The sequence below is a fragment of the uncultured Rothia sp. genome, assembly GCF_963507905.1.
In the GTDB taxonomy this organism is placed as follows: domain Bacteria; phylum Actinomycetota; class Actinomycetes; order Actinomycetales; family Micrococcaceae; genus Rothia.
In genome coordinates this window covers 1-115,343 of sequence record NZ_CAUOUU010000007.1, presented here as the reverse complement: position 1 = coordinate 115,343, position 115,343 = coordinate 1, and the positions used below count along the sequence as shown (strand labels likewise).

88 protein-coding genes, 1 tRNA gene and 1 riboswitch (1 of these 90 running past the window's edge) are annotated in these 115,343 nt (G+C 59.7%); of the genes, 61 read left to right on the top strand and 28 right to left on the bottom strand.

The window, feature by feature from the left end:
• From RQ593_RS06085 to RQ593_RS06075, 3 genes are all read left to right on the top strand, one after another.
• Positions 1–1,536, top strand: the 3' portion of a protein-coding gene (locus tag RQ593_RS06085) for an ABC transporter ATP-binding protein (RefSeq protein WP_311450099.1). Its footprint begins 360 nt before the window's first position; 1,536 of the gene's 1,896 nt are visible here — the last part of the coding sequence; its start codon lies beyond the left edge, outside the window; the stop codon is at positions 1,534–1,536.
• Position 1,537: 1 nt separating this feature from the next.
• Complete coding sequence (locus RQ593_RS06080) at positions 1,538–3,286, top strand: ABC transporter ATP-binding protein (protein ID WP_311450098.1); 1,749 nt, start codon at positions 1,538–1,540, stop codon at positions 3,284–3,286.
• 249 nt (positions 3,287–3,535) lie between these two features.
• Positions 3,536–3,725: riboswitch (TPP riboswitch) on the top strand.
• Positions 3,714–5,480, top strand: coding sequence for a bifunctional hydroxymethylpyrimidine kinase/phosphomethylpyrimidine kinase (locus tag RQ593_RS06075; protein ID WP_311450097.1), 1,767 nt, complete (start codon positions 3,714–3,716; stop codon positions 5,478–5,480). It overlaps the preceding riboswitch by 12 nt.
• A 457-nt stretch (positions 5,481–5,937) precedes the next feature.
• Here RQ593_RS06075 and RQ593_RS06070 read toward each other — a convergent pair whose 3' ends face one another.
• The 4 genes from RQ593_RS06070 to RQ593_RS06055 form a co-directional block, all read right to left on the bottom strand.
• Positions 5,938–6,648 carry a YoaK family protein gene (locus tag RQ593_RS06070; RefSeq protein ID WP_158676578.1) on the bottom strand — a complete coding sequence of 237 codons (711 nt, stop codon included), beginning with the start codon at positions 6,646–6,648 and terminating at the stop codon, positions 5,938–5,940.
• 252 nt (positions 6,649–6,900) lie between these two features.
• The gene (locus RQ593_RS06065; RefSeq protein ID WP_005506196.1) at positions 6,901–7,674 is read right to left on the bottom strand and encodes a slipin family protein; all 774 of its coding nucleotides are present in this window, start codon (positions 7,672–7,674) and stop codon (positions 6,901–6,903) included.
• A gap of 285 nt (positions 7,675–7,959) precedes the next feature.
• Positions 7,960–8,802, bottom strand: coding sequence for a transposase (locus tag RQ593_RS06060; protein ID WP_005509140.1), 843 nt, complete (start codon positions 8,800–8,802; stop codon positions 7,960–7,962).
• Between the two features lie 2 nt (positions 8,803–8,804).
• The gene (locus RQ593_RS06055) at positions 8,805–11,222 is read right to left on the bottom strand and encodes a cbb3-type cytochrome c oxidase subunit I (protein ID WP_311450096.1); all 2,418 of its coding nucleotides are present in this window, start codon (positions 11,220–11,222) and stop codon (positions 8,805–8,807) included.
• Between the two features lie 601 nt (positions 11,223–11,823).
• Between RQ593_RS06055 and RQ593_RS06050 the strand changes: the two genes are divergently transcribed.
• From RQ593_RS06050 to RQ593_RS06015, 8 genes are all read left to right on the top strand, one after another.
• On the top strand, positions 11,824–12,504 hold the full coding sequence (locus RQ593_RS06050; RefSeq protein WP_311450095.1) for a lysophospholipid acyltransferase family protein: 681 nt from the start codon (positions 11,824–11,826) through the stop codon (positions 12,502–12,504).
• A gap of 200 nt (positions 12,505–12,704) precedes the next feature.
• Positions 12,705–14,645 (top strand): excinuclease ABC subunit UvrC, encoded by a 1,941-nt coding sequence (gene uvrC / locus RQ593_RS06045; RefSeq protein ID WP_311450094.1) that lies wholly within the window; start codon positions 12,705–12,707, stop codon positions 14,643–14,645.
• 167 nt (positions 14,646–14,812) lie between these two features.
• Positions 14,813–16,018 carry a methionine adenosyltransferase gene (metK, locus tag RQ593_RS06040; RefSeq protein WP_294641686.1) on the top strand — a complete coding sequence of 402 codons (1,206 nt, stop codon included), beginning with the start codon at positions 14,813–14,815 and terminating at the stop codon, positions 16,016–16,018.
• Positions 16,019–16,051: 33 nt separating this feature from the next.
• Positions 16,052–18,448 carry a primosomal protein N' gene (locus RQ593_RS06035; RefSeq protein ID WP_311450093.1) on the top strand — a complete coding sequence of 799 codons (2,397 nt, stop codon included), beginning with the start codon at positions 16,052–16,054 and terminating at the stop codon, positions 18,446–18,448.
• A 146-nt stretch (positions 18,449–18,594) separates the two neighbouring features.
• The gene (locus RQ593_RS06030) at positions 18,595–19,140 is read left to right on the top strand and encodes a hypothetical protein (RefSeq protein ID WP_311450092.1); all 546 of its coding nucleotides are present in this window, start codon (positions 18,595–18,597) and stop codon (positions 19,138–19,140) included.
• Positions 19,141–19,165: 25 nt separating this feature from the next.
• Positions 19,166–21,430, top strand: a complete 2,265-nt coding sequence (locus tag RQ593_RS06025) for an aconitase (RefSeq protein WP_311450091.1) — start codon at positions 19,166–19,168, stop codon at positions 21,428–21,430.
• Between the two features lie 227 nt (positions 21,431–21,657).
• Positions 21,658–21,909, top strand: a complete 252-nt coding sequence (locus RQ593_RS06020) for a hypothetical protein (RefSeq protein ID WP_044143859.1) — start codon at positions 21,658–21,660, stop codon at positions 21,907–21,909.
• A 348-nt stretch (positions 21,910–22,257) separates the two neighbouring features.
• Positions 22,258–22,500, top strand: a complete 243-nt coding sequence (locus RQ593_RS06015; RefSeq protein WP_005506175.1) for a hypothetical protein — start codon at positions 22,258–22,260, stop codon at positions 22,498–22,500.
• A gap of 304 nt (positions 22,501–22,804) precedes the next feature.
• On the opposite strand, the gene RQ593_RS06010 is transcribed toward RQ593_RS06015, so the two are convergent.
• On the bottom strand, positions 22,805–23,932 hold the full coding sequence (locus RQ593_RS06010; protein ID WP_311450090.1) for a glycosyltransferase family 1 protein: 1,128 nt from the start codon (positions 23,930–23,932) through the stop codon (positions 22,805–22,807).
• A gap of 24 nt (positions 23,933–23,956) precedes the next feature.
• Entirely contained in the window at positions 23,957–25,012 is a 1,056-nt protein-coding gene (locus RQ593_RS06005) for an alpha/beta hydrolase (protein ID WP_311450089.1), read from the bottom strand.
• A 228-nt stretch (positions 25,013–25,240) separates the two neighbouring features.
• Between RQ593_RS06005 and leuS the strand changes: the two genes are divergently transcribed.
• The 19 genes from leuS (at position 25,241) to RQ593_RS05910 (ending at position 53,338) form a co-directional block, all read left to right on the top strand.
• Positions 25,241–27,742 (top strand): leucine--tRNA ligase, encoded by a 2,502-nt coding sequence (leuS, locus tag RQ593_RS06000; protein ID WP_397545891.1) that lies wholly within the window; start codon positions 25,241–25,243, stop codon positions 27,740–27,742.
• 206 nt (positions 27,743–27,948) lie between these two features.
• On the top strand, positions 27,949–28,986 hold the full coding sequence (locus RQ593_RS05995; RefSeq protein ID WP_311450087.1) for a DegV family protein: 1,038 nt from the start codon (positions 27,949–27,951) through the stop codon (positions 28,984–28,986).
• A 509-nt stretch (positions 28,987–29,495) separates the two neighbouring features.
• A complete protein-coding gene (gap, locus tag RQ593_RS05990) occupies positions 29,496–30,500 on the top strand; it encodes a type I glyceraldehyde-3-phosphate dehydrogenase (RefSeq protein ID WP_005506148.1) in 1,005 nt (334 codons plus the stop codon).
• 344 nt (positions 30,501–30,844) lie between these two features.
• Positions 30,845–32,068, top strand: coding sequence for a phosphoglycerate kinase (locus tag RQ593_RS05985; protein WP_311450086.1), 1,224 nt, complete (start codon positions 30,845–30,847; stop codon positions 32,066–32,068).
• A 439-nt stretch (positions 32,069–32,507) separates the two neighbouring features.
• Complete coding sequence (locus RQ593_RS05980; RefSeq protein ID WP_311450085.1) at positions 32,508–33,098, top strand: DUF6318 family protein; 591 nt, start codon at positions 32,508–32,510, stop codon at positions 33,096–33,098.
• Between the two features lie 121 nt (positions 33,099–33,219).
• Positions 33,220–33,966: a DUF6318 family protein gene (locus RQ593_RS05975; RefSeq protein ID WP_311450084.1), complete on the top strand. Its 747-nt coding sequence runs from the start codon at positions 33,220–33,222 to the stop codon at positions 33,964–33,966.
• A gap of 496 nt (positions 33,967–34,462) precedes the next feature.
• Positions 34,463–35,224, top strand: a complete 762-nt coding sequence (locus tag RQ593_RS05970) for a DUF6318 family protein (protein ID WP_311450083.1) — start codon at positions 34,463–34,465, stop codon at positions 35,222–35,224.
• Between the two features lie 14 nt (positions 35,225–35,238).
• Entirely contained in the window at positions 35,239–36,105 is an 867-nt protein-coding gene (locus RQ593_RS05965) for a DUF6318 family protein (RefSeq protein WP_304192696.1), read from the top strand.
• A gap of 58 nt (positions 36,106–36,163) precedes the next feature.
• Positions 36,164–36,763, top strand: a complete 600-nt coding sequence (locus tag RQ593_RS05960; RefSeq protein ID WP_311450082.1) for a DUF6318 family protein — start codon at positions 36,164–36,166, stop codon at positions 36,761–36,763.
• Between the two features lie 2 nt (positions 36,764–36,765).
• Positions 36,766–37,644, top strand: a complete 879-nt coding sequence (locus RQ593_RS05955) for a DUF6318 family protein (protein ID WP_311450081.1) — start codon at positions 36,766–36,768, stop codon at positions 37,642–37,644.
• A gap of 69 nt (positions 37,645–37,713) precedes the next feature.
• Positions 37,714–38,331 (top strand): histidyl-tRNA synthetase, encoded by a 618-nt coding sequence (locus RQ593_RS05950; RefSeq protein ID WP_311450080.1) that lies wholly within the window; start codon positions 37,714–37,716, stop codon positions 38,329–38,331.
• 244 nt (positions 38,332–38,575) lie between these two features.
• Complete coding sequence (tpiA, locus tag RQ593_RS05945; protein WP_005509126.1) at positions 38,576–39,352, top strand: triose-phosphate isomerase; 777 nt, start codon at positions 38,576–38,578, stop codon at positions 39,350–39,352.
• A gap of 220 nt (positions 39,353–39,572) precedes the next feature.
• Positions 39,573–40,037: a hypothetical protein gene (locus tag RQ593_RS05940; RefSeq protein WP_311450079.1), complete on the top strand. Its 465-nt coding sequence runs from the start codon at positions 39,573–39,575 to the stop codon at positions 40,035–40,037.
• A gap of 108 nt (positions 40,038–40,145) precedes the next feature.
• Positions 40,146–40,403 carry a preprotein translocase subunit SecG gene (gene secG / locus RQ593_RS05935; protein WP_005506130.1) on the top strand — a complete coding sequence of 86 codons (258 nt, stop codon included), beginning with the start codon at positions 40,146–40,148 and terminating at the stop codon, positions 40,401–40,403.
• 189 nt (positions 40,404–40,592) lie between these two features.
• Complete coding sequence (locus RQ593_RS05930) at positions 40,593–42,002, top strand: SWIM zinc finger family protein (protein ID WP_303975027.1); 1,410 nt, start codon at positions 40,593–40,595, stop codon at positions 42,000–42,002.
• A gap of 97 nt (positions 42,003–42,099) precedes the next feature.
• On the top strand, positions 42,100–44,865 hold the full coding sequence (locus RQ593_RS05925; protein WP_311450078.1) for a DUF6493 family protein: 2,766 nt from the start codon (positions 42,100–42,102) through the stop codon (positions 44,863–44,865).
• 80 nt (positions 44,866–44,945) lie between these two features.
• Positions 44,946–47,840: an endonuclease gene (locus tag RQ593_RS05920; protein WP_311450077.1), complete on the top strand. Its 2,895-nt coding sequence runs from the start codon at positions 44,946–44,948 to the stop codon at positions 47,838–47,840.
• A complete protein-coding gene (locus RQ593_RS05915) occupies positions 47,833–50,262 on the top strand; it encodes a DUF6493 family protein (RefSeq protein ID WP_311450076.1) in 2,430 nt (809 codons plus the stop codon). Before RQ593_RS05920 ends, RQ593_RS05915 begins: the two co-directional genes overlap by 8 nt.
• Before the next feature lie 472 nt (positions 50,263–50,734).
• A complete protein-coding gene (locus RQ593_RS05910) occupies positions 50,735–53,338 on the top strand; it encodes a hypothetical protein (RefSeq protein WP_311450075.1) in 2,604 nt (867 codons plus the stop codon).
• Between the two features lie 124 nt (positions 53,339–53,462).
• Here the strand turns inward: RQ593_RS05910 and RQ593_RS05905 are convergent, their stop codons facing one another.
• From RQ593_RS05905 to RQ593_RS05875, 7 genes are all read right to left on the bottom strand, one after another.
• Entirely contained in the window at positions 53,463–54,560 is a 1,098-nt protein-coding gene (locus RQ593_RS05905) for a 6-phosphogluconolactonase (protein WP_070643238.1), read from the bottom strand.
• Positions 54,553–55,539 carry a glucose-6-phosphate dehydrogenase assembly protein OpcA gene (locus RQ593_RS05900; RefSeq protein ID WP_311450074.1) on the bottom strand — a complete coding sequence of 329 codons (987 nt, stop codon included), beginning with the start codon at positions 55,537–55,539 and terminating at the stop codon, positions 54,553–54,555. The genes RQ593_RS05905 and RQ593_RS05900 overlap by 8 nt, the downstream gene beginning before the upstream one ends.
• Entirely contained in the window at positions 55,536–57,083 is a 1,548-nt protein-coding gene (zwf, locus tag RQ593_RS05895; protein WP_311450073.1) for a glucose-6-phosphate dehydrogenase, read from the bottom strand. Before zwf ends, RQ593_RS05900 begins: the two co-directional genes overlap by 4 nt.
• Positions 57,084–57,338: 255 nt before the next feature.
• Positions 57,339–58,442 (bottom strand): transaldolase, encoded by a 1,104-nt coding sequence (tal, locus tag RQ593_RS05890; RefSeq protein WP_311450072.1) that lies wholly within the window; start codon positions 58,440–58,442, stop codon positions 57,339–57,341.
• A gap of 196 nt (positions 58,443–58,638) precedes the next feature.
• Positions 58,639–60,741: a transketolase gene (gene tkt, locus RQ593_RS05885; RefSeq protein ID WP_311450071.1), complete on the bottom strand. Its 2,103-nt coding sequence runs from the start codon at positions 60,739–60,741 to the stop codon at positions 58,639–58,641.
• Positions 60,742–61,497: 756 nt separating this feature from the next.
• Positions 61,498–62,424 (bottom strand): ABC transporter permease, encoded by a 927-nt coding sequence (locus RQ593_RS05880; protein ID WP_311450070.1) that lies wholly within the window; start codon positions 62,422–62,424, stop codon positions 61,498–61,500.
• Positions 62,421–63,554 (bottom strand): ABC transporter ATP-binding protein, encoded by a 1,134-nt coding sequence (locus RQ593_RS05875; protein WP_311450069.1) that lies wholly within the window; start codon positions 63,552–63,554, stop codon positions 62,421–62,423. The genes RQ593_RS05880 and RQ593_RS05875 overlap by 4 nt, the downstream gene beginning before the upstream one ends.
• Positions 63,555–63,730: 176 nt before the next feature.
• Here RQ593_RS05875 and RQ593_RS05870 point away from each other — a divergent pair, with 176 nt between their 5' ends.
• From RQ593_RS05870 to RQ593_RS05845, 6 genes are all read left to right on the top strand, one after another.
• A complete protein-coding gene (locus tag RQ593_RS05870; protein WP_219101480.1) occupies positions 63,731–64,609 on the top strand; it encodes a metalloregulator ArsR/SmtB family transcription factor in 879 nt (292 codons plus the stop codon).
• Positions 64,610–64,826: 217 nt separating this feature from the next.
• Positions 64,827–66,284, top strand: a complete 1,458-nt coding sequence (sufB, locus tag RQ593_RS05865; RefSeq protein ID WP_060824821.1) for a Fe-S cluster assembly protein SufB — start codon at positions 64,827–64,829, stop codon at positions 66,282–66,284.
• Entirely contained in the window at positions 66,284–67,558 is a 1,275-nt protein-coding gene (gene sufD / locus RQ593_RS05860; RefSeq protein WP_311450068.1) for a Fe-S cluster assembly protein SufD, read from the top strand. The genes sufB and sufD overlap by 1 nt, the downstream gene beginning before the upstream one ends.
• Before the next feature lie 19 nt (positions 67,559–67,577).
• Complete coding sequence (gene sufC, locus RQ593_RS05855; RefSeq protein ID WP_070688257.1) at positions 67,578–68,336, top strand: Fe-S cluster assembly ATPase SufC; 759 nt, start codon at positions 67,578–67,580, stop codon at positions 68,334–68,336.
• Positions 68,337–68,375: 39 nt separating this feature from the next.
• Positions 68,376–68,705, top strand: a complete 330-nt coding sequence (locus RQ593_RS05850; RefSeq protein WP_060824818.1) for a metal-sulfur cluster assembly factor — start codon at positions 68,376–68,378, stop codon at positions 68,703–68,705.
• 273 nt (positions 68,706–68,978) lie between these two features.
• Positions 68,979–69,545: an Ltp family lipoprotein gene (locus RQ593_RS05845; RefSeq protein WP_311450067.1), complete on the top strand. Its 567-nt coding sequence runs from the start codon at positions 68,979–68,981 to the stop codon at positions 69,543–69,545.
• 78 nt (positions 69,546–69,623) lie between these two features.
• Here the strand turns inward: RQ593_RS05845 and RQ593_RS05840 are convergent, their stop codons facing one another.
• The gene (locus RQ593_RS05840) at positions 69,624–70,124 is read right to left on the bottom strand and encodes an HD domain-containing protein (protein ID WP_060824817.1); all 501 of its coding nucleotides are present in this window, start codon (positions 70,122–70,124) and stop codon (positions 69,624–69,626) included.
• Positions 70,125–70,664: 540 nt separating this feature from the next.
• Here RQ593_RS05840 and RQ593_RS05835 point away from each other — a divergent pair.
• On the top strand, positions 70,665–71,519 hold the full coding sequence (locus RQ593_RS05835) for a DUF4253 domain-containing protein (RefSeq protein WP_298698780.1): 855 nt from the start codon (positions 70,665–70,667) through the stop codon (positions 71,517–71,519).
• A 78-nt stretch (positions 71,520–71,597) separates the two neighbouring features.
• Here the strand turns inward: RQ593_RS05835 and RQ593_RS05830 are convergent, their stop codons facing one another.
• From RQ593_RS05830 to RQ593_RS05820, 3 genes are read right to left on the bottom strand one after another with little or no spacing between them, the layout of a single operon-like run.
• The gene (locus RQ593_RS05830) at positions 71,598–72,272 is read right to left on the bottom strand and encodes an ABC transporter permease (RefSeq protein WP_070643264.1); all 675 of its coding nucleotides are present in this window, start codon (positions 72,270–72,272) and stop codon (positions 71,598–71,600) included.
• Complete coding sequence (locus RQ593_RS05825; RefSeq protein ID WP_049353103.1) at positions 72,262–73,164, bottom strand: energy-coupling factor ABC transporter ATP-binding protein; 903 nt, start codon at positions 73,162–73,164, stop codon at positions 72,262–72,264. Before RQ593_RS05825 ends, RQ593_RS05830 begins: the two co-directional genes overlap by 11 nt.
• Positions 73,165–73,196: 32 nt before the next feature.
• On the bottom strand, positions 73,197–73,838 hold the full coding sequence (locus RQ593_RS05820; RefSeq protein ID WP_049354626.1) for a biotin transporter BioY: 642 nt from the start codon (positions 73,836–73,838) through the stop codon (positions 73,197–73,199).
• A gap of 291 nt (positions 73,839–74,129) precedes the next feature.
• Here RQ593_RS05820 and abc-f point away from each other — a divergent pair, with 291 nt between their 5' ends.
• A complete protein-coding gene (gene abc-f, locus RQ593_RS05815) occupies positions 74,130–75,728 on the top strand; it encodes a ribosomal protection-like ABC-F family protein (protein ID WP_311450066.1) in 1,599 nt (532 codons plus the stop codon).
• 786 nt (positions 75,729–76,514) lie between these two features.
• Here the strand turns inward: abc-f and RQ593_RS05810 are convergent.
• Positions 76,515–77,243: a metal-dependent hydrolase gene (locus RQ593_RS05810; RefSeq protein WP_303960237.1), complete on the bottom strand. Its 729-nt coding sequence runs from the start codon at positions 77,241–77,243 to the stop codon at positions 76,515–76,517.
• 194 nt (positions 77,244–77,437) lie between these two features.
• A complete protein-coding gene (locus tag RQ593_RS05805; RefSeq protein WP_005506080.1) occupies positions 77,438–77,665 on the bottom strand; it encodes a hypothetical protein in 228 nt (75 codons plus the stop codon).
• Positions 77,666–77,951: 286 nt separating this feature from the next.
• Between RQ593_RS05805 and RQ593_RS05800 the strand changes: the two genes are divergently transcribed.
• From RQ593_RS05800 to RQ593_RS05775, 6 genes are all read left to right on the top strand, one after another.
• A complete protein-coding gene (locus RQ593_RS05800; RefSeq protein WP_049341256.1) occupies positions 77,952–78,668 on the top strand; it encodes a beta-ketoacyl-ACP reductase in 717 nt (238 codons plus the stop codon).
• Between the two features lie 72 nt (positions 78,669–78,740).
• Complete coding sequence (locus RQ593_RS05795) at positions 78,741–79,484, top strand: SDR family oxidoreductase (protein ID WP_060824810.1); 744 nt, start codon at positions 78,741–78,743, stop codon at positions 79,482–79,484.
• A gap of 191 nt (positions 79,485–79,675) precedes the next feature.
• Positions 79,676–80,464, top strand: coding sequence for an ABC transporter ATP-binding protein (locus RQ593_RS05790; RefSeq protein ID WP_070666630.1), 789 nt, complete (start codon positions 79,676–79,678; stop codon positions 80,462–80,464).
• Positions 80,461–81,339, top strand: a complete 879-nt coding sequence (locus RQ593_RS05785; RefSeq protein WP_070666627.1) for an RNA methyltransferase — start codon at positions 80,461–80,463, stop codon at positions 81,337–81,339. The genes RQ593_RS05790 and RQ593_RS05785 overlap by 4 nt, the downstream gene beginning before the upstream one ends.
• A gap of 252 nt (positions 81,340–81,591) precedes the next feature.
• Entirely contained in the window at positions 81,592–81,846 is a 255-nt protein-coding gene (locus RQ593_RS05780; protein ID WP_005506069.1) for a type B 50S ribosomal protein L31, read from the top strand.
• 327 nt (positions 81,847–82,173) lie between these two features.
• On the top strand, positions 82,174–83,361 hold the full coding sequence (locus RQ593_RS05775) for an LCP family protein (protein WP_070604277.1): 1,188 nt from the start codon (positions 82,174–82,176) through the stop codon (positions 83,359–83,361).
• Positions 83,362–83,595: 234 nt separating this feature from the next.
• Here the strand turns inward: RQ593_RS05775 and RQ593_RS05770 are convergent, their stop codons facing one another.
• Positions 83,596–84,852, bottom strand: coding sequence for a hypothetical protein (locus RQ593_RS05770; RefSeq protein ID WP_311450065.1), 1,257 nt, complete (start codon positions 84,850–84,852; stop codon positions 83,596–83,598).
• Between the two features lie 389 nt (positions 84,853–85,241).
• Entirely contained in the window at positions 85,242–87,914 is a 2,673-nt protein-coding gene (pepN, locus tag RQ593_RS05765; RefSeq protein WP_311450064.1) for an aminopeptidase N, read from the bottom strand.
• A 219-nt stretch (positions 87,915–88,133) separates the two neighbouring features.
• Between pepN and RQ593_RS05760 the strand changes: the two genes are divergently transcribed.
• The 3 genes from RQ593_RS05760 to RQ593_RS05750 all read left to right on the top strand — a co-directional run bounded on the left by RQ593_RS05760 (position 88,134) and on the right by RQ593_RS05750 (position 90,073).
• Positions 88,134–88,219 (top strand) — tRNA-Leu (locus RQ593_RS05760).
• A gap of 370 nt (positions 88,220–88,589) precedes the next feature.
• Positions 88,590–89,279 (top strand): DUF4145 domain-containing protein, encoded by a 690-nt coding sequence (locus RQ593_RS05755; RefSeq protein ID WP_168162424.1) that lies wholly within the window; start codon positions 88,590–88,592, stop codon positions 89,277–89,279.
• Positions 89,280–89,350: 71 nt separating this feature from the next.
• On the top strand, positions 89,351–90,073 hold the full coding sequence (locus tag RQ593_RS05750) for a hypothetical protein (protein WP_141762606.1): 723 nt from the start codon (positions 89,351–89,353) through the stop codon (positions 90,071–90,073).
• Positions 90,074–90,186: 113 nt separating this feature from the next.
• Here the strand turns inward: RQ593_RS05750 and RQ593_RS05745 are convergent, their stop codons facing one another.
• A complete protein-coding gene (locus RQ593_RS05745; protein WP_311450063.1) occupies positions 90,187–91,272 on the bottom strand; it encodes a 2,3-butanediol dehydrogenase in 1,086 nt (361 codons plus the stop codon).
• Positions 91,273–91,611: 339 nt separating this feature from the next.
• Here RQ593_RS05745 and RQ593_RS05740 point away from each other — a divergent pair, with 339 nt between their 5' ends.
• The 8 genes from RQ593_RS05740 (at position 91,612) to RQ593_RS05705 (ending at position 101,562) form a co-directional block, all read left to right on the top strand.
• Complete coding sequence (locus tag RQ593_RS05740; RefSeq protein WP_311450062.1) at positions 91,612–93,192, top strand: amidohydrolase; 1,581 nt, start codon at positions 91,612–91,614, stop codon at positions 93,190–93,192.
• 276 nt (positions 93,193–93,468) lie between these two features.
• Positions 93,469–94,428, top strand: coding sequence for an L-lactate dehydrogenase (locus RQ593_RS05735; protein WP_049327177.1), 960 nt, complete (start codon positions 93,469–93,471; stop codon positions 94,426–94,428).
• 256 nt (positions 94,429–94,684) lie between these two features.
• On the top strand, positions 94,685–94,960 hold the full coding sequence (locus RQ593_RS05730) for a hypothetical protein (protein ID WP_049349634.1): 276 nt from the start codon (positions 94,685–94,687) through the stop codon (positions 94,958–94,960).
• 191 nt (positions 94,961–95,151) lie between these two features.
• Positions 95,152–96,021, top strand: coding sequence for a DNA repair protein RecO (gene recO, locus RQ593_RS05725; RefSeq protein WP_311450061.1), 870 nt, complete (start codon positions 95,152–95,154; stop codon positions 96,019–96,021).
• Positions 96,022–96,198: 177 nt separating this feature from the next.
• A complete protein-coding gene (locus RQ593_RS05720) occupies positions 96,199–96,990 on the top strand; it encodes an isoprenyl transferase (RefSeq protein WP_049349629.1) in 792 nt (263 codons plus the stop codon).
• A 90-nt stretch (positions 96,991–97,080) separates the two neighbouring features.
• Positions 97,081–98,169 (top strand): quinone-dependent dihydroorotate dehydrogenase, encoded by a 1,089-nt coding sequence (locus tag RQ593_RS05715; protein WP_311450060.1) that lies wholly within the window; start codon positions 97,081–97,083, stop codon positions 98,167–98,169.
• Between the two features lie 296 nt (positions 98,170–98,465).
• Positions 98,466–100,547 (top strand): DUF262 domain-containing protein, encoded by a 2,082-nt coding sequence (locus RQ593_RS05710; protein ID WP_311450059.1) that lies wholly within the window; start codon positions 98,466–98,468, stop codon positions 100,545–100,547.
• Positions 100,548–100,905: 358 nt separating this feature from the next.
• The gene (locus RQ593_RS05705) at positions 100,906–101,562 is read left to right on the top strand and encodes a DUF6318 family protein (RefSeq protein ID WP_311450058.1); all 657 of its coding nucleotides are present in this window, start codon (positions 100,906–100,908) and stop codon (positions 101,560–101,562) included.
• A gap of 174 nt (positions 101,563–101,736) precedes the next feature.
• Here RQ593_RS05705 and RQ593_RS05700 read toward each other — a convergent pair whose 3' ends face one another.
• Positions 101,737–102,366 (bottom strand): DUF3043 domain-containing protein, encoded by a 630-nt coding sequence (locus RQ593_RS05700; RefSeq protein ID WP_311450057.1) that lies wholly within the window; start codon positions 102,364–102,366, stop codon positions 101,737–101,739.
• Between the two features lie 137 nt (positions 102,367–102,503).
• Between RQ593_RS05700 and RQ593_RS05695 the strand changes: the two genes are divergently transcribed.
• The 6 genes from RQ593_RS05695 (at position 102,504) to RQ593_RS05670 (ending at position 108,258) form a co-directional block, all read left to right on the top strand.
• Positions 102,504–103,898, top strand: a complete 1,395-nt coding sequence (locus RQ593_RS05695; RefSeq protein WP_311450056.1) for a M20/M25/M40 family metallo-hydrolase — start codon at positions 102,504–102,506, stop codon at positions 103,896–103,898.
• Positions 103,899–104,132: 234 nt separating this feature from the next.
• A complete protein-coding gene (locus RQ593_RS05690; RefSeq protein ID WP_005506039.1) occupies positions 104,133–104,486 on the top strand; it encodes an iron-sulfur cluster assembly accessory protein in 354 nt (117 codons plus the stop codon).
• A gap of 114 nt (positions 104,487–104,600) precedes the next feature.
• Positions 104,601–105,674 carry an anthranilate phosphoribosyltransferase gene (gene trpD / locus RQ593_RS05685; protein ID WP_311450055.1) on the top strand — a complete coding sequence of 358 codons (1,074 nt, stop codon included), beginning with the start codon at positions 104,601–104,603 and terminating at the stop codon, positions 105,672–105,674.
• A gap of 530 nt (positions 105,675–106,204) precedes the next feature.
• Entirely contained in the window at positions 106,205–106,654 is a 450-nt protein-coding gene (locus tag RQ593_RS05680; RefSeq protein WP_311450054.1) for an NfeD family protein, read from the top strand.
• Positions 106,655–106,734: 80 nt separating this feature from the next.
• A complete protein-coding gene (locus RQ593_RS05675) occupies positions 106,735–107,730 on the top strand; it encodes an SPFH domain-containing protein (protein ID WP_005506035.1) in 996 nt (331 codons plus the stop codon).
• A gap of 189 nt (positions 107,731–107,919) precedes the next feature.
• Complete coding sequence (locus RQ593_RS05670) at positions 107,920–108,258, top strand: RNA polymerase-binding protein RbpA (protein WP_005506034.1); 339 nt, start codon at positions 107,920–107,922, stop codon at positions 108,256–108,258.
• A 193-nt stretch (positions 108,259–108,451) separates the two neighbouring features.
• Here RQ593_RS05670 and RQ593_RS05665 read toward each other — a convergent pair whose 3' ends face one another.
• The 5 genes from RQ593_RS05665 to tatA all read right to left on the bottom strand — a co-directional run bounded on the left by RQ593_RS05665 (position 108,452) and on the right by tatA (position 115,273).
• Positions 108,452–109,186 (bottom strand): polyprenol monophosphomannose synthase, encoded by a 735-nt coding sequence (locus RQ593_RS05665; protein WP_005506032.1) that lies wholly within the window; start codon positions 109,184–109,186, stop codon positions 108,452–108,454.
• Positions 109,187–109,320: 134 nt separating this feature from the next.
• The gene (locus tag RQ593_RS05660) at positions 109,321–110,499 is read right to left on the bottom strand and encodes an amidohydrolase (protein WP_311450053.1); all 1,179 of its coding nucleotides are present in this window, start codon (positions 110,497–110,499) and stop codon (positions 109,321–109,323) included.
• Between the two features lie 208 nt (positions 110,500–110,707).
• The gene (locus RQ593_RS05655) at positions 110,708–113,740 is read right to left on the bottom strand and encodes a DEAD/DEAH box helicase (protein ID WP_311450052.1); all 3,033 of its coding nucleotides are present in this window, start codon (positions 113,738–113,740) and stop codon (positions 110,708–110,710) included.
• A gap of 273 nt (positions 113,741–114,013) precedes the next feature.
• Positions 114,014–114,895, bottom strand: a complete 882-nt coding sequence (gene tatC / locus RQ593_RS05650) for a twin-arginine translocase subunit TatC (RefSeq protein WP_070634059.1) — start codon at positions 114,893–114,895, stop codon at positions 114,014–114,016.
• A 132-nt stretch (positions 114,896–115,027) separates the two neighbouring features.
• Positions 115,028–115,273, bottom strand: coding sequence for a Sec-independent protein translocase subunit TatA (gene tatA / locus RQ593_RS05645; RefSeq protein ID WP_005506024.1), 246 nt, complete (start codon positions 115,271–115,273; stop codon positions 115,028–115,030).
• Positions 115,274–115,343: the final 70 nt, after the last annotated feature.

Sequence of the window (115,343 nt, the reverse complement as noted above, 5' to 3'; positions counted from 1 at the left end):
TGGGTGGTCGTCGCCGCTATCACCTTCATCGTGATTAACGAGTTCTTCGGTTGGGGTACCTCCATGACCCTCAGCGCGGAACTCGGCCGCGACTGGCGCATCTACATCAACCGACTCATGGGCAAAACCCGCGCCGGCGTAGACTCCGGCGAAGCGGTCACTGTCATGAACAAAGACGTACGCCGCATTACGGACGTCTACTTCTCACTGCCGCTATTCGTTGACGCCATGATCATCGCGATTCTCGGTGCCGTGCAGCTCTGGCTGATTAACCCCGTCACCGCGGTTGTGACCCTCGTCGGCACGCTCATTGTGGTCGGCGTGATTGCCTGGTACTCGTCCTTCCTCGAATCGAAGATTGGCGAATACCGCGAAAAGGACGGTGAAGCCTCCTCACGCGCCTCCGACATCGCCACCGGTCTGCGCACCATCGCCGGCCTCGGCGCGGAAAAACAGATGCGTGAACGCTACCACCGAGCCACCGACGAAGTTTTCGACAGCTACATGCGCTACGAAAAGACGCACCGCTGGATGTACCTCATCCGTGCGCTGCTCGGCGGTGCCGTCACCCTGCTCGGCCTCGGCTTCGCCCTCACCGGCCACGTCGAAAACGGCCGCTGGGTATCCGACACGCCCGCCGCGTCCCTGGTGACCGTCGCCTCCATTATCGCGATGATGGGTGGCCCCATCTGGATTACTCAGAACTTCCTCACCTCATGGCGATACGCCAAGATTGCGCTCGCCAAGGTCGCCCGCCTCGAAGGTCACGCGGGCGTGCGTCAGGGCGTGCTGAAGAGCCCGCGCACCGACGAAGAAATGGCGCAGCTGGCACGCGCCGAACAGGTAGTCGAGGCGAGCACCCTTGAGGTGCCCGTACCCGTCGCCCCCGCAGGTGCCAGCAACCCGCGCATCGTGTACATCAACCCGCGCGACTACAACCTCACCGCGCAGGACTACGCCGAGGCACTCGCCCGCACCCTGCGACGTGGGGGAGAGGACCTCAAGGATGCCTCCGGCCGCCGCGTGCTGCTGAGCGAACCGAACCCCATGATTTTCGCGGGAACCCTGCAGGAGCACCTGCGCCTGGGCACCGTGCCGAACCCCGACGAGGAGCTGGCACAGGCAAAGGACCAGGAGCTGCTGAAGATTACCGACTCCCGCGAAATCGCCTACCGCCTGGGCGGACGCAACCCCGAAGACTACTTTGCCGCCCGCATCACCAGCGAAGGCGCGAACCTCTCCGGCGGTCAGCGTCAGCGACTGGCACTCGCCCGCGCACTCGCACAGGATGCGCAGGTGCTCATCCTGACCGAACCGCTGAACTCCGTGGACGAACCCAGCCAGCGCTACATCTACGACGCGATGGAAACCCAGGTCGGTAGCGACCGCCTGCCCGTCGGCTACCCCGGCCTGCTGCAGGATTTGGAGCAGGTCTACGTTATCTCCACGACCGCGGAGACGACCCGCCGCATGGAACGCGACGGCTACCCGGAAACTGCTCAGACCGAAACCACTCAGAATCAGGAGGTGAACTAGCATGGCAAAGCAACTCCCCATCGAAAGCCCCGCCTACGTGGCACGCCGCATGTGGAACTACCTCGCGGCGCATAAGGGGCGAGCCCTCTACACCTTCGTCATCTACATGGTCAGCACCCTCATGGGTGCGGTGGTGCCCCTGCAGATTGGTGCCACCGTGGACGACGTGGTGGCGGGCAAGTTCTCCAGCTACCCGTGGCAGCCGATTCTGATTATCCTGGCGGCGTTCATCGTGCAGGCGATAACCCTCATGGTCTCCTCGTACAGTGCGGCGCGACTGGGTGCGCTCGTCACCCGTGACGCCAACCAGGACACCCTCGACGGTACCCTCGACCTGGACGCACGCACCGTGGAAGAAGCCGGTAGCGGTGACCTGCTCACCCGCGTGACCGACGACCTGTCCTCGGCGGCTAAATCCGTCAGTGAGGACCTGCTCGGCGCAATTTACGTGGTGCTGTACTTCATTATCTCCACCATCTCGCTAGCGGTTGTGAGCCCGGCAATGGGTCTGATTATGCTACCCATGATTGCCGGTCTTGCCCTCATCATGTCGAAGATGCTGCCGCTCATGGCGGCGCGCAACCAGACCGCCCAGGAGCGCGTGAGCGACCTCAACAGCGTGCTGACCGAGAACATCCGCGGCACCTCCACGATCCGTGAGCTGGGTGTTCACGCCGCCCGCGAAGACGCCTTCGCCGGTGAGAACAAGCGCCAGTTCGCTGCGCAGCTGGGCATGGTGCGCATCCGCCAGCTGTACTTCACCGTGGACGCTATCAACGCCTGGATCCCCACGGTTCTGTGCATGCTCTGGGGCGCCGCCTGCGTGGCTCTCGGCTGGGCAAGCTGGGGTGCCGTGGCGACCGCCTCGGTCATGGTTTTCAGCCTGCGAACCCTCGCCGACATGCTGAACCACCACGTCAGCAGCCTGCGCATCATGCTCGTGAACATGGGCCGTGTGTTCGGTGTGGTGTCCCTGGCGAAGAAGCAGCGTGAGGCGCGTGCACAACACCGTGCCGAAGCCTTCGCCGCCGTGTCTGATGAAGCCGTGAAGAACCCGGAGTACGCCATTGACTGCACCAACATCTCCTACGGCTACTCGCCGGACGCCCTTGTTCTGGAAGACATCACCCTGAAGATTCGCCGCGGCGAGGCGCTCGCCCTGGTGGGCCGCTCCGGCTCGGGTAAGACCACCCTGGCACGTCTGATTGGTGGTTCGCTGACCGCCCTGGACGGCACCATTAACGTGATGGGTCGCCCCGTTGGTCACGGCGACTTCCCGACCGATGCCGCCGCCGACGGCCGCCCGCGCCTGCTGGTCTGCACCCAGGAAGCGCACGTCTTCTTCGGTACTCTCGCCGATAACTTTACGGTGGTCGTGCCGGATGCAACTGTCGAGCAGATGGGCGAGGCATTGGACGCTGTCGGTGCCCGCTGGTGGCGCGACCTGCCGCAGGGCATGGACACCGTCGTCAGCGGCGCGGATTCGCCTCTAACCCGCGACCAGATTCAGCAGCTGGCACTGGCACGTATTGTGCTGGCTGACCCGCACGCCGTGATTCTGGACGAGTCCACCACCCAGCTGGAGCTCGCGGACGCCACCGAGTCTCTGCGTGCCGTGCTGGCGAACCGTGCGGTGCTGATTATCTCGCACGATGCGCGTATCGCCTCGCTGGCTGACCGCGCGGTCCTGCTGCACGAGGGCAGGATCATTGCGGAGGGCTCACCGGCAGAGATTTTCGCCCTGACCTAAGCCCTCTAGCCTAAGCCCGGTGGATATGCCCGGCTGATAGTGCCCGGTACCGTCTAAAGCGGTGCCGGGCATTGCCTTTTAACGGACTTTTAATGGGCGAGTTCTGGGTGGGGTGTGCGCTGAAACCTGCGCTGAAAAACCTGAGCCGGAGTGGGGGTGCAGCAACGCAATGCTCAAACGAAAATTTCGGAGAGATTTACTTGCCACCCGCGAAACTTTCAGTTACTGAGAATCGTTGTGATAACCTGGCAGAGCGATATGGGGTGCCTTGAGATGCCCGCAACCCGCCAACCCGCCCAACACGCACCCAATGAAGGGTATACGGGGCATACGGCACAGCGGGCGCACGAAACGGCGTCAGAACACTCAAGGCTGAGAGAATCACCCATTGAACCTGCTCTAGTTCGAACTAGCGAAGGGATTATCGATGATGGCAGAGCAGCCTACTGCGCCCGCGTGCGCACCCTCCACCCCCTCCAACCCTGTACCCGGCGCGAGCGCCTGCGGAACTCCCGGGGCACCTGGGACCTCTAGGGTGCCGAGGGTTCTCTCCATTGCGGGAACCGACCCCTCCGGCGGTGCGGGTATTCAGGCGGACCTCAAGTCCATTACCGCATCCGGCGGTTACGGCATGTGCGTGACCACCTCACTGGTTGCCCAGAACACCTGCGGAGTGCGTGAAGTATTCACCCCGCCCCTGGAATTTTTGACCGCGCAGCTTGCCGCCGTTTTTGATGACGTCACGGTTGACGCCGTAAAAATCGGCATGCTCGGCGATGCGGACACGATCCGTACCGTCCGCACCTGGCTGAGCGAGCACCCCGTGCCCGTGGTCGTGCTCGACCCGGTCATGATTGCTTCTAGCGGTGACCGCCTGCTGCAGGCAGAAGCGGAGCAGGCGTTGCGCGACCTCGTGCCGCTCGTGGATGTGATTACCCCGAACATTCCGGAGCTTGCCGTGCTCTGCCAGAAGGAGCCCGCCCAGACCTTTGATGAGGCGCATGAGCAGGCGGCGAACCTTGCGGCGTCGACCGGAACCACCGTGATTGTGAAGGGCGGCCACCTGTGCGGTGAGGACGCCGGTAACACCGCGGTCTTCCCGGATGGTACCTGCGCGCACGTGCGCACCCCGCGCCTGGAGAGCCGCAATACGCACGGCACCGGATGCTCCCTGTCCTCCTCGCTGGCAACCCGCCTGGGCGTGGAACTGCTCCAGCATACCGAAGCCGCAGGGCACACCGAAGCCGCAGAATCTTCTGAGGGCGAGAAGAATGCTCTGACCAGCGAAGATACCCACCGCGCCTTGCAGTGGAGCACCCGCTGGCTCCACGAATCCATTGCCGCAGGTGCCGGGCTGCAGGTCGGCTCCGGCGAGGGCCACGGCCCGGTGGATCACGCCGCTCGTGCCCGCCGCCTGGAGGTTGCCGCCTCCGCGTATCCGTGGCATCATCTGCTCGCCACCACCGACTCTGAGGGCAATACCCTGGACGGCACCAGCCCGGAGCGTCTGCTGCCGGTCAGCCCCGTGCCCGCCGGTGAAGCCGTCGTACAGCCCGCCGGTCCTTGGACCGCCGCCCTCTGGGCTGCCGGTGGCGAAACCTGGCACCAGATTCTGGACCTGCCCTTCGTGCGTGCCCTCGGTGACGGCACCCTCGACGAGGACCTGTTCTCCTTCTACCTGGACCAGGACGCCCTCTACCTGCGCGACTATTCGCGTGCGCTCGCGACCCTTTCGGCGCGTGCCGACACCGCTGAGGCGCAGGTGCACTGGGCGGCTGGCGCGCATGAGGCGATTGCCGCCGAATCGCAGCTGCACGAGGGCTGGTTGGCGAACCGCGCACGCCTGGGTGGGCCTTCGCCCATCACCATGGGGTACACGAATTTCCTGCGTGCCTCCGCAGCTGGTGAGGATTATGTGGTCGGCGCTGCCGCGATTCTGCCCTGCTACTGGCTGTACGAAGAGGTGGGCGCTGTGCTCTCCTCGCAGAACCACGCGGACCACCCGTACGCGGAGTGGTTGAGCCTGTACGGTGGCGAAGAGTTCGCCGCGGAGGTGGAGCGTAGTCTCGCGGAGGTGGAGCGTGCGTTTGAGGCGGCTTCACCGGCTCAGCGTGTCCGCGCGGCGCGGGCGTACCTGTCGGCGTGCGTGTATGAGCGTGAGTTCTTCGACCAGGCTCACCGGGCACTGCGGTAGTTCGTCGGGCGCTGCGCTAGAGGCTCGCGCGGGGTTTGGGACGCCGGTGCTTTAGGTGCCGATTTTGGGGCTGAATACCGCCCCGGCATGGCGTGAGATGGGTGATTGATGCTTCACTCAACCTGCCGCCGGTTCGGGTGCCTTGCCGGTTATGCTTAAGGCGTCGGTGAAAACCGTTAGCGGCAGGATTCCGGCCCTCACCCAACTGGCTGATGTACCTGCCGCGCCCGCACCTCTACGGCGTGTAACCGACCAGTTTGGCCCGTCGCAACCACCTCATCCAACCCCCGCGGCGGGCCAAACGCCTTCCTTCCCAGTTTTCGGGGCTTCGTTTGAAAGCGTGTGGCGTGTAAATCCCGCATAGAAATATCCCGTGCAGATACTCTCATCTGCACGGGATATTTTGCTGTTCTGTTTTCTGCTCTGCCCTCGTCTATAGCCGCAGATTGGGTGAATCTTATGCGCCCTGGTTCTCACGAACCTCTTTCTTTTCCGCCTGGTAGCCGAAGCAGAACGCAGCGCCCGCGATCAGCGCCGCCAACCAGATGGAAAATACGCCAAACCATCGGGTGACAAGCGCCATGAGAATCACGCCAGCTATGAAAGAGGCGACTACGAGAGAGTAATCAATGGCTTTGAGCAGAGCCGTACGGCGCTGTGCCTTCGCCTCATTTTTTGTGTCTCCGTCGGGGGTTTTCCGCGTGAGGTACAGCGAACCGGCGGTGTACCAGGCACTGAGCATTTTGCGCCAGTTGCCGCTGGTCATGAAGAGCGAAAAGGGGTTTTCGCCAATGCGTGTATCCGCGAGGGCGTGAATCATCAGACCGACGGTGAACGCCAGCGCGCCCACCTGAAAGCTATTGCTCAGAGTTCTATCCATGAAGGGTACCGCGAAGCAGACCAGAAGGAACGGCAGGAGTGTGCCGATGCGCCAGTGTCTCATCCGGGCACGTTGACCGAGTAGATCATGAATGAAATGCCCTGCCAGATACCCGAAGCTGAAAAGAATAACGGAGAGCCAGCGCAGGTGCACCACATGCGGTGCGTCACGGTGCAGATCGGCGATGAGCAGAATAAAGTTACCGGTCTGCGTGGCAACGAGCGCTTCATAGTGGATGTGCGAGAAGACGTCCACTGCGCCGCCCAGGGAGGCGAGGAGCAGAGCCATGACGCGCCCGTAGCGTCGAGGTGCTGGGATGCGGTGTAGCATCTCGCGGAGGTGGTGTAGCATGCGCCTTCTCTCACGGTGGGTGGGTCTGTGCGTAGCAGTAATGCCGCTGGTTCCATGCTACGGCATAAGTCAGCAGGGTACCGGAGAGGATAAGCACCCCGCCGGGTAACCCCTGTTAAAGCGAAGGCCCTGAGCAGGTGTCTGCTCGGGGCCTGCATACTATTCGGTTTTTAGCTCGGGGAGAGTAGCTTACTTGCTCTCGCCCTTGAGTGCACCCACGAGCGGACCAATCACGTCCATGGGCAGCGGGAAGACCACGGTCGAGTTCTGGTCGGCACCCAGCTCCAGCAGGGTCTGCAGGTAACGCAGCTGCAGGGAGGCGGGGGACTGGCTCAGAATGTCGGATGCTTCCTTCAGCTCGCTGGAGGCCTCCAGCTCACCGCGTGCCGAAATGATCTTTGCGCGGCGCTCACGCTCAGCCTCAGCCTCGCGAGCCATGGCGCGCTGCATAGCCTCGGGAATCTCAACGTCCTTGATTTCGACGAGCTCCACCTGAATACCCCACGGCTCGGTGCGCGAACCGATGATGGAGCGCAGGTCCTCGTTCAGGTCCTCGCGGTGTGCGAGCAGGGTGTCCAGGTCAACGCGGCCGAGCAGGGAACGCAGGGTGGTCTGCGCAATCTGGCTGGTGGCAATCGGGTAGTTCTCAACCTCAAGCACGGCGTTCTTGGCGTTGGTCACGCGGAAGAGGACCACGGCGTTCACGCGGGCGGGAACGTTGTCCTTGGTGATGACTTCCTGCGGGGGAATGGTCAGGGTGATAACACGCATATCAACGCGCTGCAGGGAGTCGACGAGGGGGAAGACGACGTTCAGGCCGGGCTTCAGCTCCGAACGCAGGTGACCGAAGCGGAAAGAGATGCCACGCTCGTATTCGGGGATGACGCGGAACATACGAATCAGAATAAAAAGAACAATGACGGCAACTGGGATGAGGATAGTTGCCAAAGTGACGGGATCCATGGTTTTCCTTCACAAATATTGGGGGAGGACGGTATGTGTGCCCACCTGCCCGCGCCTCGTACGGTGCAGGTAGTAGGGGTGCCCGGTACCGGGCTAAGTTTTAGGGAGTTTGGGGAGGGGAATTTTCCGTCCCGGCGCACATCGCGGCGGTCGGTGCTTTAGCGGCACCCCGCATGGAAAACTCAAAAGAGGAATAAAAGAGAAATCCACACGGGGTCGCCGCCGAAGCTAACAGACGGGACCAATCAACCGGTCAGCCGCCGGAACGGAAAAACTTGTGCAGCGCTACTTCTTCGCCATCTGCTCTGCCAGCTTTTCGGCAGCCTCAACCTCAGCCAGGTTCTGCTCCTGCAGGACCTCATTCGTGGTCTTGTGCAGTCGCTTAACCGAGGTGCCGGTACCGCTCCATGCGGGGCGGTCCGGGTCGAGGGCAGAGGTACGAACCGGCAGGGTTGCATCCGCAATCATCTGCTTGCGGGTCTGCTCGGTACGGCGCTTACGCTCATTCGAAACGCCACCCCACTTCGCCGCGAAACGGTCCATCTTCACGTTCACCGATTCGTCAGCGGTGGATGCGTGAATATGCTTCGGATCGTTCTCGAAGTTCGCGGGGGAACGCATGAGCTTCACAGCCAGCGGGTAGGTCAGTGACAGGCAGACCACCGCGGCGGCACCCTCCACCAGAAGCTCCAGCGGGGAGTGCCAGACGATGGCGGCACCAATCAGGATGACCACACCCAGCAGCGAGACAGCAACCGCCAGTCCGCGGTGGAAACGACCCGACTCGGAGTAGGGCCATTCATCCACTTCGCGGGTGAGCTCGCGGCCGTTCGCCGAGACGGTGCAGCTGTCCTTAATCGGGCAGGTGTTGCACACGCTGGGCTTGGCGCGGTAACGCATCACTCGGTTATCCGAGTCGAATGCGGTCGCCCACAGCCACTGGTCTTCGGGGCAGAGCCACGCGTCGCTCTCTTGGTGGTAGGTGAACCCGAAGGTTCGCGCCGCCACCATGCGCTGGCTGGTGCGCTTGGCGAGAATATCGAAGCCCCAACCCACGGCGACCAGGCCGAGCGCGTACACGCAGGCCAGCCACACGAGGAAAGAAACTCCAGCAATCTGCTCAGGCATGGTTAGCCTCGACGATCGCTACGGTAGGGGCTGGTCTGCTCGGGCAGTTCCTCGGCAGCCTTAGTGCCGGCGAACTCTGCGATGCGAGCGTCCTCAACCACCTCGTACAGCGGCGGTTCGGGCAGCTCCAGGACGGTTTCCTTAGCGTTCTTGGAGAAGATCTCCTTGATACCCAGCAGCGCCAGCTTAATCAGCGGGATAATGCCGACCAGGAAGATCACGTCACCGGGCATACGCATCCAACCCATCACGGCGGAAGCACCGTCGTGAATGAACGCGAAGGAACGAGCCTCGTAGTAGCCCTCACCAACGGACTTGTACAGCTGAGCAATACCCAGCGGCAGCAGCGAGATGAAGGACATCCACAGCAGACCAATGTTCAGGGTCCAGAAGGAGAACTTCAGACCCTTCTCAGGCCACTTGTTCTCCGGGAGCAGGTAGCGCAGACCGAACACCGCGAACGCGATCGCGAGCATACCGTACACACCCATCATGGATGCGTGTGCGTGGTTTGCGGTCAGCGCGGTACCAATCTCGAAGTAGGACACGATCGGCAGGTTGATCAGGAAGCCGAACACGCCCGCGCCGAGGAAGTTCCAGAAGCCCACAGCAATCAGGAACATAACAGCCCAACGGTGCGGGAAAGGCTTGGTGCGGTTGGAGTACTGGCGAGCACCCAGCTGCATGAAGCCCCACGCCTCAACGGTCAGGAAGGTCAGCGGGATAACCTCAGCTGCGGAGAAGAACGCACCGAATGCCATCTGCTCGGAGGGGGTACCGACGAAGTAGGTGTGGTGCAGAGTACCGATCACACCACCGACGGAGTAGAGCACGGCGTCCATCATGATGATGGCGATTGCGATGCGCTCGCGGACCACGCCGAGCAGCACGAAGATGTACGCCACCATCACGGTGGTGAACAGTTCGAGGAAGTCCTCCACCCAGAGGTGAACCACCCAGAATCGCCAGAATTCGGCGACGGTCACGTGAGTACGCTGACCTGCGAGCAGGCCGACTGCGTAGAACATGGGGATGGCAAGGCCGGAGAAGAGGAACAGCCACGGCAGGGAGGTCTTCTTCGAGCCCTTCAGGCGGGAGGAGAGGGTACGCCAGACGATGACAATCCAGATGAACATACCCGCGGTGAGCAGGATCTGGAAGAATCGCGGCAGGTCCAGGAACTCCCACTGCTGCGAGAAGAAGCCGGTGAGTTCCTTGGGGATGAGGCCCTTCTGAGAGAACCATTCGTTCAGCAGCGAGCCGAGGACCACGAAGACCACGGCGCCGATGAGAACGTAGGTGAGCAGACCCTGCTTCTTGGGTTCGCGGCGGGTAATCAGCGGGGCGATGAAGATACCGCCCGCCAGGAACGCGCCTGCGGTCCAGAAGAGGGAGAGCTGAAGGTGCCAGGTTCGGGATACCGTGTAGGGCAGCAACTGGCCCATGTCGATTCCGAAGAAGCCGGTGAGTTCTTCACGGTAGTGCTCGGTGAGTGCGCCCACCAGAGCCTGCAGCAGGAACAGCACCAGGATGGTTGCGAAGAGCAGGCAGGCTGCCTTCTGCGAGGGGGTCAGGCGAACTTCGTCGGGCTGACGGAAGTCGAGGACGGGTGCCTCTTCCGCGTGCCAGCCGATAGCGCGGGACCAGCGGCCGTAGATGGCGAACATCAGACCGGTACCACCGATGAGGGCAATCAGGGAGAGTGCCGACCAGACCATCAAATCCGCGGTGGGCTTGTTGTCCACGTTGGGTTCGGAGGGCCAGTTGTTGGTGTAGGAGTAGGGCTGGTCGGGGCGGTCTGCCGCCGATGCCCATGCGGTCCAGCCGAAGAATGCGACGATGTCGTGCAGTTCTTCGTCGTTCTTAATGGCGTGGGGGAACAGGCCCTGCGAGGTGTCACCCTTCATCAGGGTTTCGCGGTAGTGCTTGAGCATGAGCTGGTAGCCCTTGGTCTCACCAGCGGACCAGGTGATGGTCTTAGTCTGCTCGTCGTACTTGTTCTCCTTGCGCCACTCGTTCTTGACGAGTTCGCGGGGGTCCTGCTTGCCCTGCTCACGGTACTCCTTGACGGCGGCATCGGTGGTCAGGCGCAGGTATTCTGCAGTGTAGTCGGGGCCGAGGTAGGCGCCGTGGCCGAGCACGGATCCGTACTGCTGCAGGCCGCGTCCCTGGAACAGCTCCTGACCGTGCAGGATCTGTTCTTGGGTCGCGATGACTTTGCCGTCATTGCCGACAATTTTGTCGGGGAGCGGCATGGAGAGTGCGTAGGTGCGCATTGCAAGGACTGCCATAATGGTGAAGCCCAGGAGCATCACAAACGCAACAGCCTGTACCCAGCCTTTTCCGGCATAGGCACCGACCGTGTCTGAGCGGCGGGCAATCTTTGCTGCCTGCGCACGCGAGACGGGTTTTGTAGCCATAGTGTATGTCTCCAGTGTGCGTGGAATTTGTATGTGGAGTGGCTCCGACGCACATCCGCTGGAGGGGCGGCTCACTATGTTCAGGGTGAATCGTCCTTGAGGGAGGTGCGACAGCCCACCCTGCCTTTTATTCTTGCATATTAAATACGCATTTACGAAACTTTGCTGACGTAGCGTCACAATGTGACGCGGCTATTTTGCCGGAATATTTGCAATCACAAGGCGAGAAACCTGAAATATTACGTTGAGGTTGAACCCTTAGCTTCCGCACTGACTCCCTGCACTGCCTCACCGCCTGTAACGGAGGGGGAGGCGAAGGTTCCGGTGTTCCGGGGCGTTCTAGGGTATTCCAGGGTGTTCCGGCGCGGAAGGGATGCAGGCAGGCGCATCCCAGCATGTGGAAGGGGAGCGCGGCGCCCCTCACGTTCCTACACCCGGGTGTGGAATAATAAAACCCGGTACTACTAAACACAGTACAAATTTTTTTCAGTACAGATTCTGTGCACCCGAACGGCACACCATCTGAAGGGGTCACTCACCCCGCATCCACGGCGGACCGCCGCCACAGCCCGCAATCTATCGGCACCTCAGGAGAGTTCACGTGCTTCTCTACAAAACCACCCAGAAAGCAGTCACCGGAATCCTACGCACCGTCTTCCGCGCCCGCGTGACCGGACTCGAAAACTTCCCCGCCACCGGCCCGGTGATTGTCGCCTCCAACCACCTGTCCTTCCTGGACTCCATCATTATTTCTGCCATGATGCCGCGTCGCGTGGCGTTCCTCGCCAAGGCTGAGTACGTGAACACCCCCGGCCCGCGCGGCAAGATGATGAAGGCATTCTTCGAAGCCGTGGACATCATTCCCGTGAACCGCTCCGACCGTTCCGAATCGCTCAAGGCACTCGACATTGCCCTGGAGAAGCTGCAGGAAGGTAAGGTCTTCGGCATTTACCCCGAGGGCACCCGTTCCCGCGACGGCTACCTGTACCGCGGCAAGATTGGTGTGGCGTGGCTGGCGCACATGACCGGCGCACCCGTGGTTCCGGTCGGTCTGATTGGCACCGACCGCCTGCAGAAGCCCGGCTCGAACATGATTTACCCGCGCCGCTTCACGATTCGCGTAGGTAAGCCGCTCTACTTTGAGAAGACCGGCGAGAAGATGACCGGCAAGCAGCGCCGCGTCACCACCGACACGATCATGAATGAGATTGCTCAGCTGTCCGGTCAGGCACGAAAGCACGAGTACAACGTTTCGCCCTCAGCCGCACGTGACGCAGGCTAGGGCACTCGCCGCCTATACCGCGTAGACTTAAACCGCGCATTCACGCACCGACCCCCGCGCATTGGGGGAGCTTGGTGCAGGATGCGCGGTTTGTCGTATGCGCGAGTCTGAGATGCCCCCGGTAGCCCCACAGAGGCTCGTCGTAGAGGCACACCGTAGAGAACCGCCGTAAAGCCCAGCAGAGCGAGGAGAAAGTACCCATGGCAGAGCCTTCCAGCTACCGCCCCGCCCCCGGCGAAATCCCCACTGACCCGGGCGTTTATCGTTTCCGCGATGCCGACGGCCGCGTCATCTACGTGGGTAAGGCGAAGAACCTGCGCAACCGCCTCAACAGCTATTTCGCCTCCCCGCAGACGCTGAGCCCGAAGACCTACGCGATGGTGCATACGGCGGCGAGCGTGGAGTGGACCGTGGTGGCGAGCGAGATGGAGTCGCTGCAGCTTGAGTACACCTGGATTAAGGAGTTTTCGCCGCGCTTCAACATTGCGTTCCGTGACGATAAGTCGTACCCGTACCTGGCGATTACGGTCAATGACGTGTACCCGCGCGCCATGGTCACCCGCGGCGAGCGACGTAAGGGCGTGCGCTATTTTGGACCCTATTCGCAGGCGTGGGCGATTCGTGAAACCCTGGATGCGCTACTGCGCGTGTTCCCGGTGCGTACCTGCACGAACGGCGTGTTTAACCGCGCGAAGAATAGTGGCCGGCCCTGTTTGCTCGGCTATATCGATAAGTGTGCGGCACCGTGCGTGGGCAAGATTAGCCCCGAGGAGCACCGCGAGTTGGCGCGCGGGCTGACCCGTTTCATGGCAGGTGGCGCTGAGAAGCATATCGCCCAGCTGACCGCGGAAATGAAGGAAGCCGCCGCCGAGATGGACTTTGAGCGCGCCGCGATTCTTCGTGACGATATTGCCGCGCTGACTAAGGCGTTTGAGCGTAACGCCGTGGTGCTTGGCGCGACCGTGGACGCCGACCTGTTCGCCTACGCAGAGGACGATTTGGAGGCGTCCGTGCAGGTGTTCTTCGTGCGCGGCGGCAGGATCCGCGGCCAGCGCGGCTGGATCGTGGAGAAGGTCAACGACAGCACCGACGCGCAGCTCATTGAGCAGCTGATCGCGCAGGTGTACAGCGATATTGCGGCGAGCCTCGCCTCCCAGAAGGACGCCGAGAAGAGCCTGAACAGCTACGATATTCCTCGCTCCGTGCTCGTGCCGGTGGAGCCCGAGAATAAGGAGCAGCTGGCATCCTGGCTGGCGGAGGTTCGCGGCGGCCCCGTAGAAATTAGCGTCCCGCAGCGCGGCGACAAGGCAGAACTCATGAAGACGGTTGCCGAGAATGCGCGCCAGTCGCTGACCCTGCACAAGAGCCGCCGTGCCGGTGACTTGACCACCCGCAGCGCCTCCCTCGTGGAGCTGCAGGAGGCGCTGGAACTACCCGACCCGCTGCTGCGCATCGAGTGCTACGACATTTCGCATGTGCAGGGCACGAACGTGGTCGCGTCCATGGTCGTCTTTGAGGACGGCATGCCCGCGAAGAACGCCTACCGCACCTACAGCATTACCGGCGACGCCGCGCGTGACGATACCGCCAGCATGTACGACGTCATTACGCGCCGCTTCAAGAGGCACCTGGCGCAGCAGGCAGAACGCGAAGCCGCGCCCGTGCACTCCGGCGAGATTGACGCCTCCACGCCCGAGCCTGCGAAGTTCGCCTACCCGCCAAACCTCGTGCTCGTGGACGGTGGCCCGCCTCAGGTGGCTGCCGCCTCCTCCGCGCTGAGCGACCTGGGCATTACGGATGTGTACGTTGCCGGCATCGCTAAGCGCCTGGAGGAACTGTGGCTGCCGGACGACGACTACCCGGTCGTACTGCCGCGCACCTCGCAGGCGCTGTACCTGGTGCAGCGCATCCGCGATGAGGCGCACCGTTTCGCCATTACTTTTCACCGTTCTAAGCGCGGTAAGGCGATGGTCGCCTCCGCCCTGGACGAGGTGCCCGGCCTGGGCGAGGTGAAGCGTGCCGCGCTGATTAAGCACTTCGGGTCGGTGGCTCAGATTAAGCAGGCGAGCGCCGAGGAGTTGAGGGCGGTGCCGGGTATTGGTCCGGCGTTGGCTCAGAAGATTCTGGCGGCGCTGACCTAGGCGGTGCTGATCTAAGCATCCGGTGGCGCTGGGTGAAAGCCCGCCCGGGGTGTGAACGCAGCGCCCCGCCTCGTAATAGCGCTTAACAAACGTGTCATAATTGAAGGAAACCGTCATCATTACGAGCGCGCTATGTTCGCGCGCCCTCAACCAGTAGAGTGGAAACCGTGAGTACTAACCATCTGCGCCTATTCACCAGCGAGTCGGTGACTGAAGGCCACCCCGATAAGATTTGTGACCAGATTTCTGACGCCATCCTTGACGGCATCATTGCCCAGGATCCCGCAGCGAACGTTGCTGTGGAGACCATGGTAACCACCGGTCAGGTGCATGTTGCCGGTGAGGTGACCACCTCCAGCTACGTCGAAATCCCCTCCATCGTGCGCGAGACCATTCTGGGCATCGGCTACGATTCCTCCACCCGCGGCTTCGACGGCGAGTTCTGCGGCGTGTCCGTCTCCATTGGCGAGCAGTCCCCGGACATTAACGCTGGCGTGTACGAGTCTCTTGAGGTTCGTCAGGGCATCGCTGCTGACGAGTACGACCGCCAGGGTGCGGGCGACCAGGGCATCATGTTCGGTTACGCTTCCAACGAGACGAACGTGCTGATGCCCGCCCCGATTTGGCTGGCGCACCGCCTCTCTGAGCGTCTGACCAAGGTCCGTAAGGACGGCCTGCTGACCGAGTTGCGCCCCGACGGCAAGACCCAGGTGACCCTCGGCTACGATTCGAACAACGTCCCCGTCTCCGTGGACACCGTGGTTGTTTCGAGCCAGCACACCGCAAGCTACGACCTGGCTGACCTGCGTGCAGACATTGAGAAGCACGTGATTGCACCGGTTCTGGGTAGCGTCGATCTGGATTCCTCCAACGCTAAGTTCATTGTGAACCCCGCTGGCCGCTTCGTTCAGGGCGGCCCCGTGGGTGACGCGGGCCTGACCGGCCGCAAGATTATTGTGGACACCTACGGTGGTTCGGCTCGTCACGGTGGTGGCGCGTTCTCCGGTAAGGACCCGTCGAAGGTGGACCGTTCCGCAGCGTACGCAATGCGTTGGGTTGCGAAGAACATTGTGGGTGCCGGTCTTGCCGACCGCGCCGAGGTTCAGGTTGCGTACGCTATCGGCCAGGCAGCGCCGGTCGGTCTGTACGTTGAAACCTTCGGCACCGAGAAGGTCGACCCGATCAAGATTGAGAAGGCTGTGCGTGAGGTCTTCGACCTACGCCCGCTGGCAATCATTAACGAACTGGATTTGCGCCGCCCGATCTACAAGAAGACCGCAGCTCACGGCCACTTCGGTCGTACCGAGCCGGAATTCACCTGGGAGCGCCTGAACCGCGTGGATGCACTGCGTTCGGCAGTGTCCTCCTCCTAATATCTGTCAGGGTAGAGGAGCACGCTGATTCGGGTGACTCAGAGTAGTTCTGAATCGAACTCTTCGGCACCGTTGGGTGCTCAGCAGGAATCCCTGCAACAGCTTGACCTGTTGCAGGGATTTCCTGCTCTTCGTGATGCCTTGATTCCGGGTGCCCCGGAGCCGGTGAATGTTGCCGCTGAGCTGGAGGCGAGCGGCGTGCCGAACCCTGTGGCGCGTGTGCGCGTGGATAGCACCCTGCCGCAGGTGGACCGCACGTTTGATTACCGCGTGCCCGCCGAGCTGAGTGAGGATGCGGTGCCCGGCGCCCGCGTGCGCGTGCTGTTCAACGGCCACGAGCTGACCGGTTACATTGAGGAACGCGCCGCCACGACCGATTGGACGCGTACCTCGTTGCTGCCGCTCAAGTCGGTGCTGTCGCGTGTGCCGGCTGTTGCGCCTGAAATTTTTGCGCTCGCGGAGGCGCTTGCCGACCGTTACGCCTCCACGGTGGCGAACGTGCTGCGCCTGGCGGTGCCGCCGCGCATTGCCGCGCTGGATAAGAAGTACGCGCCCCTTCTACCGGGTTACGAGTCGGCGTATTTGGGCGATTCTGCCCCGGTAAGCACTTCCGATGCTCCCGAGAGCGCGGCTTCCGAGAGCGCGGAATCTGAGCCTTCTGCCGCCTCCGCCACCTTCAGTGCCGCTGTCTCCAGCGCTACCGACCCGTACGCTTGGCTTGCCACCCCCGGCGCGCCCGCACCCTTTGTGCTGGACCCGCCGGCACTGAACCCGGACGCCCCGGATGCCGCCTCCGTCTTCTCCGATTACGAGAACGGTGCGGAGTTCATTGAGGATGTTGCCGCCGGTGCCGCGACCCGCGCCGTGATGACGGTTCTTCCCGGCCACCTGGAGCACACGTGGGCGGATGTTGTGGCGACCGCACTCGCGACGGCTGCAACAAGTGGTCGCGGCGCTATTGCGGTGGTTCCGACCGCTAAGAACCTGGATCTTCTGGAGGCGGCGCTCGCCGAGCGTCTGCCCGCTGATTCGTTTGTGCGTTTGAGTTCTGATTCGACTCCGCATACTCGCTATCACGGTTTTGTTAAGGCTCGCCTGGGGCAGGTGCCGGTGGTGATTGGTACCCGCGCTGCCGCCTACGCGCCGGTGGCGAACCTGGGCCTGGTGGTGTGCTGGGATGACGGCGATTCTTCGCTGGTGGAGCAGCGCGCCCCGTATTGTCATGCTCGTGATGTGTTGCTTCTGCGTGCTTCTGCTGAGAATACTGCGGCGCTGTTTGCCGGGTTCAGTATGAGTAGTGAGGCGGCGCGTCTGGTGCGTACCCGTTGGGCGTCTCATGTGCGTGCGCCGCGTGCGTTGGTGCGTGATTATTCGCCGCGTATTTTTTCGACAGGTTCGGAGTTTGAGTTGGCGCGTGACCCGTTGGCGGCGATGGCGCGTATTCCGCACCTGGCGTTTGAGCATGCTCGTCGGGCGTTGGCGCGTGGTCCTGTGTTGGTGCAGGTGGCGCGTAGCGGTTATATTCCGTCGTTTTCGTGCGAGCGTTGCCGCATGCCGGCGCGTTGTGGCGAGTGTAGTGGGCCTTTGTCGGTGGCTTCGGGTTCGTCGGTTCCGTCGTGTTCGTGGTGCGGTCATTTGGCGCAGCAGTGGCGTTGTTCTGAATGCGGTTTTACGCATTGGCGTTATTCGGCGGCGGGTGCGACTCGTACTGCTGAGGAGCTGGGCCGTGCGTTCCCGAATGTTCCGGTGATTTCTTCGGCGGGTGACCATGTGCGGGCGTCGGTTGGTCCTGAGCCTGCGTTGGTGGTGGCGACTCCGGGTGCTGAGCCGGTGGCTTTTGGCGGCTATGCGGCGGCGCTTCTTCTGGATGCCGATAAGATGCTTCGTTTTGATTCGTTGCGTGCCCCGGAGGCGGCGTTGCGTCGCTGGTTGAATGCGGCGGCATTGGTTCGTCCTGCGGCTCTTGAGGGTACGGTGGTGACGACTGCTTCGCCGTCGCCGGTGGAGCAGGCGCTGGTGCGTTGGGATCCGGCGTGGTTTGCTCGCCAGGAGCTGGAGGAGCGCGCTCAGACGGGTCTGCCTCCGGCGGTTCGTACGGCTGCGGTGACCGGTGCGGAGGCGGATGTTCGCGCCTTCATGGAGGAGTTCTTGGGCTCTTCTGCGTTGCCGGAGCGGGTGCGTGAGCAGCTGCGTATTGTGGGCCCGGTTCCTTTGGATCAGGGGTATTTTGCCTGGTCGGAGTCTCTTGAGGAGGATTCTGAGGAGGCGCCGGTTCAGGGCGATTGGCGTACCCTGATGTTCTTCTCGTACGGCATTGCTCGGCACGTGACCCGTGAGTTGCGTGCTACGCGTGCAACGATTGCGGCGTTGAAGAAGAACGTGGGGGAGCGGCCGGTTCAGATTCGCTGTGACGGCCTGGACGTGCTGTAATTTTCTAGTCGTGCTGTAGTGTTCTGGTGAGGGGCGTTGTTCGCCTCCGAAAGAGATGCACCGGGCAGCGCCGATAATGCGTGCTACGGGCGTTGAGCACGCGGGTTTGCGGGCGCGTTGTGCGCAGAGGCGAGGAGGTGAGAGGCATGTCGAAGGTGCCTCATCTGCTGAAAGGTAGTGCGCTGCCTGCCGGTGAGCAGCGGCGGCTGGCTGAGTATGCTTCTGCGCATCCGAAGAGTGCCCTGCACCGTAAGGGTAAGCACCATGATGCGGCGGTGCTGCTGGTTCACGGTATCGGCTACCAGAATCACGGTGAGACGCTCGCGTATTTTGGCAAGCCGGTGGCGCATAGTGTGCAGACTTTGTTGGCGCTGAACACGGGGGCGGATTCTGTAGCCCTTTCCTCTGGTGCCCCCTCCGAAGAGAACCCCGAGGCGGAGGCTTCTGCGCGGGTTCGTGTTGAGGTGATTCCTGACGGCGATACCCTCCCGCCTGCCGCTGAGGTGAACCCGCTGAGCCACCATAGCGAGCTGACGTATTCGTTGACGATTGAACGCACGGAATACCCCGCCGACCCGGTTGAGGAAAGCCCGGAGGTTGAGGAGAACTCCGCTCAGGAAGAAACCGCCTCGTCTTCTGCGGCTGAGGGGCAGAATCTTCTGGAGCGCACTCTGTCTGGACTCTGCGCGTAAGTACCGCCTGCGTAAGTGGGCTGTATTGCGCCCCGCGTTTGATGTGAGTGTGCTGGGTCTTCCGGTGTTTGAGGGTGCCCCGGCGGAGGAGCTACCCGCGCCGGAGGGTACCGGTTTTGCTCTCTCTAGTTTTGAGTTGCCCAAGGTCGAACTTCCAAAGGTAGAACTGCCCAAGGTTGACCTGCCTAAGGTGGAACTCCCTAAGATTGATCTGCCGAAAATTGAGCTTCCCAAGGTAGAGCTCCCGAACATCGATTTCCCGAATATCGAGCTGCCTAATCTTGAGTTTCCGCGCCTGCCTCAGCCGAAGCCGCGCCCGGTTCGCACGGTCACTCGCCGCAGCCTCCTTTTTCAGGAGGGCTTCTGGCGGCCCCGGCATTACCGCCCGTTGAAGGAGCATTTGCCCTGGTTGGCAACGGTTTTGCCGCTGTTTTTGATGTTCTGCTTCTACTATGAGCGCCCCGGCGTAACCTGGCGTGAGCGTGCCGGGCACCTGCTGCGTTCTATGGCGCGGTTTGTGAACGTGGCGCTGTGGCTGGTGCTGGCGGCTATGGCGCTCATGACGTTCCGTGATGCTTTTGTGGCGTCCCTGGGCACTCCGCAGGGTGCATTTACGGGTCTGGCGGCGGTGCTCGGCCTGGGTATTGTGGGCTGGGTTTTGGCTCGTCGTGCCCGTGAGCTGTGGGCGCTGATGAAGGCTATTCCTACGCAGCTGATTCAGACGGCAACCAGCCCGGAGTCGCGCGATTTGGAGCGTATTTATGCGCGTCTGGATCGTCAGCTGGACGATTTGAGTTCCCGTAGCGATGCGGTGGGCATTATTGCCCATTCGCAGGGCGGCTATTTGAGCTATGAGCTTCTGCGTCGTCGTGCGGCGGCGGGTAAGAAGCCGATTCGTTTCTTCTACGGCCTGGGTAGTGGTGTGGTTCCGATTAGTATTATCGCTAGTGACCGCAACGATATTCCGGGGCACCTGGACGCAGCCGGTAGTTACCGTAACCGCGCCATGCTGCTGTGGGTGAGCGTGGTTGCGGTGTTCTCGTGGCTGGTGGAGGCGTCCCTGCTATTTGGCCCGTACCGTTCGCTGCTGCACTATGCGATGCTGGTGCCCCTGGCGTTGAGCGTGGTACCGCTGGTCGCGAGCGTGCCGGGTACTTTGAGGGGTAGGGTGCGTATTGTCCGCGAGAGCGCCGGGGAAAACGCAGCGGAAAGCCGGGAAAGCGCCTCCGCAAAAATCTCTGCAACTCCCTCCGCGAAGAGTCGGGCTGATGTGCGTCTGGCGGATGCGCGCCCGGTCAACCCGTACGGCACGCGCGCCTACGTGAAGTGGCTGATTCCGCTGCTCTTCGTGCACGGCGTTTTCATGCTGTACGCGGTGTTCATGCTACTGCTAGCTCAGCTGCGTGCTGAGGGCGCTGTCCCTGAGCTGACCGCCGCCTCCGTGGCGTTTTGGGGCGTACTGATTCTGGTGCTCATGATGTCGGTGCGTAGCGCCTGCCACCTGTATGTGCGCGCCTACGCGCCGATGCTGCAGGAGCTTGATGTGGCTGACCGGTGCGAGATTTCCGCTCGTGGAGACAGTATCGGCAGGTCGAATATTACTCAGCCCGCCGGTGTGGATGTTACGTTTGTGACCCTGCCGGGCCCGTCGGTGAATAGTCACATGCAGTATTTTGATGCGTGTTCGCCGGTGCCGTTGATGCTTTCGCACCGCCTGGTGCCGCACATGATGCCGGCGGGTGAGCAGGCGCAGAAGGCGGCGGCTTTCACCGATATTGGTGCGGAACTGAACCACGGTTTTGCGCGCGTGAAGAAGCTGATGCGCACCATGCATTACGGGCTGTATGCGGTGCTTCTGCTGATGCTGTCGGTGCTGCTGAATGTGGCGTCGCCGGTGAGCCTGTCCGCGTTGACGGGGCTGGATACCTCGCGCCTGCATTCGGAGGACTTCGACCGTCTGGCGGCGGATGCTCAGCAGCTGCGTGAGCAGGCGGGTTCTTCGGATCTGTTGCTATGGGTTCTGGTCGGCATTTTTGTGGTGGAGGCGCTGCTGATGATGGTGCTTTCGCCGTGGACTCAGCGGCGTTTGCAGCGTGCGTTCATGATGCGCAAGGTGGACCGCACCGGTCAGCTGGGCGAGTTCAATCCTCTGCCGATGGTGACGGCTCTTCTGGGTCTTGATGGTGACGAGGACGATGACGAAGATGAAGCCGTGGCGAGCGCAGGGGAGAAGGGCGCGTCTCAAACTTATGCATCCCGGACCAGTACGGCACAGACGAACGGGGTGTAGATTAGTCCCGCTCGGTGTGGCGCACATCCGCCATTTTATGCACCATGTGCATTTAGTGGTTGATAATAGCTCTAGGCGCCCCTAATTAGCGTAGTCACCGTATTCACGGTAAAATATTCACCACTGCGGATACTATTTCGACGCTTGTCGAGGTAGTGTTGGCAGTATCTATCACTCAACTTCGCGCATGCCTCACAACCGTGCGCACCAACGAAAGATGAATACTGGTGACTCAGACTATGATCACCCCCGCATACGAACCTGCATGCGGCGGGTCTGCTTCTGTACACAATTACGGCGTCATGCACCCGGACCCCGTGTTGCTTTCCGACATGACCAGTGCTGAGCGAGGAGCTGTTTACCGCTACTTGGCGCGCTTCGCTGAGCTGGATGACGCAAAGATTTTCTACGCGTACGGTCACGCCTACGAGCTGGCTCGTAAGGACGCTGAACGCGGTCTCTACGCAACTATGGCGTAGCCTGCATAATTAGCTTTTGAAATGCTGCTGCACTCTTGACGAGTGCGGCAGCATTTCTGCTTTTTGGCTGAGTTTCGGACGGGTTTAGCTCGGCTGGGAACGGGTGACTATACGCCTTTATGAAGCCCCTGATTTCTTCCTGACAACCGGGTACGTGTCCACTATGGGGTTGTTCCCTCGTGGTTCTTGAACATTGGTTAGCTCTTGGGTACTTTAGAGGTATCACAACCACTTCTGCGAAGAGACTTCCGGTGTTCTCCGTAGGTTCTTTTCGCGGTGTTGCCTCCGGTTGCGTCTGCATTGTTGCGGCGCTCCACCAAGAAACGCCCTAAGGAAAGGTACTCACCGATGAGTTTCACCAATATCACCTCTGATTACGAGCCCGAGTTCGGCAATTCGGCACCGAGCCGCGACAACGGTATTACTCACCCGGATCCTGTTCTGCTGTCCTCGATGACGAAGGCTCAGCGTGGCGCGGTGTGCCGTTACCTGGCTCGTTTTGCTGAGCTGGATGACGCAAAGATTTTCTACGCGTATGGTCACGCGGATGAGCTGGCTGCGAAGGAGTCGGCACGCGGCGCGTACGTGTAAGGTTTCCTGCTCCGGTGTGATGCGGTGAGGCTGCGCCTTCCGGATGCGCCCTCAGGGTGCCCGAGCTCTGCGAGGGGCGGGTTCCCTGCGTAGGCGCGGAGGAAGTGCGTAGCGAACCGCCACTGTAAACCCTTACCGCAAGTCGCCCTTGCATATCCTTACCGCAAGTCGCATACGCCGCCCAGGCGACCATGAATTGAATACGAGAATGCCGCCGCACCCTCCTGAGAACCGGGGGAGTGCGGCGGCATTTCTGTATCTAGCGCCATAATTTAGCGCCGCGCTGTATAGCGCTACGCAAGCCCTAAAGACCGCGCACGACCTCCAACAGCTTGAGCGCCGAGTCGCGCCAGGAGTAGCGGCGCACATCCGAGAGGCCGTCAATGATGACGCGCTCGCGAACGGCGGGGTCCTCCAGGGAGCGAATCGCCTTGACCCAATCGGCGGCGTGCGCCTCCGGGGCACCGTCAACCGGGGCAAACACGGCGTGCGGCGCAATCTCACGGAAAATCGGGATGTCACTAATCACAGCGGGGCAACCGGCAGCCTGAGCCTCGACCACGGGCAGGCCGTAACCCTCCTCGCGGGAGGCAGTCACCAGGGCGTGCGCCTTGCGGAGCAGCTGCTGGTACTCCTCATCGCTCACGCCGTTGTGCACCTCCACGTTCTCACCGATGAGGCGCTCGTCGGTGAGCTGCACAAGGCGCTGCGGCGGCATCTTCGACAGCAGATGCAGGCGGTAATCCGGCAGGGAACGCATCGCCAGCAGCAGGGTTTCCACGTTCTTGTACGGCATGAACGAACCCATGTACACCAGGTGCTTGACGGGCTGCTCTTCGCGGGTGGTGGCGCGTTCCAGGGCGGTCTGGCGGGAGACGACGCTGCCGGGCTGCGGGGCGTTGGGTACCACGAACAGCGGCTTGGTGGTCAGCTCGTGCTCACGAATCAGCGAGGCGGTCGACTCAGAAACCGTCACGACCGCGTCGCCGTGATTGAGCAGGAAGCGCTGCGGGGTGTAGGTCTTGTGGAAGAGTCGCCAGCCCACGCGCACCGGTGCGGGCAGGAACCCGGGCGGGGTCGGGTGCGAGTAGTAGATTAGGTCGTGCAGGGTGAGGATCAGCTTGAACTTGCGTCCGGTGGAGCCGATGGTCTGCATGGGGGAGAACACCACGTCGGGCGCATACTTATTCAGCTGCAGCGAGGCGGTCGGCTCGAGCGGGCCGGTGGGCGAACAGATCTTCACGTGCGGCAGGTCGGGCAGCATGTCCAGCTGACGCTCGTCGCTAATAATCATGGTCAGGTCGAGGTCGGCGGCGGCCTCGTCACCGGTGTCGATGAGGGTTTTGAGCGCGTCCAGTAGGGAGGCGGTGTAGCGGCTGATGCCGTCGTGGAAGCCGATACGGGTGTATCGGGCGTCAACCATGAGTTTCATGTTGGTTCCTTACTTCTCGTTCCCTTAGCGTGCGGCGGCGAAATCGGCGATGAGTTCCGCGGCGCGGCGAGGGGTTTCGTAGTGGATGAGGTGCCCGACTTCCGGGATCATGTCCAGGCGCTCGCGGGCGCCGGTCGTAGAAGCGGGCAAGTTGCGGGAGGTCAGCGTTGCGTACATGGCGCGTGCCGTTTCGGGGGTGCCCAGGTCGTCGTCTTCGGCGACGAGCATCTGCACCGGCACCCGGATGGCGGCGGCGTATTCGGCGGCGGTGTGCGTAATGGACGCTTCGTAGGCGCTGAGCACTCCGCGGCGGGAGCCGAAGGAGCCGAAGTAGGCGGCGTGCTGGCCGTTGATGAAGCGGCGCATTGCCTTGTCTTTGGTGCGCATCATGACTTCGCTGGAGGCGCGGGTAATCAGCTGCGAACGCAGCAACGGGTAGCCGATTTTTTCGGGGAGTGCCGCGCCGGCGCGGTAGTAGAGGGAGGCGAGGCGGGAGGCGACGCGCTGGCTACCTTCGAGGGCGGGTTCGCTAATCGGGTTGATGAGCGAGAGGAGCGCGAGCGAGTTCGGGTGTGCGGCGGCGAAGGCGCTGGTGACGATGGAGCCGAAGGAGTGGCCGACCAGGTGCAGCGGTAGGGGCTGTGCATCCTCGCGGGCGGGGTTGACGTGTTCCACAAAGTCGTTTAGCCACGCCACGTACGCGTTGATGTTGTCTTCGCCCTGAGCATTTTCATCCCGAGTGTTTTTGCCCTGAGTGCCTTCGGGCAGGTCTGCGGAGCGGCCAAAGCCGGGCAGGTCGGGGCTGATGATGCTGACGTTCGGGATGAGCTTCAGCAGGTAGTTCGCGATGATTTCCAGGCCGTGGTGGTCGCCGCGGAAACCGTGCACGAGCAGCACGGGGTAGGAGCCTTCGGGGAAGGTGCCGTCGTTCATGCCTTTGCCGTACTGCCAGTAGCGGGTCATGACCGCCTGCGCGCCGTCACCGATGAGGGCGTCGTGGCGGGTGCCGGGAATGAGCGGGCCGGGCACACCCTCAAGAATTGAGGTGTTGGGGGAGTCCGGGGTAACGGTGGAGGTCATGGGTACCTTTCGCGGGTTGGGTACTGGGACGGCTAAGTCCCGTTCTTAATTCTAGGGGAGAAGCCTGAAAGGGCTCTGAAACTTGCGCCCCGCATCGTCAGCTGGGCGGGTGGTCGGGCGGGCGGTGCCGTCCATTTGGTAGTCGAGGCGGCCTCAACTCTGGCTCGGTGCGGGTTTCGCGTTACACTTGGAGGGTTAAGTTTTTATCAACCTGTCTTTATTTAAGGAATCGCTGTGTCTGCTCAGGTAGAGACCGAACGCAACGAAAATGCGTACGACTTCCGCGCTATGGAAGCCAAGTGGCGCCCCTACTGGGACGAAACGAAGGTTTTCCAGCCCACCGGTGACGCCCCCAAGGGCCGCAAGTATGTGCTGGATATGTTCCCGTACCCCTCCGGTGACCTTCACATGGGTCACGCGGAGGCATTCGCTATTGGTGACATGAACGCCCGCTACTTCAAGCAGTGCGGCTACGATGTTCTGCACCCGATTGGCTGGGACTCTTTCGGCCTGCCCGCTGAGAACGCAGCCATTAAGAACGACACTCACCCCAAGGAGTGGACGTACAAGAACATTGAGACTCAGGCTGAGTCCTTCAAGCGTTACGCTATTGCCGCTGACTGGAGCCGTCGCCTGCATACCTCGGACCCCGAGTACTACAAGTGGACTCAGTGGCTGTTCGAGCAGTTCTACAAGAAGGGCCTGGCGTACCGCAAGGACTCCATGGTCAACTGGTGCCCCAAGGACCAGACCGTGCTCGCGAACGAGCAGGTTGTGAACGGTGCGTGTGAGCGTTGCGGTACTACCGTGACTAAGAAGTCGCTGAACCAGTGGTACTTCAAGATCACCGATTACGCACAGCAGCTGCTGGATGACATGGAGCAGCTGGAGGGCAAGTGGCCCGACCGTGTTCTGCTCATGCAGCGCAACTGGATTGGCCGCTCTGAGGGTGCTGAGGTACGCTTCGAGATTGAGGCGACCGAGGACCAGCCCGCTGAGTCCTTCACCGTGTTCACCACCCGCCCGGACACCCTGTACGGCGCAACCTTCATCGTGGTTGCTGCGGATGCGGCGTTCGCCGAGCAGATCGTGGCACCCGAGCACAAGGCTGCCCTAGAGCAGTACCGCGAAGACATTAAGGCACTGAGCGATATTGACCGCCAGTCCTCCGACCGCGAGAAGACCGGCGTGTTCACCGGCCGCTACGCGATTAACCCGCTGACCGGCGCGAAGCTGCCCGTCTGGGCTTCTGACTACGTGCTCGCTGACTACGGTACCGGCGCGATTATGGCTGTGCCCGCGCACGACCAGCGTGACCTTGAGTTCGCCCTGAAGTTCGACCTGCCCATCGTGAAGGTTCTGGACGTTGAGGGTGCTGAGGACCCGGCTACCAGCGGTGTTGCCGCAGCTGGTGACGGCGTGCTCATCAACTCCGGTGAGCTGACCGGCCTGCCGAAGGCTGAGGCGATTGCTAAGGCTGTTGAGCTGGTTGAGGCTGCCGGCACCGGTGAGGGTAAGGTCATTTACCGTCTGCGTGACTGGCTGCTGTCCCGCCAGCGTTTCTGGGGTACCCCCATCCCCGTGATTCACTGTGAGGATTGTGGCGAGGTTCTGGTTCCTGAGGATCAGCTGCCGGTGCTGCTGCCCGATAACCTGCGCGGTGAGCAGCTGGCTCCTAAGGGCCAGTCGCCTCTTGCTGCTGCCGATGACTGGGCGATTGTGCCTTGCCCGAAGTGTGGCAAGCAGGCTCGCCGTGACTCGGACACCATGGACACCTTCGTGGATTCCTCCTGGTACTTCCTGCGTTACGTTTCCCCGAACTACGACAAGGCTCCTTTCGACCCGCAGGCTATGAGCGAGTGGGGTGCCGTCGACATGTACGTGGGCGGTGTGGAGCACGCTATTCTGCACCTGCTGTACGCACGCTTCTTCACCAAGGTTGTTCGCGACCTGGGCCTGATCAAGCACGATGAGCCGTTCAAGGCGCTCATGAACCAGGGTCAGGTGCTCAACGGCGGTAAGGCGATGTCCAAGTCGCTGGGTAACGGCGTGAACCTGGGCGAGCAGCTCGACAAGTTCGGTGTGGACGCTATCCGCACCACCATGATTTTCGCGTCCCCGCCCGAGGATGACGTGGACTGGGCGGATGTTTCCCCGTCCGGTTCGCAGAAGTTCCTGGCTCGCGCATGGCGTGTGGCTCAGGACGTCACCAGCGAACCCGGTGTTGACGCAACCACCGGCGACCTGGAGCTGCAGAAGCTGATTGCTCGCACCGTGCACGAGGTTCAGGGCCTGCTGGATAACGGCAAATTCAACGTGGTTGTTGCTAAGACCATGGAGCTTGTGAACGCTACCCGTAAGGCTATTGACTCCGGTGCTGGTGCGGCTGACCCGGCTGTCCGTAAGGCTGCTGAGACTATCGCGATTCTGCTGTCTCTGTACGCACCCTACACCGCTGAGGACATGTGGCACGCTCTCGGCCACGACACCCCGGTTCTGACCGCGGGCTTCCCCGAGGTTGACCCGGCTCTGCTGGTGGATGACACCGTCACCGCTATCGTGCAGATTAAGGGCAAGGTCAAGGCTCGCCTGGAGGTTGCGAAGGATATTTCCGAGCAGGAGCTTCAGGAGCTGGCTCTGGCGGATGCCGCTGTTCAGCGTTCGATTGGTGACGCCGAGATCCGCAAGGTGATTGTGCGTGCGCCTAAGCTCGTGAACATCGTGATCTAAGCTTCTTAGAATCTAAGTTTCTTAGATAAAGTACAAGCCCCGCTGTGGCTTCGGTTCGTTCTATGGAACTGCCGGAGGCGCGGCGGGGCTTTGCTGTACTGCACTAGTGATGAGTGCCATAATGTTCAGGGAACGCTAGGAGAGGGCTCGTCATCGAATCATGCACTGACGAACCGGAAGTGACGAGCCGAAAGAAGGGTCGGAATATGGAACGAGAAAACAACGCAGAGAACCGCATTGCCGTGGTGACCGATAGCGCCGCCGCCCTCGACCCACAGCTGGTGCAGCGCCTGGGCGCTCGCGGTAATTTTGTGCTGGTTCCGATGCCGGTGACTATTCGCACGCCCGGTGGGCCGGATCGTCAGCTGCAGGATTTGACCGCCGCCGAGGTGGACGAAGCGATTATGCTCGCGCACGTGATGGGTCAGACGGTGAGTACTTCTGGGCCCGCACCGGGCGTGTTTGCTGATGTGTATGACGAGCTGGCGTCGCGAGGTTTTACGCATGTGGTGTCTGTGCACCTGTCCGGCGAGCTTTCGGGCACGGTGGAGGCGGCACGTACCGGTGCCCGCCTGAGCCGCCTGGGTTCCGAGGGCGTGAGCGTGGTGGATAGCCGCACGGTCGCCGGCGCCTACGGTCATGCGGTGGCGCGCGCCCTGGAGGTGCTGAACGCTGCATCCGCCGGCTCGAGCGTTGAGTATCCGAGCCCCGCGCAGCTGGTGGACTACATTCAGTCTATTTGTGAGCAGTCCACGCTCTACTTCTATATCCCGACCCTGGATGCGTTGCGCCGCGGCGGTCGTGTTTCCCCGGCGTTGGCGATGGTGGGTCAGATGTTCCAGATTAAGCCGATTGGCACAATCACCGAGGGCAAGCTGGCGTACGTGGAGCGCCCCCGCACTGCGGCGCGTGCCCTGGAGCGCCTGGTGGAGGTGACCGTGCAGACCTGCCGTGAGCATCAGCATGCGGCGGCTCTCACCTCTGCTTCAACGGGTTCTACTGCCGCCGACCCTGCTAATTCTTTGCTTGCTGCAACCCCGCGCGGTGAGGTCGTTGCGGTGCATCATGTGGGTAATGCGGCGCAGGCGGTGCAGTTGTATGAGCAGGTTCAGCAGATGCTGGGGGAGAGCTCCCTCGTTCATGATGCTGCCGCTTCTTCGGCGCCGGAGTTTTTGGTGAGTGCGCTACCGCCGGTGCTGTCGGCTCATTCGGGTTTGGGCGCTGTTGCGATGGTGGTGTACTAGCCGCCCCCGTTGCGAGGCGAAATGCGACACGAAAACTGTATGCCGGGGGCCTATTTAGCCCTTTTAATGCTGTGGTGTGTCTTACGTTGGGGTCATCTGTTATCGGGTGAGAATTTGCACTGCATGCGAGCGCAGGGGGCGTCATTGAAACCCATTCGCAAGTGAAAGGGTGTTTTTTACCCTCAGATTTTGCCTTGATATGGCGCGGTTTTTAGTAAATGTGTGTTTCATGTGTGTTTATGTTGCCGCGACCGTATCGCAACATTTTCTAAGGGTGAACACAACGCAAAACAACAGAAAACAACGGGTTTTTGCCGGTTTTTATGGCGCAACTCACAAAAATTTATCGATAGAACACACCAAAACACACACAAACTAGGGTAGGATTATTACCAACAACGGCGGAACGCACCGGGCAACATAGAGCACGGACGAATCCGACTAAACCAGAGCCTGCAAGGCATCGGATTTGTACACCGCCACCAACGCACTGACAAGGAGATACTCCAGTGACTGTACGCGTAGCAATCAACGGCTTCGGCCGCATCGGCCGCACCTTCTTCCGCGCAGCTCAGACCGAGGGCGTCGGCTTCGAGATCGTCGCAATCAACGACCTCACCGATGTTGAGACCCTGGCACACCTGCTCAAGTACGACTCCATCATGGGTCGCTTCAACGCAGAGGTCGAGGTCAAGGAAGGCGCACTGGTTGTTGACGGCAAGGAAATCAAGATCCTCGCTGAGCGTGACCCCCAGAACCTCCCCTGGAAGGACCTGGGCGTTGACGTAGTCCTCGAGTCCACCGGTTTCTTCACCGAAGGCAGCAAGGCAAAGGCACACATCGAGGCTGGCGCTAAGAAGGTTATCCTCTCCGCTCCCGGTAAGAACATCGACGGCACCTTCGTCATGGGCGTGAACGACGACCAGTACGATGCAGCTAACCACCACATCGTCTCCAACGCATCCTGCACCACCAACTGCCTCGCTCCGATGGCTAAGGTTCTGAACGATGCATTCGGCATCAAGCAGGGTCTGATGACCACCATCCACGCATACACCGCTGACCAGCGTCTGCAGGATGCTCCCCACCGCGACCTGCGCCGTGCACGCGCAGCAGCTGTGAACATGGTCCCCACCTCCACCGGTGCAGCAGCAGCTGTTGGCCTGGTTCTGCCCGAGCTGAAGGGTAAGCTGGACGGCTTCGCAGTCCGCGTTCCCACCATCACCGGCTCCATCACCGACCTGACCTTCACCGCTGAGCGCGAGGTCACCGTTGAGGAAGTCAACGCAGCAGTCAAGGCAGCAGCTGAGGGCCCCATGAAGGGCATCATCAAGTACAACGAGGATCCCATTGTGTCCAAGGACATCGAGGGTGAGCCCATCTCCACCGTCTTCGACGCACCGCTGACCAAGGTCATCGGCGACCAGGTGAAGGTTATCGCTTGGTACGACAACGAGTACGGCTACGTTGCACGCCTCGTGATGTTCACCAACAAGGTTGTGGCATCTCTCTAAGCCCCAATAGGCTTGCGACGCTCACCGAGTGTAAGCGTCACCCCGCGTAACTAACGCATAGTGAACCCCGGCACCACCGCATCAAGCGGGGGAGTCGGGGTTTGCTGTACCAAGACTCTTTATGAGGGACTTGAATAAAACCCCAAAAAACGTATCAACATACTGGTTTCTGTCGCCCTTTTTGGGTCAAAAATACCGTAAGAAAATAGCTGATAGAGAGTGCGAATATCCGCGATATTCCGCGGAGAAACACCATATAAAAGCTATTTACTAGGCTGTCAAACACCCTAATGTTCGGTATGATGGAAACGGTATATAAACCCACCTATCCAGGAGGAATTCCTATGGCTAAGGCACTGTCCGAACTGCTCGAAGAAGGCGTCGCAGGCCGCCACGTTCTCGTCCGTTCCGACCTGAACGTACCCCTGAAGGACGGCGTTGTCACCGATGATGGCCGCGTCCGCGCATCCCTGCCCGTCATTGAGAAGCTTGCCAAGGCTGGCGCCCGCGTTATCGTGACCGCACACCTGGGCCGCCCCAAGGGCAAGGTTGATCCCCAGTACTCCATCGCACCGGCAGCTGCACGCCTGGCTGAGCTGGCATCCGTGCCCGTGAAGGTTGCAACCGACCTGGTAGGCGAGGACGCAAAGGCTAAGGCAGCAGCCCTGGCTGACGGCGAAGTTCTGGTCGTTGAGAACGTCCGCTACGACGCACGCGAGACCTCCAAGGACGACGCAGAGCGCGGCGAATTCGCTGACGAGCTGGTCGCACTGACCGGCGAGAACGGCGCATACGTGAACGACGCATTCGGTGCAGTTCACCGCAAGCACGCTTCCGTCTACGACGTTGCTAAGCGCCTGCCCGCATACCTGGGTGACCTGGTGAAGAAGGAAGTTGACGTTCTGGCTAAGACCCTGAACGATCCCGAGCGTCCCTTCGTTGTGGTCATGGGTGGCGCTAAGGTTTCCGATAAGCTCGCCGTGATTGACAACCTGATCGGTAAGGCTGACACCATCCTCATTGGTGGCGGTATGGGCTACACCTTCGCATACGCACAGGGCTACGAGGTCGGCAACTCCCTGCTGGAGAAGGACCAGGTCGAGAACGTTCTGCGTTACATGAAGGAAGCTCCCGAGAAGGGCACCGAGATTATCACCGCAGTTGACGTTATCTGGGCTGACGCATTCTCCGCTGACGCTAACACCGAGGTCCGCCCCATTGAGGACCTGACCGGCGGCAAGCTGGGCGCAGAGGCTGAGGGCCTGGACATTGGCCCCAAGACCGCTGAGATTTTCGCTGAGAAGATCAAGGGCGCAAAGACCATCTTCTGGAACGGCCCCGTTGGCGTGTTCGAGATTGCTCCCTTCGCTGAGGGTACCCGCGCGGTTGCACAGGCTATCGTCGACTCTGACGCATTCTCCATCATTGGTGGTGGCGACTCTGCTTCTGCAGTCCGTAACCTGGGCTTCAAGGATGAGCAGTTCGGCCACATCTCCACCGGTGGTGGCGCTTCCCTCGAGTACATTGAGGGTAAGACCCTGCCCGGCCTGGAGGCACTGGGCGCCTAATCTGGACGCACAGATTTAGTACACGGTTTTAGTGTAGGGAACCCCCGTTGGGGCGGTATTTCGGTACCGTTCCAGCGGGGGTTTCTGCATGCCCGGTCAGTTATCCTTGCGGGCGGGTTTTTGAGGCTGCTTCCTGGCTATATGCTGTGGATTCCGCAGCGTACAGCTTGTATCGGGGACACAGAGGAATAGCTCTAATAGACTGGAAATATAGAGGACCCCGGCCGGCAACCTCAAGATGATCGTGGGGGAGTGAGGCAGGGAATGCACGCACCTCTACAGGCAAGCAAATACAGACAAGCGAAGACGGACAAACAAAGGCGGACGGGTGAAGGAGCCTAGCCGCCCGCGAGCAGCCCAGAACCACCTCGGCAACTTGCGAACTTAGCGGCTCGTGAACTCGATAGCTTGTGAATACGGAAATCCAGGGAGGGAAAGAATGACTGTAAACGCTCAAACGCTTTTTGACGAAAAAGACTACACCGGAACATACCCGTATGTTGCCGACCACGTGATCGGGCCCTACACGCCCGCAAACCGGGACCACCCCGCCTACTCGGCACCCGCACCGGGGGTGAGGTACACGTCGAGTGCTTACGAGGTGTCAAACCTGCGCCCCTACCTGGGCTACTACTACGCCTGCCAAAACTACATGATTCTCGCCTCCGAACCGGCAGTTCTGAGGATGGACAATATCAGCGAAGAAATGTTCTTCCCCGCCATTCAGGACCTCTACGAAGAGGGCAGGGGCTGGGTCATTACTCCTAATCCCAAGATTCTGACCATGAACCTGCTGGAGGGGCAGCCGCGCCTCATCGACGAGACGCTAAAAATTGTGGAATGGAACGTGCGGTTCGATATTCTTCCCGAAGTTCAGGTGTACCGCAAAGACACGAACCAGGTGTACCCCATCACCGATTTTGATACGCGCGGCCTGATCCGTGACGGCGCAATACACGGGGCTCTACGCACACAATTCACGAATGAGTGGAGGCCCGTCCAATTCATTTCAGAAAATAGTTTGAGTTAGGGGAGGGGAGAGCAACATGACGAATAACTTTGGTGGACCCGGATACGGCGGACCCGGGTATAACGAGCAACGAGCGTACATGAGGCGTGTGATATCTCGCGCCAGGTTTATACGGGCTGGCGTGTTCGCTGGTGCCGCCCTCGTCGCGATAGCTTTTGGCTGGGGTACCAAACTGCTCAACGAGATGGGTTCGGAGCCTCAAACCGATAAGAAGCGTGACCAGGAATTTGTGCGCATGGAACCCACGGAGAAGTACGATGAGCTCCGTACCTTGGGGCCTTCCTCCGGGCCGCTCGTCTACACGGCATTCGAACGTAAGGGGCGTTTCATTCCTGCTACCGAGGCGCAGGTGGCGCAGAACGTGCCGTACCCTATTCAGCAGCCCGGAATGGATAACTACGACCGCGGCGGCTTGTACGCGTTCTTGGCGTACTTCTTTGCGTCGATGAACTACTTCTACCACACGGGCGATACGGAGCCTCTTTCTAAGGTCACGGACCCCGAAAAGGTGCTACACCCCGAAATTCTTCGCCTGTACAGGGAGAAGCGCGGATGGGTTATTTCGGCTGATAAGAATGTGCTGAACGCCAATGTTGTTGATAATCTTGTTGCGGGTGAAAAGGCTAAAAATACGAGTCGAAATATCCTGGTGAGTACCCTGTACACGACTAAGGCTACGGACCTTGCGTTTTACGTTAAGGAGACGGGAGAGAAGCAGGATATCCGCAAATATTTGAGGTATCTGGGGCGTTTCTCGCTGGCTGTGGAGCATCTGCGCGGGCAGTGGGTGATTGTTGTTGACCGCGACGGCTACAGCAACCGTAACACCTACGAGCCGATCTACCCGCGAGGATTTGGGCAGCTGTAGCTTTCTCTATGTGGCTTCTTTAGGAACCCCCGCCGGGCAGTACTTTCGGTGCTGTGCTGGCGGGGGTTTCTTGCTGGACTTTCCGGGTGGGCTCTTCGCGGTTGGCTGGGGGGAGGTGGAAGCAATGGGAGGCAGGATCCGTCCTGCTGAGTTCGTGCGCAGAGGGTGCGTGTGTTACCTTGAAGGGTGAGCGAGGAAGCTCGTTCACCGTCACATCAACTTCAACTTCCGGAAGCTAAATATATGGTTACTTTTCAGGCTTACGCCGTCCCTGTGCCTTTTCAAGGTGAGTGCGCTGAAGCTCTTACAACGCGGCTCTCACGATGCGGCTCAAGCATCTAACGCCGACAAGTCAGATGCTGACTCGCTAAAGGTATGTATTCGTTTAATAATCTCATTTGTTGTCTGAACAATGAATGTTCTTCGTAAGTTGATGCAGTAGATATTTCAACTCCAACAAATGTAGAAAATTTATGTAACCCCAAGGATTATTGCTGTGAGTATTATTTACCCTACTTCCCGTAGAGGGTTTATGAAGGGCGTGCTTGGCGTTGGTAGCGCCTTAGCTTTGAGTGCCTGCTCATCCACACCAAAAAGCAAAGAGAATAACTCAAAAGAAACCCCTGCGGCAACAGCTAGCGCTTCTCCGAAGCACAATGCCTATGCAAAACCATTCCATGACGATTATGATTACCGCAAGGCAATCAATGATCCGAAAAATGTATTTAATATCGGCATATATGAACCAGCAACGGAAGAACATCCCGCATACGCAGCGCCGCCGCCATACTACAACAGCACATACGAGCGTAATATGACGGCTTCTTCCATGAATATCGCGGTCACTTATTATGCAAATTATCAGAACTATATGCTTCTATCCGGAGACTCGCGACGACTTCATCTTGAAAATATGTTAGGCGGATTGTTCTTCCCCACCATTCAAGAACTCTACGACAACGCTAGTGGCTGGGTCATTACCCCAAACCAGCGAATTCTTAATTTCACGATTCTTGAACCTCAGCCCCGTATTGTGGATGAAGCAAATCACGTATGCGAAATTAACGTTCGATACGACCTGAAACCAGAGGCGAAAATCTTTATCGTGGGGGAGAAAAAGCTCTACCCGATTACTGATTTTGACACTCGCAACATTGTTACAGGTGGGTCCATCTACGGAACTATGGTGTGTCGATTCCTGGACCCCAAGTGGGAAGTAAACTTTACCCCCACATATGGCCCAGTGCAGGGGAACTAAAGGAAAGGAAAACAGTGAAGGAAAACAATAACACCCCTGCTCTTCGGGAATCCTCAACCGGCAATAACCCATCAGAGCAGAAAAAGAACCCCAAAATCTCTCGTCGTGCCCTGTTACTGGGATCTGCTGTAGTAGGCACTGCCGCAGCATCGGGTCTGTATGTAGCTGGCTCAAACTGGAAAGCTTCGCTAAACGAGCGAATCGCGCAAGAAGATGCCTCATGGAAGCGAAACCAAGCACTAGCCGCCGCCGAGCCTGCAACAACAATTGCAGAGGAAAGCCTTAAGAATGCTACAGCGGGTCTATCTGGCCGGCTGGTGTACACCGCATATCGAAAAGATGGTGTCTACGTTCCCGCAACCCGTGAGAGCCCCGCGCAGAATGTACCCTATCCGGTTATCCGCGAGAAGATGAATACATACGATATTTCAGGTATGTACTTGTTCTTCGCTTACTATAACGCCGCAAAGAACTACGGGTATTTGACTGGTGATCTTGAGCCCCTAGCAAAGATTGTTGACCCCGAAAAAGTTATCTTTTCTAATGTGTACGAATTTATCGTCAGTAACCAGGGGTGGATTGTTTCGGATCAAGAAATCGAATCGTATATGGTGGAAACTCCCGGATATAGCAAGCGAAATATTCAAGGACGTAAAGTCTATGAAATGCAGACGGAATTATCGATATATGGAGATGCCTATTTTGTGTATCGCGATACCGGCGAAGTGAAATATTTTCGAGATATGTTTCATACTGACCGACACCCAAGCATTTCTTTCTACGGTGAGTTTTTGGATGGACGTTGGGTAAGCGTTGATGAAAATCTGCAGGGTGATCTCTTATTGCCTAAGGGTGCTTCTGTTGCTGGATATACGAAATAGATTCATGAATTCAAATTAGCGTTAGGTAATGAGAGATGTATTTTAGGAAGGAGAAGAAATGACTGTCGACCCGGAGTGGACTAAAAAATTCTTCAATCAAGAGGACTATAGGGGTGCATACCATCTTGTCGATACTGACATGATTGGAATTTACACCCCAGCAGACCAGCAACACCCTGCATATTCTGCGCCGCCGCCAGATTACAGCTATACGTTTAGTAAATTTCTAACGTCCGCTGATTTGGAATTCTATAATATCTACTATTATCAATGCCAAAACTATATGCTTTTGGCATCCGATTCGCGTCGCCTCGAATATGCAATGACCGCCGAAGAACTATTCTTCCCCGCCATCCAAGATATCTTTGACGACGGAAAAGGCTGGGTTATTACCCCCAACCAACAAATCCTGACCATGCACATTCTCGAAGCGCAGCCGCGCATCCATAACGAAGAACAAAAAATCTTCGACTGGAACGTCAAATTCGACATCCTCCCCGAAGCAAAAGTCTTCCGGAAAGACACCGGGCAGCTACAGCCCATCACCGACTTTGATACGCGCGGACTCCTCCGCGACGGAGCAATCCACGGCACTCTGCGCTCGCGTTTCCTCGATCCTGGATGGGACATCCACTTCATCCCTGAAAAGGAGGCATAACCATGGGACCCCAACGCAAGGAACAGGAGACGAACACCCAGCAGGGTTTCTCTCAGGAAACCCATCCGGCACCGTCTGGTCAGCTACTCGCTCATCAGCAGGAGCCGCGGAAGCCCCGTTTTTCTCGTCGTGCCCTCGCTGTAGCAGGCGTGGGCACGCTCGGCGCTCTGTTCGTTGGTCGAAAGACCGGTATCCTCGCCACCAATGAGGAAAAGCAGGAAATGCGCCTTCTCAAGCGAGATAGGGCACTGATTGCTCTGGAACCTGAAGAGAAGTTTGATGGGCTTGCCAAGCAGGGCGATTCAACTGGTCTGCTTGTCTATACCGCCTACGAGCGCAACGGCAGGTACGTGCCCGCCACCGAAGAGCATGCCGCCCAGAATGTACCCTACCCAGTTCTGCAACCGGGAATGAACGAATATAACCGCGGTGGTTTCTATATTTTTCAGGCGTACTTTTACGCAGCTCTGAACTATTTCTACTACACCGGGGATACTAAGCCGCTCTCTGAAGTGATTAACCCCGAAGAGATTATTTCTCCGGAGCTTTTTCGGCTGTATCGGGAAAACCGCGGCTGGCTTATCGCCAGTCAGGACGTGTATCGTGTGCAAGTCACAATTCCAGGTATCGGTAGACGCCAAAAGAACGGTCGCAATATCAGCGAATACCAGGCAAGGCGACGTATTCGTGATGAAGCTGTCTTCTACGTACCTCAAACGGGGGAGAAGCTACCCATCGATAAGTTCTTGAAGACCGGCGAGGAAGAGTACGCTTTCCTCTGCGCGGAGCACCTGCGCGGTCGCTGGGTGCTGGTGGAAGACGATAAGGACGCCACGCCGCTGTACCCTCCGGGATTCTCCCTCGAAGGGCTAGAGGTCTAAGAACCCACCTTCCCGGTACCCGCACGACATCACCGATAACCACACCACACCAACCACCCTAGGAGACATATGGAACAGTCGCCCCAGAACCCCGGCGCACCCGCGCAGGATAGCACCATGCAGGCTAGCGCCGTGCAGGGTAGCCACTTGCCGGAGAATACAGCGCAGAGTAACGCTATGCAGAGCAACGCTGTACAGGAAAATACCGTGCAGAACAACGCTGCAGAAAGCACCGCGGTAGAAGCCACTGCGGCACCTACCGCAACCACGATCCAGAGCCCCGAGCAAGACCCTGCTCTAGTAGGCACCGCCTCCGCAGCTGCTGCCGAGGCGGTAGCCCCCGCGCCCGCAGAGCCCAAGCGTATGGGTCTGTATGCACTCGTATGTATCCCGGCTGCGGTTCCGCTTGGGGTGTCTATCGGCGGGATACCTCTAATGTGGCTGTACCTGACGTATACAACAGGTCCTAACGCGCCCCGGCTGATTATCATGACCATCATTATCTGGGCGTGCATTGCGTTCACATACTGTGCACTCGTCGCCTGGATCACCGAAGCAATCGCCACTCGCAAGCTACCCTGGGCACAGTCTCTCGGCAAATGTGCACGAGCGATGGCACTCGATACGATCATTATCACCATCATCATTTTTTGTCTGACTGCATCTCTTACCGGTAGCCGCTACTAACACACCGCAGACAAACACCACCGGCAGAATACCGGCAGGGTAGAGCCCCCTAAGCTCCGCCCTGCCGGTACTTCGTATCCGGGCTCAACACGATCAGCGAACGCGGGGTGAAAAATAGTCAACGTGAAGCATAAAACCGCGCCGAACCAGTGAAAATATACCGCCAACCCTCTAAAATAGAAAAGGAAAATTCCGAACAACAACCCCGCACGGCATACCGCGCGGGAAAGCTAAGGAGCGAACTATGTCGCGTAAGCCCCTCATCGCAGGCAACTGGAAGATGAACCTCAACCACGCAGAGGCAGTCACCCTCGTCCAGAAGCTCGCATGGACCCTCGACGACGCAAACTTCAACTTCTCCGCAACCGAAGTAGCCGTCTTCCCGCCCTTCACCGACATCCGCTCCGTGCAGACCCTCGTCGAAGGCGACAAGCTGGACATCCTCTACGGCGGCCAGGACCTCTCCGTCCACGACTCCGGCGCATACACCGGCGAAATCTCCGGCGCATTCCTCTCTAAGCTCGGCGCAACCTTCGTGCTCGTCGGCCACTCCGAGCGCCGCACCTACCACCACGAAAGCGACGAGCTGTGCGCAGCAAAGGTCCAGGCAGCATACAAGCACGGCCTGACCCCCGTCCTCTGCGTCGGTGAGCCCCTCGAAATCCGCGAAGCAGGCACCCACGTCGAGTACACCCTCGAGCAGCTGCGCGGCTCCATCGCAGGTCTGACCGCAGAGCAGGCAGAAACCCTCGTCATCGCATACGAGCCCGTCTGGGCAATCGGCACCGGCAAGGTCGCAACCGCAGACGACGCACAGGAAATGTCCGCAGCAATCCGCGCAGAAATCGCTAAGCTCTACTCCGCAGACGTTGCAGAGAAGGTCCGCGTTCTCTACGGTGGCTCCGTCAAGTCCTCCTCCGCACCCTCCATCATGGGCAAGGAAGACGTGGACGGTGTGCTCGTCGGCGGCGCATCCCTGCAGGCTGACGAGTTCGCAGCAATCGCACGCTTCGACGCATAAAACCCCGACGCACCATAGCGTCTCATAGCGTTACAGCGCCCGGCGGGTACCCACCCGACCGGGCGCTGAACCATTTAACCGCCACCGAGCTAGCGGGGGCAAGGGCCGGGCGTAGAGGCTGGTGTATGAGCCAACTGTAGGAGGCGGGCGCGTTCGCCCCTAACCGCAAAACCCGCCCAGAATACGCCGACCCCGCGGTTCGCCCCGTACACTTAACGGCATGTTCAGCTTTGGTTTTTCCCTGGTCGTCGCAGCCCTCGTCGGCATGATTCTCTACAGCTACCTGCGCAACCGCAAAGTGAGTGCCCCGCGCCTACCCGGTAATGACGGCGGCAACATCGGCTACGCAGGCGGCGCAGAATATCGGGAACCCTCGCCCGAATACCAGTACTTCGAGAGCCGCCGCGACCAGTTCCTCGACCAGCTCTACAGCCGCACCTCCTCACCGGAAATCCCCGTGACCCTCACCCTGCGCGACTGGGTAGACCAGGGCTTCTACGCTGAAGGAGGCGCCTACTGGGCAGCCGCACAGCAGTTCACCTACTACCTCATCGACGGCGGATACGTGCGCGCCTACGACACCGAAGGCGACGAACTCACCGCCCAGCGTGTGCTCACCGACCGCCCCGCAGCCCTGCAGCTGACCCCCAGCGAATACCAGCGCCGTAGCAACCGCGCCGCGTAAAAAGCCGCCTCAACGTGACCGAAAGGCGGCTGTAGCGTATAGTTAAACCCGTCTGTCTGCGCCCCGCAGCCCAGGCACCCCACCAGAAGACAACGAAGGAAGGTCCCCATGGACGTCATCATGAACGTACTCATGGTCATCATCGCCATCACCAGCGTGATCGCAGTGATGCTTGTGCTGCTCAACCGCGGTCAGGGCGGCGGCCTCTCCGACATGTTCGGCGGCGGTATGACCAACTCCCTGAACTCCTCCGGTATGGCGTCCAAGAACCTGATCCGCCTGACCGTCACCGTGATCGTCATCTGGGTTATCGCAGTGGTCCTGTACGGCCTGGCAATGCGCTTCAACGGCCAGATTGTCGTCTAGCCAGAGCCTCTAGCTAGAGCCCGCGCCCACCCCATCAAGGGTGAGCCAATAGAGCTTCTCCCCGGCACTTCTCAACCGAGAATGCCGGGGATTTTTATGCACCAAACGGCAATGACGAAAGCGGTAGCGGGGCGCGAATCTTTACGGCATGATAGGACGTATACACCACATACGAAAGGCAAAGAAGCCATGAGCGCCTACACCCTCGACTACACGTACACCGCCCCGTCAGCCCTCATCGACGGAGCCGACTCCCGCGCGCTCAGCCTCGCCACCAGCGGCGGCAGCACCCCCGAAGGTGCCGCCTCCCACCCGTACTTCTTCTCCGGATTCCTCGAACGAGCAGACGTCTACGCCACCGCACTACTGGTCGTCGCCAGGGTCGCCCGCACCCGCTTCTACGTGCCGCCCAGCTCCCTCGCCGGAGCCCTACGCGCCGCAGACCCCGTCGTCACCAGCACCGCCGAAGGCCTACGCTTCGAATCCTTCAGCGCCTGCTGCGGAGTGTACGCGCGCCTCGACGTTGACTCCAGCGCACTCGACGCCAGCCACAGCGCCGTAGGCGTCACCAACGTAGACGTCAACCCGCCCCTGCGTGCCGCGCTCGCCTCCCTCAGGGCAGGGGAGCCCATCCACCTGAACGTTGGCGACGATGGGCTGCTCACCACGACCCTTGACGGCTCCGTCATGGAAGAAAAAGTGCCGCTGCCCATCCGCTGGCTTAAGGGTTTTGCAGAAACGCAGATGCTTTCATCCCGCATGAGCCCCGTGCACAGCCTGGACGCTGCCGCCGCCCGAACCTTCATCCACTCCCTGCCGCGTAACTCCAGCACCAAGGCGGTGCTGTGGGCAACCCGCGCCGTGCGTTCCCTGCGTCTTGCAACCCGCGCCACCGCCGGATCAGTATGCGTGGCGGGCCCCGAGCGTCTGCGCGTGCTTGAGCCGCTCATCCGCCACATTCAGCGCCTGGACGCCTACAGTGAGCCCGTGACCGCTGGTAACGCGCCCGTGCCCAGCGTGTGGGTGGCGCACCTGCCCGGCGCCCGCCTGAGCATTGGTCTGAGCCCCGAAAAGTCACGCGGGTTCTCCGGTGAAGGGTCCGTGCTGCAGGCGCTGTCTAACCCGAACACCGCCCAGAACGCCGACATGCTCAGCGTGCTGCTCTCCTTCGAGCCGCGCATTGACGTGCCCGTCATGTCTGCCCGCGCCGGCCTGGACGAGGCGGCAACCCGCGACGCCCTCGCCCTGCTGGCTTCCTCCGGTCAGGTTGGTTTTGACGCGCATGCTGGCGAGTATTTCCACCGCCCGCTGCCCGTGCATCCGGAGGCGCTGACCGCCATGCACCCGCGCCTGGTCGGCGCGAAAAAGCTTGCCGACTCCGGCGCTATTGAGCGGGTCGGGGCGGGGGAGCACGGCACCGGTGAGTACAGCGTGCGCAGCGGTGAGAACACGTACACCGTGGTGCTGCCCGCCGACCCGTACGCCGTGGAGGGGTACCTCTGCTCCTGCCCCTGGTGGTTGAAGTACCGCGGTACGCGCGGCCCCTGCAAGCACGCCCTGGCGGTTAGCATTCTCTACCGCGAACACGCCGCCGGCTAGGGTAAACGCCCCGGCGCACCACACCCCAGCACACCACGTACCGCGCTAAAAGACGACGCCCCAAAAGTTCCCCTCAGCTTCTTCACGAAAGACCACCATGAGCAAACGCCCCGAAACGCACACCTTCCCCGAAGGTGTCATCACCGAGCCGCTCCCCGGCGAAGTCATTTACCCGCTCCTCAGGCAACAGAAAACCTGGAGCGACATCATGCACTTCAACCGCAACCTCGCCAACATCCTGGCGGTCGGCGGCACCCTCGAACAGATTTACCGCCGCTGGCAGTACTTCGACATCACCACCACCCCCTACGGCTCCCAGCTCGGTAAAAACACGCCCGGAACCGTCACGCAGGACCGCGTCAAAGCCTACGCAGAGTTCGGCTGGTTCACCGGAGGCGTTGCCATGCGCCTAGCTGAGCTCTACGGCGGGGCGCGCCTCGAACACAACGAGGAATACTACACCGCCCTCATCAACTGCGACCGCGAGCTGATCCTCCCGCTGCTGCGTGAAGATCAGCAACTGCGTGAAGAGCTCATCTGGGGCATGCTCGCCGTCGAAGGCAACCGGGACGTATCCCTCACCCAGCGCGACTCCTACAAGCCCGCACAGAAGGTCAACAACCCCGGCTGGTCCTGCGCCCTCATCGAAGCCACCGAAACCGGGCTGATTAGCCGTGACCGCCTCATTGACGCGCTCTTAAGCTCCCTCATGAGCGACTTTCCGGCGTACCGGGTCGGCTGGTTCTCACGCCTGGTCACCGGACTCAAACTCACCGCCGAAGAAATCGCGGCACGTCAGAGCGAATTTCTGACGCTTTTCTCCTCGCCCATCGGCCCGAGCGTGACCCTCGGAGTGCAGCATATTCACCGCCTCTGGAGTAAAAACCCGCAGGCGCTGGATGCTACCGCATTCGCCTACGCGGCACCCGCCGTATGCGCCGGAACCAAAGCAAACGCACTCAAAATCCTGACCATGCTCCAGGCGCTTTACCGGGCGGGCATCCTCGACGCTGCCGCCTGCGAAGACGCTGTGGTCATGGCGCTCAGCCACACCCACGCGCAGGTTCAAGCCGCCGCCCTCACGCACCTCGAAGAATGGGTGCAGGCGGGCGCCGCAGACGATGCGAGCGCCGAGACTATCGTGTTCGCCGAGCGTGCCCGTGAACTCTACCGCGACTACCGATCCCAGCTGGATCCGCTTGTTGTGGCGCAGATTCAGGAAGATGGCTCGCCGCTGCTTGAAGAGACGCGCGACCCGGAGAATGGTCAGGGGAGCGGTGAGGAAAGCGCCCTCACCGAAGCTACAGGCATTGATGCCGCCGCGGAGGCGCTCGCCGCCTCCCGAGCCGTAATCCACCGGTACTGGGACACCCCCGTGCGCCCCGTTACCGCATCCGACGTGCAAGAACGCGCCCGTGCGCTCCTGCACCACCAGGTCGCGCCCTGCGCCACCCCCGACGCGCTCAACGAAGCAGACCAGCCCGAAACGCACGCCGGATGTGAGCTGGAGCTGGAACTGCTCACCGCCTACCTGCTCAGCGCCGACGGCACCGCGCAGAGCCCGAACCTGCTCGAACAGCTTGTTCCCCTCTGCCTGAAAAAGCTGAACCACTGGGGTTTGACATGGTTCGACATGCGCGCGCACTTGACGGTTCTAGCCGCTGCCGGGAAGCTGCGTGAGCGCGAGCAGGCATCGGAGATGACCCAGAGGGAAGATCCCGGTACGGTGCCGAACCTGCACTACATGTACTCCCGTCACGCCGCGTTCTTCAGCACCGGCTTCAAGGACGCCCTCGGCGTATTGAAGAGCAGCCAGAGCTACACGCCGCTCGCCACCCCTGAACTGCTCGGCGGGTGGGTGTATCCGGATACCCTGGTGCGCCGGTACGCCAAGAACCTGGCTGATGGAGCCCCCATCCTGCGCCCGGATTTCACGGCGGCGCTACTGCGTGTGCGTGTGCCGGAGGTTCTGCCTCCGTATGCTACCGATGAGCAGCGGCAGGAGGCGCAGAGCCGCCGCGCTGAGGCGCTGACCCTGCTTGAAAGCCTCGAAGAGCAATACGTGAAGAACGCTCAGGAGGACGCTCCGCGCTCTGCACCTACCCAGATTCGCGTGCTCCGCTCCGCCCTCGACAGCACCCTCGCCACCGGGCGCGTCAACCCCTACCTGGAATCCATCACGGTAACCCAGCGGGAAAAAAGCTGGGGCCTTCAGCTGAACGGGGTGGCGCACGGTGCTTCCACCCCCGAGCTGAACGCTTTCCGTGGCCTCGCCACCGCCCACCACGACGAAGAAGGACAGTACGCCCTGCTCTACCCGGCGCGGGCAGAACCGCTGGCTTTCTACTGCGCTAGCAGCAACTGGTACACCTTGGATCACAGCGCCTTCGACCGCGGGCTCTACCTGGCTTTGGCGGCGCATCCCGGCGGGTGGGGTCCCGCCTGCGCATTCGTGTTCGCCGCGGGTTTCTCGGAGCAACGCGTCGAAATTCGTTCCCTCGCCGTGGAAATCATGCACCGCGCGCTGGACGACCAGCTCAGCCTTGAGGACGCCACGGCAGGCTTCGTGAATTTTGTACCGTTGGCGATGCTGAACCGTTGGGCGCTCGCCCTGACCGACTTCGCCCAGCTGGATGCGCGGGCAGCTGTGCGCTTCTTCGCGCGCCTCATACCGCATCTGGATACCGGGGCGAACTCGCTCGGTAAGCTGCTGGGCGCTTTCAGCCAGGCGTTGGCGACTCTCGACTCCGCCACCCGTGCACAGCTCGTGGATGAGCCGCTGCGTGCCTGGTTGGGTACGCTGACCGGTTCTTCGCAGAAGGCGCGGTACGCCCGGAATATCCTCAACCAGGTGCAGGGCTAACCGCTCAACCCCCGCGCCCGTTCAACGCCTCCGTTTGACTCTTTACGACCATTCACCATCAACTCTGAAAGCAGGTACCAATGACTGATACCGCCCAGCCGCATAACCCTAGCGAGCACAGCGCAGATGAGCGCACTCTCGAAGAGCGCCGCGCTGCCCTCAAAGCCCTCATGGCGGCAGAATCAACTGACGTGCAGGAATACCACGCCGTCATCACAGGCGCCACCGAGGAGGAGCGCGCCTCCCTCGCCCGAACCCTCACCCCCAGGAGCGTGATTGGTAGCGACTACATTAACCGCACCCCGCTCGCCGCATACGTTGCCGGGGCGCTCGTGCGCACCCCCGACGGCGACCCGTGGGAATACCACCGCTCCGCCGGTCGCGCCATGCGCACCCTGCTCTGGGAAGGTAAACCCGATCAGCAGCTGATTGACGCGTTCCTGCTCGGCGCCACCGAACGCCCCGAGGAGTGGATTCTGCGTTTTATTGAGGGCCTCCCGAACTCTTGGGCGCGCTCGAAGAAGATCTGGGAAACCTGCTACACGCTGCTTCGCGCCCGAAACCTGAGCTGCGATGCCCCCGAATACCTGGTCCTTTTCCTGCACGAAGCCCTGCCCTGCGTGAAGAAGGGCAGCGCCAGTAATCACGCCCAGCTCAAAACCTTCTTCACTCGCGATATGACCCTGCTCGACCAGGAGTTTTGGGCTGTCTTCCGCACCGAAGGGGTGCTCTTCAAGGGATACGGCAACTACATGGGCGAAAGCGCCGAACTGTGCCGCCTGATGGGCGAATACTTCGACATTCGCGACGAGATTCTGGACGCCCTACTGCGTGGCCTGACCAGCGATTTCAGTGCCTTCAACTCGGCGGCGTTCCACTCCGTCTACACCGACCTGCAGCCCACCGACGCAGAAAACCGGGCACGCTTCGCGCAGCTTATGGCTGTCCTCACCGCAGAGCCCAGCGCATCGGTTGGTTTCGCCCAGACCATGCTGCAGAACGTGCTCAAAGCCTGCGCACCCGCTGCCCTGCAGAAGAACGAAAACGCAGAGCTGGCACCGCTCGAACAGGTTGAGCTGGAACAGCTCATCGACGCACTCGGCGCGAACCTCTACCGCACCGAAAAGAAGATTCAGCGCGGCGCCCTGCGCCTGCTCAAGCTCATCGCCACCCAATACGCCGGTTTGAGCAAAGCCAAGCGCAAGAAGGCACAAACCGCCGAGCAGCTGGCGCTCGCCAACTACGTTGCTGAGCGCATCCTTGAGGCTTACGAGGTGCTACCCCTGGAACTGCGCGGTGCCGCGGAAGCCTGCCTACCCGAAGACCGCCTACCCCAGGCGGAAGAGGCGGCGGCGGGCGCCTCCGTAGAGGTACCGCCGGTGCTCTTGCCCGGTACCCCGCGCTATGAGCCGTTCACCCCCATTGCGGATCTGAACGAGTTCTGCACTCTCATCACGGAGGAGTCGAATACCACCTCCGGCCGAATTACCGGGGACGAATCTCCCCGCACTAGGGGAGAGAACCTGGCTCGTCTTTACCACTTTGCCGCGACCGACAAGCTGGCACCGGCGGAACAGCAGCAGCTTCGTACCCTGCGCAAAATTGCTGACCATTACAGCTACAACAACGTCGCGTACATGCCTGCGCTCTGCGCCGTGTTGGAAGCTAACGCCGAGGCCGCGGGATACAAGTCTGAGGAAATTTCCGAAATGGCTTCGATCATGCAGCGTTTTGAACGTAGCCAGCTGATATGGCGGCGCTCCAGCGACCATAGCAAGCTCATTTCTACAGAAGAGATGGTGCGCCTGGTCGTCCAGAATAAGCACCACCTCTGGGACCCTGGCTACACGTCGCTAGAAGGCTACCGTGACCTCTACAAGATCTTCCGCGAGCAGATGCGTGCCGTCGCCGCCGGGGGAGAGTACCACACAGAAGGTCGCACGGTGCGCCTGCTGAGCGCACCACTACCCGCCCGTCAGCTTACCTACAGCGACTGGACTTATCGCACTGTTTCTGCCCTGGATATCCCCTGGAGCCTCTACTATTCCGGCCTTAATGACAGCAAGGTTGAGGAATACCGTAAAGCTAGCCAAGCGGGAGAACCCACCGGAGAATTTGTTGCCGCCGACTTTGTTCGTCATGAACCGATGTGGCAGGTCGAGAGCGATATCACGGATACCGTGGATGAGGCGCGCGAGGCGCTGAGCCACGCAACCGCTAGCATGAGCCCCGAGGAGACCATCGCCTACGAGGTACTGAACACCGCGTTCATTCCCTTCACCTTTTTGCCGAATGCTTCTGAATCGTACGGCTGGCAGGGCGACTTCATGACGGCGCTTACCGAATGGGCGTCCTGGCTGCTTCAGAACAACCCGGACCTACTCTCTGCATACTTCCTGTTTGCCGCTTCGGAGTGCGTTGAGGAGAAGACCGTCACCCCCATTCCCGTACTCATGCGCGCGTTGAGGGAATCCACCGTGCAGGTGGGCGCCCCGACCTGCACTCTGCTCGGCTACGTGGCGAGCGCGAAGAATCCTGAGTACCGTCTGGCGGCGGCAGAGACCATTGCGGCACTCTTTGAGGCGGGCCTGCTGGATACAGGAACCTTCGCGGAGACCCTGAAGTGGGCTCTGGAGGACGGGATGGTTCTTCCGAATCGTCTGGTGGCGACCCTGCGTGAGGTGTCGGCTATTAGTCCGCTGGCGGGTTGGCGTGTGTTGCAGGTTCTGCGCATGCTGCTGCCGATGGTTGATGGGCTGACGAAGGGCGGCGACTATGTGCGTCTTGCCGTGGAGCTTGCCGAACTATACGGTGTGGCTGTCGAAATCCCCGCCGAGCTGGAACCGAAGATGAAGGGCTCCACAGTCATGGCGAAGGCACTACGCGCCTTAGCCGCTGTGCCTGCCCGCGAGACCGAAGAGGCGCTTGCCGCCCGCGAAGCTGCGCTCGCCCTGCTGGGGGAGAGCGATGCCTAATACTGTGCCTATTGCAGTGTCTGAAGGTGTGCATCCCGCGGTGCCTGCGTGGAGTGCCGAATACCTGCAGAATTTCCTGTGGCGCCTAGTGCCGGGTCGTTCTATGCGCTCTATGGATGATGAGGCGATTGCCGATTTTTTCAGGGAGCACCCGGAACACTGGGAAAAAGTCTGGGCGCTGTTTACCGTGGAGGGTGCCTTGCCCTCGAATGGTCTAGCGATCTGGTTTATTTATGATGCGCAGCTGACCATCTGCGGTCATGATTTCCTCGTGTATTTGGCGGAGCATTTTCCGCAGTATCGTGCTCGGATTGAGGAGGAGTGTCTTCAGACGCTGCTACGTGATTATGCGCCGCAGAACGCCCGCGTTTTCTCGCGTGCCTTTGAGGCTCTGACGGCGGTTCCGAAGGGGCTGCGCGGTGCTGAACGTCAGCAGGCTTTGGCGGCTCAGGCGCAATCCTATGCTCGGCTCGGGGCGCTGATTCCGGCGTTGTTGGCTTCGCCGGTGGCGACCACGGCTGCTGTGGGTGCGCAGATGTTGCAGAGTATTCTGCAGGTTTGCGCGCCCTCTGGCGGTTCTGCCCCCGCCGGTCAGGTGCCGTTGACTGCTGGTGAGCTTCAAACCCTGGTGGTGGAGGCGCTACCTGCCGCCGCGCAGTTGCTGTTCCGGCGTGAGAAGAAGCTGATGACCGCCGGTTTGAAGGTGCTTGAGTTGAGTGTTCGGGCGGTGCCGGAACGTGCTGCTGAGGTCTCTGGCTATGTGCAGGATGCTGTGGAGGTTCTTCCTCTGGAGCTCAAGGACCGCGCCAGGAAGCTGTGCCTCGGCACTGCGCCAGCACAGCCTAGTTCGATTCAGTCGAGCTCGACTCAGCCCGCCTCAGATCAGGCCGCATCAGATCAGCAACCCCGTAGCGTGCAAATCCCGGATGTCCCTGCCCTTGGGTTCTCGGCCTCTGAGCTGAACGCCGCCCTCAACGCGGCGCCGCAGGCTGGGCGCGCATCCGAGGCTACCCGGGACGCTATTCGGGACGACCGAGACTGCGAAGAGTTGCTGTTCGCCCTCTACCACCTCAATGAGAGGGAGCAGTCTGTCCGCTGCATTCCGGCGCTGCTGAGCTACCTGCACCGGGCGCATCAGGAGGGGCGAATCATCGAGTTCAGTCCCGCTTTTCAGAAGCATCTGCGCCGCTACCTGAGCCGTACCTGGCATGACGTTTGCGACCAATTGCGCTACCTCGCCTACCGGCTGCTGGTCCAGCATGTACACGCCGCAGACCCTGACCCGCAAGCGGCACTTGCCGAGCACACGGGCCGTTTTCAGGGTGCTGATTTTCATTTTAGGGGGTACCCGCGCAAGGGTAGCGAATATTGGGCGTACCGTTCGCCCACGGCACTATTCCACGAGCAGCTTCGTGTTGCGTTCGGGGATCAGCCCTATAGTAGCGAGGGTGCGGCTGGGCAGGGCTTTGCGCCTCTGCTGGCTGAGCCGCTGCCTGCGGTGGAGCGTTCTTTTGAGCGCACGGTGATTCGTTTCAAGTCGTACCGTGAGGCGTTTCCGAAGGTTTTGCACGGCGAGTATGAGGTGAATGATTCCACCTATGAGCTGTGGCAGGTGCCGGGGGAGGAGCTAGCCACGGAGCGGAGTACGTTCACGGCGGCGGCATACACGGTGGCTGGTGCCTGTGTGGAGTATCCGGGGCGTTCCCTGGAACATGCCGAGGTGTCGTCTGTTGCCCTAGTATGTGGCTGGTACGCCTGGGCGATGCGCCACAACCCGGACCTCCTGGCTGCGCAGTATAAGCCGCTGCTGAGCGTGTATCAGTTCTCTCGCCTTCACGGTTTTGAGGAGGTTATGCAGGCGCTCGGTGCGGCAGAGCGTGCTCTGGGTGTGCCGTCGTATAACTTCCTGGCGTGGGCTTCTGTAGTATACGCCCCGGAGCGTCGTGCGTTGACGGCGGAGACTATTGCGTTCCTCATAGACCGCGGCAACTGGGACGCGCACCTTTTTGCCCGCGAGCTCGGGTACCTGCTGGAACATGGCTGGTTCGGGGCGAATCGCCTGGTGCAGACGCTGAACGATGCCGCTTCGCTGAGCCCCTTGGCGGGGTGGTCTATCTTCCAGACGGTGCGCCAGATTCTTCCGGTGCTCCCGCAGGTGAGGCAGAGTGCTCCCATCGTGAAGCTTGCCGTGGAGCTTGCCGAGCTGTACGGCACGCCGGTTGAGATTCCCGCCGTCCTGGAACCGAAGATGAAGGGCTCCACAGTCATGGCGAAGGCACTACGCGCCCTGGCCGCCGTGCCTGCCCGCGAGACCGAAGAGGCGCTTGCCGCCCGCGAAGCTGCGCTCGCCCTGCTGGGTGGAGAAACCTCGAGCGGAGACACCTCGGGCGGAGGCACCTCACCGGCAGGCACTGAAGGGTAGATCACGGTAGGGGAGTCATAGGGGAGCACCCCGTAACTGCGCCGCCGTATCTGCCCCCCCCTACGCGCGCAACCCTGTGTACCCAACCTCGTGCACGAAACCTCGTGCACCCAACCGCACTCACCGCCCCGTGACGAAACGGCTTGACCACCGTCGCGGGGCGGGAGTACTCTATAGGTAATGGCGGATCATGAAGAGTCCTACTTTCTGAAATATCTTTTTCTTATATTTGTCGGATTCTTCGCTTCCCGCCATTTTTCTTTTAACCGCCGTTCCCACCGCGATGACGGGGCGCAGATGACTGGCGAGCCCCGCACGGAATGACGTAACCGCCTGTTTCCCGGCGAATACGCACCCCCGCAGGTCACCGATGACCAAACGCAACGACAACCCGCGCCCACGCCGCTACGATAAGAACATAAACACACCACCGACGGTGACAGTCGGGTGAGACCAACGGAAAGGACGACCCGTGACTACCCCCTACGACGCATCCCCCTACCTGCAGGAATCACCCTACCTCAACGAATCCGCATACCTTCACGGCGAAGCGCCCGAAGGCCTCAGCCCCCTCGTGCGCCTCATCCTGATGCGCCGCTACGGCGTGTACGTCTTCACCGACCTGTACGGCCCCTACTACCGCTCGAACTACTCGAGCATTAATGAGCGGCACCAGGCCGGTGTATTCGACACCGACCTGGGGCGAGTGTCCGCCCTGAGCAATTGCGGTCTGACCCTCAGCGAGGAATCCCTCGCCCAGGCGTTGAAGGTCAGCACCAACGAATTTGCCCTGTTCTTGACCATCTGGTCCTACGAGTACGGGTACCGCCCCGGCCGCGTGTTCCGCCGCGACTTTGATTTGCGCGCCCTGACGCTCACCGAGGAGCAGCGCTACACCGAGCAGATCATGCACTACCTCTCCAACCCGTACTACAACCCGGACGGCACGGAGCGCATCGTTGGCGGTCTGCCCGAGAACTACGTGCCCTACGAGTGGCAGCAGCCGCTGAGCCGCACCAACCTCATCGGTATGGAACGCAATCGCCGCCCCCTGCAGATGGTCAGCGGCGTGCAGAACGCCCTGATCATGGCGGACGCCCTCTACCAGCAGCTGCTCGGTCAGCAGCAGGCGTACAACCAGACCGACCAGCGCGACCTCGTGGCGCTGCGCCGCTTCCTCGCGCAGCATGATGCGCTGCCGGCAGCTCGACCGGAGAACAGCAGCCGCGAGAACCGCGTGTTCATCGCCGCCTGCCTGCACCCTGAAGACGCCGAACGTCTGCACACCATGAAGGAGGCGCTCGCCCTCGCCGCCGCCTACTCGCGCCTGCGCTTCAACGGCACGGTGGGCGACCTGAGCCTGAGCACCGCGCCGCGCCTGAAGCTGCGCCGCAACGAACGCACCCGCATCGCGCACCTGCTCAATCGCATCATTGAGGCTGATCCGGTCGGTGCCCGCTACGACAGCGCGCCCGGTGCCGAAATGTACAAGCGCCTCGTCAAGGCGATTCACCCCGGCGACTACCCGTCACTGACCGCGCTGAGCCGCTGGGCTGACGACCTGTACCGCGGTGAGGTGTACAGCTTCGAGTCGCTGGTGGACCGCGCCTACGCAACCCGGGATGCCCAGAACGTGGCTCGTCTGCTGTCCACGCGTCCGGGTGTGTTTGCGCGCCAGCTGGTGCGTGCCCTGGATGCTTTTGAGGCGCCGCGCTATGGTATCGACACCGCCCCGAGCCCCGGCCAGCAGGTCATCTTTGACGCGTTCGCCGCCGTGGCGCCGCGCGTTTCCGCGCCCATCCTGGTGCAGATTCGCAACCTGGTGACCCTGCAGCGCAACGCACTCGCGAACCCGCCGAAGGCGCGCCCCGCCAACCCGGTTGCGGTGCAGGAGGACCGGGAGCTCGCTAATTACGCGCGCCGCAACCCGGAAGGCGTCGCCAGGGTTCAGAACATTATGCAGAACGCGGGCATCCCGAACCCGCTGGGTTCGTTCTTCGGGGATAATTCCGGTCCGGAGAACCCGCTACCGTCCATTCCGGTCGGTTCCGAGAGCCCCGCGAGCCAGCGCGAGGAGCGCCGCAAGGCATCAGCTCAGAAGGATCAGCCTGCCGCCCCGCAGCGCATGAACCTGTCCAAGACCGGCATCGCCACCATGATTCCGGCGCGCGAGTACAGCCCGGCGGTGCTGGACCTGCTGGAACGCCTGGTTGAGATTGGTCTGTCCGGCCGCCTTGCCGAGACCAGCATCTACCTGCCCGAGCAGGTGGGGGACATGGTCATGCCGCTGAACACCCGCAGCGCCCGCCCCTCCCTGGACGGTATGGGCCGCTACAACACCTCCACGGTGCACCTGCCGCCCACCGGCGTGATTCGCCTCTTCTGCTTCTGGGATGAGGGCGTGGACATTGACCTGTCGCTGATGATGTTCGACGCCGAAGGCAACTACATGGACAAGATCAGCTACTGGTCGCAGACCGTGAAGAACAGCCAGGGCGCCATTTACGCGCACCACTCCGGCGATATTACCGACGGTACCGGCGGCGCCTGGGAGTACATCGACATTGAGGCTCGCAAGGCGCTCAAGGCGGAGGTGTGCTACCTCGTGCCGGTGGTGCAGCTGTACTCAGGTTTCGGGCAGACAAGTACCCTGGACGCGGTGAACGACCTGCAGGCGGGCTTCATGGTGGTGCCCGCCGTGGGTGTGGGTGAGGTGCACGAGGTGAGCCAGGTGCACACCAAGTTCGCCCTGCGCGCTGAGAGCCGCGGCGTGCTGCCGTTCATCGTGGACCTGCAGAACCGCGACCCGTACGACATTCCCGATGAGACTGACGCTATCGTGAAGGTGACGGATATCGGTCTTGCCCGCGGCATTAACGTGCTGCAGTCCGGCGCGAACATTACCGCCGTGCGTGAGCACTTTGATTGGGCGCAGCCGATGACGGTGCGCGAGTACCTGCAGCTGACCGGCGCGAAGCTCGTCCCGACCGCCGAGGAGGCGCAGGAGGTGCTGGAGGCGACGGTTCCGTCGCTGGCGGCGCTGTACGTGGGCTTCGAGGCGGGCGAATCTTCGTAAGGAGCAAGAACCGTAGAATCCTGCCGCCCCTGAGAAGTAGCGCGCGGCATAGAAAAGGGTGGAGCCCCGGATAGTCACCTATCCGGGGCTCCACCCTTTATCCAGTGCAGTTCAGAACCGAACCTTACGGGCGGTTCTCAGGAGCCAGCGACTCCTCAGTAGCAAAAATCAGGGTCTGCTTCTTACCGCGCGCACCCACCGCCGGGGTCTCCAGCAGCAGCTCCGCATTCAGGTCCTCAGCGTCCAGCTTGGCACCAGCCAGCAGGCGGCTGGTCGCATCCTGCTTATCCTCACCGGTGATGAGGAAGAAGACGTTGCGGGAATTGTTGATAATCGGCAGGGTCACCGACACGCGCTCAGCCGGCGGCTTCGGCGAATCAGAAACCATCACGGTCACAGCCTTACCGCCCTCAACCGGATCCTCCGGCAGACCGGTACCCAGCAGAACCTGCTTACGTCCCGGGAACAGGGACGCGATGTGGCCGTCCGGACCCATACCCAGCAGGGTGATGTCAAAGACCGGTGCGGGCCACTGGCCGCCACCACCGCAGCCTCCGCCGCCGCATCCGCAACCGCCGGCGGATTCGGAAGCCTCAGCAGCCTCAGCGTCAAAGTCTTCGAGAGTGGTCTCTTCGATGGACTGCTCAGGAGCGGACGAACCGCAACCGCCGCCGCCACAACCACAGCCGCCGGAGCCGCCGTGTTCGTGACCTGCGCCGCCACCGTGACCGCCAGCCAGCGGCAGTTCGGTTGCGCCCTCAGGCATCTGCACGCTCATAGCCGGCGCGGAACCAGCGTAGTCGCGCATCTCAAAAGCGTAGTGCTCGGCGGCAGCCTCAAGGCCGGTGAAAATATCGGACGGACCCATGCGGTGCACGTTACCCACAACCAAGCCGTGCGAGAGCAGAGGAGCGAGCAGTGCCTCAATAGCCTGACCGTCGTTACGTTCGGGGCTACGCTCGGGCACGAAACGCTCATCGGAGAACCAGAAGTGCACGCGCGACCAGTCGATATCCTTCACGCGCTCGTTCTCGGCCCACGCCTTCAGGGTGGCGATACCCATGGTGCCGCCGGTCAGCGAAATGTGGGCGATCGTGCGCTCAGAGAGCACGTGCTCAATGATGTCGAGGATGCGGGTCACCGCGTCCGCTGCGAGAGCGTCGCGGGTCGGGTGCGCCACCAGGACGGGGGTGGATGCGCCCATGTTCTGAATCTTAGGCATCGAAAACCTCCGGGTATTCTTCGAGGTCCAGCATGTCTTCAGGCTGGCAGGTATCGTCCACGAGGGTTACGGTGCGCAGCGCCTGCTTCAGCACGTCACCGTAGGTGTCGTCCGGGTCGAGGCGGCGCAGCTCCTCAGAGATGCACTCGGCGAGGGTACGCACCGGCAGCGCAATCTGCTGATCGGGCGCGTACGGGGTGGAAATGGTCGCCACGGAAATACCGGGGCGGAACATCGTCACGGAACCGTCTTCACGCTCGATGCTGACGCGGTACAGGCCGCGGTTTGCCGCGCCGATGGTGGCGAGGTGCACGGGTGCGTTGAGCTTCCAGCCGAGCCAGGTACCGAGCAGTACCACGGACGGGGACTTGCTCGAACCCCACACAACCACGCGGCGTACGGGGGAGGGAGGCACCTGCTCCAGGAGCGCAGCCAGCTGGGTGCGCCACAGGGTGAGGCGGGTCCACGCCAGGTCGGTGTCGCCGGCGCGGTACACCTCGGCGAGGTGCTTGAGAGCTTCCTTCGGGTCTTCTGCGCGCGCAGAGTCGGTGATGCGACGCTGAGCGATACGACCGATGGACTGCTGTGCGGGGTTCTCCGGCACCGAGTGCGGCCACCAGACCACAATCGGGGAGTCCGGTAGCAGCAGACCGGAAATTAGCGCCTCAGTCGGGCGGGATGCGCTACCCCAACCGCGCAGAACAATCATCTCGGACGCGCCGGTGTCACCGCCGAGGTGGATTTCTGCATCCAGCTGGTCGGGGTCGAGCGGGTCGTGGGAGATGTGCACAATAATGCGGCTCGGGTGCTCGTGGGATGCACGAATTGCCGCGCGCATTGCTTCACGGGAGTGGCCCTTTTCAGCGAGGACCACGAGGGTGAGTACTCGTCCGCTGCTGAGGCTACCGTTGGCTGCCGCCAGGTGGCTCAGCTCCTTGTTGATGGCGGAAACGGTGGTGTTATGCAGGTGCGAGATCACGGGCGCCTCCAAGCGCGGTTGTCGCGTTCGAGCATCTCGTGTGCCGAACGCGGACCCCACGAACCGGACTCGTAGGGTTCAGGCTTAATGCGGTTTTCTTCCCAGTATTCTTCGAAGGGGTCGAGGATCTTCCAGGAGAGCTCAACTTCTTCGTGGCGGGGGAACAGCGGCGGCTCACCGAGCAGAACGTCCAGGATGAGGCGTTCGTACGCTTCGGGGGACTCTTCGGTGAAGGAGTGGCCGTAGCCGAAGTCCATGTTGACGTCGCGGATTTCCATCTGGGTGCCGGGCACCTTCGCGGAGAAGCGGATGGTCATGCCTTCGTCGGGCTGCACACGGATAACGATGGCGTTCTGGCCGACCTGCGGGTTTTCACGTTCGCCGAAGAGACGGTCGGAGGACTTCTTGAAGATGACGGCGATTTCGGTGACTCGGCGGCCCAGTCGCTTGCCGGCGCGCAGGTAGAAGGGGGTGCCTTCCCAGCGGCGGTTTGCGATGGAGACCTTCAGCGCGGCGAAGGTTTCGGTGCGGGAGTCTGCGGGGATGTCGTTTTCGTCGAAGAAGCCGTTGACGTGCTCGCCGCCCTGGTAGCCTGCGGCGTACTGGCCGAGCGCGAAGGAGTTCGGCAGGTCGTCAATGCGGACTGCTTCGAGGACCTTTGCCTTCTCGGCGCGCAGGTGCTTGGCGTCGAGGCTGAGGGGCTCTTCCATGGCGGTGAGGGCGAGCAGCTGTAGCAGGTGGTTCTGGATGACGTCGCGGGCTGCACCCACGCCGTCGTAGTAGCCTGCGCGGGAGCCGATGCCGATGTCTTCGGCCATGGTGATCTGGACGTGATCCACGTAGTGGGAGTTCCAGAGCGGCTCGAACATCTGGTTGGAGAAACGCATCGCAAGGATGTTCTGCACGGTTTCCTTGCCCAGGTAGTGGTCGATGCGGAACACAGCATCGGGCGGGAAGACCGCCTCCACGATGGAGTTCAGCTCGCGTGCGCTCTCAAGGTTGTGGCCGAAGGGCTTCTCGATGACCACGCGACGCCAACCGTCGACGGGGTTGACGGTATCCTCATCGCGCGATGCGAGGCCGTGCTCGGCGAGCTTGGTGAGAACCTGCTCGAATGCCTTCGGCGGGATGGACAGGTAGAAGGCGTGGTTGCCGTGGGCGCCACGCTCGTCGAGTTCGGTGAGGGTGCTCTTGAGCTTTTCGAAGGCTGCGTCGTCGTCAAAGGCACCTTCAACGAATCGCATGCCCTGCTGGAACTGGTTCCACACGTCCTCGCGGAAGGGGGTACGGGCGTTTGCCTCAACGGATTCACGCACGTAGGCGCGGAAGTCGTCATCGCTCCAGGGGCGGCGGCCGAAGCCGACGAGGCCGAAGCTCGGCGGGAGCAAACCGCGGTTCATGAGGTCATACACTGCCGGAAGCAGCTTCTTGCGGGCCAGGTCGCCGGTCACGCCAAAGAAGACGAGCGCGGACGGCCCCGCAATGCGGGTAATGCGGCGGTCGCGAGTATCCCTGAGGGGGTTCACTTCATGACCATTAGTCACAATATATTCCTTTGATTGCCTTGGTTGGTTCGTGCGGCGCGCGGTTCGTACCTTATTCGCGCGGAGGCGATGCCGCATTCTGGAAGGTGTGTACCCTGTATTGTACCGGTTTTTGACGGAATGATATGAGGGGCACCTAACCCGCCGGGATTCCCCGAGCAGTGAAGCTCTGGAGGGAACCCCTGCAGATTAGGTTGAGGTGCCGCGCTATATTTTCGGCGGCTACTGAGGTGTTGTGGGGCTACCGAGGTGCGGCTACTTAGCCTGATCGAGTGCCTCGCGGACGGTCTGCAGCAGCTCTTCCCAGGAGACGTCGAACTTGGACAGGCCCTCAACCTCGAGCTTTTCCACAACCTCGGTGTAGGAGATACCTGCGGCACCGATAGCGTCCAGAACCTTGTTGGACTCGGAGTAGTTCGGAACGATGGTGTTGCCGGTGATTTCGCCGTGGTCGGCAACAGCGTTCAGGGTTGCCTCGGGCATGGTGTTCACGGTGTTGGGTGCGACCAGGCCGGTGACGTACAGGGTGTCCGGCAGTGCGGGGTCCTTCACGCCGGTGGATGCCCACAGCGGGCGCTGTACGTTCGCGCCGTGTGCCTGCAGGCGTGCCCAACGCTCGGAGGAGAACATTTCCTCGAATACCTCGTAGGCGAGGCGTGCGTTTGCCAGGCCCGCCTTGCCCTTCAGCTGCACAGCGTCGCCGCCGATAGCTTCGAGGCGTGCATCGATTTCGGTGTCTACGCGGGAGACGAAGAAGGATGCGACCGAGTGGATGGTGGACAGGTCCTTACCGTTCTCCAGCGCCTGCTCCAGGCCGAGCATGTAGGCGTTGATAACCTCGCGGTAGCGGGTCAGGGAGAAAATCAGGGTTACGTTCACGCTGATGCCAGCAGCCAGGGTCTCTGCGATGGGGCGCAGACCTTCCTGGGTTGCGGGGATCTTGATCATGACGTTTTCGCGGCCCACGCGCTCGTAGAGTTCACGCGCCATCTTGGCGGTACCCTCGGCGTCGCGTGCTAGGCGGGGGTCAACCTCGATGGAGACGCGGCCGTCAAAACCGTTGGATGCCTTGTAGACGGGTGCGAACACGTCGCAGGCGTTGCGTACGTCGTCGCAGGTTGCGGCGAAGACTGCCTCTTCAACGCTTGCGCCGGCGGCGGCAAGTTCACGCATCTGCTCGGCGTATGCGGCGCCCTTGGAGAGCGCACCAGCGAAAATGGTGGGGTTGGTGGTCACACCGACGACGTTGTGGGTCTTGATGAGTTCGGCGAGGTTGCCGCTGGTCAGACGCTCACGGGAGAGGTCGTCAAGCCAGATGGAGACACCGGCGTCGGAAAGCTTCTGAGTGGACTCAGACATGTGAAAACCTTCGATTCTTTGTCGAAATTGATCTTTGTCGAAATTGAAATTGGGATATCAGTGAAATCTACTGGGCGGCGGGAGGCTCCGGCTGAGTGGTCAGCCGGAGCCTCCCCGTTGCGCCTGCACTCCCACCCGTACAGCCCGTACAGGGGGAGCGCAGTGTACGCGATAGTTACCGCGGCGTTGTTATCGCTTACTTAGCGGCGTCGATGGATTCCTTAGCGGCAGCCACGACAGCCTCCGCGGTGATACCGAATTCGCGGTACAGGGTCTTCGCATCGGCGGATGCACCGAAGTGCTCGATGGACACGGCGCGGCCTGCGGTGCCGAGCAGGTCGTACCAGCTCATCGCCAGGCCAGCTTCGACGGAGACTCGGGCTACAACCGAGGAGGGCAGAACCGACTCGCGGTACTCTGCATCCTGCTCAGCGAACCACTCACGCGAAGGCATGGAAACCACGCGAGCGGCGATGCCCTGCTCTGCGAGGGTTGCGCGAGCCTGAATAGCGAGCTCGACCTCGGAACCGGTAGCGATCAGAATGACGTCCGGGGTGCCCTCGGTGTCAGCCATGATGTAGCCGCCGCGTGCGGTGCCCTCAGCGGAAGCGAACTTCTCACCCTCAGCGTCTGCGTGCACGTCTTCACGAGCCCAAACGGGCAGGTTCTGGCGGGAGAGCACGATACCTGCGGGGCGGTCGGACTTCTCCAGGATGGTGCGCCATGCGACGGCGGTTTCGTTAGCGTCCGCGGGGCGAATCACGTCGAAACCGGGGATAGCGCGCAGGGAGGAGAGGTGCTCAATCGGCTGGTGGGTGGGGCCGTCCTCGCCCACGCCGATGGAGTCGTGGGTCCATACGTACACTGCGGGAACGCCCATCAGTGCGGAGAGTCGAACAGCCGGGCGCTGGTAGTCGGAGAACACGAAGAAGGTGCCCGAGAACGCGCGGGTCGGGGAGGAGAGCACAATACCGTTGACGATTGCTGCGGCAGCATGCTCACGAATACCGAAGTGCAGCACGCGGCCGTAGGGGTTGCCGGTCCAGTCTTCGGTGGTGCGCGATGCCGGGTTGAAGGACTCTGCACCCTTGATGGTGGTCAGGTTCGAACCGGCGAGGTCAGCGGAGCCGCCCCACAGTTCGGGGAAGGTGTCAGCAATAGCGTTGATGACGGTGCCGGATGCCGCGCGGGTTGCCACGGAGGTGCCAGCCTCGAACACGGGGAAAGCAGCCTTGTAGTCGGCGGGTAGCTCGCCTGCAACGAGGCGCTTGTACAGTTCGGCGCGCTCGGGGTTTGCTTTAGCCCATGCCTCGAACTTCTCGTCCCATGCCTTGTGTGCCGCTGCGCCGCGCTCGACGAGCTGGCGGGTGTGTGCCAGGACGTTCTCCTCGATGAAGAAGCTCTTGGCGGGGTCGAAGCCGAGCAGTTCCTTGGTTGCGGCAACCTCATCGGCGCCGAGCTTGGAGCCGTGCACTGCGCCGGTGTTCTGCTTGGTGGGGGCGGGGTAGCCGATGATGGTGCGCAGCTCAATGAAGGAGGGCTTGTCGGTGACAGCCTTCGCACGCTCAATAGCGGCGTACAGTTCTGCGACGTCCTCAACGTAGTCGCCGGTGCGGGTCCAGTCCACGCGCTGAACATCCCAACCGTAGGACTCGTAGCGCTTTGCTACGTCCTCAGTGAAGGCAACGTCGGTGTCTTCCTCAATGGAGATGTGGTTACGGTCCCAGACGACGATCAGGTTGCCGAGCTCCTGGTGACCTGCGAGCGCGCACGCCTCGGCGGTGACGCCTTCCTGCACGTCACCTTCGGAGGCGATGACGTAGACGTGGTGGTCGAAGGGGGAGGTGCCCGGTGCTGCTTCGGGGTCGAACATGCCGCGCATACGGCGCTGTGCGTAGGCGAAGCCAACAGCGGATGCCAGGCCCTGGCCGAGCGGACCGGTGGTGATTTCTACACCCTTGGTGTGCTTGTATTCGGGGTGGCCGGGGGTGAGGGCGCCCCAGGTGCGCAGGGCTTCCAGGTCCTTCATTTCGAGGCCGTAGCCGCCGAGGAACAGCTGAGTGTACAGGGTGAGGGAGGTGTGGCCGGGGGAGAGGATGAAGCGGTCGCGGCCTTCCCAGCGGTCGTCGGAGGGATCCTGGTTCATGACCTTCTGGAAGAGCAGGTAGGCGACCGGCGCCAGGCTCATTGCGGTGCCGGGGTGACCGGATCCGACCTTTTCTACGGCGTCTGCAGCGAGGATACGTGCGGTATCTACGGCGCGCTGGTCGGTTTCAGTCCACTGGAAGTTCTCTGCCACGTGGGTGTCCTTTCACAACGTGAGTGGATGCGCCAGCAGGCTTGTGCTAGCGCGCTGTCCGTCGGGTGTAACGTGCCTTCGGGGTGCTTATTCCCGCGCCGATGGGTACCTGTGGGGGTACCTGCGTAGGTACTCGGGTAAGTGCCCTGGTAAGTACCCGGTAGATGCCCTGGTAAGTGCCCGGGTAGGTGCGGGGAGCCGGGAGGTTTGTTTCGACCCTTTCGTTTTAACAGGATAGTTCACTAAACGGCAGTATCCGGTGTGGGGCTGCAGACATTCACAGGGTGATACGCACAGGTGATACAGGCTGTTATGCCTCTGTTGACTGGTCTTTCCGGGTGTGGGGTGCGTACTTTTGGGTGGTATTGCTGAGCTCGTGGCTGAATATTGTTCAGTAATGTAACAATTTTTGTGTAAGTGGTGAAGCTCATGTTAAGGTTGAGCAGGAAGGTTGCAGACCGAAACAGTGGTTGGGTCGGTCTGCATCTCGGTGATTGAAGCCCCTCCTCCGCGCGGAAACTGATGACTATCTTGCTGTGGTGGCGAGATACAAGGTTCTGGAGGGGGTGCTATCTTTTAGTCTCAGACCGTACATTCTGTGTGCGGTTGAGGCTAAAAGTTTGTGTTAAATAAATGGGCGCCGGATATGTCGGAACATATCCGGCGCCCGCCTTTTAACCTGCGGCTTAACCTGTGCCTTTTTACCTGCGGCTGTGACCGTCAGGGGGAATCAGGTCGCCTCTAGTCAGGTCGCTACTAGTCGGACCACTTGAACTTGCGCGAGGCAATAAACCCAATGACCACGGTCCATACGATCAATACCCAGTGCGGGTCGGCAAGCCATTGATGCTGAATGAAGTTGCCGCGCAGCGCATCGCCCAGAGCCGCCGAGGGCGACCACGCCACAACCGCGGCGTACCAGTCGGGGAAGGATTTCAGAGGGAACACGACGCCGCCGGCACCGGCAAGAATCACCCAGGCGATATTCACGATGGCGAGGGTCGCCTCCGCGCGCACCGTACCGGCAATGAGCAGACCCAGCGCCGTAAATGCGCCGGCACCCATAATCATCGTGATGATGGAGCGCGAGACGGCGATAGCGTCCGGGCGCCACCCCAGACCGTACCCGAGCACCGCCACCAGCGTGAACTGAATCGCCACGACCACCAGCACCGCAATGCACTTGCCCATGATCAGGCCGTTACGGCCCAGGGGAGTGGTCGCCAGGAACCGCAGCACGCCGTAGCGGCGATCAAAACCGGTGGCAATGCCCTGACCGGACAGCGCCGTAGAAATCACGCAGAGCGCCAGAACGCCGGGGACCGCCGCATCCATGCGAGAGACCCCCACCGAGTTGGCGTACTCATCAATCAGGCCGGTGAACCGCAGGGCAATAAGCGCCATGACGGGAAAAATAATGTTGAGCATCAGCTGCTCGCCGTTGCGTAGCATCGCCATGGTTTCGTAGCGGCCCTGCTCAATGACGCGCACGAGCGGGTAGTTCGCGCGCGGGGGAATGTACTCCTCGTCTTCGTCAATAGAAGAGACCTTGGGGCGGGTGTTCGCGGTGCGTTCTTCCATACGGTTCCCTTCCGCGCGGTTCTCTTCTGCTCGGTTCTCTTTTACAAGGTTTTCGGCAGTGTTTTCTGCGGCCCGGTTGTTGGTGCGTGCGGTGTTGCTCATCGGATATCACGTCCTGAAATGTCGAGGAAGACATCCTCAAGGGTCTTCGGTTCCATGGTCAGAGAAATCGGCATGAGGTAACGCTCGGCGAGCGCCGCGGTGAACGCCGCCAGGTGCTCGGGGCGTAGTGCACCGACCAGCTCATACTCGCCGGGCACGGAGGGGGCGCCGTCACGAGCCGGGGTGTAGGGCACCTTCTCGATGAGCTCCACACCGGCACGCAGATGCGCGGGCAGCAGCTGCTCACGGGCGGGGGTGGGCGCATTCAGGCTGTACTGCAAGCGGTTCGTGCCGTCGCTGGCAATAAGCTCGGAAACGGTGCCTTCCTGAACGGTGGTGCCGTTTTCAATGATGTACACGTAGTCGGCGAGCTTCTGCGCGTCGTCAATCAGGTGCGTGGTGAGCACAATGGCGGTGCCGAGTTCACGCTGTTCACGAATGATGTCGAAGACGACGTTGCGGGATTGCGGATCCAGGCCCGCGGAGGGCTCGTCGAGGAAGAGTACGTCCGGGCGGCCGATGAGGGCGGCAGCAAGGGAGACACGCTGCTTCTGACCGCCCGAAAGGCGGCGAATCGTGGTGCCGTTGAAGGCATCAATGCCGAGGCGTTCTGCCAGCTCTTCGACCGGGTACGGGTCGGTGTACATGGTCGAAATATGTTCCAGCAGCGGGATGGGGTGCATGGCGTTGGGTAGGCCGCCGTCCTGGAGCATAATGCCGACCTTGGCGCGCAGCTCCGGGTCCGCCTGTAGCGGGTTTTCTCCGAGCAGGCGCACGGTACCGCGGGTGGGTTTGAGTAGACCCTGCGCGCAGGCGAGGGTCGTGGTTTTGCCGGCACCGTTGGCTCCGAGTAGGACGACCACCTCACCGGGGAAGACGCGCAGGTTGACCTTGTTGACGGCGCGGTAGAGCCCGCTGGCGGTGAGCCGTTCGGGGTATTTGGTGCGGAAGGCGCGTGAGGGTTTGAACTCTTTGATGAGGTCTTTAATGCTGAGCGCCGGTTCTTCGGTGATGATGCGTCGTCGTGCGGTGGGGGAGGCGCCGGGCTCCGTGTGGTGCTCAGCGTGTGCCGTTGGCGTGGCGGATGCACGCCCCGGGTGGTCCTGCTGGCCCGCGGTGGTGGTCTCCATAGACAGTCACTTTCGATTTTTTCGATGAATGAGCGTGTGTGCCCTCTTCATCTTATGCCCTAACTCACGTTTAAGGCACACTTGTTACGACTTAAAAGTTCACCCTAAGGTAGAAAAGTTAGCAAGTAGGGGTACCTAACTAGCCAAAGAAAAACTAATTAGGACATACTTTATTTGTGTATTCCGTGAATAAGACCCCTCAGCGCGTCTCAACGAACGAGGCGCAGACCCGAAACGGCACCCGAACCGCCGCCTCGGGCTCTACTGGTGCTTCCAGTACAAAGTCCTCCGCGGCACGCACATCCAAGCGCAAAGCCGAGGCAGAAGAACGCACCAGGGACCGCGTCCTGCGTGAAGTCCTCAACAACGGCCCCGTATCCGCAGCAACCCTCGGTGAGCTCCTCAGCCTCACCCCCGCAGCGGTACGCCGCCACCTCGACGCCCTCGAATCCAACAACATGATCGAGGTAGCGCCCATCAAAAAGCACGGCGCCGGAGCCGGACGACCCGCCCGCCGCTACGTGATCGCCCCCCAGGGCCACGAACGCCTCGGCAACGACTACCTCATCATTGCCCGCGAAGCCCTGCAAATGCTCCGCGACACGGTCGGCCAGGAAGCCCTCGAAGCTTTCGCCTCCGCCCGCGCCGCAGAAATGGAAGCCCGCTACCGACCCGTCGTAGAAGCCGCCGGTGACGATGTGGCAGCCCGAGCGCAGGCGCTCGCAGAGGCAATGAGCAAGGATGGTTTTGTGGCGACCGCTCAGGTCACCGCTCCTCCTGCAGGACGAACTGTTCCCGAGCATTTCCTGGCAAGTATTCAGCTCTGTCAGGGTCACTGCCCGGTGCGCGACCTCGCTGGAGACTTTCAAGTGTTCTGCGAACAGGAAACCGGGATTATTTCTGACCTGCTTGGCGTTGATGTTCGTAGGCTTTCAACCATGGCTTCGGGTGCTCACGTGTGTACCACGCACGTGCCCCTGAACCGCGTCACCGCCGAGAGTGAGAAGAACGCAGAAGAATCCGCAGGGAAACCTTCGGAGGAACCTTCCGCGTAACGATCACCGCAGTACCCAGCGGCACACCCCGATGAACCCGTCAAGGGTACGAGCCGCACGCTGAAATCCGCCCGCAACCACGCGGTGTACACCGCAAGCACACTGCGTACACCGCATCACGCATCGTGGTTGAGCGCGGCATCAGCCCCTTCAACTACCGCGCCTGCAACCGGCAGGTGGCGGCAAGAAATGTAATAACCATCGAAGAAAGGCCGTAATGACTGAGAAAGTTGGGCAGAACGCCAACGACACCGTCATTTCAGAGATCCTGGAGATGAACCCCGAACTCGAGGGCATTGGCAACTACGAGTACGGTTGGGCAGACTCCGACGAAGCAGGCCAGGTAGCAAAGCGCGGCCTGGACGAGGATGTCGTGCGCGACATCTCTGCAAAGAAGAACGAACCCCAGTGGATGCTGGACATGCGTCTGAAGGCGCTGAAGTTCTTCGAGCGTAAGCCCATGCCCACCTGGGGTGCGGATCTTTCCGAAATCGATTTCGACAACATCAAGTACTTCGTGCGTTCGACCGAGGGCCAGGCGGCCTCTTGGGAGGAGCTGCCCGAGGACATCCGCACCACCTACGAGCGCCTGGGTATTCCCGAGGCGGAGCGTAACTCGCTCGTTGCGGGTGTGGCTGCACAGTACGAGTCTGAGGTCGTGTACCACCAGATCCGTGAGGACCTGGAGAAGCAGGGCGTGATCTTCGTCGACACCGACACCGGTCTGCGCGAATACCCCGAACTGTTCAAGGAATACTTCGGCTCCATCATTCCGATTGGTGACAACAAGTTCTCCGCACTGAACACCGCCGTATGGTCCGGTGGCTCCTTCGTGTACGTTCCCCCGGGAGTTCACGTGGAGATCCCGCTGCAGGCGTACTTCCGCATTAACACCGAGAACATGGGTCAGTTCGAACGCACCCTGATTATTGCGGATGAAGGCTCCTACGTTCACTACATTGAGGGCTGCACCGCCCCCATCTACAAGTCCGACTCCCTGCACTCCGCAGTGGTTGAGATTGTGCTGAAGAAGAACGCACGCGTTCGTTACACCACCATCCAGAACTGGTCGAACAACGTCTACAACCTGGTGACTAAGCGTGCGGTTGCGCACGAGGGCGCCACCATGGAATGGGTGGACGGCAACATCGGCTCCAAGGTCACCCAGAAGTACCCGGCTGTTTACATGGTCGGTGAGCACGCTAAGGGTGAGACCCTGTCCATCGCATTCGCGGGTGAGGGTCAGCACCAGGACACTGGCTCGAAGATGGTTCACATTGCACCGAACACCTCCTCGACCATTGTGTCCAAGTCCGTGGCACGTAACGGTGGCCGTAGCGCATACCGCGGCCTGGTTCAGGTTCGTGAGGGCGCTAAGCACTCCAAGTCCTCCGTGGTCTGTGACGCCTTGCTGGTGGACACCATCTCCCGCTCCGACACCTACCCCTACGTGGATGTCCGCGAGGACGATGTGACCATGGGTCACGAGGCGACCGTTTCCCGCGTCTCTGAGGACCAGCTGTTCTACCTGATGCAGCGCGGCCTGAGCGAAGAAGAAGCAATGGCAATGATTGTCCGCGGCTTCGTTGAGCCCATCGCACGTGAACTGCCGATGGAGTACGCACTCGAACTGAACCGCCTGATCGAACTTCAGATGGAAGGATCTGTGGGCTAATGCCGACCAACGAAGAAACCCTGGGTTACCACTCCCCGATCATCCCCGGCATGGACCAGGAGGGTGAGAAGCTCGCCACCGAGTTCGCCCACGATGACACCCTGTACCGTGCCACCGAGGCACACCACCAGGGCTCCAACCCGAACAACGTCCAGAAGGTACTCGAAGCATCCCGTGCAGAGCGTAAGACCTCCTACAACGTGGAGGACTTCGCACCCCTGACCGGTCGTGAAGAGGACTGGCGCTTCACCCCGCTGAAGCGTCTGGGCGGCCTGCACCTGGAGAAGCTGACCGGTACCGCACCGGCACCGCAGATTACTGCACCCGAGCAGGTTCAGGTTGAGACCGTCTCCCGCGAGGATGCACGCATTGGCTCCGCAGGTATCCCCGAGGACCGTGTGGCAGCGAACGCGTGGTCCAGCTTCACCGAAGCAACCGTGGTGACCATCCCCGCCGAGGCTGAACTGGCTGAGCACGTGGAAATCGACATCACCGGCACCGGCAACGAGCCTGCCGCACAGCACATCGTGATTGAGGCTAAGCCCTTCTCGAAGGCTGTCGTGGTTCTGCGCCACACCGGCTCCACCATCCTGGCACAGAATGTTGAGTTCGTGGTGAACGACGAGGCTGAGCTGAACGTTGTTTCCGTGCAGCAGTGGGCTGACGACGCAATCCACGCCTCCGCACACTACGCTAAGCTGGGCCGCAACGCACGCTTCAAGCACGTTGTGGTGTCCCTCGGCGGCGACCTGGTGCGCGTGACCCCCTCCACCAAGTTCACCGCTCCCGGCGCTGAGACTGAAATGTACGGCCTGTACTTCGTAGACGCTGGTCAGCACATTGAGTCCCGCCTGTTCGTGGACCACTCCGTACCCAACTGCAAGTCCCGCGTGACCTACAAGGGCGCGCTGCAGGGTAAGGGTGCGCACTCCGTATGGGTTGGTGACGTTCTGATTGGTAAGGATGCAGAAGGCACCGACACCTACGAGCTGAACCGTAACCTTCTGCTGGAAGTTGGCCCCCGCGCCGACTCCGTGCCGAACCTGGAGATTGAGACCGGCCTGATTGAGGGCGCCGGCCACGCATCCACCACCGGCCAGCTCGATGAGCAGCACCTGTGGTACCTGCAGGCTCGCGGTATTCCGGAGGCTGAGGCACGCCGTCTGGTCGTGCGCGGCTTCCTGAACGAGATCATTCAGCAGATTCGTGTTTCCGAACTTGAAGAGCAGCTCACCGAGGCCCTTGAGGCAGAGCTCGCCCTCAGCAACAACTAAGCTTTACCAGGAGAAATCAATGTCTACCCTTGAAATCAAGGACCTTCACGTCTCGGTTATCCTCGACGACGAAACCACCAAGCCCATCCTGAAGGGCGTTAACCTGACCATCAACTCGGGCGAGATTCACGCAATCATGGGCCCGAACGGTTCCGGTAAGTCCACTCTGGCTTCCACCATTGCTGGTCACCCCAAGTACCAGGTTGACTCCGGTCAGATCCTGCTCGACGGTGAGGACATCACCGAGATGAGCGTGGACGAGCGTGCACGCGCAGGCCTGTTCCTGGCTATGCAGTACCCGGTTGAGATCCCCGGTGTGACCATGTCCAACTTCCTGCGCTCCGCTAAGACCGCTGTGGACGGCAAGGCTCCCTCCCTGCGTACCTGGACCAAGGACGTTAAGGAAGCCATGAAGAACCTGGAGATCGACCCCGCGTTCATCGCACGTAACGTGAACGAGGGCTTCTCCGGTGGTGAGAAGAAGCGCCACGAGATCCTTCAGCTGGAGCTGCTCAAGCCCAAGTTCGGCATCCTGGACGAGACCGACTCCGGTCTGGACGTTGACGCACTGAAGATCGTGTCTGAGGGCGTGAACCGTGCGCACGAAGCGAACGACATGGGCGTCATGCTGATTACCCACTATACCCGCATCCTGCGCTACATCAAGCCGCAGTTCGTGCACGTGTTCGTGGACGGCAAGATGGTTGACCAGGGCGGCCCCGAACTGGCTGACCGCCTGGAAGAAGAGGGCTACGTAGCTTACGTGGGTAAGAAGTAAGCTTCTTCCCTGACCGGATTCTGACAGAAAGATAGAACTATGACTGAGACTGTGCAGGGTCGTGTTCCTCAGGAAGAGATTGAGGAAGCCCTCAAGGAGGTCATTGACCCGGAGCTCGGCGTCAATATTGTTGACCTCGGTCTGCTCTACGGTCTGCGCTGGGATGAGGATGGAACCCTCATTCTGGACCTGACTCTGACCACCGCGGCGTGCCCGCTGCAGGAGGTTATTGAGGAGCAGGTTCAGGCTAACCTGGATAACCTGGTTGATTCTTGGCGTGTGAACTGGGTTTGGATGCCGCCGTGGGGCCCGGAGCGTATTACTGAGGACGGCCGCGATATGATGCGCGCGCTGGGCTTCAACATCTAAGCTCCTAGACGCTGAATAAACACCCGCCGGGTGCGGAGAGTCTATACTCTCCGCACCCGGCGGGTGTTTTTATGTTGTTAAAAATTAGGGCAAAGACCTAGCGCTATGTTTTGTAGGCTGAGGATTATGCGGTGACAACAAGGATAGATTTTTTATTGATAATTAGGACAATTTGACTGGGGGGGGGTCCAAGTATGATTCCTTGTGGATCATACACTCACGTCATACTAGGCTCCTCATGCAACGGCCGCTTGAGGACGCCGAAAGGAAATCATGGCACAAAAGATTATCGCCGCTGACGGTTCTGTCTACGTTAAGAAGAAGCCCTTCTACCTCCGTTGGTGGTTCATCACTCTCGTTATTCTTGTTCTTCTTGGTGGTTGCGCTTCGATGATGGGCGGCGGCTCTAAGAGCTCCACCACGGTAAGTGCTCCCTCATCTTCTGCCGCTGCTGACTCAGCTGCTACGAGCGATTCTGCCGCTGTAGCAGACTCTTCTGCCACTACTGCGGCAGAGTCTAACGCAAAGCAGAGCGATAGTGTACCGAGTGAGTACAAGTCGGCACTGAAGAAGGCCGAATCGTACTCGCGCACCATGCACATGTCCAAGCAGGGTATCTACAACCAGCTCACCAGTGAATTCGAAAAGTTCACTCCTGAAGCTGCTCAGTATGCAGTGGACAATATGAAGGCTGACTGGAACGCGAATGCCCTGGAGAAGGCAAAGAGCTACCAGAAGACGATGAACATGTCTCCTGAAGCAATCCGCTCTCAGTTGACTTCTTCTTTTGAAGGTTTCACTGAGGAAGAAGCTGATTACGCAGTCTCTCACCTGAACTAATTCAATAGATGATTCATAGAAGCCGCCCGGCATGGAACACATTCCATACCGGGCGGCTTCTATATGGTCAGCTTGAACCTAATCGTTCAGGTGCAGCAGCTTCAGCGAGTGCTCATACTTAATCATGAGGCAGGTACGAGTCGGTTCCTCCAGAAGCGCCAAACGTTGCGGGTCAGTATTATCCGCAATATCGGCAAGCTTCACCAGACGAGCCAAATCATTCACACGCACCCGGCTCAGATACGACTCACGCGACTCACCCGGGCGGCGGGTCAAAGCCTCAATCGCATCCACAATACGCGCCGAGAAATGACGCGCCAAGAAAGCGAGAGAAACGCCGGTATCCTCCACCGTGTCATGCAGCAGCGCCACAATCTGCGCTTCAGCCTTCAGCTCCTCCAAAGAGATATCAGGGTGAGTTGCGGCAGCCAACTCACTAGCAAGCTTACGCACCCCAAGAGCCACACGGCGAGGGTGGGAGATATAGGGCCAGCCGTTACGATCAGTCTGCCCCTCATGCGCCTTATCAGCAATGCTGTCAGCCAGGCGAACCATCTCTTTGTAGTAGTTATTCGACATGAGAACCTCCGTTGGTTTGAACTCCTGCGAGTTGATGGTCCCAGCGGCGTATTCCGTACCAACGCGGCACGGGTGGTAGCTGGTACCAACACTTTACTCCAGCAGCTACGCGGCAGTGACGGAACTCGCCCGAAAAACCCCTAATACGTCAAATATGACGCGCCGAAGAAGAAAAGAGGGTGTTTTTCCTTCTGAAATTGTGGGTTTGGTGCCCTTTCTGCCGTGTATCTGCGGTTGGTAACAGACATTCAGGAGGCGCCCGCCCCTCCGCGAAAGTGTCCGCCGAACCCTGTGGTACCGCCCGGTGTAACTCGCCCAAAATCTCATATGGTGGCGAAAAATTTCTAACTTTTTCTAGCGAAAATCGGCGCGCAAACCGCCCAACACAAAGGCAGTTTAAGCGTGTTTAGCACACACCGATACACACTCATCAAACGAAAAAATCGCGCGCTCTCCGTGCCCTGCTAAAACATCCAAAAACCCGTATTTTTGCGCGAAAATACGCGATAAACTGGGGGCAACCAAACATCGGAGAACACCATGGCAGAGCTCTATGAGCGCTTCGTCGCCTTGTATCCCTACCCACACGAGCGAATCCGCCACGGCGCCCCACGAGCCGAACTTAACCGGCGATACCTCGAACACCTTTACGAGGGCAAGAACCGGGGAACAACCCCCATCGTGGTTGCCCTCGACCCGACCCTGCTCGGAACCATTGAGAATAACGTCTCCCTGCGTACCTCAACCCCAGTGCAGGACATCACCGCCGACACCGTTGAGCGGTACGCACATGAGCTCATCACCGACCAGCATCATTACCTGGATCAGGTCGGTGTAGAAATCGCCGCGCATGAGGCGTTCCGACAGCTGAACGAGAACGCCTACCTGCAGACCTACCGCCGTCTCATGGAGAACGGCGAACTCGGTGAAGACGATATTGGTACGCCCCTGAAAGCGGAGTACCCCTTTGAGCTGACCGCCGGCATCATCAATGAGAAGGTCAAAGCTACCGACATTGACAGCGCCGCGGAACTGCTGATTATGGACCTGCCGCTGCGGGATGTATCCGGGGTATTTGCCTACCTGCCCTTCGGCGGCTGGGATTCCAGCCCCAGCCCCGAGGCGATGCTGTCCATTGCCCGCTACTGGTTTGAACGCGATGACGCCTACCCGGCTGTTATCGCCTCGGACTTTATCGAGTTCTACACGCCGGTGCCGGTCACAACCCGCCGCGACGCCGAAATCCTGGCGGTCGAGCACACGATGGTTTCCTCGGCGATGCCGGTGCGTGTCTACCGCGGCTTCGACAAGCTCGTGGAGGCGCTCTACGGTCAGCACGACTGGTACCTGTGGTGGGAGCAGCTCCCGGCGGCGCTCCTCATTGAAACGCCCTAAACCAGCCTAGCTGGGCGATTAAAGCGAAGGGGCGGGATGAACCTGTACGGTTCACCCCGTCCCTCTCGCGTATCTGCGCTACTTCAGTTCGTCCACGTGCCGCGCCCGCAAAGCACGAGCGGTCGCCGTCGCGTAATCAACCGCCTGCACCACCCACGGAATCAGCAGCCGCCAATACATGCGCTTGGGCAGATTACGCGCCACTGCGGCCCTGCGCAACGCACCCCAACGGTCCATGAGCGCTGGAATCGACCGGACCATCAACGCAATCAGCAGACCCAGACGCTCCGGGGAAAGGCCCACGAAACGTAGCGGCGAACACAGCCTCACAAAACCGTCAATTAGAACCGGCAGGGGAGTGCTCACCAGCAGAGCGCGGGACGCATAAAAAGCCGTCAGCATAGTCGCGATAGCATCCGCGCCGGAAGCGTACTGGCCCGTCAACACGTAATAGCCGACCATGATCAGCAAAAGCAGAGACAGCGTGCGAACCACCAGCCACAGCTGGGAGGCAGGCACACCAGCCCACAACGCGCAGAACGTGGACGCCACCAAAGCCACCAGCGCCACCTGCCAGCCGGTCACCGCCAACAACAAGAACAACCCAAAGAAGAGCGTGCCCTTGAACCATAGCGGCGCCCGATGCACCGGCGTGTTCAACGGCTGGTAGAAACCCACCAGCAGAGTACCGGGGTTGAAATCCGAGCCCTGGCCGGCGGGGCGAGGATTCACGCGCGGCGTGTTAGCGCCCATGCGCGCCTCCTGCAGTGTCCGTGCTGTCGCCTGCATCTTCGATATCGGCGCCTTCATTCGGGAACCCCTCGGCACACCACGTGCGGTACTGCTGAACCAGCTGCGCCGCATCCCCCTGGGCGAGCAAACGACCGTCATGAATAATCACGGCTTCATCGCAGGACGCCGCCAAATCCAGGTCGTGCGTGCTGAGCACCAGCATCTGATCCAGCGACTCCAAATGCTTGAGTAGCCGCGCGCGATTACGCAAATCCAGCAGGGTGGTCGGCTCATCGAGCAGAAGAATCTGCGGGCGCGCCGCCAGCACGCTGGTGAGAGCGACCAGCTGCTTTTCGCCTCCTGAGAGGGTGAAAACGCTCTGGTTCTCCAGGTGCTCGAGGCCGCGTTCGCGGAGCAGTTCACGAATCCGTTCGCGGCGCTGCTCACCGCTGAGGGTGCTACCTTCAACGGCTGCGGCACGGCGCAGGCTCAGGTCAATATCTTCGGCAACGGTGGGCATAATCAGCTGCGCCTCCGGCTGGGCGAAGAGCATGCCCACGCCCTCAAAAGCACCCGGGGAATTACCGCGAGCACCCGTCGAGCCGCGGCTCGGTGTCTCCAGAGTGTCGACACCGTTCACTCGCACAATACCTTCATCCGGGTGGGTGAGCCCGTTAAAAAGCCCTAGCAGGGTCGACTTGCCGCTACCGTTCAGGCCCAGCACCGCGGTGCGCTTCGCCGTGAACCGCAGGCTTACATCCTTGAGGATACGGCGATGCCCGCCTTCGGGCAGCTCGGTGAAAACACTCACCGATTCAAGCTCAAGGGCGGGCATGCTGGTAGAGGCGCTCACCGCCTGCTCGCCTTGCACCTGCTGCGGTGCAGGCTGGCGCGTGGAGCGGCGAAAAAACATAGCTATCCTCTCGTGTGGCACATTGTGCGCCTTTAACGCTGGGCAGAAGCCAGGGACGGGAAGGCGCGGCGTACCGACAAACCAACCAGAACCGCGATTGTGGACTTCACCAGATCCCAGGGAACGAATACCATTGCCGCGCTGAACGCGGCGTCAAAAGTCATGTGGGCGTTCACCATCATACCGGCGATACCGCAGGCGGTCAGAACCACAAAACCGCAGAAGTTCGCGACCAGAGCCATGAGGAAGGTCGCACCAACCGAACGGGTGTTGCGGGTGAACAGGTAGGCGAGGGTACCGGCAATAGCGGCGAAGGGCAGGAAGCCGAGCAGGTAGCCGGCACTCGGGGAGGCGAGCGTACCCAAACCGGCGCCGCCCTTAGCGAAGATGGGCAGGCCAGCGAAACCAACCAGCAGGTACAGCGCCACGGAGGCGGTGGCACGCTTGCCGCCGAGCACCTGAGCGGTGATGTAAATGCCGAGGGTCTGGAAGGTGAAGGGAACCGCAACGCCGCCCAAGCTGACGGCGGGCATGATGGCGAGCGCGGCGATGAAGCCCGCGAACACTGCGATGAGGGAGAGATCGGTGGCGAGGGAAGTCTTTGCCGCTACGTTACGGCGCGGTGCCTGGGGTGCCTGGGGTTCCTGGGCTGATTCGCGCACGGAATCGGTCATTGGGGTGGTACTCCTTTGATGCGTATTGCTCTGCAGATTTTTCTACAGAGTTGAGGGTGGCGGTGGTTGACTGCTTGTCACAACCCAGTTTTGAACAATGTTCTATGAGTGGTGTCCGGTATGTATAGTACACCGCACACCACAAAAACAAAAGGTGCCCCACATGCGCACTCGGCACACCTGCACTAAAATTGATGAGGTGCTCCGCGCGCTCGCCGCCTCTAACCCGGCGAATCCCGCCTACCGAGCACTATCAACCCACACACCAGACCGCCATCCGGAAAGGCACCCATGATTGCTGTACAGAACCTCGAATTGCGTGCAGGCGCGCGCCTGCTCATGGAAGAGGTCACCTTCCGCATCGATAAGGGCGACAAGATCGGTCTGGTGGGCCGCAACGGTGCCGGTAAGACCACTATGACTAAGGTGCTTGCCGGTCTGACCCTGCCCGCTGACGGTACGGTGACCCGCAGCGGCACTATCGGCTACCTTCCGCAGGACCCGAAGGTGGATGACATGAGCCAGCTGGCGCATGACCGCATCCTTTCGGCGCGTGGCCTGGACGGTGTGGCGCGCAAGATGCGTCAGGCGCAGGACGATATGGCGAGTGAGGACCCGGCGGTGCGCGCTAAGGGTATGCGCCGCTACGACCGTCTTGAGGCTGAGTTCATTGCCGGCGGCGGCTACGCGGCTGAGTCGGAGGCGGCGGTCATCACCTCCAACCTGGACCTGCCGGAGCGTGTGCTCGCCCAGCCGCTGTCTACTCTGTCGGGTGGTCAGCGTCGCCGCGTGGAGCTGGCGCGTATTCTCTTCTCCAATGCGGACACCATGCTGCTGGATGAGCCGACCAACCACCTGGACGCCGACTCGATTCTGTGGCTGCGTGACTTCTTGAAGAACTTCTCAGGCGGCCTGATGGTCATTAGCCACGATGTTGACCTGATGGAGCTGGTCGTCAACCGCGTCTTCTACCTGGACGCGAACCGTTGCGTGATTGACCAGTACAACATGGGCTGGAAGAATTACCTGACTCAGCGTGAGCAGGATGAGCACCGCCGCAAGCGTGAGCGTGCGAATGCGCAGAAGAAGGCGAATGCTCTGATGGAGCAGGCGAATAAGATGCGCGCGAAGGCGACGAAGGCTGTTGCTGCTCAGCAGATGATTAAGCGTGCTGAGAAGCTTCTGCGCGGTCTGGAGGATGAGCGTCAGAGCGATAAGGTTGCGGCGATTCGCTTCCCGGATCCGGCGCCGTGCGGTAAGACTCCGCTCTCTGCCCAGGGCCTGTCGAAGTCCTATGGCTCTCTGGAGATTTTCACGGACGTTGATTTGGCGATTGACCGCGGTTCGCGCGTGGTGGTGCTGGGCCTGAACGGTGCCGGTAAGACCACTCTGCTGCGCATGCTGGCTGGTTCCACCAAGCCTGATACTGGTGAGGTTGTGTACGGTCACGGCGCGAAGCTGGGCTATTTTGCGCAGGAACACGAAATTCTTGATGGTGACCGCACTGTCTTTGAGAACATGAAGTCTGCCGCGCCGGATCTGGACGACACCCGCGTGCGCACGATTCTGGGTTCGTTCCTGTTCTCCGGTGATGATGTGGATAAGCCTGCCGGTGTGCTTTCCGGTGGTGAGAAGACCCGTCTGTCCTTGGCGACCCTGGTGGCGTCGAGCGCGAATGTGCTGCTGCTCGATGAGCCGACCAACAACCTGGACCCCGCCTCGCGTGAGGAGATTCTGAACGCGTTGAAGGCGTACCAGGGCGCTATCGTGATGGTTTCTCACGATGAGGGTGCCGTGGAGGCGCTCGACCCCGAGCGTGTGCTACTTCTACCGGATGCGGTGGAGGACCTGTGGTCGAAGGATTACCAGGATCTGATTTCGCTGGCGTAAGCAATATTTGCTGAACATCAAAGCGTGGGGAGGCTCCGGTACCGTGTGGTGCCGGGGCCTCTTTACGTGTATTGCGCGTTGTTTTATTGTCCGGGGCGTATTGTTTGTGGCGTATTGGCCGGGGTGTATTGTCCAGGGCGTGTTTTTTGTGTTCTGAAAATGTGTTGCGGAGATATTGTCGGTATTTTTCTCGCGAATAGTGCGGAAAAATGTGACCTGACCCATGGGGTTGTATTGTTTTCTGATCATATGTGGTGTAATTGCGTTCCCGTGCATGTGATTTGTGGGTTCTGACACATGAAACTTGCGGCGTATTTGACGGGAAATAATGTTGCCTTGTGGGTTTTTCTGAGGGAAAGAAAAGCTCTCAGGCGATATTTCGGGGGGTCTGTGTGGGCTTTTTGAATTTTTCATGTGTCTCTACATACATTGTGGGAAAAATGGTAGAAACACAACATGTGTGGGGCGTAGACTTATAACTGTTCCCGCCATTGCGAGGACGCAAATGCGAAACATTAGGGCTCACTACCGATGGTGAGCTAACGCGGGGGAGAAGAGATTCCCGCCCGCTCACGAAGGAGAACTACCAATGCACAACACTGAGTTCGAGAAGTACCCCACCTCTGGTGAAGAGAACGTTGAGGTTGACGTCTTCTGGCCCATCCAGGACGCTTAATCTCTCACCCCGATAGGTCGGGATAAGGATTAGAAAAGCGCCCCGCCGCTTCCGTAGGGAAGTGACGGGGCGCTTTGCTGTCCTCGGTGAGAATTTAGTTATGCGGCACGTTATGCGGCGTGAATACCCAGCCCGAACATTTGCAGGGGGTATTCGGTAAAGCCCATCATGGCTGCCGCGTACCAGGCGACGTACCCGGTCAGTGCTAGAACGAGTGCCTTCTCGCGTACGCTGCCGGCATCACCCAGGATCGGCAGTGCCATGTAGCCGCTCTTTTTCCATAGGGGAGATGCCACCAGGGGTTTGATAACAATAGGGTAGAGGGGCAGCAGTCCGCGGGTTGTCAGCAGGTCGCCAATCAGGTGAATGGTGGCGCCAACCGAAATAGCCCAGGGGAGTAGCGCCAGCGAATCAGTCGTGTAGGCGGCGTACCCGAGGGCGACGGCACCGATCCATCCACCCGGTGCGCCGAGCACGCGCAATGCTAGGCCGCCCGAGAATGCGGCAAGAAGCAGTGAAGCCCAGGGGATTCCGTTGTAGCTCAGATTCGCGCTGAAATAGGCAACCGCCCAGAAAGCTACCAGACCCAAAATGGAGTGCGTTCCCTTACGGTGTCCGCCGCTGACCGCCCCGACAATGCGTGCTACCCAGCGTGAAATGGGCGGAATGGAGTTGGCGATACTGCCGTTGTGGTGGTCAATATCCGGCAGCATGCCCGCACCGGCGCACGCCAGGGTGGTCACGATGAGGGTGGGGGTATCGGGAACCTGCACCACTCCCGTCTCGACGAGCACTAGCCAGCCAGCTGCGGCGCTGACGGTGTGCGAATAGCCCATCATGGGGAGGTGCCTCCTTGAATGCGAATGCTCAGCGAGTGTGATTACCCTGCGAGTGTGGTCGCCTGGGCGCCGGGATGTTCACTCGAACTAATTAGAACAAATATAGCATATATCGAAATTACTTTCGATAGGGCTGATAGGGTGGGTTATCCCTCAAGCGGAGCCACCTCAAGCGGCACTACCTCTCGATGGCACTACCCTTCAAAGGGCAGAGTCTGCTTCCAGAACTCACGCTCGCGCAGGTAATTCTCCAGCCAGCCCACGTGCTCGGAGCATGCCAACCAAATCTTGCGGCGCTCGGGGGTGTGCACCTTCGGGTTGTTCCAGAGCAGCTGAAATTCTGCCGCCTGCTGGCAGCCCTTACGGGAGCACTTAGCGTACTCAGGCTGTGCATCCTGAGAAAGTGAACCGAGCAGATCCATGTCTTCTTATCCTTACTATTGCGCCTCGACGTGCGATGTTATTCCGTGCCCGCGCGACCGGGCAGAAAAGGGGTGCGGGCTGTTCCGCTTCAGCTAGTGTACGCGCCCGATGAGGCATGTAAAAGAAGGGGAGCAGGTGTTCAGTGTTCAAGAGTGGAGTGTAGCCTGCGGCACCTTTGCGCTAAAACGCGGTAAAATAAGGTTTGTCTGTCCATCCGTCCACACCCCAACCGCGTAGCCGCTGCATCGGCTCTGATCGTGAGGGGTCGACTCATCAAGGAAGCTCATGAGCGAGAACACTCCCAAGACCGTGCTGGTCACCGGCGGCAACCGAGGCATCGGCTACGAAATTGCCAAGGAATTCCAGGCAGCGGGACACAACGTCTGCATCACCTACCGCAGTGGTGAAGCCCCCGAAGAATTTTTCGCCGTCAAGGCAGATGTACGCGATGCCGACAGCATTAACGAAGCGTTCAAGGCAATTGAGGCAGAATTCGGTCCCGTGGAGGTGCTAGTCGCCAACGCAGGTATCACCCGCGACATGTTGCTGATGCGCATGAAGGAATCCGACTTCACCGACGTGGTCGACACCAACCTCACCGGTTCTTTCCGCGTGGTTCAGCGCGCCATCAAGGGCATGCTGAAGCTCAAGCGCGGCCGCATCATCTTGGTTTCCTCCGTGGTGGGTCTGTACGGTTCCCCCGGCCAGGTCAACTACTCCGCGTCCAAGGCTGCACTGGTCGGTATGGCACGCTCCATCACCCGTGAGCTGGGCGGCCGCAACATCACCGCTAACGTGGTGGCACCGGGCTTCATTAACACCGCAATGACCGAGGTTTTGCCCGAAGAGACCAAGAAGAACTACCTGGCGTCCATCCCGGCTGGTCGCTTCGCGGAAGCGGAAGAGGTCGCTCGCGTGATTCGCTGGCTCGCATCCGATGAGGCTAGCTACATTTCTGGCGCTGTCATCCCCGTTGATGGCGGCCTGGGCATGGGTCACTAACCCCACCCCGTACGGACTGCACGAAGCGCCCGAGCGTGGGCGCACCCTTTCTAGACTTAAGGACATAAAACTATGGCACAGCTGACCGGCAAGACCATCATCATTACCGGCTCCTCCCGCGGCGTTGGCGCAGACACCGCACAGATTCTCGCTGCTGAGGGCGCGAACATTGTGGTGAACTACCGTTCCAAGGCACCGCGCGCAAACAAGATTGTCAAGGCTATTGAAGAGGCTGGCGGCAAGGCAATCGCAGTGCAGGCTGACGTGACCAACAGCGAGGACCTGCAGAACCTCGTCAACACCGCGGTGGAGACCTTCGGTTCCCTGGACTACCTGATTCTGAACGCTTCGGGCGGCATGGAAACCGGCATGGGCGAAGACTACGCAATGCGCCTGAACCGTGACGCACAGCTGAACCTGGCACGCCTGGCTGCAGAGAAGATGCCCGAAGGCGCACGCATCGTGTTCGTGACCAGCCACCAGGCGCACTTCATCCGCGAGGTTGAGACCATGGACGAGTACAAGCCCGTCGCAGAGTCCAAGCGCGCCGGTGAAGACGCACTGATCGCCGAGATCCCCGCACTCTCCGAGAAGGGTATCTCCCTGGTCGTGGTCTCCGCTGACATGATTGAAGGCACCGTTACCGCAACCCTGCTGAACCGCCTGCACCCCGGCGCTATTGAGCAGCGCCGCGAAACCGCCGGCAAGCTCTACACCGTCAACGAGTTCGCGCAGGAAATCGCGAAGATGGTCACCGCAGACGTTGAGACCGGCCACGTTGAGCTGGTCGGTGGCGCACGCGGCTTCATCGACTAATACTCTGTTGCTTTAGGTGCCGTTACGGATGCGCTCACGCCTTCCGTGGCGGCACCTGTAGCCCCTTATTCTTTGCGCGAGGAACCCAATGTGGGGTACCCGCGCACTATGCGCTCACTGCACCGGCAACCAGGCTAGGTTGCGAGGTAGGGGGGCGCATCCCATCCATCTAACTCACTGGAAGAAGAACCATGAGCACCGTACTCAACCTTCAGAATGTCTCCGTGATTCGCGGCGGCCGCAAGATTCTCAACGACGTTTCCTGGACTGTGAACGAAGGTGAACGCTGGGTTGTTCTGGGCCCCAACGGCGCCGGTAAGTCCACTCTGCTTTCGATTGCGGCAGCTCGCCTGCACCCGACCAGCGGCGAGGTTGAAATCCTTGACGAGACCCTCGGCGCTGTTGACGTGTTCGACCTGCGCCCGCGCATTGGTCTGTCCTCCGGTGCTTCGGCAACCCAGATTCCCGCCAACGAGAAGGTTTCCGACGTTGTCGTGACCGCAGCGTACGCTGTGTCCGGTCGTTGGAAGGAAGAATACGACGTCATGGACGACGAGCGTGCCACCGAACTGCTGGCTGAGTGGGGCGTCGACACCCTCGCTGACCGCACCTTCGGCTCCCTCTCCGACGGCGAGCGCAAGCGTGCGCTGATTGCTCGCGCACTGATGACCGACCCCGAACTGCTGCTGCTGGACGAGCCCGGCGCAGGCATGGACATTTCCGGTCGTGAGGACCTGGTCGAGCGTCTGACCGCGCTTGCCGCTGACCCCTACGCACCGGCTACCGTGCTCATCACCCACCACCTCGAGGAAATCCCGGCTGGCTTCACCCACGCCCTGCTGGTCCGTGACGGCGGCGTGGTCGCTGCAGGCCCGATCCTGTCCACCATTACCGAGGCGAACCTCGCAGCAACCTACGACATGGACCTGGCTCTGACCGTGACCCCCGCGGGTCGTTACTCCGCGTTCAAGCGCGCATGAGTCGTGCCCCGAAGCAGCTGAGCGCCGAACAGATCGCTGAGCGTGCCGAGCGTGTCTACGCCATCGAGTCGGTCACGGCTCTGGCGCAGGCACCCGAGCAGGCTCTGCGCTACTACACGCAGCTGACCGATGTGAAGCTCCGTAGCGCCATGGAACCGCAGTGGGGTATCTACATTGCGGAGTCCTCGAAGGTGATTCGTCGCGCGCTCGCTGCCGGCCATCAGCCCGTTTCTTTCCTGATGAGCGAGAAGTGGGCTGATGATTTGGCGGATGTGTTGCGCGCTCATCCTGACACTCCCGCGTATGTGGGTAGTGAGGAGCAGCTGGAGCAGGTAACCGGTTTTCACCTGCACCGTGGCGCGTTGGCAGCGATGGCTCGTCCTGCGCCGCAGCCTCTAGAGCAGTTGTTGCAGGGTGCGTCTCGCGTGGCGATTTTGGAAGATATTGTGGACCACACGAATGTGGGCGCGATTTTCCGTTCGGCTGCCGCGTTGAACGTGGATGCTGTGCTGGTGACTCCGCGGTGCGCTGATCCGCTGTACCGCCGCTCGATTCGTGTGTCGATGGGTACCGTTTTTCAGGTGCCGTGGGCTCGTCTGGAGTCGTGGCCTGCCGACCTGCAGACCCTGCACGAGCTGGGCTTTAAGAGCGCAGCGCTCGCGCTGGAGGAGGACTCGCTGACCCTGGAGGAGCTGTCTGCTCGCCGGGATGAGAAGCTTGCACTGATTCTGGGCACGGAGGGGCACGGACTGTCGCCGCGCACCCTGGCAGCGTGTGACGATACGGTCATGATTCCGATGTCGCACGGCGTGGATTCTTTGAACGTTGCGGCGGCGAGCGCCGTGGCGTTCTGGGAGACTCGCCCGCGTTCATAACCTGAGTTCTCATCTGATTCTTAGTCCGCGTGAGCGCCTCCTTCGGGTACCCTTGCGGCAGCTAGGTTGGTGCCTGTGAGGGAACGTACTGGGATTTAATCCGTGAAGGTGGTACCCTTAATGGGTTGTGCGCGCCCTATGCGTGCACAATGGTGATGCGCTCTGAGATTTTCTCGATAGCTGCACATCGAAAAACCTACTCCATCTATATAAGGGCTACTGGCAAAATCCAGTAGCAGAAGAAGGTAATCAATGAAGGCAGAAATCCACCCGGACTACAACCTGGTTCTGTTCCGCGACCTCGCATCCGGCAAGGTCTTCCTGACCCGTTCCACCATGACCTCGGACAAGACCGAGAAGTGGGAAGACGGCAACGAGTACCCGATCGTCGAGGTTGAAATCTCGTCCGAGTCGCACCCGTTCTACACCGGTAAGCAGCGCATCATGGACTCCGCAGGTCGCGTCGAGCGCTTCAACGCACGCTTCGGCAACTTCGGCAAGAAGTAAATCTTCTTTCCAGGTTTTGCTTTTTAGCGAAATCAATGCCCCGTTCTCCTTGGTTTTCAGGGAGGCGGGGCATTGTGCGTTCTGCAAATCATCGCAGAATAGCTCGCGCGAACGTGAGGAAAGTTGTAATGTAAAACCTTTCGTTCACTGGTGCGTAGACTCGCTGACGGCGTTACAATGGGAAAGTATTTTGCGAGCTGTGCATTTTCTGTGCCCTCCAGCACCGCCCTATATCGGCGGGTTATTTTCCGGCTCTCTGCACTCTAGAGACTTCGCTGGATGCGCCGCGCACCTCGCGTATCACCACCTCAAACAAAGGACAACTTAATGGGCGACGCTCACTCTGAACCGTCGCAGAAGAAGAAATGGGTCAAGCGTATTCTGCTGATTCTGCTGATTCTTCTGCTGGTTATTACCCTCGGTATTGGTTTCTTCATCTGGCGTGCTGGCCACACCTGGGATAGCAAGACCGAGAAGTTCGACTCCATCACTAAGGTGGATGAAGACCTCAGTAAAATTAAGGAGCAGCTTGGCGAGGCTAAGAAGCTCAATGTGACGGAGCTGAAGGCTCCGACCGTGACTAACTCGGATACTGGCAAGAACGGCACTAACGCTAACGGCTCCGATGCTGCCGCGGCTCTTGCAGCGAACGCCAGCGAGCACGATAAGGACGGCGACGGTATCCTGGATAACGGCTATAATTACGGCGTTATCAAGGGCCCCGGCAAGAATATCCTGCTGCTCGGTAGCGATACTCGTACCGGCGCTGATGCAGCTCTGGTGAGCGGTTCCCGTGCAGACACCATTATGCTCATGCACATCCCGGCTGACGGCAAGGGCGTGTACATCATCTCGATTATGCGAGATACCTGGGTTGATATTCCCGGATATGGTACGGCTAAGGTGAACGCAGCACTGAACTATGGCGGTGTTTCCCTGCAGGTTGCTACCATCGAGAACTTGGTGGGCGTCAAGATCGACCACGTGGCTGAGATTGAGTTTGAAGGCTTCAAGTCTCTCGTGAACGCTATTGGCGGCGTGGACGTTCAGGTTCCCTTCGCATTCACCAGTAATGTCTGGACTTTTACTCCGGGTCTGATGCACCTCAACGGTAGTGGCGCTCTGAGCTTTGTTCGTGAACGTTACTCTTTCGCTGATGGCGACTACCAGCGTGTCCGTAACCAGCGTGCGTTCCTGCGCGGTCTGTACAACACGATGAAGGCGAAGGGCGCGTTGAGCAACGTGGCATCTTTCCAGTCTTCTATCGAGTCTCTGACTGACTATATGCGCGTGGACCAGGGTCTAAACGCAGCGCAGATTGCTCAGATTGCGGCTCCGGTGCTGACTAGTGGTGACACCACGATGCGTATGACCACCCTGCCGAACGCGGGTCCGGGCTGGTCTTACGATGGTCAGTCAATCATTTTTGTAGACCAGGCTGCAAATGCGCAGCTGGCACATGCTCTGCAGAATGACACGATGGATCAGTTCATGGCGACTTACGGTCAGGACTAAGGTCTGACTCCTTGCGGGGGTGAAAGCTGATGAGGCTTTTACCCCCGCTGGTTTTAATCGGCTCTCCACGCGTAGCTCACGGCGCTCAGGATAGAGGGAGGGGCGCAGGATAAAGAGGCTCAGACTGGAGGGCACACGAGGCGCACGAAAGGGGCGGCTACCTCACCGCGGTGGTGGGGTAGCCGCCCCTTTTGTATCGTTGCGTTGTATCTTTACGCCCTGTAGCAGAGGAATTTATGCCTTCGAGTCTGCTTCTTCAGCCTCGTCAGTCTCTTCGTATTCTTCCTCGTACTCGTCGTATTCCTCGTAGTCGTCGTAGTGGGGCTGGCGACCAAAGTAGAACGCTACAGCCGCGACAGCGCCACCCAGAATCGCGATGAGCATGCCGAGCATCGGGGTCCACAGCATCGAAATCAGGCCGGCGACCAGAACTGCGAGGCCTGCACCCTTAACCAGATTCAGAAGACGCTCACGTTCGGAGGGCTCGTAGTATTCCTCTTCCTCAATGCTGTACTCGATGGCAGGCTTCTCTGCGGCGGGTTCGCTGCGGGTCGGCTCGGGTGCGGAGGAACCACCGGTCAGAGAGCTCATGAAACCGCGACGCTTCTTCGGCGCCTGCTGTGCGGAGGACTCCAGGTAGTGGCGTTCACCTTCGGTGGGCACGAATGCCGGGGGCACATCGTAGTCTTCACCAACGGGCAGTAGAGCCGGAACGTTGTTGGGCAGAGTCTCGTACCATTCCTGCGGAATATCTGCGGGGCGTGCCGCCTGAACGGTCAGCGACAGCTCAAGGGTGTTACCGCGAATAGTGCCCCATGCGCTGGTGAGGCGGTCGTTCTCGAACGCGTAGCGAATCACGGGTGCGAGCTGCTCAGACATCTGGGTGCTCAGGCGACCGACGAGCTTGCGGTCGTGGCGCACCTCCACGCTGTCAACAACGCGGCCGTCGGAGGTCTTCAGCTGGTTCGCTTCCAAGGTCAGAATGACGCGACCCTCACCGCTGGGCGGCAGGATGCTGTGCAGGTATTCGGAGTGTTCCTTCTCGTCCAGCACCTTCATAGAGGGGCCCTGGGGCAGCAGGGTCGCGCGGGTCGGTGCGTCGTTGAGGGGGAAGAGGGACCCGGGTGCGGACAGGGAGAGCACGCCGGTGCTCTTCACGTGCATGCCGCCGCCTTCAGCGCGTACGGCAACAGCGGAGAGCTGCAGGTGCGCGATGGGTTCGTAGCCGGAGGCGACCACGCGGGTAATGGAATCCCAGTACGCGGCGGAGTCTGCCGCGCTCATGCGGCCCACCTTGAATTCGTCAATGTAGACGGCAATGCTATTGGGCTCGTAGGGGTTATCCGGTTCGGGCACGAGACGCGCTTCACCGTACCAGATACGTTCACGGTCGATGTGCAGTTCCTCGAAAATTTGGAGGGTTTCTGCTTCGTAGTAATCATCGGTGACAATGTCAACGCTACCGCGGTCACCGAGTGCGTAATCGACCACTGAAAACTCCTTCTGATATGTCTAAGCGAGCGGATACCTAGTCTATTCTCTCATGCTTTCAGAGCGGACAGCTCACAAAAAAGGGGTGACATTTATCTGTCTTTTAGCACCGGGTGCATATAGTTTTGTGTCCCAGTGAAACTGCCCCGGTAATGAGTGCCCACGTCAGTACGTGAACCACCGCATGAGGGAAATATTTAGACGGCACACCGCCGCTGTGAATTCTATAGATGAGTCAGAAAAAGACCACCGCCCGGCACCTCCCGGTGCGTTACCGGGAGCGTGCCGAACGGCAGTCTCTCACAGCGGATTGAGAACCTGGCGGGGGAGAACGGAACCTAGTCTAGGCACCGGTCCACACCCCGCCTCAGCTACTCAAACCATGCAGCTTAGTCCTGCAGGGAAGCGTTGAACTTCTGAGCCACAATCGAACGACGACCGTGGTCCTGAGCCTCCAGAACCAGACGACGCAGAGCCGACGGAGCCTCGGGGTTCGCCTCCAGCCAACGCTGAGCCAGCGCCACGGAGGGGTTGCCCTCAACGCCCAGACCCTCGGTGGAGCCGGTGTTGTACGGAGCCTTCGGGTACAGGCCACGCACAATGCGGGTCGCCATACCAATCGAACGAGACGCCCAAAGGGGCAGCAGAGCCTCGAAGTAGGAGTCGTAGTAGGACTCACGCAGCTCAACCGGACCGCGAGCAAAACCGTTAATGGTCGAAGCCAGAGCGTCGTTCGACAGCGACTCGTCTTCCATGATGGTCTTGTACGCCGCAGCCTTACGCTCAGCAGAGGGCAGAGCAGCAATCGCGTACGCGTAACCATTCGAAGAAATCGAGGAGGGGCTGTACTTAGCCGCACGGTCCAGATCCTCAACAGTCACCAGGTTACGGCTTGCGAGCGCACCCAGTGCACTCCAACCCAGGTTCTGGTCGTAAGGAATGCCGGTTGCGTCAGCAATATCGCCGGTGGTGTCTTCGAACGCACCGCGGGCAATATCGCGGCAGAGCTCTTCACCCTTGGTCGCGTTGGTGGAGACCGAAATCAGGCCGCGCAGCAGAATCAGCTGCTCATCGGAGCCGGGCTTAGCCTGTGCCAGTGCGGCTGCGAATGCGTCGTAGAGAGCGTCGTAGAGGCGCTCGCGGCCGGTGGGTGCGGAGAAGGTTGCGATAGCGACCTGTGCGTTGTTGACCATGGTGCCCAGCAGGGATGCGCTCGGCTCCTTGGAGACGTTGCGGACCACTGCGTCGACGTAGGTGGTGACGGGCAGGCGTGCATCGCGCACGTTCTCCCAGAGGGAGCCCCAGATGAGGCCGCGGGAGAGTGCGGACTCGAGGGTGGAGACACCTTCGATAGCTGCCTGCAGGCCGTCTTCGTCGGTCAGGGCGACCTTGGCGTAGGTGTGGTCTTCTGCGTTGAGCATGAGCAGGTCTGCTTCGCCCACGAGCTTCTTCTGGTCGTCGGTGAGCTCTACGCGGTGCTCGGAGACGGGCTCTGCCGGGTACTCGAGAGAGAGCAGGCCGGTGGAGACGAGCTTGCCGTCGGTCAGCGCGAAGGTTTCCAGCTTTGCCACGTGGGGGCGGCCCAGACCTGCGGGCTGCTGTGCGGGCAGTTCCTGGGTGAGGATCAGGTCGGTGAGCTGACCGTCTTCGCCGTAGACGCGCTTGGTGCCCAGTGCGGACACGCCGGAGGTCTGCAGCCATGCGTTAGCCCATGCCTGCATGTCGCGGCCGGACACCTCGTTGAGTACCTGCAGGAAGTCGTTCAGGGAGGTGTTGCCCCACTCGAAGCGCTTGAAGTACACGCGTGCTGCTTCGATGAAGGTGTCGAAGCCGACGTAGGCAACCAGCTGCTTGAGCACAGATGCGCCCTTTGCGTAGGTGATGCCGTCGAAGTTCTGCGATGCTGCTTCCAGGTGGGGGATGTCAGCGACGATGGGGTGGGTGGTGGGCAGCTGGTCCTGCATGTATGCCCATGCCTTGCGGTTGTTCGCGAAGGTGACCCATGCGTCGTTAAAGTTGTTGGCTTCCTTAGCGCCGAGGGTGCCCATGAAGTCTGCGAAGGATTCCTTGAGCCACAGGTCGTCCCACCACTTCATGGTGACGAGGTCGCCGAACCACATGTGTGCCATTTCGTGGCAGATGGTGTTGGTGCGGCCTTCGAGGTCGTCCTCGGTTGCGCCGGAGACAAAGATGTAGTCTTCGGTGAAGGTGACCAGGCCGGGGTTCTCCATTGCGCCGATGTTGTATTCGGGCACGAATGCCTGCTCGTACTTGGGGTACGGGTAGGGGTAGTCGAAGAGGTCCTGGAAGAAGTCCAGGCCGTTTTCGGTGACCTTGAAGATGTGGTCGTAGTCGAAGTGCGGCTTGAGGGACTGGCGGCAGTATACGACCAGGGGGATGTCACCGCTGTTGACCTTGCTCTTGGGCTTGTAGGTGGTGGTTGCAGTGAAGTATTCGCCGGCAACGATTGCGGTGATGTAGGTGGAGATCTTTGCGGTGGGGGAGAAGACTCGCTTGGTGATGGAGTCGTCGGTGGGGTCTACGACCTGGCTTTCGAGTACGCCGTTGGAGCTGACGACCCAGTCCTTGGGCGCGGTGATGCGGAAGTTGAAGACTGCCTTCAGGTCGGGCTGCTCGAAGTTCGGGAAGACTCGGCGGCAGTCGGAGGGCTCGTACTGGGTGTACAGGTAGACGCGACCGTCGGAGGGGTCGAAGTAGCGGTGCATACCTTCGCCGGAGCGGGAGTAGTAGGAGCGACCGTGAATGGTGAGCACGTTTTCTGCCTGCAGGTTGGGCAGGGTGATGCGTGCGCCGTCGACGACATCAGCCAGGGTCAGTTCGGTGCCGTTGAGCTTAACGGAGTCGACGCTGTGGTGGATGTAGTCGATGAAGGTTTCTGCACCGGGGGTATTGCAGGAGAATCGGACGGTGGTGACGGTGGGGTAGGACTCGAATTCGGGGTCCTTGGCGTTAGTCAGGTCGACATGCACGTCGTAGGTGTCGACACTGATGAGAGCCGAACGTTCTGCGGCTTCTTCGCGGGAGAGGTTCTCATTATTCATGCTCTTTATTCTAGTCGGTATGACCGGAAATATGGCAGTTGAGTGGGCGTGCCGGTCATATTAGTTGAGGTGTGAGGGGTTGTGGCACGGTTTGAAATAAACGTCACTCAATATGTGATACAGAACATACTCTTTCGATTTGCGGAGTGCTCAGAAAGCCCGTATAGTATTACGTGTTGCTTCGAACGGCACCGAAAGGAAAACGTTCGAAAGTCACCTGCGCGGGTGGCGGAATAGGCAGACGCGCTAGCTTGAGGTGCTAGTCCTCGTATTAGAGGGTGGGGGTTCAAGTCCCCCCTCGCGCACAGATAATCCCCGGTTCTTCGGAACCGGGGATTTTTGTATGCCGGAATCCATGAAAGCGGAATTTATGCCCTCAGTTGCTAATTTATTGATTGCATAGGCATGTTAGTTGCTTCTTCTTGAAGTAGTGGTATGGTGCTCTACTAGGATGTCGGTGAGCCAATCATATTGTGAGCGGTGGATACAGGATAGAAGTATCTAATGCGACCCTTAAAAGGTTTGGTCTCGCATCTATATTCCGTACAGTATGAGCGTGAGGAAATAATAATGAAAGACCATCTCCCGGCGTACAAGAAAGATTCTTTCATGTGCCCACATTGCAAAGCGCATACAGGGCACAAATTTCGAGACCTTTATCTGTATGAAGAGGAAATGTTCTCTGGATACAATCAATTTCCTCCATACGAACTGTTGACAATAGAATATCCTGCTCCTTCAGATGGAAATGCGGAAACTCAGGCTGGGGAATCTGCAGTTCAGGCAGAAGACATGAATTGGCATGTCTCAATCTGCTACAGCTGTAAAAAATCGAGTTTCTGGAAAGGTACCGTGCTTGTCTATCCAGTGCCTGCAGATCCAGGGTTTCCTGAGCCGAGCAAAGAAATGCCTGAAAAGGTGGCAGAGCTCTATCGGGAAGCATCGGCTGTATTTCCAATATCTAAAAGAGCATCTGCTGCACTAATGCGTGCCGCGGCAGAGAAGTTGGTTTATGAACTAACTAAAGATGACCTCCCTAATAACGCAAATCTGGATGGGAGAATTAAATTCCTAAGCCGTTCTGTTAGTCAAGATGTTTTTAAAGCACTTACTATCATTAGAACTATTGGTAATAAGGTACTCCACTCAAAGGAAGAAGAGGCTGAATCTGTTACCTTTTTCCTTGGTGAAAATATTCAGGGTCTACCTCAAGCTCTTGCAAACTCTTTGAATACACTGGTTAATCAGTTTATTGTAAATCGGAGATTGATTGGTGAGGTATATGAGATTCTGCCTGACTCAGTTCTTGGGCAACTTGAAGATATTATAGAAAGATACAATCAAGATGGTATGGATAACAAATGAGACAGAGAATATATCCTAAACTTATTGCTGGTAAATAATTTCAGTAATTTAAAGAGCTGGAAGAGGTAAACATGAGTAGTAATGTAAACAATTTCAGGCCCACCCCTATTTCTAGAGGTGCAGATGGAGATAAGAGGCGGATTGAGCTGGCCGCTAAACGTTGCCGAAGTGTACTTTCGTCTACTCTTGCTCAGGATCCACGTTGTATTAAAATGGGTATGAGGCTCACTTTTTCTATAGTGCCAGATGAAGGTTCTAAAAAATTCGATATAATCCTTACTGAAGATTTAAATTTGCCTGATTTTGATGCAATGGACGCCGCCATGATAAAGTTTAGGCCTTTTACTCTGAAGCAGGAGAATATCTATTGGGAACGTGTGTTGGAATCGCTCCGAAGGGGTACTGAAGATAAAAAACTTCGTGAAAATATAGACCAGCTTCAATGGTTTTTTCAAAATGTTCCATTTGAAAGGTTCCACATTATGGCGGCGAATATTGAGACCGGCGAAGATATATTACCTCTTGGAGTAACAAACGCAGTCATCGGTACTAGGTACTTATATTCTGAAGTGGCGCATGCTGACGACGATGAGGCCTTGCTAGGTAATATTGATAAACCAAGTCAAGCGTCCTCTTATGCATGTCTTGTTGGTGATTGGATTGCGTTGGCAGCAACATTGGAATCAGTTATCCATAATATTTATCCTGAATTATGCCCAGAACTTACGAGTTGGGCTGGTGACCCGATGAGCATTAATATCCGTCAGTTTGGTGAACAGAAAAGAAGATCTTAAGACAATAGAGAAACAGCAAAAAAGTAGTGGGGTGAGGTTCCTTGAAGGGAACCTCACCCCACACTAGCTACGCTAAGGAAGCTAGAAGAACAGCTGCATCAGCTGACGCTGAATTACTCAGCCAGACGCTCCGGGTCGGTGGTGACCAGAATCTTCACAGCGGTCTCGTTGTGGTGGATCAGGGTGTCGAAGCCCTTGTCGATCAGGTCTTCCACAGCGATCTTGCCGGTGATGAAGGGCTTGAGGTCAATCTTGCCGGACTCAACGAGCTTGATGGTCTCCGGGTGGGAGTTCACGTATGCGATGGTGCCGCGGATATCGAGCTCCTTGAGCACAACCTTCTGAACATCCAGGGAAGCGGGCTTGCCCCAAATGGAGACGATGACGACCTTACCGGTGGGCTTGAGAGCATCCAGAATCAGGTCCAGTGCGGGCTGAACGGAGGTGCACTCGAACGCGATGTCAGCGCCACGGCCGTCGGTCAGCTTGTGAATCTCAGCCAGAACGTCAACCTCTGCGGGGGAGAAAGCGTAGTCAGCAACGCCGGAGTCCAGAGCCTTCTGGCGGCGCAGCGGGGACAGCTCAGAGATGATGACCTTAGCGCCCTTAGCCTTCAGAACTGCGGAGGTCAGCAGACCGATGGGGCCAGCACCGGTGACCAGTGCGAATGCGCCCTCTTCGAACTCGCCTGCACGCTCAACAGCGTGGTAGCCAACGCTCAGCGGCTCAATCAGTGCAGCTTCGTCCAGGGGAATGGTGTTGGGGATCTTGTGAACCCAGCGGCGCTTGACAGCGACCTTCTCGGACAGGCCACCACCGCGACCGGCAAGGCCGATGAAGTTCATGTCCTTGGACAGGTGGTAGTCCTTGGAGTCGGGGCCGGTGTAGACGTCATCGCGAATGATGTAGGGCTCGACAACAACGTGGTCGCCAACCTGCAGGTCGTCTACGCCTTCGCCCAGTGCCTCAACAACACCGGAGAATTCGTGACCGAGGGTGACGGGGGAGTCCTCACCAGAAATGGGGTGGGGGTGACCGTGCTGGGGGCAGAAGATGGGGCCGTCCAGGTATTCGTGCAGGTCGGTACCGCAAATGCCGCACCATGCGACCTTGACCAGAACCTCGCCCGCAGCGGCTTCGGGTGCGGGGATGTCTTCAATGCGGATGTCGTTACGGTCGTAGAAGCGTGCTGCCTTCATGGGATGGAGCTCCTTAGCGTGGTTGTGGCGCTCACTGCGGTGTGTGCTTGCCGGTACGGTTCGCATCCATGGGTCTGTCACGGTAATGGCAGAGGCCCAAACGACATGGTTTGGACCGGTTGTGAACTGTCCTGCCGGCATTCGCATCGCTAGCGCCGGATGGTGACGGGTGCGGCTGGATTGCCGCTCCCATGTGCTTAACGCTACTCCTATGAATCAAAGATTCCTAGGATATATACAAATTTTCTTTTATGTGACACAAATTTCTTTTTGGGTGTTTTCGACTCCATCATGCCCGAACATCTAGCGCCCGGCGAGCGCAGACGGTAGCGTAGAAGCATGACTGACGCGAACGCACAGGGCACCGCCGCCCACACCCAGCCCACTTCTGATAGCTCCGGTCGAACGGCACCGAACCGACCCGCCGCAACAACCCGCCACTACGACGCGCCCGATGCTGATTGCGTGCGCGGTAGCGAGTACTCCGAGATCCTTGCCCTTGAAACCGAGCAGCGTAAGCGTGCCGCTGAGCACCGCCGCAAGCACAAGCACGCACATCCCGAGCAGAAGCACGCCGACCATGGGCAGCCTGAGCAGGAACGTAGCCATGGCGAGCGCCACGGTCACGGAAAGGGACACGGAAAGGGTCACCACCTCGACGAAGACAGCGGGCTGGCGCATATTCGCCGCGACCTCGCCGAATCCGTAGCCACCCGCGCGGACTCCCTGACCGCAATTCTCAAGGCGATTCATGCGCATCCTGAGACTGCCTACGAGGAGTATTTTGCCTCCCGCACGCTCGTTGATGCGGTCCGCGAAGCCTACCCGAACCTCAGGATCGAGTACCCCGCCTTCGGTCTGGATACCGCGTTCAAGGTGGAGCTCACCAGCGCCGACTACGACCCCGCCAAGCACCGCACCATCGCGATTCTCTCCGAATACGACGCGCTGCCGGGCATCGGTCACGGCTGCGGCCACAACGTCATTGCGGTATCCGGGCTGGGCGCTTTCCTTGCCCTGGCGGATGCGCTCGCTACCAGCCCCGAGGCGTTCAGTGGCAGGGTCCTCTACTACGGCACGCCCGCCGAAGAGTCCGATGCCGGTAAGGAGCTGATGGCGCGCGCCGGCGCGTTCGAGCAGGTGGATGCCGCCATCATGGTGCACCCCTACTTTATTGATGTGGCTGATCAGGCGTGGTTGGGTCGCCGTGAATGTCGCGTGACCTATACGGGCGTGAGCGCGCATGCTTCCTCGCACCCGTTTATGGGTCGTAACGCACTGGATGCGGCAAACCTGGCGTACCAGGGTTTGGGTTTGTTGCGTCAGCAGATTCCCGGTTCTGACCGTATTCACGCGATTATTGACCACGGCGGGGACGCCCCGAACCTGATTCCTGCCTCCGCGAGCCTGCACATTAATATCCGTTCTAAGCACGCGCCGACTCTGCGTGCTCTGTCGCGACGGGTTGAGGAGGTGCTGCGCGGTGCTGCGCTTATGGCTGGCGTGAGTGCGGAGGTGACGTGGGATTCTTCGCCGATGACCATGCCGGTGCGCACGAACCGTCCGCTGTTGAAGCGTTGGGTTTCGGCTCAGCGTTCGGTGGGTCGCCACCCGTACCCGCCCGGAACGGTCAGTGACACCCTGGCGGCTTCTACTGATTTCGGTAATGTGAGCCTGCGCGTGCCCGGTATTCACCCGCTGATTCAGATTGCGCCCGAGGGTACCGGCATGCACACGGTGGAGTTCGCGCACTGTGCTGACACCCAGGCAGCGGTGGATGCTGCCCTGGATGCGGCGTTCGGTTTGGCGTCTGTGGCTTTGGACTTCCTGGTTGATGACGAGCTGGCGGATGCGGTTCGTGCTGATTTTGAGGCTTCCGGCGGCGCAGTGGATGTGGAGGGCTACTTTAGCGGCATGTGAGCTTGCTCAAAAGGTCAGAACGTCATTATTTGGTTTTGTGAGTGAAAAACACCCCTCATGGCCCATAAAGTCACCAGCACCCATCGAAAAAAGCAAAATAACCCAACACAAAACGCAAAATCTGCGGCATAATAGAACATAACGAAGCAAGCTCACCGGGGAAGGACGCCCACCCAAGGAAATTCAACCCCGAGGCACACACCCGCTTCCCGATAAACCACGCGAGAATCCTCTCGCACCACACGGATAACTCTCACGAAAAGAGGGCATACAGCAATGAACGGTGTCAACAACCCCACCAAGCTCGGCGTCATCGGTGCAGGCGGCGTCGGTAGCGCAACCGCATACGCAGCTATGGTCCGCGGCTCCGCAGACGAAATCGTCCTGTACGACATCGACGGCAAGCGCGCACACGCTGAAGCACTGGACATCGCACACGGCGCAATGTTCGCACACGAAGCAACCGTAACCGGTGGCGACGACATCGAGCTGCTGCGCGACTGCGACATGGTCATCATCACCGCAGGTGCTCGCCAGAAGCCCGGCCAGCCCCGCCTCGAACTGGCAGGCGCAAACGTCGCAATCCTCGAGAAGCTGCTGCCGAACATTCTGTCCGTAGCACCCAACGCAATCATCATGCTCGTCACCAACCCCTGTGACGTTCTCACCGTTGTGGCTCAGAAGATTACCGGCCTGCCCGCAAACCGCGTGCTGTCCTCCGGTACCGTTCTGGACTCCTCCCGCCTGCGTTGGTTGATTGCTAACAAGGCTGGCGTCTCCATCAAGAGCGTTCACGCAAACGTTGTTGGCGAGCACGGCGACTCCGAGTTCCCCGTCTGGTCTGCAGCAAACATCGGTATGGTTCCCCTGACCGAGTGGGAGCAGGACGGCAAGCTCGTCTTCACCGACGAGGTCCGTGCAGAGCTGGCAAACGAAGCTATGCGCGCAGCATACAAGGTTATCGAGGGCAAGGGTTCCACCAACTACGCAATCGGTATCTCCGGTGCACGTATCGCTGAGGCATTCCTCGGCGGCCAGAACGCAGTGCTGCCCGTCTCCACCACCATTGCAGGCGAGCTGTACGGCTTCAAGGACGTTGCACTGTCCCTGCCCACCATCGTGAACCGTGAGGGCATCCAGCGCGTGCTCGAGGTCCCCATGAACGAGGCTGAGCTGGCACAGCTGAAGGCATCTGCTGAGGCAATCCGCGCATCCGCAGCTTCCCTCGGTTTCTAATTCTCTCGGGTTCATAACCCGTAAGAAGCAAACATTCAGTAGGCGCAGCGTCAAGCTGAGCTAACCGACAGAAGAACCCGCCGCACCCGGCACCCGCTCCTGTGAGGAGTAGGGAAGCTGGGGACGGCGGGTTCGCTGTGTCTGCGAGGTTTCTATGCGGTGCTTTACCTGCCGAGCCCGTTCATAGTTCTGCGTTTAAACCGCCGTATGACCGCCCGGCGCACACCATCGGCGTGTAGGTAGTAGAATAAATGGCATGAGCATTGATCCTCGCACTGAACTCACCCGCCTCCTTGACGCGCTGGAGGCGCACCTGACCGCCGTTGTTAACCGAAGCGGCGAGCACGACCCTACCGTCGATGAGGCATACGTAGAAATCGCCAACGCCTTCGAAGCATACGAAGATTCTCTCTTCGAGGCATACAACGAGGTCACCCCCTTGAGCGTCTACGGTGATGAAGACGAGGATGACCTTGAAGAAATCCTCGACGATGAAGACGACATCGACGACGATATCGAGTACGAGGACTAAATAGCACCTCACCCATACGTTACGGACCGACCCCTGACCGGTACCCCCTACGCGGGGTAATACGGCAGGGGTCGAACCGTACCCGCAACACCCGCGTAGATTTTGCCCTCAGCGTCTACCGGGTGTCCGCAGAGGACCTGCTGAGCATCCACCACGCACCCACCGAGCATGTACCGAGAACGGAGATACCCGTGAGCGAACCCCGCACCTGGCGCGATGCCGCCCTCATCCTCCGCACCCAAAAACTCGGCGAAACCGACCGCATCATCATCATGCTCACCCGCGACGGCGGAATCACCCACGCCGTCGCTAAGGCTGTACGTAAACCCACCTCCAAATTCGGTGGGCGACTCGAACCGTTCATGCACACCGACCTGTCCTTCAGCCGCGGCAGAACCAACCTGCACACCATCACCCAGGCTGCGACCCTGCACGCCTACACCGCACCGATCATGGCGAACTACGATGCGTACACCTGCGCCTCCACCATCGCCGAGCTGGCGGAAGCACTCACCAAAGACACCGACAGCACCGCCGATATTTACACCCTGACTCACGGGGCGCTTGCCGCGCTCGCGCACGGGCAGCATGTGCCGCAGAGAATTCTGACCCGCTACCTGGCGCGCAGCATGAACGCCGCCGGCTGGCCGCTCATCGGCGAAAACTGCACCCGATGCGGCAACCCGCTCGTGAACGCAGATAGCCAGGGTGCGGAAAATGACCGTGCAGGTAATGCTGGTGCAGACAACGCCCCCAACACTGCAGGCGGAAGCGGCAGGTACATTGCCTTCCACACCGCCCACACCTACGGGCATCACACGGTCCTCTGTCCCCAATGTGCACCCGCCGCCGACACACCCCTGACCGGCCTGCGTGCCGAAGAGCTCGGCTATGCGCTCGCTACCGCATCGGCAGATCCGTGCGCCTGGGTGACTATTGACGTAGCACCGGTGCCGGTCGCCTCCAAAATTCTGGGGCTCTACCTGAAAACCACCCAGAACCTGCTCGAACATCCCCTGAAAACGGCGAGCGCCCTCGAGACAGAAATTCCTGCATCGTAAAAAGATGCACGCCGGTGCTTCAAGCATGCGTCAACCAGGACGCAAAATAAACCCCGAAGCACCCGCCCATGCGCGCTATGTCACGGTAAAATAGCTAACAGCACGCCAGCGTTTATTTCTGGCGCATATCTAGGCAAACGACCCCGGGGGAGAACCCGCCAGGGAAGAAAGGCACACATGGCACGCACCCAGCCCGTACCCCCGCCCGCACACCCCACCGGGGCAACCCCGCCGCCGATTCCGAAGAAGTTCATTCCGCAGCACGTCGCCGTCGTCATGGACGGTAACGGACGCTGGGCGAACGAACGCGGACTGCCCCGCACCGAGGGCCACCGCGCTGGCGAGGCGGCACTGCTGGACGTTGTTGCGGGCGCTATCGAGATGGGCATCCCGTACGTGACCGCCTACGCGTTCTCCACCGAAAACTGGAAGCGCTCACCCAGCGAAGTTGCGTTCATTATGCGTTTCTCCACCGAGGTGCTGCAGCGTCAGTTGGAAACCCTCAAGACCTGGGGTGTGCGCATCCGCTGGGCTGGCCGCCGTCCCAAGCTGTGGAAGAACGTCATCGAAGAGCTTGAACACTGCGAGCGCGAAACCATCGACAACACCGTCTGCACCCTCACCATGTGCGTGAACTACGGCGGCCGCGCAGAAATCGCTGACGCGGCGGCAGCTATCGCAGCGGATGCTGTGGCGGGCAAGCTCAAGCCCGGCAACATTACCGAAAAGACCATCCAGAAGTACCTGGACGAGCCCGATCTGCCCGACGTTGACCTGTTCCTGCGTTCCTCCGGCGAGCAGCGCATCTCGAATTTCTTGCTCTGGCAGAGTGCCTACGCCGAGATGATTTTCATGAACGTGCTCTGGCCCGACGTTGACCGCCGCACCCTCTGGGAAGCTGTCGAAGAGTACGCGCGCCGCGACCGCCGCTACGGTGGCGCTGTTGACGCCGTCGCCAACGACAAGTAGCCCCTGGTATACAGACCAGGCATACAGACCCGGCACGCCCGGCTCGTAGCCCCATAAACCACCCACACCCTCCAACACTAGGGAGAACAAATGCGCATCTACCCGACCTTCTTCAACATCTTCTTCAAGGGCATGGACCCCGAGAAGGCACACCACGTCGGCTTCTGGGGCGTTCAGACCCTGCGCAACGTCGGCATCACCCGCGCGCTGCGCAAGTACTTCCAGCCCGCACCGGAACTGGCAACCACCGTCATGGGCATTACTTTCCCCTCGCCGTTCGGCCTGGCTGCAGGCTTCGACAAGGGCGGTAAGGGCATTGCCGCGCTGGCTGGTATCGGCTTCGGCCACGTCGAGATTGGTACCATCACCGGTCAGGCGCAGCCCGGCAACCCGCAGCCGCGCCTCTTCCGCCTCGTGGAAGATAAGGCGGTCATCAACCGCATGGGCTTCAACAACGACGGTGCCGCAGCGGCAGGCCCGCGCGTAGCCGCCGCCCGCGCAGACCTCGAAACCGAATACCGCGGCGTCGTACGCCCCATCATCGGCGTGAACATCGGCAAGACCAAGATCGTGGAACTCGAGAACGCCATCGACGACTACCTGATTTCTACCCGCACCCTGGCACCGCAGGCAGACTACCTGGTCGTCAACGTTTCTTCCCCGAACACTCCGGGTCTGCGCACCCTGCAGGCTATCGAGTCGCTGCGCCCGCTGCTTGCTGCCGTGCGTGAAGAGGCAGACCGCGTATGCCCCAACCGCCACGTACCGCTGACCGTGAAGATCGCGCCGGACCTGGTTGATGAGGACGTTATCGAGGTGGCAGCCCTGGCTAAGGAGCTGAAGCTGGACGGCATCATCGCCACCAACACCACCATCGCCCGCGACGGCCTGGGCCTGACCAGCGACATGACCAAGGTCAAGGAAATCGGTGCCGGCGGTCTTTCCGGTGCGCCGCTGAAGCCCCGCTCCCTGGAGGTGCTGCGCCTGCTCAAGCGTGAAATCGGCGACGACCTCGCCATCATCTCCGTTGGCGGCGTGACCACCGCTGAGGATGTGCAGGAGCGCCTGGACGCTGGCGCTGACCTGGTGCAGGGCTACACTGCGTTCCTGTATGAGGGTCCGCTCTGGGCGGCGCATATTAACCGTGGTCTGGTGAAGCTGCGCCGCGCTCGCCGCTAGAAGGTTTGCAGGCGGGAGCGTTATGCTCCCCGGCGTGTTGACTCTGTGCGCTGACTCGGCGTGCTGAAAGGGGAGGGCACTGTTCTCTACCCGTTGGGGTGGAGGCGGTGCCCCCTTTGCGTGCCTGCTCAACATGTAAGGGGTGGTTGTGCTGGTAGGGGGAGGGGGAAGTTTTACTTGAGATTCTGTTAGCGTTTGGTGTGTTGTGGATTGCACCCTGACCTGGAGCAATAGTAAGATCGACTTGTGTAGCATCGATGATTACACAATTGGATTATTCAACAAAGGAAGACACAGTGGCGAGAGAACAAATTACAAGCCTTGTATGTACCATGGGCGATTTATTAGATAATTATTATTTGTATGAAATACCAAGATTTCAGAGGGGATATTCATGGACAGACGAAAATATAGATGACTTTATTGTTGATGTTAATAATATCGACCCGCATAAATATGATGACTATCACTTTATTGGATCAATAATATATCATGAAAATGTGTATCGTGATCAGCGAGAGCGGGACGCTTATCTGGAGCGTTATTCGGTTGTGGATGGTCAACAGAGAATTACAACTACGATAATTCTGCTATGTGCTTTGCGTGATGTAGCCTTTAAGCTAAAAAATGCAACATTGGATGTTGATAAAGATGCAAATGTATATGAAATTAAAAAACTAGAGAATGACGTAATTAATGTAATTGATGGGCGCCTATTTCGACGTGCTAGGCGAGATACAAGTTATACATATCTAAAGCTTGACTATGATAATGATAGGGCAGATGACAGGCGAGTCATGATGGCCCTGTTGAATGGCCCAGAACATGATGTTCTTGCCTGGGAAGGGGAACATCAGAAGTCAATGAATCTGAGAAAAGCGCGGAGCAAGGATAGTGTATATAATATTCGGTCCGCCTATAGAAAATTCTATCAGTATATAGATAGTTGTCTGGGTGACCAAAAAACTCTGGGAGATAAAGTTCAGTATCTAAAGGACTTTATTATAAAAATTGATAGCTTAAGGTATATTGATATTAAGCTAGATGATATTCATTCTGCATATAATATCTTTATGACTTTGAATGACAGGGGCACCTCTCTAACGAATGCAGATTTGATTAAAAGTCATGTAACTAGGATGTTGGCTGACACACATGCAAGCTCGTTTAACTCGGTATGGACTCAAGTGATTGATGTCCTGAAGGGGTCATCAAACAATTTGAATAAGTCCGGCGCTGATGAGCAATGGGTTTCGAATAGTAAATCTATCAATGAGGATAAGTTCTTCATTGCTTATGCAAAGGTTTTCGGATTTGATGGGTCGCAGGGCGTAAGTAAGAAGAATATAGCTCCAAGGAACATATTTAGGTATTATGAAGCTCATCTGTGTGAAATGGGCGCGGTTAATAAATTCAAAAATTCATTGGCTCAAGAGGCTGAGATATATCGAATGGTTTCTGACCCTAATTTCTTTTATCAGAGCTCGTTGCAGCTCGGCACAAGAAAGAGTAATGATTGGAAGAAGCGCATAGTTGGACCGCTCCATGCTTTAAACTTGATGGGTATTACGCAGCATACAATCTTTGCGTATATTCTACTCAGGTTGTGTATTGTTCCGCTAGACGATGAGAAACCTGCACTTTCAATGACAGAGGTATCTGAAATGCTCGCTGTCCTAGAAAATTTCCATTTTCAGTATAACGGCCTTTTCGGATACCGCACCAATGCAGTCACAGATATATATGATGATGCTGTTAAGGATATTATTTCAGTAATTCATAGTGACAGTCAGGAAAACAGTAATTCTCGAGGTTTCAAAATTAAAAGTATTAGAGACGCATTGTTCAATATGAAGAAAAATCTCGAGGCAGTTTTGGATAGAAATGAAATAGATGAAGAAAAATTTGTAAAGAAGTTTAAGAGTCTTAAATATGTTCCTACTAAAAGAAAGGCATCGAGCGGCAAGGAATCTAATCAAGACTATGCGAAGATTCGACGATTCGAAGCTATGGGTAAAGGCAATACCTTTATTCAATATATTTTGTCAAAATATCAGCCGACAATGCTTGGACTAGTTGATGACTTTATTACGATTGAACATATACATCCTCAGTCTAAGGGAGGGGATGAAGTTCACCTCATTGGTAACCTTATGCTTCTCCCGCGCAGTGTAAATGAAAAAGTAGATAATCTTGATATAGTAGATAAAATTGATGCTTTGCGAGGAGTTGCAAGGGATAAAGAGTTTATTGAAATACCTGAGGATTGGTCGTCTAATTTGGATAGTAATGAAAAACGTAAAGAAGCATTTGCTGAAAGGGCTGATAAGATGGCTCGCGTTGGATTCAAGAATATTTGGAGTATCTCTAAAAATTAATAATACAATTTAAATGTTTTTTATGATAGGGTGGATTCACGTCAGTGGGTCCACCCTATTTTAAATATTTGGCGTGTTTATCGTGATTGGACGTATTCGATTTATGTTCAGCCTGATGGTAGTTGGGAGAGTCGGGAGAACGATGACAAGAATGACAATATGTGGGATTTTAAGTTGCGTCATAATGGCGAGCGGTGGCTGATTGAAGCAACAACCAAAGTAAAGCCCTCGTAATCTTTCCGCAAGATAGACCGCCACACGTCCAGAGGGCAGGATCAATGACAGGCTCCCAATGCGCGCTCGCGCATAATGAAGATAAGCGGGAGACCATGCACTACAACGATGTGGAGGACCAACCATGAACCCCAACATGCTGAACCGCCGCTCAATGCTGACCGGAGGCGCCCTCATCAGCCTCAGCGCCCTACTCGCCGCCTGCGTGCCGCACGACATCACAACTGCAGGAGACGGCTCCACAGCCTCCGGCGCAGCCGCCACCAGCGGCAGCTCAAGCAGTAGCGCCGGTAACAACGCAAGTAACGGCGAATACCGCAAAGCAGACGCCAAAGGCCCCGCCCAGAACGTCCCCAAACCCAATGCCCCCGAAAACGGATACCGCGACAAGACCCCGGAGGGCATCCTCAAAACCATGGACGCCTGGAACCAGTGGGCCAACTACGGCGTGCAAACCGGCGACTACAGCAAAGCACGCGAATTCCTCTCCACCTCAAACGACGGAGAACTCAAAATCTACCGCGAGATAGAGGCGCTCTACCAGCGCGGAGGATGGGTCATCGACGGCATCGAACACTTTGAACCCGAAGGCATACCCTGGAGCGACGACGGCCGAACCTACTACCTGAAAACCAGCCACGAATGGGACAAACACACCGAGGTAGAACCCGACGGCCGCCAAGAAACCTGGAGTAGCGACAAGGAAGAAGAAATCTACGTCTTCGCCCTCGAACACCGCGACGGTAGGTGGCAGATTCTCTACTCCCAAATTGACGCCTAACCGTACCGGCCTCTAGCCGCAATACATATATCCAGAAGCCACATGTGTTTCGAAAAGTCACCAAAGAAGTAGCTTCTCGAAACACATGTGGCTTCTCGCGTAAGAACATAAAAATAGGGGAGAGGCCTGAAAACTTTAGGACCTCTCCCCAAGCACCTATAAGGCACTCACGACTTAGTGCGGGTACTCGCCGTACTTCACCATCGGAACCGGGCGGCGCATACGACGAATCATCATCACACGGTTAAACGCATACATGCCAGAACCGCGCTGAACCTCGCCAAACTTCGCAATCAGCTTCTTCTTCAGGCTGCGCCACAAAATGAAGTAGTCAACAACCCACAGAATCATCAGCGCATACATTGCGTACACGGAACCGTAATAAATCGGCGCCGCCGCAGAAGACGTACCAGAAACACCCTGAGCAATCCAGCCACCAATGAGCAGAACCAGCAGCACAGCCAGCATGAAATCGCCAAGGTTACGGCGCGCATCCACATAATCACGGATATAACGGCGCTGCGAACCACGGTCCACGGCGGGCAGGTAACGCTGATCGCCACCCATCAACGCATCATTCTGACGCTCACGAGCCTTCGCCATCGCCTCACGTTCACGAGCCTTCGCCTCCTTACGGTCATTAACAACCAGAGGCTGACGACGAGCCGCCTGCTGCTCCTTACGCGAAGGAGTAGGACGGCCCTTCTTCGGGGTGAACTTCGGATTAACCGGAGCCTGAGGCTCCTCTACAACCTGCGGCTGAACAGCTTCCGCTTCAGCCTTCTCTTTCTTACGACCAAACACCCTCCCATCATACCCGAACGGCACACACCAAACCCGCCCCCACAAGCCCACACCAGCAACTGAAACAACCCCAACCATCCGGCGGTTAGGGCCGAGGCGGGGCCAAGGCAGGGACAAGGTGGGGGTAAGGTAGAAACATGACTACTGAATTCACCCACCACAGCGCCCTCAGCGCCGCCGTCACCAAAAACTTCGAAGCAACCCTGCAGACCCTCACCGAGCTCGTCGCCATTCCCTCCATCGCCTGGGAATCGCACGACCTCACCCAGGTAGACCACAGCGCCGAGGCAGTCGCCGCGCTCGCAACCAGGGCAGGCTTCGACAACGTACGCATCGAACGCGCCACCTACACCACCGCAGACGGCACCGAAAAGCAGGGCATGCCCGCCGTCATCGCCTCCCGCCCCGCCGCAGAAGGCTACCCGACCATCCTGCTCTACGCCCACCACGACGTGCAGCCCGCCGGCGACCTCGACCTGTGGGACACCGAACCCTTCGTCGCAACCCGCAAGGGCGACCGCCTCTACGGCCGTGGCGCAGCAGACGACAAGGCAGGCATCCTCGTGCACCTCGCCGCGCTCGCAGCCCTCAACGAAACTCTCGGCGATGACTTCAAGCTCGGCGTGAAGCTCTTCATCGAGGGTGAAGAAGAAGCAGGTTCGCCCTCCTTCGTCTCCTTCCTCAACACCTACCGTGAAGAACTGTCCGCCGACTACATTGTCGTCGCAGACTCCGCCAACTGGCGTGCCGGCGTACCCGCCCTGACCACCAGCCTGCGCGGTGTCGCATCCGGCGACATCGAAGTACGCGTCGGCAGCCACGCCATCCACTCCGGCATGTTCGGCGGCCCCATGCTCGACGCCCACACCCTCATGGCGCAGCTCATCGCCACCCTGCACGACGCCACCGGCGCCGTAGCCGTCGAAGGCCTGCACCGCGCCCCCGAACCCGAACTCGAATACGCCGAAGCAGACTTCCGCAACGACTCCGGCATCCTCGACACCGTACCCCTGGCAGGCACCGGTAGCGTCGCCTCCCGCCTGTGGACCCAGCCGGCAATCTCCGTCATCGGCATGGACATCCCCTCCATCGCAACCTCCTCCAACACCCTCGCCGTCGTATCCCGCGCACGCATCAGCACCCGCCTCGCACCCGGCGACAACCCCGAAAACGCACACCGCGCACTCGCCGAACATATCAAGGCACACGTACCCCACGGCGCACAGGCAACCTACACCGCCGTCGACTCCGGCATGCCCTTCGCCACCGAAGTCGACGCAGACGGCGCACAGACCGCCCTCGATGCAATGCGCGCCGCCTGGGACGTCGAACCCGTACAGACCGGCATGGGCGGTTCCATCCCGTTCATCTCCGACCTGAAGGACGTCTTCCCGCAGGCACAGATCCTAGTCACCGGCGTAGAAGACCCCGACACCCGCGCACACAGCGCCAACGAGTCCCTCTACATCCCGGACTTCAAGAACGCAATCCTCGCGGAGGCGCTACTGCTCAGCGCACTCGGCGCTCGCTAGAAACATCCACAAAAAGTGGGGGAGAAGGGCCACCAAACCCCAACCCCCACTTTTTCGGTATCCTAGAAGCAGAATTACTTACAAAGCCCCCACGCAAACACTCACGCCCCCGGCGAACTATGCACACCCTAGGTTGTGCTCAGCTCTCCCCGGCGCGTATCGTGAAGGCTAAAACGCCCACACGCACCCACACGCGGTGCACCCGGGCAACCAACGAAACAAAGGACAACACTCATGAGTGAAACCACCACCGAACTGCCCACCCACGGCGTCAACCTCACCGAAGTAGCACAGACCAAGGTCCGCACCCTCCTCGAACAGGAAGGCCGCACCGACCTGCGCCTGCGCATCGCCGTCCAGCCCGGCGGCTGCTCCGGCCTCATCTACCAGCTCTACTTTGACGAGCGCGTCCTCGACGGCGACGCAGTCCGCAACTTCGACGGCGTAGAGGTCATCGTCGACAAGATGAGCGCACCCTACCTCGACGGCTCCACCATCGACTTCGAAGACACCATCGAAAAGCAGGGCTTCTCCATCGACAACCCCAACGCAGCAGGCTCCTGCGCATGCGGTGACTCCTTCCACTAAACCGAAGGCACCCCAGCGCTAAGCACCACCAAGGTGCAACACGCCTAGTAAACCCCCGTCTCGCATACTGCACCCAACCATGCAGATACGAGACGGGGGTTTTACACTTAACACATGACTACGCACGAAATTACCTGGAAATACATCCTCAACCAGCTCGTCAAGCACCAAAACCTCACCGACACCGAAGTCGCCTGGGCAATGGACCAAATCATGACCGGCCAAACCGAACAGCCGATCCTCGCATCCTTCCTCACCGCCCTCCACTCCAAAGGCGAAACCCCCGAAGAACTCGGCGCACTCGCAGCCGGCATGATCGCCAAAGCCGAAACCGTCGACATCGACCCCCACGCCGTAGACATCGTCGGCACCGGCGGAGACCAGCAAAACACCGTCAACATCTCCACCATGGCAGCCCTCGTCATCGCAGGCACCGGCGCAACCGTCGTCAAGCACGGCAACCGCGCCTCCACCTCCAAATCCGGCTCCGCAGACGTCCTCGAAGCCCTCGGAATCCGCCTCGACATGCCCATTCCCGCAGTCGCCGAATGCGCTCGCGAGACCGGCATCACGTTCCTGTTTGCGATGACCTTCCACCCGGCAATGCGCCACGTGGGCCCGACCCGCCGCCTGCTGGGCATTCCGACCGCGTTCAACTACCTGGGCCCCATGACGAACCCGGCTCGCGTGAAGTCCTCGGCTATCGGCGTGGCTAACCCGGTCATGGCTGAGAAGATGGCTCACGTCTTCGCTGAGCGCGGCGACCACGCCCTGATTTTCCGCGGTGATGACGGCCTGGATGAGCTGACCATTGCGACCACGAGCCGCCTGTGGGAGGCTGTGGACGGTGAGCTGACCGAGTACCGTTTTGACCCGACCGAGTACGGTCTGCAGAACGCACCGCTGGAGCAGCTGCGAGGCGGCGACGCCGAGTACAACGCGGGCGTTTTCCGTGCCATTTTGGCGGGGGAGGGCGAGGTCTCGAAGAGCCCGCTGCGCGCCATTCACGACGCTGTGCTCATCAACGCGGCCGCAGGTCTGGTGGCGTACCGCCCGGTCAACGGCGAGAGCTTTGAGACCCGTTTCACTCAGGCTTTGGCCGATGCACGCGAATCTATTGCATCCGGCGCAGCGGAGCGTGTGCTCAACGCATGGGTGGAGTTCAGCGAAAAGCACGCAGAAGCGTAAAGCTCTAGAAATTGATGGCAGGCACCCGAGATGGGGCGCACCGAATGGTGTGAGCTCGTCTCGGGTGCTTGTCGTTTAACGGGATACGTTGAGGAGCCCGAAGGTTCGGGGCATGTGAGCGTGCGGCTGAGTACCGAGGAAGACGCAAGGCGCACGGAGCGCAGAATAGCGGAGTTCAGAACCGCGGATGGAACAGTGTAGTCGCACTGCGAGGAGCGCACAGGTTTGATCTGTGCCAATCTGAGCGTAGAAAGTACCGGTGAGCATCCGGCAGGGTAGTGAAAAATAGGTCTACTTTACATAATGTATATTATCGGCTTTTTAGGGAGGCCTAGAGTGAACCCAAGATTCCCCGTATCTAAATAAAGTCTTAACAGTTCATGTATTAACCTCACCCGGTCACCAGAACTATCGCCAGCACTCAATCCACCTGAAATAATGGATATACCCCGCATCACGAAGGTGTCGTCGCCTCGTATGCAGATTCAACGTCAACCACGCCGGTTGATGTACACCAAAGGAGAAAACTCGTGGATTGGCTCTTTGAGACACCCTGGACACTCTGGGTTGCACTCGCCCTCGTTTTCGCCGTCATAGAAATGCTCAGCCTTGACCTGTTCTTTCTCATGCTGGCGATTAGCGCAGGCATTACCGCAGCAATATCGCCCTTCGTGGATAACATGCTGATTCGAACCGTTATTTTCGTGGTGATCTGCCTGATTCTGGTTCTTGGCCTGCGCCCGCCGCTGCTTAGGAAGCTCAATAAATCAGCCACCGGTGCTATTACTAATGCTGAAGCACTCATTGGTGCTGAGGTGCGCGTCACTCAAGATGTGACTAATGAGACCGGTTTGGTGGTACTAGCTGGCGACATCTGGACGGCACGCACCGCCTCCGGAACGCTCCCTGCAGGATCACACGCGCGGGTACGAGCCATTGAGGGCGCTACCGCAATCGTAGAGCCTCTCCCCCACACCTAAGACCCATCTGAATACCGGCTCCAAATACCAATTCAGATACCCTAAAAACACACCATATAACTCACCGATAAGGAGAAACAATGCCTATCAGCCTTATTCTGACGGTCCTACTCATCCTCTTCGTGCTGACGATGCTCGCCAAGACCGTGCGCGTCATCCCGCAGGGACGAGCCGGCATCGTCGAACGACTGGGCAAGTTCCACGCCGTTCTCAACCCCGGCCTGCACATCGTCATCCCCGTAGTTGACCGCGTGCTGCCCCTCATCGACCTGCGCGAACAGGTGGTTTCCTTCCCCTCGCAGTCCGTGATTACCGAAGACAACCTCGTGGTCGGCATCGACACCGTCGTGTACTTCCAGGTCACCGACCCTCGCTCGGCAACCTACGAAATCACCAACTACATTCGCGCCGTGGACGAGCTGACCAGCGCAACCCTGCGTAACGTCGTTGGTGGCCTGAACCTGGAGCAGACCCTCACCTCTCGCGACCAGATCAACGCGGAGCTGCGAGGCGTACTCGACTCAACCACCGGCCGCTGGGGCCTGCGCGTCTCCCGCGTGGACATCAAGGAAATCCAGCCCCCGGTGTCCATCCAGGACTCCATGGAGAAGCAGATGCGTGCAGAGCGTGACCGCCGCGCCGCAATCCTCACCGCAGAAGGCCAGAAGCAGTCCGACATTCTGACCGCAGAAGGTGAATCCCGCGCAGCCATCCTGCGTGCAGAGGGTGAAAAGCAGGCACAGATCCTTCGCGCAGAAGGTGACGCGCAGTCCGCAATCCTGCGCGCAAACGGTGAAGCCGAAGCCGTGCAGAAGGTCTTCGCGGCAATCCACGAATCCAACCCCAGCCAGCAGCTGCTCACCTACCAGTACCTGCAGACCCTGCCCAAGCTCGCTGAAGGCGACGCAAACAAGCTCTGGTTCATCCCGACCGAACTTGGCGATGCACTGCGCGGCCTGGGCAACGCATTTGGTACCCTGCCTGCATCCGACCTTGCAGACGCGCCGAAGAAGCCCGCAGCAGAGGCACCCAAGAGCGCACCGCAGGCACCCGGAAGCTACGGCATCAACGGCTAAACGCGAAATCTAACCCATAAAAAGGCGCGAATCACCAAAAATCACGCCGAATAAACACCACCACGCTGGGCGGGTGGAGACTATTACCGATATAATAGATGTTTTGTAAACGTTCGAGGGAATAGCTCTCCCCCGCCCAACGTTATGCCTAAAGCGCCAAAGAGCGCACCCGACGACACTGGAGGAAAAATGAGCGATCGTAGCCTGCGCGGTATGCGCCTGGGTTCCCAGTCGATGGAAACCGAATCGAACGTACAGCCCGCGCCCCGCCAGCGCGTCGAATACCGTACCGCAGACGGTGACCGCGTTTTCGTGACCTTCGCGGCAGAAGCAGAAATCCCCTCGGTCTGGACCGCAAAGTCCGGCAAGGAAGCATACCTCGTCAACGGCGACTCCACCGCAGACGCCGAAGAAGAGAAGCCCGCACGTACCCACTGGGACATGCTCATGGAACGCCGCAGCATCGAAGAGCTGGAAAAGACCCTGGAAGACCGCCTGGAATACTACCGCAAGCACTACGCGCTCTAAAAGCGCTGTAGACACGCCGTAGAAAGGCTACAGAAGCCCGCTAAGAGCCACTTGCGCTCTGAGAGGGCTTCTTTGTTTTGGCGGTGGCTTCGTCGGTACGTGAGCCAGGAAAGAGCGCTACAGAAAACAGAAAAAGACCGGGGCGGATACGTTATGTATCCACCCCGGTCTTTCGTATAAGTCTCAGAATGAGTTACTTGCCCAGAGCCTTCTTCAGCTTCTGAACACGGTTGGTCAGACCCCAGCGGGTCACCTTAGACATCGAGTCAAAGATAATGTTGCCGTCCATCTTCGAAGCGCCAATCTCACGCTCAACGAAGGTAATCGGAACCTCAACAATATTCAGACCCGCCTGCTCGGAACGCCACGCCAGATCAACCTGGAACACGTAGCCCTTCGAGTCAATACCGTCCAGGTTCAGGCGCTGCAGAGCGTCACGGCGGTACGCACGGAAACCAGCGGTAATGTCCTTGATGGAGGTGCCGAGAATCAGGCGGGTGTACAGGTTAGCGCCGCGAGAGAGAATCTGGCGGTGAGCCGGCCAGTTCTTGGTCTTACCGCCGGGAACGTAACGCGAACCAATAGCCAGGTCAGCGCCCGCCTCCACAGCACGAACCAGGGAAGGAAGCTGCTCAGGCTGGTGCGAGCAGTCAGCGTCCATTTCAATCAGAATGTCGTAGCCTGCCTCAAGGCCCCAATCGAAGCCAGCGAGGTATGCGCCACCCAGACCGTCCTTAACGGTGCGGTGCAGAACGTGAATCTGGGAATCCTTAGCCGACAGCTCATCAGCAATCTGGCCGGTGCCGTCGGGGCTGTTATCATCCACCACGAGAATGTCCACCTCGGGAGCTGCCTTGCGAAGACGCTCTACCACGACGGGCAGGTTCTCCTTCTCGTTATACGTCGGGATGACAGTTAGAACGCGCATATTACTCCCTCACAGGTGCATATAAAACAGGCAGTGTAGATATCCAGTATACCGGGTAAACATGTGGGCAACTGAACCAGCGGGGGCTTCCACTGCCCCTAAACTGCCTAAAAAGGTGCTGATAAGCTAAAAAATTAGTTACTTTCAGTGTAAATAGATTCCAGGATGGGCAGAGGCGAATCCTCATCCAGCACCGGAAGCAACGGAATGCGAGCGCGGGGGTCGGTGCTCCACGACGCGACGCGGGAGCCGGGTGCTTGGACCATGAGGGCTTCGACGCGCCATTGTGCTACGTATGCGGGGGTGTCGGGGGTGAGCTGGCCGGTGAAGGGGTTTTCTTCGTGGGCGAGGCGGTATACGCCGCGGGTGAGTGCGGCGAAGGCGCTGCGTGCGGAGATGCCGTGTTCGTCGTTGACGAGTTCGCGGATGAGGGACCAGGCGCCGGGTGCGTACAGCTGAGCATCAGAACCCAGTGCAATGGAGGTGCCGGCTGCGTTTGCGCGGCGGGCTACGGATGCCACAGATTCGCGTGCTTCTCCCCCGGCGTGGGCGAGGAGCGCCTGGACGGTGTCGTTGGCGGTTTCGTCTTCTTCGGGTTCGCAGACGCTGAGGCCGAGGTTGATGCGTGCTTCTGCCAGTTTGGTGAGGTATTCGTCGGTGATGGGGTCCTGCGGGGTGCTGATTGCGGCGTCGAGGCGGATGGAGAGCCAGGGGCGGGTTTCGCGTACAGCGAGCGCGGCATCGGCGGCGTCGGCAAAGCTGGTGGATGCGTCGATGGAGAGCAGGAGTGCGGCGTCTTCGGCTACCTGTGCTGCTGCGGGGGCTTCGGTGGGTGCGACAAAGATGCCGACCAGTTGCAGACCTTTGACGGCGCGGTCGCCTTCGGTGAGGGGGCGTAGCGCCTTGATGGCGCTGATGAGCTCGTCGGTTTCAATGCCGGTGGCGTTGAGGATGAGGCGAATATCGGGGGTGCCGTGTTCGGCGCTGTAGTAGCTGAGCGCGGAGACGAGGTCGGGTACGTCTTCCATGCCGGCGAGCAGGGTGTGCGTGTGGTAGCCGGCTGCGCGGTATGCCTGCAGGTAGTCGAGGATTTCGGGTGCTTCCTTGCCTGCGACCGGTGCGAGGGCGCGCGCAAAGGCGGGGGTCAGCAGAGCTCCGTCAAGTTCGGTGATGGTGGCGGAATCGTCAGCGATGGAACGCGCCCCGGAGTCGGAACCAACCCAGCGGACGAAGCCGTCCTCGACCAGCATTGCGGTTGCGTACGGGTCGACGGGGCTGTATACGCTACCATCCACAAAAATTCGGGTAGACATTAGAATCCTTTCACCTTTGAGGCGCGCCGAGGCGCACACGGGGCGGGCACTTCAATTGTGCTCGCGTAGCTCAGCTGAGCGTCTCTTTCGAGTATAGAAGCACCCCCGCTGCCTGCGGTAGTTCGTTCGTCCTTAGATGACGTGGAACAACTTAGGTGCGGGGGTGGTGGCCCGAACCGGTCGGGCGCGATGTAGCGGTAGGCGTGGTTTAGACGTCCAGCGCGACCACGCCGCGGCGTACCGCCTCAATCGCCTCTTCACAGCGGGCACGAATCGCCGGGTCCAGTGAGCGGATGTGCGCGATCTGGTCCAGGGCGTCCAGTACCTGCTTTGCCCAGCGTACGAAGTCGCCGGCGGCTAGGCCGGTGTCCTCGATTGCCTTGGCGAGGTGGGCGCCGTTCGCCCAGGCGTACATGGGCTCGACCAGGCCGAAGTCGCATGCGGGGGTCGGGTTGACCTTGAACTGCTCCTCGGCTGCGTTCAGGTCGGCAAGGCGCTGCGTAATCGTCGCGATGGGTGCGCGCAGGGACGGATGCGGGTAGTGTGCCAGGTATTCTACGGCGTCGCGCTTGCCCTGGTAGGTTAGTGCGGCGACGGTTGCCGCGATGGCGGCGGGCTCCAGTCCGTCGAGGAAGTGCGCGTCCAGGCACAGAGCGGTCAGTAGGTCGCGCTCGCCGTAGATGCGGCGCAGAGCCTGGCCACCGGTGGTTAGCGACAATTCACCGTCTTCGGTGCGTTCGACGTAGCCGTAGCTTTCCAGCAGGCGCGCAATGCGGTTAAAGACCTGCGCGATCGTGTTGGTGCGGCGGGCAATCTGGCGGCGCAACCCTTCCGTCTCAGAGTTGAGCTTCTGCCAGCGCTCAGCCCAACGCATGTGGTTCGCGCGGTCGGAGCAGCCGTGGCACGGGTGGTTACGCAGCTGAGCCTGCAGAGCCTCCAGCTGCGCGTCAATACTGTTCTGACGAGCCGGAATGTTCTGCTGCGCGAGCGCACGCGGGGCGCGGCCATCGTAGAGCGCCTGGCGCATGCGGCTTGCGGTGTCGCGGCGTTCCTTGGGGGTTTTCAGGCTCAGGCGCTTCGGCATCTTGATGCGTGAGACCGGTTCGACGGCGCCCTCAAAATCGCGGGTTGAGGCGGTGCGCTGGTGCGCGTCCTCGGTGACGATGCCGATGCGCGGGTCGGCGTGCGAATCGGAGCGGGTGATGACGACTGCGTAGCCGCGGGAACGGCCGTGCGGAATGTAGATGATGTCGCCGGGCAGAAGCTGTTGGATGCTGTGGTGCGCCTGCGCGCGTGCGTGACGCTCGTTGCTCTTGGACGCCTTCTTCTCCAGCTCGGCGATTTGGCGGCTGAGCTGTACGTATTCGGTGAAGTCGCCCAGGTGGCATGCCATGGCTTCGCGGTAGCCTTCGAGGGCACTTTCGTTTTTGCGTACGCGGGAGGCGACGCCCACGACCGACTTATCCGCCTGGAACTGCGCGAAGGAGGACTCCAGGATTTTGCGGGTGCGTTCAGCGCCGTAGGAGGCAATGAGGTTCGCCGCCATGTTGTAGGTGGGGCGGAACGAAGAGTTCAGCGGGTAGGTGCGGGTGGAGGCGAGGGTCGCCACGTGCTCCGGGGACAGGCCGGGGCGCCACATGATGACCGCATGGCCCTCGATGTCGATGCCGCGGCGGCCTGCGCGTCCGGTCAGCTGGGTGTACTCGCCGGGGGTGATGTCTACGTGGGATTCGCCGTTGTACTTGGTGAGCTTTTCCAGAATCACGGTGCGTGCGGGCATGTTGATACCCAGCGCGAGGGTTTCGGTGGCGAAGACCAGCTTAATCAGGCCCTGCGCGAAGAGGGTTTCCACAACCTCCTTGAACAGGGGCAGCAGGCCGGCGTGGTGCGCGGCGATACCGCGAATCAGGCCGTCACGCCACTCGTAGTAGCCGAGGGTGTTCAGGTCGCGGGTGTCCAGGTGAGCGGTCGCCTCCGCAATGTAGGCGCGGATGGTCTGCTGCTGTTCGGGGGTGGTCAGCGTAATATCGGCGGATACGCAGTGGCTGACCGCGCCGTCACAACCGGCACGCGAGAAGATAAAGCAGATAGCGGGCAACAGGCCCTGCTTGTCGAGGGCGCGCACCATCTCCGGGCGGGTAATACGCTGCGGACGCAGAGGCTTCTGCTCACCACGTGCATCGAAGTCTCGGTCGTTACTGAAATGATCATTGCTGAAACGATCACGACGGTTCGAGCCGCCGCTGCTGAACGTCTCATTCAGCCAGCCCTCACGGCGGTGACGGAAACGTTCACGCTTGCCGCCGTAACGTCCACGGCCCGGTGCGGAACGGAAGCCGGGGCGTAGTGCCTTCAGCTGCGGGTTTAGGCGCAGGCCGGCAAGCAGAGGGTTGGCGCCCGCCTCTACGGATGCGCCGCGCTGCTTAGCCTTCTGTGCCTTCTTCGCCTGCTTGCGGGAAAGCTTCTCCTCCGGCTCCTGGTTCTTGCCGTTTGCGGAGTTGTCTTCGGGTACGAACAGGTCCACCACACGGTGACCGACCATCATATGCTGCCACAGGGGCACCGGGCGGTGCTCAGAAACAATAATGTCCGTGCCGCCGCGCACTGTATCCAGCCACGCGCCGAACTCCTCAACGTTCGACACCGTCGCCGACAGGGAAATAACGTTCACATGCTCGGGAAGGTGAATAATCGCCTCTTCCCACACCGCGCCACGGAAACGGTCCGCCAGGTAGTGCACCTCATCCATCACCACGTAGCCCAGACCGGTCAGCGTGGTCGAGTTAGCGTAGAGCATGTTGCGCAGCACCTCGGTGGTCATCACGACCACGGGTGCTTCCGTGTTAATGCTCGTATCGCCGGTCAGCAGACCCACATAATCCTCACCGTACGCGCGCACAAAGTCGTGGTATTTCTGGTTGCTCAGCGCCTTAATGGGGGTCGTGTAGAACGCCTTCATGCCGCGGCGCAGCGCCAGGTAGATACCGAACTCGCCCACAATGGTCTTACCTGCACCGGTAGGGGCGGCAACGAGGACGGAGCGGTCCGCCTCCACGGCGGCACACGCCTGACGCTGAAAATCATCCAGCGGAAAATCAAGGGACGCCTCAAAAGCCCCGAGGGCGGTCTTTGCGTAGGCGGCGCGCTCTCGGGATGCGGCGTAGGCGGCAGCGTAGTCGGTGCCGGTCTGCTCGTTAGAAGTTTCTGCGTCAGAAGTGTGCTGTGCGTGGTGCTTGCTCATAGTATGTCCAGTGTAACCGCTCGCCCACCGCCCACCTTCCGAAAGCATCCTGCACGGGCACTAATCCGGTATGGGCGAACAGCGAGCGCATCCGGCGCGGTATAACGCTCCCTCTGGGGCTCGCTATGGAGGTGCCGTGCGAGCCGGCGTTGGAAGCCTTCCCGGCAGGCAAATCCGGGCATGCGACTAATCTGGGCACGCGAAAGGGGCGGGGCACAGAATCTTTCTGTACCCCGCCCCTTTCGGCGATGTTGCTCAAAGCGAGCTATTCAATTAGGAAGTCTTCTCTTCCTCGAAGTAACCCATCTTCGCCAGGTCTTCGGCGCTGGTTGCGGTGTTCAGGCTTGCTTCGTCCGAACCCTGCGCCAGCTTGGCGAGCTTACGGTCGCGGCGCTTGTCATTAATCATGCAGATGCCGATCGCTGCGAAGAAGAAAATCAGCAGCGGCGCCATGAGCACGAACATCATCATGATGTCGCTACCGGGTGCGGTCAGCGCCGCAATCACTGCGACCAGGACGACCACCCAACGCCAAGCCTTCAGGATGGTCGTGCCGCGAATCAGGCCCAGCATGTTAATGCCAACCAGAATCACCGGGATGATGAAGGCACAAGAGAAGGTGACGACGAACTTCAGAATGAAGGAGATGTACACGCCCGCGTCAATGTAGTTACTTTCGTTGACGGGGGTGAACTTCAGCAGCGCGTAAACCACGCCGGGGAGGGTGAAGTAAGAAATGGCGACACCGCAGGCAAACGCGAAAATAGATGCGGTGAGGAAGCCGAAGAGATACTTCTTCTCCTTAGTGTGCAGTGCCGGCAGCAGGAATCGCAGCGCCTGGTACAGCCAGACGGGAGACGCGATCACCAAGCCGATGTACATACCGACCTTCAGCAGCTGGTCGAAGGGAGAAGCGACGCTACCGTAGTTCAGGTTTGCGTTGCGGCCGGTTTCTGCGTTGATCTGCTGCAGGGGCGCAGAAATCATTTCAATGAAAGGCTGGTAGAGGAAGACCGTACCGATGATGGCTGCGATGACGGTTGCGATAGCCGCCTTAATGAGGCGGTCGCGGAATTCGCGCAGGTGTTCCTTGAGTTCCATGCGTGCTTCAGGATTAAGTTTGCGGTTGCGCACGTCCTGGTCAGGTGTTGCCACGTGGTGTCCTCTGGGTGTCGGTGCCGTGTGTGATTCGGCTGAGGGGGTCTGGTGGGGTGTTTATGGGGTGGTGCCGCAAAACCCGTGCCGGCCGGTGGGCTGGCACGGGTTTGGTGCGTTGGGGCGGGACCGTTACTTGGTTTCGGTCTTGCCGTCCTTGCCGTTGTCTACGACCTCAGCGGTGACGACCTCTTCGCCGTCCTTCTCGCGGGGGTCCTTCTTGGAGTCGTTCTTCAGACCCTCAACTTCGGTCTTGAAGATGCGCATGGACTGGCCGAGGCTGCGTGCCATGCCGGGCAGCTTGGGTGCGCCGAAGAGCAGGACGATGAGGAGGATAACGACGATGATGGTCGCGGGGTGGCTGAAAATCTGGCCCATGGTGGTGTGCCTTTCTGTTAGAGCAGGTCTCCGATGTTTTGAGGTTGGCCGAGTCGATCTCGTCGGGAGA

What these genes read in the sequence shown, in the direction of transcription:
- tatA (WP_005506024.1), bottom strand. Translation starts at nt 115,273, where the DNA reads ATGGGCCAGATTTTCAGCCACCCCGCGACCATCATCGTCGTTATCCTC.
- RQ593_RS05960 (WP_311450082.1), top strand. Translation starts at nt 36,164, where the DNA reads ATGACTGTCGACCCGGAGTGGACTAAAAAATTCTTCAATCAAGAGGAC.
- RQ593_RS06010 (WP_311450090.1), bottom strand. Translation starts at nt 23,932, where the DNA reads ATGAAACTCATGGTTGACGCCCGATACACCCGTATCGGCTTCCACGAC.
- secG (WP_005506130.1), top strand. Translation starts at nt 40,146, where the DNA reads ATGGACGTCATCATGAACGTACTCATGGTCATCATCGCCATCACCAGC.
- RQ593_RS05940 (WP_311450079.1), top strand. Translation starts at nt 39,573, where the DNA reads ATGTTCAGCTTTGGTTTTTCCCTGGTCGTCGCAGCCCTCGTCGGCATG.
- sufB (WP_060824821.1), top strand. Translation starts at nt 64,827, where the DNA reads ATGACTGAGAAAGTTGGGCAGAACGCCAACGACACCGTCATTTCAGAG.
- RQ593_RS06005 (WP_311450089.1), bottom strand. Translation starts at nt 25,012, where the DNA reads ATGACCTCCACCGTTACCCCGGACTCCCCCAACACCTCAATTCTTGAG.
- RQ593_RS06070 (WP_158676578.1), bottom strand. Translation starts at nt 6,648, where the DNA reads ATGGCTCTGCTCCTCGCCTCCCTGGGCGGCGCAGTGGACGTCTTCTCG.
- RQ593_RS06030 (WP_311450092.1), top strand. Translation starts at nt 18,595, where the DNA reads ATGTCGAAGGTGCCTCATCTGCTGAAAGGTAGTGCGCTGCCTGCCGGT.
- RQ593_RS05955 (WP_311450081.1), top strand. Translation starts at nt 36,766, where the DNA reads ATGGGACCCCAACGCAAGGAACAGGAGACGAACACCCAGCAGGGTTTC.
- sufD (WP_311450068.1), top strand. Translation starts at nt 66,284, where the DNA reads ATGCCGACCAACGAAGAAACCCTGGGTTACCACTCCCCGATCATCCCC.
- RQ593_RS05720 (WP_049349629.1), top strand. Translation starts at nt 96,199, where the DNA reads ATGGCACGCACCCAGCCCGTACCCCCGCCCGCACACCCCACCGGGGCA.
- RQ593_RS05755 (WP_168162424.1), top strand. Translation starts at nt 88,590, where the DNA reads ATGTTCTCTGGATACAATCAATTTCCTCCATACGAACTGTTGACAATA.
- RQ593_RS05790 (WP_070666630.1), top strand. Translation starts at nt 79,676, where the DNA reads ATGAGCACCGTACTCAACCTTCAGAATGTCTCCGTGATTCGCGGCGGC.
- RQ593_RS05740 (WP_311450062.1), top strand. Translation starts at nt 91,612, where the DNA reads ATGACTGACGCGAACGCACAGGGCACCGCCGCCCACACCCAGCCCACT.
- RQ593_RS05795 (WP_060824810.1), top strand. Translation starts at nt 78,741, where the DNA reads ATGGCACAGCTGACCGGCAAGACCATCATCATTACCGGCTCCTCCCGC.
- RQ593_RS06075 (WP_311450097.1), top strand. Translation starts at nt 3,714, where the DNA reads ATGATGGCAGAGCAGCCTACTGCGCCCGCGTGCGCACCCTCCACCCCC.
- RQ593_RS05735 (WP_049327177.1), top strand. Translation starts at nt 93,469, where the DNA reads ATGAACGGTGTCAACAACCCCACCAAGCTCGGCGTCATCGGTGCAGGC.
- RQ593_RS06060 (WP_005509140.1), bottom strand. Translation starts at nt 8,802, where the DNA reads ATGCCTGAGCAGATTGCTGGAGTTTCTTTCCTCGTGTGGCTGGCCTGC.
- RQ593_RS05730 (WP_049349634.1), top strand. Translation starts at nt 94,685, where the DNA reads ATGAGCATTGATCCTCGCACTGAACTCACCCGCCTCCTTGACGCGCTG.
- RQ593_RS05850 (WP_060824818.1), top strand. Translation starts at nt 68,376, where the DNA reads ATGACTGAGACTGTGCAGGGTCGTGTTCCTCAGGAAGAGATTGAGGAA.
- RQ593_RS05930 (WP_303975027.1), top strand. Translation starts at nt 40,593, where the DNA reads ATGAGCGCCTACACCCTCGACTACACGTACACCGCCCCGTCAGCCCTC.
- RQ593_RS05660 (WP_311450053.1), bottom strand. Translation starts at nt 110,499, where the DNA reads ATGTCTACCCGAATTTTTGTGGATGGTAGCGTATACAGCCCCGTCGAC.
- sufC (WP_070688257.1), top strand. Translation starts at nt 67,578, where the DNA reads ATGTCTACCCTTGAAATCAAGGACCTTCACGTCTCGGTTATCCTCGAC.
- RQ593_RS05985 (WP_311450086.1), top strand. Translation starts at nt 30,845, where the DNA reads ATGGCTAAGGCACTGTCCGAACTGCTCGAAGAAGGCGTCGCAGGCCGC.
- RQ593_RS05845 (WP_311450067.1), top strand. Translation starts at nt 68,979, where the DNA reads ATGGCACAAAAGATTATCGCCGCTGACGGTTCTGTCTACGTTAAGAAG.
- uvrC (WP_311450094.1), top strand. Translation starts at nt 12,705, where the DNA reads ATGGCAGAGCCTTCCAGCTACCGCCCCGCCCCCGGCGAAATCCCCACT.
- RQ593_RS05875 (WP_311450069.1), bottom strand. Translation starts at nt 63,554, where the DNA reads ATGGAGACCACCACCGCGGGCCAGCAGGACCACCCGGGGCGTGCATCC.
- RQ593_RS05880 (WP_311450070.1), bottom strand. Translation starts at nt 62,424, where the DNA reads ATGAGCAACACCGCACGCACCAACAACCGGGCCGCAGAAAACACTGCC.
- RQ593_RS05775 (WP_070604277.1), top strand. Translation starts at nt 82,174, where the DNA reads ATGGGCGACGCTCACTCTGAACCGTCGCAGAAGAAGAAATGGGTCAAG.
- abc-f (WP_311450066.1), top strand. Translation starts at nt 74,130, where the DNA reads ATGATTGCTGTACAGAACCTCGAATTGCGTGCAGGCGCGCGCCTGCTC.
- RQ593_RS05920 (WP_311450077.1), top strand. Translation starts at nt 44,946, where the DNA reads ATGACTGATACCGCCCAGCCGCATAACCCTAGCGAGCACAGCGCAGAT.
- RQ593_RS05670 (WP_005506034.1), top strand. Translation starts at nt 107,920, where the DNA reads ATGAGCGATCGTAGCCTGCGCGGTATGCGCCTGGGTTCCCAGTCGATG.
- RQ593_RS05925 (WP_311450078.1), top strand. Translation starts at nt 42,100, where the DNA reads ATGAGCAAACGCCCCGAAACGCACACCTTCCCCGAAGGTGTCATCACC.
- RQ593_RS05780 (WP_005506069.1), top strand. Translation starts at nt 81,592, where the DNA reads ATGAAGGCAGAAATCCACCCGGACTACAACCTGGTTCTGTTCCGCGAC.
- RQ593_RS05805 (WP_005506080.1), bottom strand. Translation starts at nt 77,665, where the DNA reads ATGGATCTGCTCGGTTCACTTTCTCAGGATGCACAGCCTGAGTACGCT.
- tal (WP_311450072.1), bottom strand. Translation starts at nt 58,442, where the DNA reads ATGTCTGAGTCCACTCAGAAGCTTTCCGACGCCGGTGTCTCCATCTGG.
- RQ593_RS05810 (WP_303960237.1), bottom strand. Translation starts at nt 77,243, where the DNA reads ATGATGGGCTATTCGCACACCGTCAGCGCCGCAGCTGGCTGGCTAGTG.
- RQ593_RS05695 (WP_311450056.1), top strand. Translation starts at nt 102,504, where the DNA reads ATGACTACTGAATTCACCCACCACAGCGCCCTCAGCGCCGCCGTCACC.
- RQ593_RS05830 (WP_070643264.1), bottom strand. Translation starts at nt 72,272, where the DNA reads ATGGGCGCTAACACGCCGCGCGTGAATCCTCGCCCCGCCGGCCAGGGC.
- pepN (WP_311450064.1), bottom strand. Translation starts at nt 87,914, where the DNA reads ATGAATAATGAGAACCTCTCCCGCGAAGAAGCCGCAGAACGTTCGGCT.
- trpD (WP_311450055.1), top strand. Translation starts at nt 104,601, where the DNA reads ATGACTACGCACGAAATTACCTGGAAATACATCCTCAACCAGCTCGTC.
- RQ593_RS05655 (WP_311450052.1), bottom strand. Translation starts at nt 113,740, where the DNA reads ATGAGCAAGCACCACGCACAGCACACTTCTGACGCAGAAACTTCTAAC.
- RQ593_RS06065 (WP_005506196.1), bottom strand. Translation starts at nt 7,674, where the DNA reads ATGGATCCCGTCACTTTGGCAACTATCCTCATCCCAGTTGCCGTCATT.
- RQ593_RS05690 (WP_005506039.1), top strand. Translation starts at nt 104,133, where the DNA reads ATGAGTGAAACCACCACCGAACTGCCCACCCACGGCGTCAACCTCACC.
- RQ593_RS05980 (WP_311450085.1), top strand. Translation starts at nt 32,508, where the DNA reads ATGACTGTAAACGCTCAAACGCTTTTTGACGAAAAAGACTACACCGGA.
- RQ593_RS05715 (WP_311450060.1), top strand. Translation starts at nt 97,081, where the DNA reads ATGCGCATCTACCCGACCTTCTTCAACATCTTCTTCAAGGGCATGGAC.
- RQ593_RS06055 (WP_311450096.1), bottom strand. Translation starts at nt 11,222, where the DNA reads ATGGCTACAAAACCCGTCTCGCGTGCGCAGGCAGCAAAGATTGCCCGC.
- RQ593_RS05905 (WP_070643238.1), bottom strand. Translation starts at nt 54,560, where the DNA reads ATGCCTAAGATTCAGAACATGGGCGCATCCACCCCCGTCCTGGTGGCG.
- RQ593_RS05785 (WP_070666627.1), top strand. Translation starts at nt 80,461, where the DNA reads ATGAGTCGTGCCCCGAAGCAGCTGAGCGCCGAACAGATCGCTGAGCGT.
- RQ593_RS05745 (WP_311450063.1), bottom strand. Translation starts at nt 91,272, where the DNA reads ATGAAGGCAGCACGCTTCTACGACCGTAACGACATCCGCATTGAAGAC.
- RQ593_RS05835 (WP_298698780.1), top strand. Translation starts at nt 70,665, where the DNA reads ATGGCAGAGCTCTATGAGCGCTTCGTCGCCTTGTATCCCTACCCACAC.
- RQ593_RS05995 (WP_311450087.1), top strand. Translation starts at nt 27,949, where the DNA reads ATGGAACGAGAAAACAACGCAGAGAACCGCATTGCCGTGGTGACCGAT.
- RQ593_RS05915 (WP_311450076.1), top strand. Translation starts at nt 47,833, where the DNA reads ATGCCTAATACTGTGCCTATTGCAGTGTCTGAAGGTGTGCATCCCGCG.
- RQ593_RS05840 (WP_060824817.1), bottom strand. Translation starts at nt 70,124, where the DNA reads ATGTCGAATAACTACTACAAAGAGATGGTTCGCCTGGCTGACAGCATT.
- tpiA (WP_005509126.1), top strand. Translation starts at nt 38,576, where the DNA reads ATGTCGCGTAAGCCCCTCATCGCAGGCAACTGGAAGATGAACCTCAAC.
- RQ593_RS05705 (WP_311450058.1), top strand. Translation starts at nt 100,906, where the DNA reads ATGAACCCCAACATGCTGAACCGCCGCTCAATGCTGACCGGAGGCGCC.
- RQ593_RS05675 (WP_005506035.1), top strand. Translation starts at nt 106,735, where the DNA reads ATGCCTATCAGCCTTATTCTGACGGTCCTACTCATCCTCTTCGTGCTG.
- RQ593_RS06015 (WP_005506175.1), top strand. Translation starts at nt 22,258, where the DNA reads ATGAGTTTCACCAATATCACCTCTGATTACGAGCCCGAGTTCGGCAAT.
- RQ593_RS06080 (WP_311450098.1), top strand. Translation starts at nt 1,538, where the DNA reads ATGGCAAAGCAACTCCCCATCGAAAGCCCCGCCTACGTGGCACGCCGC.
- RQ593_RS05750 (WP_141762606.1), top strand. Translation starts at nt 89,351, where the DNA reads ATGAGTAGTAATGTAAACAATTTCAGGCCCACCCCTATTTCTAGAGGT.
- RQ593_RS05950 (WP_311450080.1), top strand. Translation starts at nt 37,714, where the DNA reads ATGGAACAGTCGCCCCAGAACCCCGGCGCACCCGCGCAGGATAGCACC.
- RQ593_RS05665 (WP_005506032.1), bottom strand. Translation starts at nt 109,186, where the DNA reads ATGCGCGTTCTAACTGTCATCCCGACGTATAACGAGAAGGAGAACCTG.
- RQ593_RS05800 (WP_049341256.1), top strand. Translation starts at nt 77,952, where the DNA reads ATGAGCGAGAACACTCCCAAGACCGTGCTGGTCACCGGCGGCAACCGA.
- RQ593_RS05825 (WP_049353103.1), bottom strand. Translation starts at nt 73,164, where the DNA reads ATGTTTTTTCGCCGCTCCACGCGCCAGCCTGCACCGCAGCAGGTGCAA.
- RQ593_RS05820 (WP_049354626.1), bottom strand. Translation starts at nt 73,838, where the DNA reads ATGACCGATTCCGTGCGCGAATCAGCCCAGGAACCCCAGGCACCCCAG.